Below are 115,343 nucleotides of genomic sequence, written 5' to 3'. Positions count from 1 at the left end.
TTTCCAAATACACCTTAGTTCATTTGTATTTAGATAATGATTCCGCTAGACAAAAGGAAAGGCAACTCAATATTTAATTTGTAAGTACAAACATGTAATTAACAAAAGAATAAGCTATAAGAATTATAAAGATTTAAACGATTTATTGAGACATGAAAACAGAAAAGAAGTTTGATTTTCACCCAAATGATAAAAAGGAGCAGTATGTAAAGATTCCTACCGATATACTAAATCATTCGGATAGTGTTGAATTGGATTTGGAACAGACTTCATCTGAAACGAAAATGGTCTTGAGTAGGAATTCAAGATGAGTGTCTGTGGACACATTCTTGTTTGCTCCCCTTGGTCGCAAAGAAAAAATAGTGTTTAAGGGGAAGAGTGACCTCGTTAAGTTTCGATGCTCAATTTATGAAAAGAAACTTTTGAAAATTAAAGCAAAAAGCAGCAGATTGATTTTGAGTGAATACATCAGACGAACCGTATTTGAACAAACCATCACAGAGCGTTTTTCTGAAGAACATATCGAACTTTATAAAATGCTTATTAAATACCGCAACAATTTTAAATCCATTGGTTATATGTACAAAAAGCGAAATCCTAAACTCACTGAAACAGTCTATGAGTTAGCCAATGAAATCAAAGCGCATCTTAAAAAATTTCAAGAATGATTGGAAAAGGCAAAAGCATATCACATACCAGAGCTTCGATGTCCTACGGATGGAATCAGGAAAAAGATGCTGAAATTGTACACAAGGAATTTTTACACGGCAATTCACCTAATGAAATCACTAAAGAATTTAAAATGCTCCAGGATCAAAATTATCATTGCCCAAAAAACACCTTATCATTTGTAATTAGCCCAACGATAGAAGATGGCAAGCGATTAGATAAAAACGAGCTGCAAGCCATAACTAAACGTTTTATCCATGAGATGAAGCTTGGAGAACGACAAACCATTGCATTTGTAAATCAAGACAAAGACCATAAACACATTCATTTATATGTTAATCGTATTGATTTTAAAGGTGTGGTTTATAATGATAGTTTTATTGGAAAACGCAGTCAGTTAGCAGTAGAAAAAGTAGCAGAACACATGGGATTAACTACTGTAAAGCAAGTGCAATTTGAAAAGGAATTTAACTTAAGGGAAATACGAACAGAAATCAAACGCAGGCATGACTTAACCATGAAACAGTTTAAACCAAAATCTTTTGATGCTTATTTAAAAGTGATGGAAACTAATGGTGTAAAAGTTATTCCAACAATAAACAACCAAAATAAACCACAAGGTTTTCGATTTGAGTTCGATGGACATAACCTAAAAGGCAGTGAGGTGCATCGAAATATGTCTATAGGTAATATTGGGAAACAGATGTCAGGAATAAATGGAACAAGCATATTGAAAGAAAACAATGTAAGTATCAAACTAGCTGGTAAGGTAATTGACCTGACACCAAGCTTAGCTTTAAAAATAACCAAATTCATTATTAAAAAAGCAATTCAAAAAGGAATTGGATATTAAATTAAGAGATTATGACGAAATTAGAAGAGTTAACAGCATTATTAGTTAGTCGATCCTTAAAAACAATTTAACGAAAGGGTTTATAATGATTTACCCCTAAAAAAGTTGAATATAGAAGGGTGAAAATTGCAAGGAAAGCCTTATTTTGCATTTAAAACCTTGCAATAAAAGATAGGAAAATCCTCAAATCAAAACCAAGGCGATTTGTTTCGACCATTGTTAAAAGACTTTATCGACTTAAGCCATGAGCTGGTTCTTTTAGCAGACAAAATAGATTGGACTCACTTTGAACAAGAATTCTCAAAGTCTTATTCTCACACAGGCAAACCCTCAATGCCAATTCGTTTAATGACAGGAGGCTTAATGCTAAAGCGTCTTTATAATTTAGGAGATGAGACGCTTTGTGAGGCTTGGGTTCGAGATCCTTATATGCAATACTTTTGCGGTATGTCCCATTTTGAACATAACTTTCCCTGTGATCCTAGCGATTTTGTTCATTTTAGAAAACGTATAGGCAAAGCAGGAGTAGAAAAAATATTCAGTTATTCGGTTTTGCTTCATGGAAAAGCAGCCAGAGAAAAACAAACCTTATCGGACACCACAGTAGCAGAAAACAATACCAGCTTTCCTACAGATGCAAAATTGGCAAAGAAAATTATTGATAGATGTAACACCATAGCAGAAAAAGAAGGTCTAAATCAACGTCAAACTTATGTTAGAGTATCTAAGCAGTTGCTTAGAGATACATATAATCGTAAACATGTAAAACGCAAGAAGAAAGCATTAAAAGCAGATCGAAAATTAAAAACAATAGCAGGGCGTTTAATTCGTGAATTAGAAAGAAACTTACCAACAAGCAAACACACAATTTATCAAGCAGACCTTAGCCTTTACAAGCGCATACTCAATCAAAAACGTAGTGACAAAAACAAAATCTACAGCATTCATAAACCTTACACTGCCTGTATATCAAAAGGTAAAGCACATAGACCATATGAGTTTGGAAGTAAAACAGGTTTAATGGCTACACCCAAAACATTGATCATTACAGCCATCAAGAGTTTTACAGGTAATCCACACGATAGTAAGACTATAGCACCATTACTAGAACAAAGTCTGTCAAATCAAAATTACATCCCACAAGAAGTCATTTATGACAGAGGCGGAAAAGGCATAAAACAAATAGGACAAACAAAAATAACAACACCAGATTATCGTCCATTAAAACGAGATACAGCTTACAGGAAACGAGTTAAGCGTCATAAATTTAGAAGAAGAGCAGCAATAGAAACCGTTATAGGATACCTTAAAACAGATTTTAGGATGAATCAAAACTACCTTCATGGAGAAGATTCTCCATAAATCAATGTACTGGATGGAATCTAAAGAAATTAATGAAACGATTGAAAGCGGATCATGAAAATGCAATTTTGTGGCTATATAGAATAAATCAATACTTTTTTATCAAAAATTATAAGCTTAGTTTATAAGGAGCGACTAGTTAATGAAATCAATGATTTTAATAAGAGTGTTGAAAAACTGGAAAAAATCAATAATCAATTAAACCAAACAAAAATCAAAATAGATTTAAAAGAGTACAAGTCTATTATTGAAAAACAACAGAAAAAATGGCAGACCTTATCAATGCTTTTGAACGTTTTGAAAGCAGGTTCGATAACAAAATCAAAAATGACAAAATATATCCAAATTGGGCGTTTGTGGTTTTTATAACGGTAATGTTATTTGGTGTTTGCACATTGTTTTTTGCTATTAGATAGAATTATATTCATTAGTAAATAACAATATAAATATGTGTTGTTTGATGGTTATATTTGGGTTTTGAAAAAGCCTAATATTTATATTTCACGAGCTAAATAGGTGAGAAAAACTTCCTAATGAGCATGAAGATAGTTGTGTCTTTCTCAAATTCTTTACGAATTTTTTTAAAAGCACTACGCATGTGTGACTCAACGGTTTTAATCGAAATTCCCATTTTAATAGCAATATCTTTATACTTAACACCGTGAACTTTATTTAGCATAATAACTTCTTTGCTTTTAGGAGGAAGTCTCTCAATTATGCTAGTAAGCTTTATAATTCGTTTTTCAGTTACTTCCTTGTCTTCAATAATACGATTTGACAAAGCGTGCTCCCATAGTTCATTTAATTTCCGACTTCTCCTTTTTTCTTTTTTTATACTATCAATGTATCTATGATATGCGATCTTATATATATATCCTTGAAATGATTTATTAATATTTATCTTTTCTCTGTCTTCCCAAAGTACAACAAATGTTTGTTGCACAATATCTTCTGATAGTATTTTATTGTGAGTGTAGGTAGTTATATAAGCAACTAAACGATTATAATATTGTTCAAAAATATATTTAAACGCCTTGCGATCTCCTATTTTTATAGCTTTTATAACTTCTATTTCAGCCATTTGGAATGTTCACCTGAAAGTGATAATAACAATTACAGATTGTAAAGATTAAAAAAATAAATAATTTAACTAAGGGTTTTTTGTTTTTTTGAAGCAATACTTATATATAATTAAAAATAGACACCATTCTATTTTAATAGAACGCCCTTAATGTAACACCGCTTGTAAGAAAATGAAAAAGCTTATTACCAAATTATTTACTGAAACCATAACTGAAGAGGAAATTGACGAACTTCATATACTCTTGAATAATCCAAAGAATCAAGAAGTTCTCGAATCTTTTGTTAGAGATTATTACGATCTAAATTTGGCTACTTTAAAAAGTGATATAGATGCAGCCTATAAAAAGGTTAATAGTGTTATAGAGACAAAAGAAAAGCCAGTTAGAAAGTTGTTTAATTATTGGAAATACGCAGTAGCAGCATCTATTGTACTATTAATTTCTTTTACATTCATTTTTAATAAGGATAATTCAGAAGGGGTTGAGCCAATAATAGTAAACAATAACATTAAAACAGGCACAGATAAAGCTACACTTACTTTAGAAGATGGCTCTGAGGTGGTTTTAGAAAAAGGGCAAAATTATATTTCAGACCACTTATCTAGTAATGGTGAAGAATTAATTTACAAACTTGCTAATAGTCCGAAACCAGAAATCACCTATAATTATTTAACTATTCCTAGAGGCGGACAGTATCAAGTAGAATTATCTGATGGCACTAAGGTGTGGTTAAATTCTGAAACTAAACTTAAATACCCTGTTAACTTTATTAACGGACAAGCAAGAGAGGTAGAATTAATTTACGGTGAAGCTTATTTTGAAGTATCTCCAAGTACAGTTCATAATGGCGCAAAATTTAAAGTATTAAATTCTTTTCAAAATATAGAAGTACTTGGTACAAAATTTAATATTAAAGCCTATCAAGATGAAGATAATATTTATACCTCTTTAGTTGAGGGTGCTGTTAGTGTAGATAATTCTGTTAGCAAAACACCTTTAAGTCCAAATCAACAATCTGTGTTAAATATAAACAATAAAGATATTATAGTTACCCCAATTAATGCTTTGGCAGAAATAAGTTGGATACATGGCGATTTTGTTTTCGAAAGAAAATCTTTAAGTAAAATTGCTAAAGTTTTATCAAGATGGTATGATGTTGAGGTGATTTTTATGGATAAAACTCTTGAAAAAATTGAGTTTACTGGCGAATTAAGTAAAAACCAAAATATAGAAGAAATATTAATACTTATAAATAACACTAATATTATATCAGCCTATGAGATAAATAATAATACAATACTTATTAAATAAAAAGGAAAGAGGGTAAAGCTAAAACGGTCGAAAGTATAAACTTTATCCCCCTTTTTTTAATTACTAATTAATTAAATGTTTAACTAACTAATAACATGCAAATTTATGGAAATTAAATTAACCCACGTCCTTTTCGGTTTTAGAAAAAGACTTCTAATTAACATTATGAGAGCATTCATTTTCTTATTATGTATAACTGTTTTCAGTTTTACATCCAATAATGTTTTATCACAAAACTCTAAAGTCACTATCGATTCTGACAAAACATTATCTGTAGATGAAGTTTTTAAAATTATTAGTGCCCAAACTGATTATAAATTTATTTATCTATCAGACTTATTTAAAAATTTTCCAAAAGTAAATCTTAAAAAAGGAACTATTAAAACACAAAGACTTTTAGAAAAAACACTAGCTGTTGGCAATTTTAAATTCAACTTAACTAACAAAAACAGTATTGTTATTAGAGAGAAAAACAAAAATATCAATCGAGTCCAACAAACTGTTAGCGGCAAAGTTACCGACGAGAATGGGGTGCCTCTAGCAGGAGTTAACGTATTAATTAACACAGACGAGCGAGGAACATCTACTGATATCGAAGGAAACTATTCAATTAAAATTAATGCTGGCGATAAAGTTAGTTTTAATTACTTAGGTTATGCAACTCAAGAATTAATTTATTCTAATCAAGCTGAAATAAATGTTGTATTAAAAGAAAGCACAAGCACCTTAGACGAGGTTGTATTAGTTGGTTATGGCTCTAAAAAGAAAAGTGAAATAACCAGTGCTATATCTTCAATAAAGGCTGATAAAGTTGTATTGCCTGTGGGTACAAGTATTGATGGCTTTTTAGGAGGTAAGTTAGCGGGTGTAAGTGTAACCCAATCTTCTGGTCAACCAGGATCATTATCAATTGTAAATATTAGAGGTGTAACTTCATTTAGAGGTGCCAATCAACCATTATACGTTATTGATGGAATTCCTTTTCTTGTAGAAGACAATCTTCCAGTAAATTTTAACAACGGATTAGGTGGAGTTGCAAGAACCAATCCTTTAGAAATGATAGTTCCATCTGATGTTGAAAACATAGATGTACTTAAAGATGCTGCAGCTACTGCCATTTATGGGTCAAGAGCAGCAAATGGTGTAATTTTAATTACCACAAAAAAAGGAAAACGCAATCAAAAACCAGTGGTAACGTTTAATTCTTCTTTATCTTTTAGTACCCCTGTAAACAAATTCGATTTGTTAGATGCAAACGAATACAGAGATGTTTTAGTAGAAGCAGCAAGAGCAACATATAGAATAAGTCCAAATAATCCAGCAGCTTTACCAATTGTAGATCCTACAACTGGCGATGTGATAGATAGTTTCTTTGGCGATAGCAATGTGGATTGGCAAGACGAAATAAGCAGAAATGCAGCTCAAACTAAGAATATTAGTGTTAATATTAGTGGAGGAGGAAATAGTAGTAATTATTCCTTCTCAATTAACCGAGTCGATCAAGAAGCAATTTTTGTTGGGGAAGATTATATAAATCATGCTATTAGAGGTAATTATGATGCAAACATTTGGGATAATTTAAAAGTGGGAGGCGGTTTAAGTTACCAATCTTCAAAAGCAAATACAGGTAGTATATCAACCATGGATGGTGTATTTAGTACACGACCAGACCTTCCAGTTAGAGACGATAATGGCGAGCTATTTTTTATTAATGATGATCCATCATACAATTTACTTGCCAATCAAGACTTAGTAAAAGGTAATAATAATGGGCAAAATTTTTCTGCTAATGCCTATGGACAATTATCGCTTTTTAAATATTTTACTCTTAAGTCTACTATTTCGGCTACCGTAAATAACAGTGAAGTCAAAAGTTTTTACGGTATAAATAATGTGAATCAGCGAACCGATAATAATTCTTTCACAACCAATAGTACTTGGGAAAACACATTAGCATTCGATAGATCGTTTAATAATCATCAAATTAATGCGATGTTAGGAAACACCTTCGATTTTAGACGAATAGAGGTTGACGGTTTAACTTATAATGGTTTGCCAAGTGCAGCATTTTCTGATGTTGCTGGTTTAAGTGAAAGTACGTCAAGAGTGTTTGAACATTTCACAGAAAGTAGATTACAATCTTATTTTGCTAGAATTAATTATAATTTTGATAAGAAATACTATGTATCTTTTACAGGAAGAACCGATGGCTATTCTAAGTTTGGACCCGACAACCGATGGGCTTATTTTCCAGCCGCCGCCGCCTCATGGAGAATATCAAACGAATCGTTTATGGAAAATGTGAGTTTTGTAGATGATTTAAAAGTACGTTTCTCAATAGGAACAACCGGAAGAGCTAATCTGCCAGATTTTTCAAACATAAGATATTATAGCCCTTCAATTACAGGTTCGCCAACACAATATGGCGATTTCCCAGCCATTGCTCTTTCTCCAATTGCCGATGAAACTGTGGGTTGGGAAACGACAAACGAGCTAAACATAGGTTTAGATTTTACCTTGTTTAATAACTGGCTTAGTGGAACTGTAAATTATTTTAATAGAACCACAACCGACATGTTACTGTTTAACCCTACGTTTCCTTCTTCTGGGTATAGTGATATTTATGGAAATTCAGATAGTGAAGTGTTAAATAAAGGATTTGAAATATCGTTAAATGGAACGATTATAAAAACTAAAGACATTGAATGGAACTCTGCATTTAACATCAGTTTTGTAGAAAATACCATTGAAAAAATGAATGGATCTATATTTTCTGGATTTGATTTTAGATTAGAAGAAGGTGCTTCTATGGGATCGATTGTTGGCTATATTGCTGATGGGATTTTTAAAACACAAGAGGAAATCGATAACCATGCAACACAAGGTAATCCTTCTATTGGAGATCTTAAATATAGAGACATTACTGACGATGGAGTTATAAACCTTGACGATAGAACAGTAATAGGTGATCATATTCCAGATTATTATGGTGGCTGGAATAACGTAGTGAAAATAAAAGATTTTGAATTAGGATTTGATTTTCAATTTAGTTATGGCTTGGAAAAAGAATGGTCTGCTGGTTCTGCCGTATCTCAAGGAAGTTACGGAGGGCGTAACCTTACCAAACAACAAGTTGAAAATGCTTGGTCGCCAGGAAAAGGAGATACTATGTTCCCAGAACTGAGACTTGCTAGTTCTGGTAATTTAACGGGTTTAACAACAGCTACTTTACAAGATGCTTCTTTTATTAGATTAAGAAACATTTCACTAAAGTATAATGTGCCAACCAATTTTTTAGAGAAATTTAAAATAACTAGAGCCAGCATATTTATTAATGCAACAAATATGTTTACTTGGACAGATTATATGGGAATAGACCCAGAAAGTGCTAATAGTTCTAATATTACTGTTGAAACCTATAACTCTAATAGGGACTTTGGTGGATACCCTCTTGCAAAAACAACCTCTTTAGGTTTAAGTGTTTCATTTTAAAAAAAAATCAGATGAAAAATATATATAAAACAATTATTCTGTTATTTGTATCAGTCTTTACATTTTACTCTTGCGAAACGGTAGGCAGTTTAGATGATGTTGAAACCAACGGAGTTATTCCTATCGATCAGGTTTATCAAGATGTCAATTTAATTAGATTGGCAGTAACGGGTGCATATGCTTCGGTAAGAACTTTATTGCCATTGCCGTCAAATGTTTCAGGAATGAGTGTTTCTGCTCAACCTAATGCGTTTTTCCTTTTTGGACTTGCGACTGAGGCTAACATTAATGCAATTCAACCAAACAATACGTCGTTAACCAACATATATTCTGGTGGATATAAAGCTGTAGGTAATGCTAACGAAATAATCAATAACATTCCAAATAGTGTGCTTAATGATACAGAAAAGCAGAGCGTTATTGGTGAAGCAAAATTTATTAGAGCCATTAGTCATTTTTACTTATTAAGAACTTTTGGTCAATTTTACGATTTGAATTCTGAATTTGGTATTACAATAGACCCTTTCCATCCAGATGGATTAACAAGAAATACGGTGCAGGAAACTTATGATCATATATTGGCCGATTTAGATGCTGCCATTGCTAGCGGAATTCCTCAAATGGCTAGCGACCCATCACGTGCATCCGTAGAAGCAGCAAAAGCATTTAAGGCTAAAGTGTTGTTGTTTATGGTGAGATATGATGAAGCTGCAACTTTAGCAACGGAATTGTTGGGACTTACATTGGCACCGGATTATAAGCAAATATTTATAGATGCGTACCAATCTAGCGATGCTCTATTTGCTTCGGCAACCGATTTTGATAACGCTATTAATTTTGGTGGAGGATATACCGAAGGTTTTATACCAGGGAGCAATTACTTAAACGGGTTGCATTTTGGAGAAAGCGATTTTGTAAGATTGTCCACTGCTTCACCTTCTAGTTTTGCTAACCTTAACGGATTTAAGTTTAGCTTTGACAATACCAATCCACCAGCTTGGATGCATATGAGAATACCAGAAGTATGGCTTATTTATGCAGAGGCTAGCGCTAGGGTTGCTATAGCTAATGGTGGCACTATTGCAGATGTTAGTGTGGCAGTAGATAAGTTAAATGAAATTAGGAATAGAGTAGGTTTAGGTCCAAAATCCCCAGCAGATTTAGATGATTTTTTAGACATGATTCGTATCGAAAAATTATTAGAACTTTATTTTGAAACTGGAGAAGATTGGTATGACTTTGTACGTTATATCACTGAAGGCGATTTAACTTTGGCAGACCTTTCAGCTTTAAAGCCATTAGTTACCAATGTTGATCAATTTATTTTTCCGATACCTTTAAATGAAGTAGAATTAAGCGAAGGAGCTATTCAACAAAATCCTGGATATAATTAAAAAATAACTAAGCACCCTAGAAAAACAACTTCTAGGGTGTTTTATTAAATACATATTAAAATGAAAAACATATTTGCAATCCTCGGTTTAATGTTCCTTTTAGTAGGATGTAACCAGCAAGAAAAAACACCAGATATGTCTGTTACTTATTCTGGAAGCAATTGGGAAAAATATAATGACCACACTTTAGATATTGTGGTTTTAGATACTACGGTATCTAGAGTGCAAACAGTTTTAGATAAAGTTACCATTAAAGAGGGGAAGTTTACTATTAAAGATACCATCTCAGAAATTAGAAATGCTATTTTAGGGCTTTACGCTCCCAATGGCGATTTTGTTTATAAGCAAGATTTGGTTTTAGAACCAGGGAAAATCAATTTTAATTTTGATGAGAGTAAAAACAAGGCAGTAATTTCAGGAGGTAAATACAACAGAATGTTTTATAGTTATCTTCATGATGAAGCTTATATGACAGCCGTAAAGAATATGAGGGCGTTTTCAAGTACTATTACGCAAGAGAGTTTTAAGGTAGATAGTATTAGGAGCAAATACGGAGAATTAAGTAAAGTTGTTTCCGATTATGAGCAAGATGTTTTTATGAATATATATAAAGAAAAAGACACTTTAGCTCAGTTATTAGTATTTAGTAAACTTGGATATAAAGATGAAATGGAAGCGGATTTGGATGTTTTTGAAAAAAAATTCGGTAAAGAATATGCCGAGGTGTACTTGCTTAAAAATGCCTATGTTGCAAAACGTCAAAGCAGTCAAATGACCAAATCTGTTGATGTTGGGAATGCTATTAAAGATTTTGCTTCAAAAAATTTAGAAGGAAAAGAATTTAGTCTTTCTAATGTTTTAAAAGAAAATAAATATGTATTGGTAGAGTTTTGGGCTAGTTGGTGTGGGCCTTGTAGAGCAGAAATACCGCATATGAAAGAGGCTTATAAAAAATACAAAAAGAATGGTTTCGAAATTGTATCTTTTACACTAGATCACGAACGTGATAAATGGTTAAAAGCTAGTAAAAATGAAAACTTACCGTGGATAAATGTTGGCGATTTATTGGCTCATAAAAGTCCCGTTGTTCAAATGTATGGGGTAAGAGGTATTCCAGCAAACTTTTTAGTTGATAACACTGGAACTATTATAGCTAAAGACCTGCGTCAAGAAAAGTTGGATGAAAAACTTGAAGCACTATTACATTAGTTGAAAATTAAATTAAGATGAAAAAACTAGTATATTGTTTGTTATGTATAACATTCCTTTGGTCTTGTAAAAAAGAGGCACCTGTCGATTATGCAATATTATCGGGGACAATTAACAATACTAATGGTGTGTTAGCCATAACATCTAATAGCGGTTTTTCTAAAACCATTAATGTTAAAGACAACGGCGTTTTTACCGACACTCTTTATATCGATAACGGTTTGTTTACTATGTCTATGAACAAACAAAATATTCATGTTTTTTTAACAAAAGGGAGTCAAGTGCAGTTTACGGTAAACGGAAAGGAATTTGGCACTTCGTCCGTTTTTAGTGGTAATCATACAAACTTCAACAATTATCATACGTATAAAGCTCAAAAAGAGGAGGAGTTTAATAAAAACAGAGAAGAGTACTTTAAATTAGATGAAGCCGCTTTTGAAGCAATTATTAAGGAAAATCAAGAAGGGTTATTAAAAAAAATAGAAAGTATTTCTGATGTTTCTGAAGCTGTAAAAACACTTGAGGCTTCACAGAAATGTGGAGACTTTCTTTTTTACAATGAGTATAGAATAGATACAGAATGCAGGTTCTTTTCATAAAGGCATATATATCTGTACTGATTGTGATTAATTGAAATCAAATCCTATTATTTCTACTTTGGCGTATTCAGAAAATAGATTGATTTTGAAAAATCAGTTAAAAAAGTCCGAGATTGAATGGTTTCAACTCTCGGATTTTGTGTTTTCTGGGATTTCTGGGGAGAATTTTTGATTTTCAGTGACCTCAGGGCATAACCAGGCCTTAATCTTTTGATTAGGCTAAAGCTAAGCTACTGTTTTTATGCCCTGCTGAAGTATTCTTCTTCCAATTTCCAGAGCGTTAGCCGTATGGATACCGAAGAATATCCAGAGTGTTTCGTTCTTCTTTGTTTTGGCCTTGATCTTTTTGAGATGGTAATATTGTTTCTCATTACCAAAGCTTCCCTCTAAACGCGTAGCCCTTTCCTTGGTGATCTGCCGTTTGAGCAGTTTTTCGCTTTTGTAGCCAACAGGCAGTTTTCCTTTTCTTTTAAAGTCGGTCTTAATGTTGTTCTATGTGATGAACTTTCGGTTGGCATTGGTAGCGTATATACCATCGCCACCCAGTACCCTGACCTTTGTTTTGGTAAGCTGCTGGGCTTTGTAGACCGTATTTTTCAGGCGGGTCCCTTCATTAAAATTATCAAAGCTTAGGTACTCGATAAAACTAATGCTGTCAATTTGTAGCTTATTGACCTTTGCTCCCCATTCGATGGGCTTGACCTCTTTGCCTCGTTTTATAGGACGTATATAGTCCTTTGCTATGCTGACGATACGGTCCTTGGGCAGGATTCCATCATAGAACCAGTGGTATTGTTGTGTGTAAAGTTTACCAATGGTTTTAATGCGTTTTTGATAGTGATCGGTAAAGGCCAATTGTGGATGATCACGGGACAGCTCTTCCTCAAAAGCTATAAACTTTTTTAGTAGTCGCAGCAGCCCTCTGGTTATACCCTTCCGTTTCTTCTTTCGTTTAGAACGGTCTTTGCTGTAACCGGTATAACGTTTTGCCCATTTGATATACTTGCTGCGCGGCATCTTTATACCCAAGAATTTACAGAGGCCCTTTATTTCCTTATAGAGCCAATGGACAGCTTCCCACAATAATTTAGTATCTGTTGGGTAACGTAGCTCACTCTCATAGCAAGTGGCGTCAACCGTGATCTGGCCCTTTGAGTTCAGGAGGGCTGACCAGTAAGAGGCCAGTAGCATTTGCAGCTTGTCCATTTGAAGTTTCTCTGCCAGCTCTCCCCTGATCTGACTGACGATCTTGGTGTTGGTAATACGATCAAGACCTAGGTACATATCACAGAAAAACAGATAATCAATGTTGCTGTTAAGCTGATCGATCAGACGCTTATCGCTTTGACAACAATAATGTTTTAAGAACATTAAGCCTATTCTGCCCCTAGGACTAAACAGCATTTTGGCTCCCTTGACCGATTCTTTTAGACCAAAACCCTTGACCAGGTCATCCCAAGGAATTGCAAGATGAATTTTCCCTAGATCACTCTCTAGAAACCGGGCATAATAGGCATCAAAATGCTCGCTGAAAGTCACTAATTCTTCGTCTTTTCATAGCTCAAGAAAAAAGAAAACCCCGTTTTTGTACCATATCGGTCTTTTTCGGGGTTTTATGTTTCTTCAATTTACGAATAATTATCAGTATTTACAAGGCTTAAGACCTTTTCTGAATATGCCTACCTGTAAAGATTAAAGTTTGATGCAAATTAATTGTGTTTATAGTTGTTTTAACATTATTCAATTTTTGACTAGAAGCCCTATTATTTTATTACATTAGGAATTATAAATAGCAAAAGAATATGTATCCAAGATGATTTAATTTGCCGCATTTTTTAGAAATTTTATCTTTTACAAAATAGGATAGGCTACAGATAATGTTGGCTGTATTTATTTTTTTAATTCCATATGTAAAATGGGGTATGGTTTACCAGAAGAATCCAATTCAGAACGGCGCATTACTTTAAACCCGGAATGTTTATAAAATCCTATTGCTTGTTCATTCTGTTCGTTTACATCAACTTTGGAGACATTCATGTTTTCAATAGAGTATGCCAACAAAAATTTGCCCATTTTTTCCCCTCTATATTTTGGATGAATAAATAACATTTCCAAATTTTTGTCCGCGACTCCCAAAAAACCTATTATTACATTTTTATTGTTCCTTATACATCTTAATTCTACTGCATCTAAATAGGTATTTAAAATTAAAGGTTTGAAATATAGGATATCTTCTTCCTTTAAAAAGTGATGTGTAGCTCTAACGGAAGCCTCCCAAACATTAACCACTTCCTGATGTTCAGATTTATGTATTGTGTCAATTTCTAACCTCATTTTCTATATATTAATACTTTTAAAGTGCATTCAAAATTTATGCTTACTCTAAATAGCTAAAAATTTGTTTTACTCTATAATTGAAAGTCGAATTTGAAAACCCTCAATGGCAATAAAGCGATAATATTTTATTAACCAGCCATCATCCTTGTCATATATAAATTTGCACTAAAACCAGAGTATATTAATAGCTCAATTATTTCATTGTTTGGGACTATATTGTCTTCTAATAGGACTTCGTAGTCATAACTAAATTTTGTCCATTTAAAGTTTGGCTTGAGAAAAAGAATTTTATTCTCTTTTTGATCAAGTAGTTCGAAACCTAATTTCCATAAGCCTATAGCTTTGAGTAGAAATTGGTTATCAGTTTTATTTTTGTTTTCTAATCTAATAATAATATTTCCTTTCCAATTAAATGAAATATCACCTTTATCACTGCCATTTGTTATAATATCAAACTTACTGGCCCAAATGTTTTTTGGCTTAATTTCAATGTTATTGGAATTAAATACTGTTTTCGCGTTACTAGAAAACCAATTAGAATATATTAACTCTAGCAATCTGTTATTATCATTATTTTTAATTTCAAAATTACCTGTTGAAGAGGTTGATTCGATTTTCATATTTTTTTAAATTTTATGTAATTATATAAATTGTATGATTAGAAACAGATTTTATGCGACATTTAATTTTAAAAATGTATTTTCATTCCTTCATGAGAAGCCTTAAACCCTAAAGCTTCATAGAATTTAATTGCGTCTGGTCTTTTTTTATCAGTTGTTAATTGAAGTAGATGTGCGTTTCGTTTTTTGGCTCTATTAATGGCCCACTCAAACATTTTTTTTCCTATTCCACGCCCTCTTTGATCTTTTCTAATTCTTACGGTTTCAATTTGTGCCCTTATTCCTCCTTGATATGTCAAATATTGTATGAAAGATAATTGTAATGTCCCTATAATTTCATGGGTTTCATTTTCAACTACAATTAGTTCTTGATTTTGGTCCGCATCTATATTTTCAAAGGCATTGAGGTATTCAATGGGCAAAGGTATTTGAAAATTTTCCCTAGTTTTCCCTAGGTTATCATCTGCAATCATGTCCACAATTTTAACAATATCATTTTTTGTTGCTTTTCTAAATTTCATCTTATATATTTCTGATTTTCTGTCACTTAAATGATTAGTGACAATAAAAAGTATTATGCTTGTTAATTCGCACATAATTTTCATATTCCTCTTTGGAAACTTTTTTATCCATGATGAAATATTCTTTTCCGACATCTTTAATCCACCAAATGCCATGTTTTTTTCCATTTAACATTTCAACTTTCCAATTCACTTCACCATTCTTGTCATAAGTAATTGAAAGTCCATTTTGGTGTCCGTTTTGTAGTTCATTTATTCCTCTAAGTATTCCATCAATATAGTATTCTGATTTTCCCTCACCACGCCCATCAATAAACCGCCCTAATGCATAGTGGGTTGATCTTTCGTGGATTATTTTATACTTTCCGTTCAATAGTTTATTGTTTACTGAAAAAACCATAGCAGAATCCTCTGAAATAGTTATGTCTAGATCAGAGTATTTAATCTCTTTAATATTTTGTGAATTGCTTTTGCATAATGAAAGAATAAATAAAACTAATATCAGTTTTTTCATAATTATTATAAGAATTAATTTATGATTAAAGTTTTGGGCAACCATTTGATTATTTTTATGGCTTAAGTTCAGGTTTAAAGATCCTCAAATAAATGTTTTCGATTGATAATCATTTATTTTTTAATTTGCATATATTAAGAAAACCTTTACCTCCTATATATAAATAATTTCCATACATGTTTACAAAGTATACATCTGTTGATTTTGCCATACCTAGATTTTGTTTAGGGGTTAAAGAGACTTCATAGTCCACTTGGAAATTATGTTTGTTATAAACGATTAATTTTTTTCTACTTTGGGGAAGTAAAATAAAATAGTCTTGTGATGCTGTAAAAAATAATTTCCCTTTTTCTAAATGATGATTTATAATGAATTTGAAATCTTTATCAAATTCGCTCAATATACTAAACTCAAAATCAGGACCACTTTTGCTACGAGTAGCAGCCCCACCATTAGTGTAAATCAAGGTTTTGTTTTTATAAGCTCCAATTGATTGAATGTTGAGCCATTCTCCATCATAAAAATTTCTACTGGTTTTTGGGTATCTTTTTACATCTAGTGTTTTTAATTCCTTAATGGCTATTTTTCGTTTTAAAAACTTAAAAATATTTTGGTTGCCTATTTTAATTTGAGTCCAATATTTTGGAGGGAAGAATACTGAAGTAGCTTCCTCAACTCCAATAATAAAAGTGTCGTCGTCTTCATTATATATGACACTGGATAGAAATGGTAATGGATGAGTTGCTTCATCGGGATAAGGATGTTTAAGCTGAACGGACTTCAATTTATATTCCAAAGATTCACATAAAATAATCTTACCAAAAGAATCCGATAATCCAAAACCCTTTTTGTATTTAAAAAAAGAGATATAAAAGTTAAGGTTATTAAATTTTGTTGGATTTGGTAAATTAATTTCTTTCTCAAAATTTCCATAAACACTTACTGTAGGGTTTCCCAATTGATGTTTAAATATTGCTAAATCATTCCCACTCAACGGCAAAACCCCTAAAACCTCAGTTCCTTTTCTGAATTTATATTGATATCTAATTTCTGTTTTCACCAAAATGGACACTTATTTGGCCCTTTATTCTATTTCTAATGAATTGATATAGGTATTAAAGATGGTGCTATCCTAATTGTTATACTTAGATATGAACCGCATAACTTCATATAACTATTTAGTTACCATACAGAGTTTTTAATTGGTAATCCTTCCACTAATATTCAATTCAGCATTATTGTAACCAATATTATTGACATAATCATCTATTGGAGAACTAACAATTTCCCATGAGTTTTCATTAAAGTTAAGGTGAAACACTGCTGTCGCCTCATATTCACCTTCTATAGGAGTATTAGTCACTACAACGTTTATAGTCCCATCTTCTCCAGGGTTTATATTTCCGCCAGTATCTTTTGACAATGTAGCAACGAAGATATTATTTAGTCCAGCTACTGGAGTAGTTACATTAGTATATTCATTTGGGCCCATCGTTGAAATAGGATAATTTCCTTTGTTTGTCCAAGAACCTATACCAATTCCATTATAAGTATTCCCCATCTGTAAATCAGGTATAACAACCTCTTCCTGATTAAAAAAAATCGGATTTTGTGTATCTACAATTATTCTATACACTATTGACTTTGAATTTGTAGAATTGCTAATTTTGAAATCAACAGTATTTGGGTATTCAAAATCTATACTTCTTCCAGTCTCTATTGGATATTCACTGAAATTTTCGCCATTAATTCGATATTCTATTTTTGAACCTATATATTCTATTACAGGTTTTATGTCAGAAAAATCTATAGTTGTTGGAAATAAACAAACTAGAAGAGAATCAGCAATTTGTGTTGACTTCGCTTCTTTTATTAAATTAATGTTGGTAGATGATGAGTTATCATTCGCTAATAACTCAAAACTAGAAATTGAAAGTTTCTCTTCATCAGGATTAGGAGCTATAATTACTCTAACATTATAATGAATGCTCATTTCAGGATTAGTATTTGAAGTAATTTCATACCTCATATAATCAATTTCAGAGAAATTTTCCTGCGAGCCCACTGAAGGAAATATATTAAACTTACTTGTATCTATATTTACTGATTTGAGCGTAAGAGCTAATGATGTTATAGTATGTGGTAGTGTAATAATAATCACACCTTCATATAGCTCTTCATTGTTATCAAGTATGGGTTGTGTAATTTGGATGCCCACATAATCAATTTCCTCAAAAGGGAAGTTTGATAATTTGGCTTCTTGTAGGTTAATTTCTTCATCAGGATTAATTGGTGTATTGTTATCAGAACTACAACCTGAAAATAAAAGTGCTAAAATTAGTGATTGGATGAAAACTTTTCTCATGATTTTTTATTTACAAATGTCTATTTGGATAACTCTTGTTATCATATCAATTTATTATTAATTACTATCATTATGGATTTTAGTAAGACAGTTCTGTATATAGTGTTTACAGTCTTATCCTTAACTTTAAAATACCCTCAAAAATAACAATTGTTATTTCAGTGATAGATATTTTCTTACTAATAATTAACTTAGTACTAAAAAGAATATTTTATTTGGATATTATTTATAGTATTACAACAGTCTAGTGAAAAACTAAAGGGTATACTAAACTTATAAACTAATAATTATCTTGTTGCTCTAACCATTTTAAAATTGTTTGATTGGTTGCTTCTGGAAGCTCTTGCTGGATCCAATGTCCACATTCTAAACTAACTACTTCAACTTTAGGTACAAACTCTGACAGTCGCTCAAACTTAGGGATCATATCTTGATTACCATAAATCATGAGAGCAGGCTGTTGGATAATGGGATCTACCTTTGCTAATAAATGCCAGTTACGATCAAGATTTCTATACCAATTGATACTTCCTGTAAACCCTTTTAACTCGAATGCAGAAACAAAAACGTCTAGTTCGTCCTCACTCATTATTGGTTCACCGAGTGTTTCTTCTTTAGTGGCTAGATTTATCATTAACATACCAGATTCTGGTGCTTTTTTTGGGAGATTTTTGCTGAATAAATTTCTAAGGAATTTGGAAACATTTTTATCCAATATTGCATCTGCAATACCTGGTTGTCGATTGAAGTGGACAAAATAAAAATCTTCCCCAAATATTTCTTCCATAAACTCAATCCAAGGCTTTTTTCCTCTTTCTTGGTAGGGTAGTGCCAAGTTTATAACCTTATTTACCCGTTTTGGGTACAGTAGGGTCAGGCTCCAAACCACATTTGCTCCCCAATCATGACCAACAAAGGTGGCTTTTTCGTATCCATAATAATCCAGAAGCGCTACGAGATCCCCTGTTAAGTGTTCAATATCATAATCAGTTACTTCGGATGGATGAGATGAGTTACCATAACCCCTCTGATTTGGGACTATAACATGGTAGCCTGCTGCTGCAAGTGCAGATATTTGATGACGCCAAGAAAATGCATGCTCTGGAAAGCCGTGACAGAGTACGATAGGTTTGTCTACATTTTCTTGACCTGCTTCAAATACTTCGAGTTCAATACCATTAACTTGGATCATTGTAGGTTTTGGAAATTCAATTGGATTGAACTTTGTGTTAATTGCGTTTGCCATTTTTTATATTGTTTATAAGTTATAATTAATGCAAACGTAAATAGGGTTAGGGACAGCCCTATGTCAAGGGGTACAAAAAATTAGTGGTATTTGTCAAAATACTCTTGTAAAGTCATATTGTGTGGTTTAAAGTTTTCAGATTTAATCGCCATACTTTGAATTCTATCTAACCGAAAAAATCGAAATTCCTTACGCAAACGACACCAAGCAATCAAATACCAATTTTCAGCACTCACCAGTGCAAATGGCTCTATCATTCTATTTGTTATAGTACCTTCTTTGTTTGTATACTGTATATTGACAAGGTTGTAATTGGTAAGGGCATATTGTAAGTCTGATAAATTGTTACTATTTCTTTCTAAATTAAGAACTTGGTTATATTGAGTTCTATTAGCCAGTAAATTTACTTTGTCTTTGATAGCATATCTTAAGATTGATTTAATTTTATCAATTGCTTCTGAATAATCTTTTACAAATGAGGCATCTTTGCTTTTAAGCACCAACTGTTCAGCTAGCATTAAGGCGTTGGCTTGTTTTTCAGTAAACATAACAGGTGGAATTTTATATCCATCCATTAAAGTATAGCCCTTTCCTTCTTCTGTCAAGATAGGAACACCTGCTTTCTCCAATGCTTTTATATCCCTATAGATTGTTCTTTTGCTTACTTGAAATTTTTGGGATAACTCAGAAGCAGTTACAATTTGTTTAGTTTGTAATTGAATTAAGATTGCTGCCAATCGAGATAATCTATTTACTTCTGAATATTCCATTTTTATCTCTTAATTCGCGATTACTTATACACCGCGTTAGCAACTGCTTTTAATACGCATTTTTAATTTTCAGTTCTTCAATTATTAAATCTTGAAGAGTTTTTAATTCCTTATTATAGTTTAAATTTTCCTCATCACTTTTCTTCAATTCTGATAAAACTTCAAATACGAATTTGTCTTCTCCATATTGATTCCAATCTTTTTGCAAATCCTTGTTTCTATGGTTTCCAAATTTGAGTTCCATTTTATGGCGATTCCACTTTGATTCCATGTCTACACCATTATCTATCAAACATTTTTCATTCACAGTGCATTTTATTTGAAAAACTCCCATATGAAATTCCATTTGTTTGTATTCGTCCTTAAGCTCTTTCTTTGTTTTCATTTATATAAATCCTAATTGTTTCATAACTGATTTTCTATCGAAAATTTGAGTATGACCATTTATTAAATGGCCTTTGAAATGATAAATGGTCATTCCTTTTGCATTAATGGGTTTTTTAGTTGGAGGGTGTTCCCCAATTTGTCCCAAATTTGTTCCTGTTAAAATCCAAGTGATTGCCACGTGATTTTCGTCCTCTATGGCAGACGTTATATCAAACTTCATGTCAGGAAATGGCTTGAAGGAACCTAATTCCATACGATTCCTGAATTCTGAATGGGATAATGTTTTCCTTTCCCAAGGGTCATCGGGATCAAGGTGGATTGTGTATTCATTATGGATATATTTCTCAATTTTCTTAAAGTTCTTTTTATTCCAAACTTCATTAATAAATTCTCTTAGGAAAGATTCTTTGCTCATTTTATTCCTTTAAGTTGGTGCTAGTGTTTAGTATATAATTTGTGTTGCCTTATAACACTTGTAAAGTGAGGCAGATATGTTTTTGTATTTCAGCAGATCAATATTCAAAAAATAGCAAAATGAATTATAAATAAGCTTTATGTTTCGTAATTTAGAGATTTTTTAAATACCAAAAATTTTATTAAGTACAAAAATAGCATTTCTATTTTTGTAACAATCTTCTATATTTTGCTAATAATTAAATTAGTTTTTAGTTGGGTCTTAGAATCTAAAAACTAAACCTTTGTATAATCATACAAACATAATAATCGTTATTATAATAAGAAAGGTGCCTGTCACTAATAATTTTATTAGTGTTTAATAAATTTTTCTTAATCCATAAAAAATTATTTTTGAAACATAGATTCATAAAAATCCCCTCTTAATATTTTGTTTTTTTGCTTATAAGAAGTTTCAGTTCATGCTAAGTAACATAATTATTAAAGATTATTCTAATCTAAAAAAAGGTAGTTGCCTTTTGAACACAAATAAAAAACTAGATAAATATTAATATTGTTATCGTTCTCAAAATAATGTATAACTGTAAACTAAAAAAATTAATAAATGAAATATTTAAGATATAAATTAGTCTTTATTTTTTTTGTCTTAATTATATCCAATCATAAAGTAAAAGCACAGAATTTTTCCGAAACTCAAAAGTTATATTCCGTTGTAAATATATTTAAAACATCTTTTTATGATTCAACAAAAGAACAAGAGTTTTATGATCTGTTTTTACATGACTCCATCACTTGGGCATCGGTTTATGAAGGAAAGACAAAAGAGTTTCTTAAAACCAAGGAAGATTATCAACATTTCTTTTCGGGGAATTTCATGGACTTTTATGAATATCTCAAAAGGGAAGGCAACTGCGAAGAAGATTTCTATAATTTAGTAATTAATGTTGATAATAACCATGCTACGATTAGCTTTGAATATACGTTCAAAAAAAAGAATGAAATTCAAAATTGGGGAAAGGAATACTGGACCTTGTTAAAAGTTGATGGTAACTGGAAAATAGCCGCAGTCTTATGGACCATGAACTATCAAAATATAGAAAAATGTCCATTTGTTAACAATTCATATTATAACAAATTTTAAACTATGAAAAAAGTATTATACTTATTAATAATTATAAGTTTTACTTCTTGTAAAAACAAAACTGAACATAATTCCAAATCCCTAACCAAAAACTCAATTTATGAGCAAACAGATGCTTATGTAAATAAGATGATGGATAGTCTCGGTATTATTGGACTCAACTACGCTATTCTCCTTAACAAGGAAGTAGTACATCAAAAAACATTTGGTCTTTCTAATTTAGACTTACAAGTTGCCATGAAACAAGACAACCTCTTTCCTGTAGCTTCAATATCAAAATTATTTAGTTCAACAGCCTTAAATAAACTTTTGAAAACAAAAGATAGAAGCATTAATGAAACTGTCGGACAAATTCTACCAGAAAGGACAGACTTGCCATTATCATGGAGAAACTTAACTATAAAGCAATTACTGTCTCATACTTCGGGTATGCCCGATCAAATTGATTATCAAATTTTTTTAAATCCAGAAAATGATGAATTTGTTATTGAAGCATTAAAGGACAAGCCTTTTGTGTTTGAACCAAATGAATCTACTCGATATTGTGCTACTGGTTTTTTACTTCTTCGTATGGTTTTTGAAAAGGTTTCAGGGCAGAATTTTGAAGCCTATATGAAAGAGAATTATTTTGAAAAGTTTGATCTTACAAGTGCTGAATATGGCGGGTTTTTGAAGACCATTCCTAATAGGGTTACAAGTTACAGGACTGTTAATGGGCAATTAGAGTTATTTCCGTTGGGGTATTCTCCAAGCATGTATGCTGCTGCAGGGCTTAATATCAATATAGAAGATTTAACAAAATGGATTCAATATGTATTGAACGAAAAAATAATGAACAAAGAAAAGCTGTCAACGATATGGAAACCAGTAATATTAAATAATGGAAAACCTGGATATTTTGGCTTAGGATGGGAAACTTATAAGCTAAAAAACAATATTTGGATGACAGGACATGGCGGAGCAGGAATTTCTTCTGTACGGCATTATTGGAAAACTGACTCCGATGAAACTGTAACAATCATTTTATTAACAAATGGAGCTAGAAACTGGTTACAAACCCCAGATGATATAAATATGACTATTGCCAATTACTTCATGTCTGGTGTTATTGATTAAATATAAAATCATATACTATTTATTAAAAATTAAAAAGGGAAGTAAACCTTGCTTTTAATTAGAGTATAAATTCACTCCAAATTATTATTTATTATTACCCAATTATTGTCAAAACGACATGATTCTAGTGAATTCGCAACTCAAATTTTTATAGATGATTTACATGCTGTTATTGAGTACTATAAGAGTAACGATCTACAGCAAGTGGTTTTAATTAGGTCAGTCTTGGAGGCTATGTTAGCTACTGCGTATGTTAATCAATTCCCAGATGATATATTGGGTTTAGTTTTAAAGGAACCCGGAGGTTTCACTTGGGGAGGCACAAAAGAATATATAAGTCGGTCACAATTTTTAGAGGTCTTTTCTGAGTCTATAAGCCGATTTTGAAAAAACTTAGTTTTTTAATTGATTAGCAAAAGTTAATGATTAATCTTGATCTTTTCTTTTTTTATATATTTTTTCCCCCAAACACGTAACTCAAGTAATACAGACATCAAATCTTCTCCTTTTTTTGTGAATTCATAATACGGACCTAGTTCATTGTCTTCTGAAGTATGTTTTTCCAAAATCTCTTCATTTAATAAAGATTTTAAGCATTTGGCTAGCATGTAGTCAGAAACTAAAACAATATCATTTTTCAATTCAGAAAACCTTGTACATCCTTTATTAATTGAAAATAAAATTTGAATGACCCATCTCTTTTTTATGATATTCACAGATTGGTTCATTGTACATCGTTTAAATAAATATAACTCATTTTGAAAATTTGATGAGTTTTCTTTTCTATTGGACATAATGATAAAATTATTAGTAGTGTAAAACTACAAAGTAATTAGAACATACTGAAACCTAATAAAATTATTAGTGATAAAACAACATCTGAAAATTTAATTTTCAAATATTTTTAAATCTTCAAAAATTAAACAGGTAACTTTTTAGATAAAATGATCCTTAATACAAACCAATTTATAAATAAAAAAATCTTTATAATTATTTTTTTTCTAATTAAAAATTTATGTTCTCAGAACAGTGATTTTTCTGTATTACAAATTAATGATGGCACGGTTAAAATAGACGGTGAATTAGATGAGACAGCTTGGAGGAAAGCTTTTTCTATTAATCAATTTTTTAACCATTTTCCTAAGGATACTGGTAGTGTAGAAAAACCAATTTCAATTAGAATTTTTCATGATAGTACAACCATATACTTTGGGATAACTGTTGAAGAAAATACTGATAAATACATAGTAAGTTCATTAAAACGAGATGAGATTTATGATGATTTTATAAAGGGAGACGGTTTTGCAATTATTTGCGATCCTACAGGTGAACAAAATTCTGGTTTTTTCTTTGGAGTAAATGTTAAGGGAGTTCAATCAGATGGTATAATATCAATTGTGAACGATAATTATTCTATCGATTCTAGTTGGAATACAAAGTGGAAAACTCAAACCAAAATTAAAGATTCTCTGAGAATATACGAAATAGCAATTCCAATTAATGCTATACCACATAGCTTATATAAATCAACCTGGAATTTTAATTTTCTTAATGTAGATGCCAAAGTTCCTCAACATGGAACACTTACGTCATTCCCGAGAAATTATAATTCATATGATCTTAGATTCACTAAAAAGATGATTTTAAAAGATTTATCTAAAAACAAATCGAAGCGTTTTACAGCAATACCATATATGGTTTATAATTATGGTAAGACTTTTGAAGTTAATGAACAAAATAAAAAGTTTGATGTTGGAGGGGATTTAAAATATAATCTTTCCCCTTCATTAAAATTAGAAGCTACTATAAACCCTGATTTCTCTACAATTGAACTTGATAACCAAATAACAAATCTTACAAGATTTGATATAAGCTATGAAGAAAGAAGAAATTTTTTTCTTGAAAATGGAGATTTATATAACAATCTTGGAACTAGAGGTGTAAACCCATTTTATTCTAGAATAATTGGCAGTGAGTCATTAATACAGTATGGGGTTAAGTTTTCAGGAAATCTTTCTACTAATTTAAGAGTAGGGGCACTTAGTGCAACAACTGGAACAGAAGATGACAAAAATGGGCAAAATTATAGTGTTTTAGTAGGCAGACAAAAATTGTCTAAGAGTCTTACAACTACTGCTTATTTGGTAAATCGTCAAGAACTTGGCAAAACGAAAATTCAAAATAACTACAATAGAGTTTCTGGTTTAAATATAAACTACATTTCGTCTAATAATAAATGGTTAGGACAAATTGGTTATGGAAAAAGTTTTTCACCAGATATAAAGAAAAAAAATAATCATTTAAATGCGGCCTTATCTTATTCAACCCGTTCATGGTTGGGGTCAACAACCACATCTTATACACAGAAAAATTATATTACTGATGTAGGTTTTGTGCCTCGATTAAACAATTTTGATGCTGCTCTAGACGAAACAATTAGAGAAGATTATATCGAAAACTATACAGAAATCATTTATAATAATTATAAACCAAGTAATTTGATTCGTGATAAAAATGAACATAAAATTCGCTTTACAACTTTTCTTGATTCAAATTTGAAAATGAGTGAAGAAGAAATAGAATTAGTTAATATTTGGAGATATAAAGATCTTGGTTATTTCTTTTTTAATGTTTTTTTCAATCACAATAACCTTAAATATAGTACACAAATTCTTAACAATGATAAAATTTTGCCCCCAGCTATATATAATTCTGTCTTTGCAAGAGGTGGATATATATCTTCACCTAATAAAGTTTTTTCTTTTCAAAACAGATATTTATATGGGAATTTCTACAATGGCACTCGTTTTAATATTGAATTAATTACAGCTCTTAGGCTTCAACCTTGGGCAAAAATAAACGCTGATTATAATTTAAATTTAATAGATCTCAAGGAATATGGAGAAGAAACTTTTCACACCTTGAATTTTTCAAGTAGTGTTTTTTTTAATAAGAAATTATCATGGACTACTTTAATGCAATTAAATACGCAAAAAAACAATATAGGATTTAATGCACGATTGCAATGGGAATTTGGCCCTCTTTCTTTTTTGTACATCGTATTTTCTAATAATTATAATCCAGAAGATTTTAATACTAAAAACTATGGGTTTTCAATTAAAGCTAACCATTGGTTAGACTTCTAAATTAAACAATTGGTCATAATATGATTTATATAAGTAAAATTATTTCTAGAAGAAGTTTGAACTTAAAAATTAACAACACTATCCAAAGCCTCATCTCCATCTCTATGAATAAAATTGGCTTGATAATTAAGTACGGTTTTTAAATCACTATGCCTGTATAGTTTTTGAAGCATTAGTGGGTGAATGGAATCTCCAGCAATATTTCCAAAACTATGACGAGCAATATGATTTGATAGGTTTTTCATTTTTTTCATTATATAGTAAAGTCTATCGTTTTTAAAATCAGACCACTTTAATCTGACAACATCAGAAATTCTAATTCCAGCAAAATAAAAAGCAATAAGCCAAACATTACGAGTATGCCAAATTGATGATAATTCAGGAAGATTTAATTGCTCAATTCTTTCAATTTCTTTTTTTGTTAATCCTATTTTATGATTAGAACTTTTAATGCGTATTCTTTCTTTTTCATTAGCAAAAGGATAAATTGTATTATCGATAAAATTATTTCTTATGGCAATATTAAAAATAGTTCTAATAAAAATTAGCTGATTAGTAATGGGTCTTAAAAAAGGTTTAATTTTTTTAAACAAATCAAAATGTTTTAAAGTTAAAATGAATTTTGAAGCAATTTTAAATTGCCCAAAAGAAGCTATTTTTAGAGAATTATAGGTGGTTTTAGTGGGATAAAAAATATATTTTACGCCTAATCTAACGAGAGTTCAATAATGTTGTGATTGCATCGAACTCACGTTAATTCTAGATAAAAACTAATGAAATATGAAAACATTCAGCAAGCACAATTTTATTTGGGTTTAGCTTTAATGCTTATTTGCTGTTTTTTTTAACATATTTTGAGAGGCCACAGTTCTAAATCCAATATGGTCAGAACTAGAGTCAGGGCCCATGCCCATTTTGGCAGAAATCCTGAAACTGGCGCAATACGAGGCATTGCATAAAAAAGAACCACCTTTCATAACATGTTCTTGTTGGTAAGGATTGTCTGGGCTATACCCTTTTTCTGCACCTTTAGGGTTTGATAAAATTTTTGAGGTGTCTAATTCTTTGTAATAGTTTACATTAAATAAATCGCTTGTTATTTCCCATACATTGCCCATCATGTCGTATAATCCTATACTATTTGGTTCATATGATTTAACAGGAGCAATAAATGCAAAACCATCTTTAGGCTCATTTTTTATAGGAAAGACACCTTGCCATGTATTGGCTTTTTGATTTAAAGCTCCAGAGTCGTTTCCCCATGTGTAAATTTGATTTGTTCCTGTACCTTGAGCTGCTGCTTCCCATTCGGCTTCGGTTGGTAATCTTCTGTTAGCCCATTTGCAATAGGCCAAGGCATCTTCGTAAGCAATGTGAACAACAGGATAATTGTCTTTGCCCTCAATGGTGCTTTCAGGTCCTTCGGGATGCTTCCAGTTGGCACCAATTTTCCATGTCCACCATTGCGAATAATCCCCCATAGTAGCAACTTTATTAATACTTTTGTTGAAGATTAAACTTCCTGGTTGTAAAATGGAATCGTGTGGTTTTGGAGTGCCTTCTGGTAAGTCTTTCTTCATTTCTTCCCATTCAATGGGTCTTTCAGCAACTGTTACATAGTTGGTTTCATCAACAAAAGCTTTAAACTGTTTGTTTGTAACTTCAGTAATATCAATATAAAAACCATCAACATACACTTGGTGCAGTGGTTTTTCTCTGGCCATGGCATATTTATCGCTAGATTTGGCGCCTTGTGTAAAGGTTTTACTTTCTACCCAAATCATGCCCTTAGGAACCTGGATTTTTGAGTTATTATCAATTTTACTTTTACATGCAAAAATTACTGAAAATGATAAAAATATAATTCTAATGTATGGCTTCATATTGATTCGATCATGTTTAAATAATTTTTATTCCCCTAGCTAATAGTCAAGACTCTTTAGATTCAGTTTTTCTTTCCATTTTAAATCATATTTGCCTTTAAAAATACCCCATAAGTTCTCAATACCTAACCTTCATCTACTAATTTCCACGGTGCACAATTCTTGATTGTCTACCGCAATTTTAATGGATTTATACATTTGGCCTACGGTAAACTGTAATAGCTCTGGATTGATTCCAGGAGCGGTTACAGAATATGAAGGATAGTAGTATAATCCCGCAGGTGCACAATGGGTATGCGTAGCCGAGATAATCAAGTTCGATGGATTGAACTCTGGAAACAAGTTTTCTCGAATTTTTTTAGTCACCAAGTGATGTATAGGGTTTGAAATTGCTCCTAAATCAGCATGTACAATAATCACTTTTTCATTGCTGTTTTCCAATCCCCAAATCATGGCGCGACTATAAATCCTAGATGAAAAGACATTAGGTAGTGTCGTTCTATGACTATAATCACCATATCCGAACATACCAACGGATTCACGATCATAAGTTATATCCGTTTTTCCAAATCCCACAGAATAGTAAGCACTTTCTTGAGCTATGCCTGAAACAGACATTACAATTAGTATTACAAATAGTATTGAATTAACTTTCATTGAACATTACTTTTTTTCTTAAATACTCCGCTTCTTTTCCAAAATTTCCAATTGTTGAATAATTTGAGCTTCGGTAACTGGATAGGGCTTGCCATAGCGAATAGTTTGGTAAACATCCTCTAGTACCTGTAGATAAGAAGAGGTCGTGGCTGAGAGTTTTTCTTGGATATTCTCATCGTTTTCATTAATAACAGTAAGAACGCCTTTGTCTTTAGAGGCTTCCACTCCAAAAAGGGGGTCTTCTAGATTTAAACCACTAAGTAACTGATTTTCTTGCACATTTGTACGTATTTTTTGATAAGAGCCTCTAGTACCGTGGATCACAAATGCAGGACCAGGATCTGCTACCAATAAGCTTGTAGTAATGAATACCTGAAGCCCATCGGCATAACTTAAATGAACTTGGGCATAATCATCAACCTTCGTGTCTGGTCTAAATTTACCATATGTTTTTGTCCATTTTTGTGGAATTCCAAAAAGCGAAAGAGCACCATCAATGAGATGTGAACCTAGATCATAGAGAACCCCGCCGCCAGGTCTAGTATCTTCTTTGAAGATTTTGTGACTTGGTTCAACTTTATAACGATCAAACCTAAAGTGTACCTCAATTGGTTTACCTAACTTTCCAGAATTCAACACTTCCTTTACCGATAGGAAATCACTATCGTAACGGCGGTTTTGATAGGGAAGAACATATAGATTTTGATTTTTAGCTTCATTAAATAATGCCTTTGCTTCAAAAGAAGTAACCGTGAAAGGTTTTTCTATAAGTACATGTTTACCAGCATGGAGGGCCTGCATTGCAAACTCAAAATGTGTGTTGTTGGGGGTATTGACGACTATGAGCTCTAGCTCGTCATCATGTATTAATGCTTCAACAGAATCGTAACTCTTAATACCCTCATATTGCAGCTGTGCATTTTTTTTTGTTCGTTCAGTAACAGCATGTAAACCAAATCCCTCATGTTTTTTTAAAAAGGGGAGATGGAATACCTGTCCAGACATACCGAAGGATAAAACTCCTGTGGATATTTTATTTTTTATCATTATGGCTTCTAGTTATATGCTTTGGTATTAAAAATTTATGATTAATGATAGTACGTTCTCATTTTTAAACTTGCTGGGAGGTTCACTTCAATTGTATTGTTGGTGTTCGATAATAGCCCTGTTTTTAAATCTCTTTTAAACACAACAACTGTTCCTGATTCCATATTTCCAGCCAACAGAAACTTTCCCGTAGGGTCTATAACAAAACCTCTAGGTTTTACACCCATGGTTTTTTGGTGTCCAACTAATGCGAGTTTTCCCATTTCTTGATCTACGCAAAAAATAGCAATAGTATTTTCATCTTTTAAGCGGTTAGATGCATATACAAATTTTCCATCTGGGGAAACATGAATATCCGCAGCACCATAGATTCCTTCTGATGTTTTACTATATGAAAGATCAGAATCAATCCATGTAAATCGGCCATTATCATAGCTGTAGGAAGTAACCGTGCCACTCAATTCCTCTAGACAATAGGCAAATTTGTCATTAGGATGAAAGGTAAAATGTCTTGGACCTGCTCCTTTTGTAGTATTCACAGTTAAATCTTCCTCAATATGCAATTGCCCTTTTTCTGCATCAAATGTAAAGACACGAATTTTATCGGACCCCAAATCCATTGAGAATAAATATTTGTTATTTGAACTAAAGTAGCTTGAGTGCATATGGGCTGCTTTTTGATTTGGTATGACAATGCTACTTCCCTCGAATCTAAAAGTTTGTGTCGCTGGTACTAAACTACCGTCTTCTTCGCATTTGTATAAATTAACCACAGGATCTGTATAATTGGATGTTACCACATACTTGCCAAAATTGTCGACGGTAACATGTACGGGATTCTTACCAAAGGTTGTTTGTTTATTCAAGTATTTGAGTTTGCCGCTTAAACTATCAATTTCAAAAGAAGCAACAGAACCAGGTGTTTGCAACCTTGCCTCCGTACAAGCATACAAATATCTGCCATTAGGGGACAATGCCAAAAAGGATACATTAACAAGATTATTTTTGGTCTCTACTAGTTTAAGTGCCCCAGAATCTTTATCAAAGGAATATACATGAATGCCTTGAGAAGGTTCTCCATCTGTATAAGATCCTACAAATAGAAACGTGGAAGCATCTTGGGCAAAAGAAAACTTAATAAGAACTAAAAAAATGGTTACTAAGCAGTAATATGTTTTTTTTAATCTATGAGTTTTCATTTGATTAATTTAAGATTAATTTTTTTGAAATTTTAATCTAATTTTTATTTACTGCATTTATGGAACTTGTGGAGACATACCTAGTTTAAGGATACCTCCGTTTACTAATTGTGCATGACCCAAATTAAAGTTTTCTATGGCTTGGTCATTGAAGGTTGCTGTTTTAATATAGCAGTTTTCCTTGCTATTGTTTTCGGTTTCAATAACGATTTTTTGCCCTTTGTAATAATCTTTGTTCAATTCAATTTCTACTCGGTCAAAAGTTGGACCCGTAATCTGATAAACTGGATTTATTTCTGTACCACCAGTCATTTGGAATAATCCTATTTTCATTAAAACTGCTAGAGAACCCATTAATCCCTGATCTTCATCACCATTGTAACCTCGACTAGTAGTCAATCCTTTATATATGGTGTTAACCACTTCTTTTGACCAGTATTGTGTAAGGTCTGGTCTTCCTAGGTTTTGAAAAATAAATGCTGTTTGTATGGAAGGCTGATTTCCATAGTTAATAGGAATACGTGAATATTCTGGATGTTGTTCTTGAGCGTGGGAGGTACCAGAGGTAAAGCCTAATTTTTTGGCTTCTTCAAACTGACGATTAAGTTTGGCGATGGCCTCATCTTTGCCCCCCATAAGTTCAGCAAGACCTTCTAGGTCATGTGGTACGAACCAGGTGTTTTGTGCTCCGCTTGCTTCGGTAAACCACACGTTATATTTGTATGGATCGTATGGCTCAAGCCATTCGCCTGTAACGTTTTTAGGGCGCATCCAGCCAGAACTTGGGTCAAACACATTTTGATAATTTTTAGACCGAGCCATAAAATAGTCATAATCTTCTATTTTATCTAACGATTTGGCAAATTGTGCAAGACACCAATCCTGATAGGCATACTCCAAAGTTAGGGTCGATCCATTTTGGTGATAACCAAAATGACCTTCTGGTATAGGATAAGGCACATATCCTTCTTTAATATAGTAGTTTAAGCCACCACCCAACGTAGTTTTGTGTTCATATCCAGCTTTGGTCATAATGCCTCCTGGCATATGGTTTTTCTTAAGCGCTTCATAGGTTGTCTCTAAATTAAACCTACTAATACCTTTCTGGTAAGCTCCAATTATAAACGGTGTGCTACTCGCTCCCGTCATCACATACGTGTAATTTCCTCCTGCAGGACCTCTTGGAACAAGTCCGCCATCTTGATAATACTGAAGAAGCGAGTTTGTAAAGGACTCTGCTATCTCTGGATAAACCAATTGCCACAGTGTGTTAATCGTCCATTGTGCACCCCAAAATGAATCGGAATTGTAGTGATCAAAAAGCGGCTCTCCATTTTCAGAAAGAGGAAGTTGTTTAATCTTGAAGCTATCACCAGTGTTGTCAGGATAATAGCCATTGGCATCATTTATAATTCGCCGACCTTGAAGTGCATGCCAAAGATCTGTATAAAACCTCTGTTGTTCCTCGTCCGTACCGCCTTCTACTTTTATTCTCCCTAATAGTCCATTCCATTCGGTTTGTGAATCTTCCACAATTTGGTCAAAATCCCAGTGAGGTAATTCATGATCAAGGTTAAATTTTGCATTTTCTAGCGAAGTATAAGAAAGGGCCACTTTCATCTTTACTTTTTCTTTCCCTTCATCAAGTTTTAGCAAGAACTTACCATTGTCTTCCGAATTTAAAACTTCCTTGACATCCCTGTCCAGCTCTATTCTAAAGAAGACCTTTGTTGGTTTTGGTCTCCTCCTGGTTGGCGCATTGGTAAGTTCACCTTCTATAATCTTCGATTCGATTTGCTTTATCGATCCGTCTGTAATTTTTGATGGTCCCAATTGACCACTTAAATTAATAAGGATTGCAGGGGCTTTTCCATTGAAATGATATTGATGAAATCCGACCCTTTTTGTACTGGTCAATTCCACACCAATGTTATACCTTTCTAGGTGTAGTTTATGATACCCTGGAGCAACCTCTTCTCTACCATGATCAAACTTCGAGAAATAGTCTTCATAAATTACTTTTTCAGAGGTTTTTCCCAAATCGACAGGCATCATTGAAAGCCCAGAAAGTTGCCATGCATGAATATGACTGAATCCTTTTATGGTATCTACTTTGTAACGATAGCCACTTCCCCAAGCCCCATCAATTTCCGTATCTGGACTTAAGTTGACCAACCCAAAAGGACGACATGCTGAAGAGAAGAAAAACCATCTCGAGTTTTCTGTATCGAGTTGTGGGTATACAAGACCTGCATAGTTTATGTCTTTCTTCACTGTTTCCTGCTTTTGCTGTTGGCAACTTATAGTAAGCATTAAAAAAAAGCATAGGGAAAATGTCATGAAATGAGATTTTATAGAGGAAGAAGCTATCATTATAGTATAAGTTTATTTTGTATTTAAATTGGGTATGGATGAGATGGTTGGCTTTAGACCATTATCCAGTGGTTGTCAAAGTACTTATTAGGGTAAATTCTGTTTTCTTATCCTTATAATTTTGGTTCCCAACCTGGCTCGTAAGCCCTAGTCCAGAGCTTCATTGCTTCTCTGTCGAATATTTTACCTGTATTCCCATCCACATTAAAACCTTTATTAATTCTATAGGATATATTAGCATAATGCGTTAACATTTGGGAAATGGCTCCCACTTCGATATGTGAAGTTAACTCACCTTTTCCTCTAATGGCATCAAGGAAATTCACAGTGTGTAAAGTGGACAAATCACCTCCACCGCCTAAAGCTGTACCTCCTTCGCTTCCGCCAGATTTACTTTCTTTAATTAATTTTCCTTTAAGATCGTAAAGCTCGTAGCCTTCTCGGTCTACCATCACAGAACCTTTGGAACCATAAATAATAGTACCACGACCACGACCATATTTAGAATAGCCATTTCTACTACTGCCATCCCATTGAATCACTTTATCATTAGTAAATTTATAAGTGGCCTCCATAGTATCGTACATTTCCCATCCGTCATTTATAAACTGGTGCTTACCAGCAACTACATCAACATATTCTGGATATTTTACCTCTAATGCCCATCGTGCTATATCCAATTCATGTGTTGCGTTATTGCCCATTTCGGCGGTTCCATAATCCCATCCATACCAGTGCCAGTTATAGTCCCATGTATCGTGGGTATAATCTTTTCTTGGAGCTGGACCTTGGAACAATTCCCAATCTAACCCTTTTGGTGGCGCGGCCTTAACAGGAACAGGAACTTCACCTCTTCCATTGGTATAGAAAGCAATTGCTTTATAAGCTTTACCGATGATACCATTATGGATCTCATTGATTATTTCGATACTTTGAGGAGATGACCGTTGCTGATTTCCCATTTGAACCACCTTATTGTATTTCTTTTGAAAAGCCACTACAATGTCATTTTCATGAGGATTATGACTGCATGGCTTTTCAAGATATACGTGTTTACCAGCTTCCATAGCCATACAGGCCCCTGGTGTATGCCAGTGGTCTGGTGTAGACATAAAAACCGCATCGACATCCTTATCTTCAAGAATCTTTCTAATATCCTTTTCTTGCCGAAGTTTATAGTCTATTTTCTCGCTCACTTTTTGTGACGCTTTATCAAGTTGGCTATCTAAAACATCACATAAGTATTTAAGGCGTACATTGTTTTCCTTATTTACTATAGCCGGAATATAAGCACCGTATCGTCTACCTAAACCTTGTATGGCAACATTAACTCTATCGTTTGCTCCTAAAATATTGTTATAGCTTTTAGCAGTCATAGCATTTATACTACTAGGTAAACTCATACCAATGGCAGCAACCGTAGTTTTTTTGATGAAATTTCTTCTTGACCCCATAATGTCTATATTTAATCTATTGGTTTTATTTTTATATTTTTAAAACTTACATGGTCTCCATGGTCTTGTAATAGTATATGACCTCTATCGGCTTCTCCAAAATGGGGCCATTTCACATACTTACTTTCAGAGACGAGTTTGCGATATGCCTCATTTTTTCGCTCGTATTCCAATACTTTTGTGCCATTTAACCAGTGTTCTACGTGGTTGTTTTTTGAAATGATATGGGCCGTATTCCACTCTCCAATAGGATTAATGGGTTTATTAACATCCGCTTTTATAAGGTCGTACAAAGAAGCAACAGTACGGCTACCTTCATGGTTTCCCAGTTTGGCATCAGGATGCCTTTCATCGTCCAAAATTTGGAACTCTAACCCAATAGAGGAACCAGGGCCTTTGTTCAAATCAGTATCTACATAGTATTTAATACCACTATTGGCGCCTTCTGTTAATTTGAAATCAACCTTTAATTCAAAATCACCATAGAGGTTAGTTGTTACAATATCGCCTCCTGCTCTTGATTCTGCTCCACCAGAAGAAAGTACACTTAGTACCCCATCCTTAATTTCCCAACCTTTATCTGGAAAATTATCCAATCGAGCACCTCTCCAACCATTAGTAGTTTTTCCGTCCCATAAAAGTTGCCATCCATCCTCGACTTCACTTTCGGTGAGTCGATTTTTGGGAGCTTCTGTACAAGCCCAGAATAATAATAGAATGGCCAATGCTCCGCATGTCAGTTTGTTCATTTTATGTGTCATATTTAAAGTTTTAGTTTATAAATCAATTACAGTCCAAACAATCTAGGTAGCCAAAGTGTAAGCTCTGGCAGATAGGTTATCAAAAACAGGGCAACGATCATGGCTATGAACATGGGCAGCAGTGGCTTCACCACTTTCTCGATGGTAGTCTGCGCTACACCAACCCCCACAAAGAGCACCGAGCCTACCGGTGGCGTGCAAAGTCCAATGCACAAGTTCAATACCATGATAATCCCGAACTGAATGGGGTCCATGCCCAACTCTGTTACAACGGGCAAAAATATGGGGGTGAAGATTAGGACCGCTGGGGTCATGTCCATAAAAATTCCAATGAACAGCAATATCAAGTTTATAATCAACAGAATAACAATCTTGTTATTGCTGATGGCCAATAAGGTTGAACTGATATTTTGGGGAATGTTCTCGTAAGACATCACCCAGGACATACTCATGGACGCCCCAATTAAAAGCATAACAACCGCTGTGGTAGCTGATGACTCCAATAGAATTTCCGGTAATGACTTAAAGGATATTTCCTTATAAACAAACCCCAAAACCAAAGTATATAGTACGGCAATTGCCGATGCTTCGGTTGCGGTAAAAATTCCTGTTATGATGCCCCCGATAACTATGACCAACAAAAACAGACTTGGTACAGCATCAATAAACGTTTTAAAAACATCTTTAATAGAACTTCGTTTTCCTAACTTATACTTTTTCTTTTTAGCCCAAAAAGAGGCTACAAGCATTAAAAATAATCCCGTTAGGATTCCTGGAATATAGCCTGCTAAAAACAATGCAGCGATGGAAACACCTCCACTGGCCAGGGAATAAACTATTAAGATATTACTAGGAGGAATAACCAACCCAGTGGTTGCCGATGTAATGTTTACCGCTGCCCCAAATTCTTTTGAATAGCCTTCTTTTTCCATCTCTGGCCCTAAAATACTGCCCATTGCTGAAGCGGATGCCATAGCAGAACCCGCAATGGCCCCCATTAACATGGCCCCAATGATATTAATTAATGCCAACCCACCTGGTAAGGAGCCCACTAAGGTTTTGGCGAACGCAATCAAACGATGGGCTATCCCACCTTTGTTCATCAACTGGCCCGAGAGCACAAAGAACGGAATGGCAAGTAATGCAAAACTGTCCAATCCTGTTCCCATACGCTGCGAAACGGTGGTAAACGCAGGTAGAGCAGGAATGCTTACCAACATGGTCAATACTGAAGATATCGCAATACTCCACGCTACTGGCATACCTATGGACAACAAACCTATAAAACTTAAAACTAAAACAATTATTGGGATGTATTCCATAGTTATTTAATGTTTAAAATATCTGAAACTTTATAAAAAATAATCAATGCCCCGCTTAAAGGAATGGCTAAATACACTGCCGCTAAAGGCAGTTGTAAAGCTGGGGAATACTGGTCTAAAATGTACGTGATGTAAACCAACCTTAAGCCACCAATTACCATGGCAATAAATGCAAACAGAATAATTAAGGTATACACCATTAGTTTCAATCTTTTTTGGGTCTTTGTACTTGACCTCAATGGCAGTACATCAATGGCCACGTGCATGTTTCTGCCGGAAACATATGCAGCTCCCAATATGCCCAACCAAATCATTAAATATCGTGCCAATTCATCTGTAAAGGAACTTGGTGTACCTATAATAAATCTAGTGAAAACCTGCCATAATACATTAACAACCATTACTCCCATAATGACTATCAATGCATTCGCCAGTATGTTGTCTATTTTTTTTCGAAGTGCCATATTACTTGGTATTACGTATTCTCTCTATTAAGTTGTTCATGTCTTTATCCTGTTTGACATCGATATAGACACTTTTAACTTTATCGGCAAACAAACTTTTATCTGGGTGTATAATTTCTACACCAGCTTTTTGGACTTCATCCAAAGCTTCTTTTTCGGCATCAGCCCAAAGTTTCCTTTGATATACAACCGATTTATCTACAGCCTCTTTCATCCATTTTTTTTCTTCTTCAGAAAGATCATTCCAAATATGTGTTCCAATTATTAAAACATCTGGCAAAACGGTATGCTCATCCAAAGAATAATATTTACAAACCTCATAGTGTCTGGAAAGGTAAAAACTTGGTGGGTTGTTTTCTGCGCCATCAACCACACCTTGTTGTAATGACGTGTATAGCTCTCCCCATGAAATTGGGGTTGCAGAACCGCCCAAACTGTTTACCATGTCCATAGCAGTAACGCTTTCCATTACCCTAATCTTTAGGCCTTTTAAATCTTCTGGGGAGTTAACGGGCTTGTCCTTTGTATAAAAACTACGGCTTCCTGCGTCGTAATAGGCCAAACCTTTAATCCAATACATGGTACCTTCATCCAATAGTTCTTGGCCAATGGGTCCATCTAAAACACGAAACGAATGTTCTCTACCCTTAAACAGGAAAGGTAGCCCAAAAATTTTCATTCTTGGCGCAAAATTTTCCATAACACCAACTGAAACTTTGGTCATGTCCAAACTGCCTATCTGGAGCAGTTCGATACACTCGCGCTCGGTTCCCAATTGTTGGCTGGGATAAATTTCTATTTTCATTTTGCCCCCTGATATTTCTGCTAAATCTTCGCCCATTTTAACCATGGCCTTATGTACGGAATGGTTAACATCCAATCCATGGGCCAATTTTATAGTTCTAGTATCACTTAATCGGTTACAGCTAGTTAATACTAATAGTGCGGAAATAAGAATTATCAGGTGACGCATTATTACTGTTTTTTTATGTTCTTAATGATGTTTAAGGCATTTGCTACATCTTCTTTTAGCTTATCGAAATCTTTATTGGCTATAATGTCTTTTGATATCAATTGGGAGCCCACGCCCACGCAGGTCACTCCAGCGTCAAACCAACTTTTTAGGTTCTCTTCTGTTGGGGAAACCCCTCCTGTTGGCATAATGCTCGTCCACGGTTGTGGGCCTTTTATGCCTTTTACAAATTGAGGTCCATAGATGTCTCCTGGAAACAGTTTTACAATTTCACAGCCCAGTTCTTCTGCTCTTGCTATTTCGGTTAAACTACCGCATCCTGGTGACCATAATACTTTTCGCCTGTTACAGACTATGGCTATATCTTCCCTTAATACAGGGGTTACTACAAAGTTAGCACCCAATGCCATGTAGTGTGAAGCTGCTGCTGCATCGGTTACCGAACCAACACCCATAATCATGCCTGGGAGTTCTGTAATGGCATATTTGGTTAATTCGCCAAAGACTTCATGAGCAAAATCCCCTCGTGCCGTAAACTCCATCAATCTGGCGCCGCCATCGTAGCAGGCCTTTAATACGTTTTTGCTTAATTCTACATTACTATTGAAAAATAAAGGCACCATACCTGTATCTTTCATTACTTGCGCTACTTCTAATCTTGAATATTGAGCCATTTTTTAAAGTCGGAAGACCGTAGTAGGTAGTCCGAAGGTTTTAAATTATTAATATTGATAGACGTTGGAAGAATTACTTCTAGCTCCCAACCCCTATCTTCAAACTATATTATCGTGCTACACGCCCGGAAGCATCACCTCCCATTAATTTTTCTACTTCATCGACCGTTACCAAATTGGCATCCCCTTTTATGGTGTGTTTTAAACAGGATGCCGCTACGGCAAAGTCCAGTGCGTTCTGGTCGTCTTCTGGGTATTTTAATAACCCGTAGATCAATCCGCCCATAAACGAATCGCCGCCACCAACTCGATCTACGATATCGGTGATCTGGTACTGGCGGGTCTCGTACATTTTCTTGCCATCAAATAGAACGCCCGCCCATGTATTGTGCGACGCAGATATAGAACCTCGCAGCGTCGTGATTACCTTTTTTGCCTTTGGAAATTTTTTCATCATTTGTTTACAAACCGACAAAAAGGCTTCGGCTTTTACATCGTGCCCATGTTTATGGACATCCAGACCTTCTGGGTGGATACCAAAATGTTTTTCGGCATCTTCTTCGTTTCCTAAAATAATATCGCAATAGGATGTCAGTTCGGTCATCACTTTTTCACGGTGTGCATCATTACAGTATTTCCAAAGTTTTGCACGATAGTTTAAATCGGTTGATATGGTTATGCCTTTTGCACTTGCTGTTTTTACAGCTTCCAAGCACACATTGGCCGCTCCTTGTGATATGGCTGGTGTTATGCCAGTCCAGTGGAACCACTCAACACCCTCAAATACAGCATCCCAATCGATCATGCCCGACTCAATTTCTGCCATTGCAGAATGGGCCCTATCGTAAACCACTTTACTACCTCTACTTACAGCTCCAGTTTCCAAAAAATAAATGCCCAATCGGTCTCCTCCCCATACTATTTTATCTACACCAACACCACGTTTGCGCATTTCCATCATGGCACATTCACCTATATCATTTTTTGGCAATCGGGTTACAAAGTCCACAGGCACACCGTAGTTTGCCAGTGACACCGCTACATTAGATTCTCCTCCACCATACACCACATCAAAACTGCTCGCCTGTGAAAACCTCAAAAACCCTTCCGGGGCCAACCGCAACATGATCTCCCCAAATGTGACTACTTTACTCATTCTGTTATTTCTCTTTTTTAAATTATACACTAAAATTAAAATAGGCTTTGGCATTTCGGTAACAAATGTCCTGTACTAAACCGCCTACGTAGGATAGGTCATTCGGTACTAAGCCTTTTTTTATGTCATTTCCTAATATATTACACAATAACCTTCTAAAATATTCATGTCTTGGAAAGGAAAGAAAGCTCCTAGAATCAGTGAGCATCCCTACAAAACAGCTTAGTAAGCCCATATTGGATACAGCATTCAGCTGCCTTTCCATGCCGTCTAATTGATCCATATACCACCATCCTGAACCAAATTGCATTTTCCCTTTTAGGCCCCCTTCATTAAAGTTGCCTACCATAGTGGCAAATACTTCATTGTGAGTTGGGTTTAAATTGTAGAGTATGGTTTTGGTTAGTTGTTCAGTCTGTTCTAGTGTATCTAAAAATTTAGCAAGGTTTACAGCCTGTGGGAAATCGCCCATGGAATCAAAACCTGCATCAGGACCTATTTGGGCCAACATTCTTTTGTTTGTATTGCGAAGAGCCCCTAAATGAAATTGTTGTGTCCATCCCAATTTATGGTATTCACGGCAAAGGTGAACTAAGGTTTCAAACTTAAAGTATTGTATTTCATCACTATTTAGGGTAATACCATCTGTTATTTTTTTAAAAATGACCTCTATATTAAAAGTGTTCATTTCAAAATAATACAAATGATTCAAACCATGATCAGAAAGTCGGCAACCATTTTCATGGAAATAGGCTACCCTGTTTTTAAGAGCCATGATTAAATCCTGATAGGACTTTATTTGGATTCCAGCTGCTTCACCCAATGTTTCCAGATAAGTCCTGTAGGTCGTATTGTTTTCAATGGCATACACCTTATCGGGTCTAAACGTTGGCAACATTTTAGGAGAAGTCCCTTTTTTGGTCGCATTACGATGATGCTCTAAATTATCAACGGGGTCATCCGTGGTGCAGATTACTTCTACGTTGAGCTGTTTCAAAAGTCCAACAGCACTATGGCTTTTCTTTTGTAATTGTTCTTTGGTATCCTGAAAAATCTGCGCAGCATTTTTTCCTGTAAGCAAATTTTCAATCCCAAAATAGCGTTGCAATTCTAAGTGCGTCCAGTGATATAAAGGGTTTCTAAGCGTATAAGGCACTGTTTCTGCCCATTTTTGGAACTTTTCTTCATCTGGTGCATGACCTGTAATATAAGCTTCATCAACACCAAAAGCCCTCATGGCCCTCCATTTATAATGGTCTCCTGCTAACCAAGCTTCAGCTAGGTTTTTGAATTGATGATTGTTTGCAACATGTTCTGGCGACAAATGGTTATGGTAATCAATAATGGGCATGTCCTTCGCGTAGCCATGGTACAGTTCCTCGGCTTGTGGTGTCTCCAGTAAAAAGTTGTCTTTTATAAATGTCATCACATTAAAGATTTTTCAATACCGTACATGAGTCCCCTTAATTCCGCAAGGCCCCGTAAACGACCAATGGCCGAATACCCTGGGTTTGTTTTTTTATTGATATCGTCCAGCATTTGGTGGCCATGGTCTGGACGCATAGGCATACGCAGGTTTTTCGCATTTTGCCCACTACGTTGTTTTTGTTCTTCAAGTAGCGCAGACATTACGGCATACATGTCTACATCTCCATCTAAATGATCTGCTTCGTGGAAATTTCCGTTTTCATCTCTTTTTGTACTTCTAAGATGGATGAAATTGATTCTGTTCGCTAGCCGTTTGGCCATACCTGCCAAATCATTATCGGCACGAACCCCATAGGATCCTGTACAAAAACATAATCCATTGTTAGGACTATTAAAAGCTAATAATAAATGCTGTGCATCACGTTCTGTGCTAACCACTCTTGGTAATCCAAGTATGGGAAAAGGCGGGTCGTCTGGGTGAATAGCCATAAAAACCCCTGATGCTTCTGCAACAGGACCAATAGCCTTAATGAACGCATAAAGATTTTGACTTAAATCATCAGCTGTAATTCCTTTGTAAGCGTTCAATATGTCTTGAAATTCTTCAAGCGAATAGCCTTCTTCCGATCCTGGCAAACCAGCTATGATATTTTTAACAAGTTTACTTCGCTTACTTTCGTCCATCTTATCATAGGTAGACTTTGCTATAGCGAATTCTTCGCTACTGTAAAGTTCTTTAGCACCTGGACGTTTTAGGATAAAAAGTTCAAATGCAGCAAATTCTGCAGCATCAAATCGTAATGCCAAAGACCCATCTTCCATTTTATAGGACAAATCCGTTCGTGTCCAATCCAATACGGGCATAAAGTTATAACATACTGTATCTATACCACATTCACCAAGATTTTGGATACTTGTTTTGTAGTTTTCAATAAATTTTAGGTAGTTGCCAGTTCGTTTTTTTATATCTTCATGTACTGGAATACTTTCAACTACAGACCAAGTGAGCCCAACCTCTTCAATTTGTTGCTTTCTTTTTAAAATTTCACCTTTAGGCCAAATCTCGCCGTTAGGTATATTATGAAGAGCAGTAACCACACCTGTAGCCCCCGCTTGTTTAATGTCGGAAAGGGAAACAGGGTCGTTTGGACCGTACCACCGCCACGTTTGTTCTAAACTCATAAAAAACAGAAGTTTTAAATGCTAATTATTAATATTTATACGCCACTAAATGCACTGAATCCACCATCTATAGGAACGACAATGCCTGTGACAAATTTTGATTGATTGCTACTTAGCCATAAGGTTGCCCCTATAAGGTCTTCTGGTTCGCCAAAGCGTTCCATTGGTGTTTGACCAATAATGGTCATGCCCCGTTGGGTCAGTCCACCGTCTTCATTGGTCAATAAAGACCTGTTTTGGTCAGTTAAGAAAAACCCTGGAGCTAAGGCATTTACCCTTACGCCTACTTTTGAAAAATGTACAGCAAGCCATTGGGTAAAATTAGATACTGCGGCTTTTGCGCCACTATATGCTGGTATTTTAGTAAGTGGAGTAAAAGCATTCATTGAAGAAATATTCAATATACTGCAATCTTTTCTGCCAATCATGTCTTTTGAGAAAATTTGGGTCGGTAAGAGGGTGCCAATAAAATTGAGGTTGAACACAAATTGGATGCCATTCACATCCAAATCAAAAAAAGTCTTAAAACCTTCTGTTGTTTTATGAAGGTCTTCCTCAAGCAAAAACGGGTTAGTTGTGGTTCCTAGGGGATGGTTGCCTCCAGCACCATTAACAAGGATGTCGCATAAGCCAACCTTTTCTGCAATCTCATTTTTGGCTTTCTGTAAGCTTTCTCGATCAAGTACGTTGGCTTGAACAGCAAGAGCCTTTCCCCCAGCTTTAGTAATTTGTTCTGAAACTTCTTGAGCTGTTTCAATATTCAAATCAAGAATGCAAACTGTGGCGCCTTGACTAGCAAAAGCATTGGCTATGGTACTGCATAAAATACCGCCACCACCAGTTACCACTACAATTTTGTTTTTTAATTCTTTATATTTGGGATTTTCCATTTAAAACTTATTTAGTTTGGCTAGTTTAGTTAGGGAAAAAATGGGTATACGTTAAAAATATTTTTCTGTGTACTTTTTACACAGTTGCAAATATATAATTTTTTGCCATATCTATGGAGAAAAAATCAAAATATCTATTAAAAAAATGACAAAACAGGAAAAACTCCATAGTATTCAGGTGAAACCAGATTCTTATGAATGTTCGGTTACAGCTGATATTACGGTATTCGGTTATGTTGACGGTAAACTTAAAATTCTTTTGATAAAGAAGTCATTTGGACATTTTGAAAACCATTGGCAAGTTCCAGGTGGGATTATGGAGGCTGACGAAACCATTGAGGATTGTGCGGAGAAAGTACTATTTTCACTTACTGGGTTTCGAGATATTCATTTTGAACAGGTAAAAACCTATACTGCATTGAATAGGCATCCTATAAAAAGAGTCATAACTGTGTGTTTTTATGCTTTAGTAAAACCAGAAAACCATCCTTTGACATTAAGGAACAGTGTTACAAGTATAGAATGGTTTGATGTTGATAAAAGACCTGAAGAGATTGGATATGACCACGGAAAACTGATCAGTGAAGCCTACTCGTTTGTGCAGAACAACCTAAGACATAAACTTATTGTTGGTGAGCTTTTGCCAAAAGAGTTTACTTTGCAAGAACTACAGAATTTATATGAAGATATTTTAAATGTAGAACTCGACAGGAGAAATTTTAGGAAAAGTATCTTTCAAATGGACGTTTTGGAAAATACAGGAAAAAAGAAGCAAGGAGTAAAAGGTGGTCCGTTTTTGTACAGATTAAAATAAAAGGATGGGCTTTAATTATTGTCACATTTACAATGAAATATCTTTTTTGGTGTATGCCTATTTGCTACTAGATTTGCTTTATTAATTTGGTGTCTAACAGTAGGAACAACATGGCTCTGTAGTTGTTACCCAACTTTTTTCTAAGAATACTGAAAGCTTTTGATATTTGAGCTTCTACTGTTTTAATTGAAATGTTCAGATATTCGGATATTTCAAGATTAGTAAGACCTTCCTTTCTGCTTAAAAGGAAAACCTCTTGGCACTTAGGAGGTAGTTTTTGTATTTCATCCATAATTCTGGATAAAACCTTTTCCCAAGAAGCCTCATCGTTCATGGCCACGGTTTTTTCCAGAGCTTTGAAATACTTCTGTTCCAATATCATGGTGGACCTTTTCTTTTTGTATTGATTGATGAACTCATTATAGACAGACTTAAATAAATAATTCTGAAGTGAAGACTCAATATGAAGCTTCTTGCGTTTTACCCATGTTTTCAAAAAAACATTCTGAAGCACATCTTCAGCCATTTCGTGGTTGTTTGTCAAGGTAAGGGCGTAACCGAACAATCGTTGGCTATAATGGTCTACTAAATACACGAATGAATCTTCGTGTCCTTCTTTAAGGCGAGAGATTAAAGTTATTTCATCCATGTTTATGAATAATTACGACAAATAAAAAAAATAGGCATGAATAATGCAAATATGAAAAAAAAAAATACAAAAAAGTTAGGGTATTTAAAATTTGTATTGTCAATATATTAAAGAGCAATGCGCAAAATCAACTTGAAAATAGAGAACATTATACACAAATATTTACTGAATGAAGCTTCTTCAGAAGATCTTGATCTTTTGTCCAATTGGATTATCAAAGAAGATAATGAGGCTATTTTTGAGAATCAAGTAAAAACCCATCTTGAAATTACAATGGCAATGAACGAACCAAATACGGACAAAATTAAAAAAGAACTTTTTAAACGTATAAAGCGGGACAAAAACAAACGTGTGGTCAATCTGATGATGAAATACGCTGCTGTACTAGTGCTACTTTTATCTTTTGGATATTTTTATGACCAACATGATCAAATTGATTACCACACTACTGAGTCAAACAAACTTGTTCCCAAGGTGGAACAAATTACAATAACCTTGGATGATGGTACTGTTGAGGAATTATCTCCTGCCGAAAATAAAGAAATAAGAAAAGCGGATGGGACCTTAATAGGATCGCAGGACCATTCCAAGCTAACCTATTCTAAAACTGCAAAAGCAGAAGAATTAGTCTATAACACATTAAATGTGCCATATGGAAAAAGGTTTGATGTCGTATTATCGGATGGCACACATATATATTTGAATTCGGGAACCACTCTGCGTTACCCTGTGAACTTTGTTAAGAAAGAAAACCGTACAGTTTTTTTGAAAGGAGAAGCCTATTTTGATGTTGCTAAAGATGCTGGACGTCCTTTTGTAGTGAATACCAATGGAGTAGATGTCAAGGTGTTGGGGACAAAATTCAACGTGTCCAATTATGCTGAGGATACAAGTATTAATACCGTGTTGGTTGAAGGATCGGTGGAATTGTACAAAAATAGTGAGCAATATGGAAAAGATAGAAATCCCTTACTGCTTAAACCTGGATTTAAAGCCCGCTGGGATAGATCCAACAACGAAATAGGTACTGAGAACGTAGATACAAGATTGTACACTGCATGGATAGAAGGAAAGCTGATTTTTAGAAACACATCATTTCTTAAAATTAGACGAACACTGGAACGAAAGTATAATGTAACTATTAAAAACAGTAACAGTGTACTTGATGAGCAGCTGTTTGATGCTACATTTGATATAGAGACCATTGGTGAAGTATTGGAATCTTTCAACAAAAGTTTTGCTATTGATTATTCCATAATAAACAATGAGGTAATTATAGAATGAACTATCTAAAAAAAAAGCATAACTAACTTAAAAACAGAAAAATATGATATAAAAAAATGACTAAACTAAATGAAAACTAATTAAATCAATCATGTACAAAAAAAATCGGAAAATGCGGACACATTCCCCGATTTAGGTACACAATGATTTAAATGAATTTAAATCAAAAAATCCAACTTTAAAGATATGAAAAAAAAACTAAGTAATTTAAGAGGTACTGAACGTTCTCTTATTAAACTAACATTAAAAATGAAACTAACTGTAATTTTAACACTGGTTTCCCTTTTTCAAATCCAAGCCAATACCTACTCACAAACCAAAAAGGTTTCGCTTAACATGTCAAATGCTACCATAGCGGCCGTAATTCATGAAATTGAATCACTTTCTGACTTCAAATTCTTATTGAATAGAAACGATGTTGATATTGACAGGCGGGTGTCCGTAAAATTTAAGAAAAAGCCCATTGCATTCATCTTGAATAAAATTTTTAAAGGTACAGATGTTGAATACGAAGTATTGCAAAAACAAATTATTTTAAGAAGTAAAACGGGCAATCTGGACTCCCTTGAGGATAATCAAAATAATTTGCCTAAGGACATACCCCAATTCCAAGTGACGGGAACCGTGCTTGACGGAGCAGGAATACCACTTGCGGGGGCTAATGTTATCGAAAAAGGAACCGTGAACGGAACACAAACCGATTTTGATGGGAATTTCACATTAAGTGTTAGTGGTTCCAATGCGGTATTATCAATTTCTTATGTAGGTTTTGCTTCTAAAGAGCTTTCTTTGAATGGACAAACCCAGGTTAACGTTTCTTTGCAAGAAGACGTTTCCAGCCTAGATGAAGTTGTCGTTGTTGGATATGGAACACAGAAGAAAATAAACCAAACGGGGTCTGTTTCTTCTGTCAGCTTTGAAGAAATGAGTGAAACTAGACCGATTACTGATGTTGGACAAGGGTTGGCAGGTCAAGCTGCTGGGGTAACCGTTACCCAAGGCGCTGGAAAACCTGGTAGTGAAGAGAACAATATTCTTATTAGAGGTGTCGGGACATTAAATAACTCATCTCCATTGGTAGTTATAGATGGTTTAGTGGGGAGTTTGAGTGATGTTGTTGCAGAAAATATACAAAGTATATCGATACTAAAAGATGCCGCTTCTGCGTCTATATATGGTAGCCGTGCTGCTAATGGGGTTGTTTTGGTAACGACCAAAAAAGGTACCAATGGAAAAACAAAATTTTCTTATAACGGCTACACGGGGATTCAAGATCCTACATTTGAAGTAGACATGGTTTGGGATTATCCAACACACATGGAGATAATCAACCAAGCACAAGCTAATGACGGGAAGCCAGAAATATTCAGTCAGGCAACCATTGACGATTACCGTGCAGGTACAGACCCTCTTTTATACCCTAATACCAATTGGTTTAAACATGTATTTAGACAATCGTTTATACAGCGACATAACCTTTCTGCGAGTGGTGGATCTGACAATGTGCGCTACATGTTTTCGACCAATATTTTGGATAACAGAGGAAGTATTAAGAAATCAGACTATAAAAGATATTCCTTTAGATCAAATGTTGAAGCAGACTTTAATAATTGGTTAACAGCAGGCGCCAATGTTTTTGGTTATTGGTCAGATCAAGAATCACCTGATGATGCAAGTGAACAGGCAATTAGAACTATAGGGCATTCGGTGCCAGGAATATTGCCGCTTAGTCCAGATGGTAGAGTTGGAGGGCCTTGGGTTCCAGGAGAAAATGCCTCTACGAATAATGTAGAAGCAAGGTTTGCTGGTTCCGACTTTTCACGAAACATTACCAAGATATTGGCAAAAGTTTATGCCACTATTAAATTCAAGGATAAGATTCAATGGACGACCAGTTTTTCGCCTACCATACAGTATGATTATACCTTTCAGCATACTTTTGGTGCAGATATCTGGAACTTCCAAGATAACTCAATCATAGCAAATACTGCTGCTACTGGTACCTCATTGTCAGAAGAGTACAGGAAGTATTACCGATTGATATTCGATTCTTTTATAACGTACAATACGTCAATTGCAGATACCCATAACATCGGAGTGTTGGCGGGATACAATCAGGAATATGAGACAGCTAGAAATATGAGAGCTTCTAAAACAGATCTTCTGGCTGATGAAACACCTGTTTTTGATGCCGCTTCTGGCGAAGACCCAGTTGTTAGAGGTAATTTTAACGACAGGGCGTTACGCTCTTTCTTTGGTCGTATCAATTACGACTACAAAGAGAAATACTTGTTAGAAGGTAATTTAAGATATGATGGTTCTTCAAAGTTTTCCATAGATGAGCGTTGGGGAATTTTCCCTTCGGTATCTGCTGGATGGGTAATTTCAAAAGAAGGATTTCTACAAGATGTGGATCCAATAAGCTTTTTTAAACTTAAGGCTTCATGGGGGCAATTGGGAAATAATAGGGTTACAGACTATGGTACCCAGCCATTATACAACTTAACGAGTTATGTGTTTGGAGGTAATATTGTTCCTGGAGCCGCTCCAAGTGCTATTCCCAATGATATATTGAAATGGGAAACTACAACTCAAACTGATATTGGATTTGAAAGTTCGTTTTTAAGTAGAAGATTAGGTGTGGAGTTCGATTGGTTTAATAGAAGAACCGAAGATATCTTAATTAATCTACCAATTCCATTAGTTAATGGAGGCTTAACGGCTCCACCTCAAAATGCTGGAATTGTAGATAATAAAGGTTTTGAATTGACATTAAGTTGGAGAGATAATATTGGTGACTTTAAGTATGGAATTAGTGGAAACGTTACCCATATAAAGAATGAAGTTATTAAATACCTTGGAGGAGCAGGTACCCGTAGTGGGCAGCGTATCATTCAAGAAGGTTTGCCAATTAATTCATGGTATGTAAGAGAAGTAGAAGGCATTGCAACACAAGAAAGAATTGATGAGTTGGTGGCAGATGGTTATACTATGAATCCTATGCCATCCCCTGGTGATTTTATTTACAAAGACCAACAACAAGAAGGAGAAGATGGCTATAAAGTAATTGATGAAGGTGACCGTGTTGCTAAAGGATCCTCTATTCCAGAGTATGTTTATGGTTTTAGTCTTGATTTCGGGTACAAGAATTTTGATTTAAATATTTTGGGTCAAGGTGTGGCAGGAATTGATAACTACTTCGAAAACGAATGGTATACATCAGATTTAGCAAATGGTGATATTGTACCTGCGGAAGCATTAAATGCTTGGAGGCCTGATAACCAAAATGCAACATTTCCTCGTTTAACTACTGGTGGAAATCCTAACAATACGGCAACGAACGATTTTTGGTTAAGGGATGCTTCGTTCTTACGTATTAAAAACATAACACTAGGGTATTCATTACCTAGCGATGTTATACAAAAAGTTGGTATGCAGCGACTTAGATTGTATATGAGTGCAGAAAATTATTTTACGTTTAAGTCTTCAGAATACGTAGGGTTTGACCCTGAGATAACAACAGGTCAAAATAATGGACTGAACTACCCAATAATGAAACGGCTAACATTTGGAATAAACATTAACTTTTAAAATTAATTACTATGAAAACGTGCAGAAAATTATTATTAGTAATTGTTACCCTAACACTATGTGTTGGGTGTGATGAGAACTTTTTGGAAACAGCACCAAAAGATTCCATAGCTGGTAATGAGTTTTGGAAAACGGTGGAACATGCTGAACTTGGTGTAACAGCAATCTACAATGTCTTGAGAGAGCAGGCCTATATCAATGAGTTGGGTATGGATGATGCCATGACCCCTATAGCATACCGCTATGGAGGAAATAGAAACTGGGATACTATGCAATTGTATGCCATTGTCTCAGGTAACGCCACTACTAGAACAAGGATGTACAATCAGCGTTGGACGGCACTATATCTTGGAATTTATAGAGCTAATGAAGCCATTGCTAATATTCCTAATATGGAAACAAATCTTGGTGCTCAAAAAGACCAGTTTTTAGGGGAGGCTTTGTTTTTAAGAGGGTTGTTCTATTTTGATTTGTTAAACTATTATGGCGGGCAAGATGACGCTAGACATGACGGTGTACCACTATATACAGAACCGACTTCGTTTACTCAAACGTACAAGCCAAGAAGTAAGCCTTCTGAAGTTAGAGCTCTTATCATAGACGATTTAGCCCAGGCCATAGATTTTCTTCCAAGTACTGGCGGATCTGTTTCTGATGGTAGAGCATCCAAAGGTGCAGCAATGGCACTATTAGGAAAAGTATATCTGTATAATAAACAGTACACCGAAGCCGCAAATATGTTTAAGCAGGTTATCGATTTAGGTGACTATCAATTGGGTAATGATTATGGAGCCTTATTTTCACTGGCCGGTGAGAAAAACACTGAAGTAATTTTTGCGCTTCAAAATGAAGGCATTCAGGATTTTGGTGGCTGGCGTGATTTACGCTATGGACCAGCATCTAGTCAAGCAAGTGCTAAAAACAGCTCTATTCCTACCAATTACTTTGTAGATTCTTATAGAAAGATTGATGGTTCGAAGTTCGATAGAGCACAGTTTTTAGCCGATTTTGAAACTAATAATGGAAGAGCTTTTGACTGGGAAAATAGAGATGATGTCAATCAATATTTTGCAGATAGAGATCCTCGATTAGAAGCGAGTATCATTCGTCCATTTTCTTTATTCGTAGGAAGGAACAATACAACTTATGAATTTCGTTATCCAAGAGATACAGGTAATGACCCGTATCCATGTATGAGAACAGTAAATAACACGAACAACCATTATGGCTGGCGTAAATTTGTTAATGTTGGTGATGAAAGTGCGGTTCGTAGACACTCGGGGATTGATTATCCAGTAATACGATATGCAGATGTTTTGTTAATGTATGCTGAAGCACGAAATGAAGCCAGTGCTGCTAATGCAGGTAATGCGTCTGATGATTTATATTGGGCAGTTAACCAAGTAAGGGACAGAGTAGATATGCCGGATATTCCTGTAGGTACCCAGGCTGAAGTAAGAGATTTGATTAGGGAAGAACGAATGATAGAACTTGCTGCTGAGGGTATGTTTTACTCAGATTTTAGAAGATGGTATGAGAATGATCCTAGTTTTAATTTAAGTTCTTTGGATGAGGATATATTTGATTTTACGGGTACCGTGAAACTTGATACTAGAAGATCTTTTCCAGGCTATTTCTTATACCCTATTCCTGAAGCAGAAAGAGATTTAAATCCAGATTTAACTCAAAACCCAGGGTGGTAAAGAGAGCTTTGATTTAGTGTAAAGTGCTTTCAGAATGATAACCTTTACCTGCTGCAGTTTTATTATTAAAATAGCAGCAGGTAATATTATGGGCTTGTGTGACTAGAATAAAGTTAGGTTAGAATTAGTTTATGCACTTTATGGTTCTTCCATACGGATGAATTTTGTGAAATATGATTGAAATTTAAACAATCAAAGCTATTTAAATTATTCTTCCTGTTATAATGGCTAATGATAAAATCGAGTCATTATTTAAAAACTTATTTCACTGCGATAGTGGAGTTGCGCAAACAAGTTATCGACATATACTAACTAATTTTTATAACCTAAATTAAATACATTGAAAATAAGCAATCAGGGCATGTGGTCGTTTACGGCCTCATTGGCAGGGTTTTTATTCGGATTTGATACCGTAGTAATATCCGGGGCCAACTTACCAATTAAAGAACTATGGGATACCAGTCCCTGGTTCCATGGCACCTTTATCATGTCCATGGCACTGTGGGGCACAGTAGTAGGATCGTTGTTGGGGGGCATACCAAGCCAACACCTTGGACGAAAAAAAACACTCATCTGGATTGGAGCACTATACTTCATTTCGGCCGTTGGTTCAGGGCTTGCACCAGACCCGTATTCTTTCTCCTTTTTTAGGTTTGTCGGGGGACTGGGGGTAGGAGCGTCCACTGTAGCAGGACCGATGTACATATCAGAGATATCCACGGCAAAAAACAGGGGAAGATTGGTGGCACTGTATCAGTTCAACCTTGTTCTTGGTATTTTAATAGCCTTCTTTTCAAACTACCTGCTCAAAGGCTTTGATGGGGCCAATGATTGGCGCTGGATGATGGGCATAGAAGGGCTTCCGGCGGCTATTTACTTTGTTTCGGTCTTTTTTATACCCAAAAGCCCAAGATGGCTGGTTACCGAGAGGCATGACAAAGATGGCGCACGTGACGTATTGGAAAAGATGGGAGTGGATGATGTGGAAGCAGAACTCCAGCAGATAGAAAATGCAGAGAAAATAGAGGAAAAACATGAAGGGTCTATTTTCACTAGGTACAGGAAGCCGCTTCTGTTGGCCTTTCTTATCGCTTTTTTCAACCAACTGTCGGGAATCAATTTTGTATTGTACTACGCACCAGAGATTCTGGAGATAGCGGGACTTGCAGTAAAGGAATCGCTCTTCAATTCGATAGCAATTGGAGGGATCAACCTGATTTTCACCTTCGTGGGCATGTACCTCATAGACCGGATTGGAAGACGGCAGTTATTAATTATTGGATCTATAGGTTATATTTCTAGTTTGCTAATGATAGCCCTGTCGTTCTATGCCGATCTTGGTGCAGGGGTACTCCTAGCCTCAATTATGGCTTTTATTGCCTCGCATGCAGTTGGTCAGGGTGCCATCATTTGGGTATTTATAGCTGAAATATTTCCAAACCATGCCCGGGCTTTTGGAGCTTCCTGGGGTACAGGAACGCATTGGGTGTTTGCGGCCCTAATTACACTATTGGGACCGGTGGTCATCAATGTTTTCAAGGATAACCCTTGGCCAATTTTTGTGATTTTTGCAGGCATGATGGTATTCCAGTTGCTATTTGCCTTATTTATAATGCCAGAGACTAAGGGTGTTTCACTAGAAGATATTCAAAAAAAACTGGGTGTTTAAGAGTCATACCCGTAAAAAAATTAATTAAAGCAATAATAAAATGAAGGGTGATGAGCAGAAGATATTTTAGATTTAACAAACTAACGGTTAAAAACAAGCGCCCATTAATCCTGTTTTTGGCATTATTGGTTATATCGTGTGGTTATAAAAAATCAGGCTCTGGTAATGCAAGTGCTGATGAAGTTGGTTTTGATAACGTTCCCATTTCATTGTTCAATGGAAAAGATTTGAGTGGTTGGTACAGTTATTTAAGACCTCCAGAGCCTACTTCAAAGGTCGAAGGGCTAAAAATGGAAGATGGTAAATATGTTGAGCCCTTGGGGTTGAACAACGACCCTCTTAACGTATTTTCAGTAGTGCAAAAGGATGGAGCACCGGCCATTCGTGTTTCGGGCGAAGTTCTTGGTGTTTTGATTTCTGAAAAACCGTATGAAAACTTTCATTTAAGCTTGGAGTTTAAATGGGGAGAGAGAAAATACCCTCCAAGAGAGGACCACAAACGAGATAGTGGCATAATGTACTATGCTGTAGGCAAAGAAGGCGCTAGGGCTGGAGCATGGATGCGTTCATTGGAACTTCAGGTTCAAGAAGGGGATACAGGAGATGTATGGTGCGTCGATTCCACTTCTACTCGGGTAAGGGCCATAAAAATGGATGGGAATGAAAACTTCACATACCATTCACAAGCACCATGCAACACCTTTAATATGCGAGGAGAAAGATATTGCCAAAAATCAGGGGATTTCGAAAAGGAATATGGAGCATGGAATCGGCTTGATATTTATGCATACGGCAGAGAAAGCATACATGTGGTGAACGGGCATAAGAATATGCACTTGACCGATATAGGTCAGGTTATTAATGGGGAAATTGTGCCTTTAACAAAAGGTAAGATACAACTCCAATCAGAAGCAGCAGAAATTTTTTTTAGAGACATAACTGTTGAGTATATCGAATCTATACCAGATTTTGATATAAAATAACCACATGGAATAAAAGAAATAATATAATTAATTTGAAATTTAAAAAAACTTAATGAAACGTGTACTATTTGTATCGATATTATCTTTACTCATAAACTATAATGCCAGTAGCCAATCGTTAACAGAAAAGTCTGAAACCCAAAAAGTAAAGGTTATCGGCCATGCGCATATGGATCCCGTGTACCGTTGGAGGTGGAATGAGATCGAGAGGCGCGAGATATATAATACCTTTTCCAATGTGCTCCAGGTCATGGACGAGCGTCCTAATGTGCACTTTGCCCAGAGTTCCCTGGTGTACTATGATGTAGTACAAAAGAATTTTCCGGACCTGTTCGAACAAATCAAACAAAGTATTAAAGACAAAAGATGGAGTTTAGTAGGTGGACAGTGGGTAGAGACCGATGAAACTATGCCCTCAGGTGAGAGCTTGATCCGACAGTTTCTTGTGGGTCGGGATTACTACTCCAAAAACCTGGGGATTGAAAACATCCATATTGCTTGGTCTCCCGATGCCTTTACCGGCCATATTGTTACCCTGCCAAAAATCTATAGCGGATGTGGAATAGACACCTATGTATTCAGCAGGAACGCACCGGAAGGCAAAAAAGTCTTTTGGTGGGAATCCAAAGATGGCTCTAGGTTGTTGGCCTATAAAATACCGGACCACTATAATCCTGATTTTAAAAGGATGCCCGATTATATAAAAGATTGGGTGGACGTAAGTGGATACGATTCACCAATGGTGACCATCGGAGAAGGAGACCATGGAGGCGGGCCGAAGGAAAACGATTTTTTAGCGATGCAAAGGTTGTCGGACAAGGCCAATCTAGAGTTCGAATTTGTATCCCCGGAAAATTACTTCAATGAATTGCGCCAAGTGGATAAGGAATGGCCCGTTCTAAAAACGGAATTCAGTATCCAGCCCAGGGGCGGACAATGGCAAGGTTGCTATACCTCGCAAGCACGAATTAAAAAACTGAACCGCTATCATGAAAATAAGCTGTTAACAACCGAAAAGTTTTCGGTAATCGGTTGCTTAAACCAAGCCAAACCTTTTTATCCACGTGAAGATTTTAAAGATGCATGGCGGATATTATTGTTCAATCAATTCCATGATGTTATTCCTGGAACCCTAGCTGGACTTGGTGTCAACGATGTTTATAAGGATTATGAAAAACTGGACAAGATTACCTCAGAGCAATTAACGGCGGGACTTGAAATTATTGGAAGCCGAATCAATACCGAGAATATAAAAGGCACGTCTTTGGTGGTTTATAATCCACATTCGTGGTCGGTAAGCCAATACATAGAAGCAGATTTTACTTTACCGAAAAAAGTACCATCTTTCAGGTTGAAAGATAGCACGGGAAAGAACGTACCATATTCAATTCTTAAAGAATCGGAAGATGGGTTACAATTTAAAATTGCTGTCCAAGCGGAAAATGTTCCTGCCTTAGGATACAAGGTATATGAAATTGTAGAGGAAAACCCTGGAAAAGCAATCTCCGATATAAAAGTAGGAACTAATCAGATTGAAAATAGCCACTATATCATTAAGTGGGACAACAGTGGGGTTTCCAGCATATTCAGTAAAAAGCTGAAGGGAGAAGTACTCGAAGGTACAGGAAATAAAATGGAACTATTGGAGGACCATGGGAATGCATGGGGTACGAAATTGACAGGGAAGGAATTTAAGATTGAGCCATTGAAAAAACCCGAAATAATATTTCAATCCCCATTGCAAGTTGTTTTGAAGTGGGAGGACAATTTTCAATCTTCCAATTTCACGCGGTATATGACATTGAATGCAGACTCCAACCAAATAGATTTTAAGATGGAGGTGGATTGGCATAGTCACAATAAGATATTGCAGGTTGTGTTTCCTACTGGTGTTGAAAAAGGCGATGCATTTTATTCACAACCTTATGGCTATATCCAAAGAGCAGAAACCGGAAAATATTTCCCGGCACATAAATGGATAGATTGTTCGAACAATAACTGGGGTGTTTCCTTATTGAACGATGGCAAATATGGTTTCACCATTACAGAAGGCAAGCTTGTGATGTCCGTGGTTCGAGGTGCTCGGGGTATGGACCCCAGAACGGATGAGGGCATGCATTCATTTAAATACGCCTTAATAGCGCACGAAGGTGATTGGAAGGATGCAGATATTCCATTAAGAGCTCTGGAGCACAACCAAACGCTCATTGCCAATCGGGAAAATCACCACCCTGGACAAATATCCGGTTGGTTTTATAATGAAAATTCCTATCCTTTGGAAAAATCATTTTTTGGTATCGATAGTGACCATGTAATCATTTCGAGCCTTAAGACCAGGCAGGATGCCTATCACCCAGATGATATTATATTAAGAATTGTTGAAACTGAAGGAAGGGAAGAAGATGTGACGGTGCAACTGCCCTACAATGTTTCATCGGTCATCGAGTGCAATCACTTAGAACAGCCTATTGAACCTCGGAGTACAATTGAAGCTGAAGGGAAGGAGATTCGATTCAAAATAGGGCGAGACCAGATTCGAACCTTTATGATAAACTTTAATTATAAGAAAATCTCCGAATAATATTTTTAATAAAACGCTTAAAATAAATACACATTAATTATGCAATACTTTAAAAGCACCAAACTAATATTTATACTGTTAATAATAGTTGGGTACAATTTACAAGCACAGACCCCAAAAGATAGACCAAACATTCTCATCATTTTTAGTGACGACCAACGAGCCGATGCTGTGGGATATGAAAATGAATATGTCAAAACGCCAAATATTGACCGATTGGCCGCTTCGGGCATGAAGTTTACCAATATGTATTGCATGGGCGCAGATGGAGGTGCAGTATGTGTACCAAGTAGGGCGATGCTAATGACCGGAAAATATGTACATAAGGTAAGAAATGATATGAAAGGTGTAGAAACCATGCCCCAAATGTTGGGCAAAAACGGCTATGTGACTTTTGGCACTGGTAAATGGCATAACAAAAGGCCTTCATTCAACAAATCTTTTCAGCAGGGTAACACTATACTTTTTGCAGGGATGAGCGACCATTTCAATGTGCCTGTAGTGGACAAAATAGGGGATGGTAAGTTTTCAGAAGAGAGGACGGTAGGCCACTCTTCGGAAGTATTTGCAGATGCGGCGATAGACTTTCTGAACGATTATGCGAAAGGGGACCGTTCCAAACCGTTTTTTACGTATGTTGCTTTTACCGCATCCCACGACCCTAGAACCCCTCCCAAAGAATATCTGGACATGTATAACGAAGAAGGCATGCCCTTACCACCAAATTACCTTCCCGTTCATCTCTTCAACAATGGGGAAATGAACCATAGGGACGAAAGGCTCGCAGCTTATCCTAGAAGTACTAAAGACATTAAGTCATCCATTGCAGAATATTATGGACTTATATCTCATATGGATGCCCAGATTGGTAGAATACTTGAGACCCTAAGGACACAAGGTCTTCTGGAGAACACCATTATTGTATATACCTCAGATCATGGTCTGGCACTTGGCAGTCATGGTTTGTTGGGAAAACAAAGTTTGTATGAGCACAGTATGAAATCCCCTTTTGTGATTACGGGACCGGGCATACCTGTTAATAAGCAATCCGACGCCATGGTCTATCTATTGGACATTTACCCAACATTGCTCGATTTGATTGGAATGCCTGCTATGGATAGTGTGGACGGTGCTGATTTTGCTCCCATCATAAGGGGAGAAAAAGCCGAAACACGCAATTCACTGTATACAACATTTACCAAAAACATGCGCGCCGTAAGGGGTAACAGATGGAAGTTGATTAGATACCCGGCGTTGCGCCATACGCAGCTTTTTGACCTAGCCAGTGATCCATATGAGTTAAATAACGTGGCTGCACTACCTGAAAACCAGGAGCGGGTAGAGCAAATGATGGATCTTCTAAAAGAATGGCAACAGGAAACCGGTGATACATTGCCATTGACCGCTTCCGAGAAGCAATCCATGGCATTCGATGTGATGGCTGCTGAAAAACGTAGAAAACCAGATGGACACCAACCGGAATACATCCTGAAGAAGTATTTTAATGGAAAGTGAGTGCGAAACTTACAGGTTCGATTCCTGTTCAAATAAGCAATCGCATGGCATTGTTGACCAATATTTGCTTGTGGAATAGGAAAGCCTTTTTGATATGGGTTTACCAGTTAAGAGAACCCACTACTAGGTAACATAGCACTTTTGGGTGCAAGTACAAATCAGGTTGGGAACCTGAATTTTAAAAGTTTTAAAAACAATTATTAGTAAAATAGATGAATGATAATTCAAAATATATTCTAAGTGTAGAAATAGGAGGAAGTCACGTAACAAGTGCTCTGGTAAGTAAGGATGGGGCCATACTGGACCGCTCTCTTGAACATATGGAAGTGGACTCCAGTGAAGACCAAAATTTTATCTTCGATAAGTGGGCATTAGCAATAAGGCGCTCAATGATGAATCTGGGGCTCAATAATTTGCAAGGAATTTCTTTTGCTATACCGGGACCTTTCGATTATAGTGACGGCACTGCACTATTTAAAGGCAATAATAAATACGAATCGTTGTATGGACTTAATGTTATCGAAGAATTAAGAAAGCGACTAAAATTACCTGAATATATTGATTTTCGGTTTCTTAATGACGCAACCTCCTTTGCCGTGGGAGCTTCTTGGACAGGTAAGACGAGTGCTTATGATAGGTCCATAGTAGTAACACTGGGTACAGGTTTTGGTTCAGCATTTGTTGATAAAGGAGTACCCATTTTTGAAGGGACTGCAGTTCCTGAACATGGATGCTTATGGCATTTACCATATAAAAACGGAATCATTGATGATTATTTTTCAACACGATGGTTTGAAGCTGAGAGCTTTAAAAAATATGGGGTAAAAATTAATGGGGTTAAATCTCTCGTGCAAGCAGGAAAACATAAATATGTTGAAGAAATATTCACTCAGTTTGGTACAAACCTGGGGGAAATCCTTTCACCTTGGATTAAAAAATTTGAAGCTCAAGCTGTTCTGCTTGGAGGTAATATTTCAAAAGCATTCGGTCTTTTTTCACAGGCTATGAACGAATCTCTGGAAGTCAATGGATTAAGTACTAAGATTTTCGCCTCAGAAGAAGCAGAAAATGAAGCATTGGTCGGGGCCGCACGCTTATTTGATGAACAGCTTTGGCCAATTCTTAACAAGAACCACTCAGTGATGTGATAATTTGATTTCCAGCAAAAAGTTAAATATTGAAAAAACAATAAAAATTTAGAGTTCAATAAAAGATAAAATCATGAATGGTATAAAAAAGCTTAAATCGCGATGGCTTCTTATGTTAATTGCCTTGTCATTTCCAGCTTCAGCTGAAATAAAGCTTCCCACAATCTTTGGAAATAATATGGTGCTCCAGCGAAATAGCAAAGAGTCCATCTGGGGAACAGTTCGTCAGTATCCAGTAAATACCATGGAAGTTGGGCGCCATCATTTAGTCTCTATTGTGTGGCGTTATGCTAGCGATATTATAAATATTAAATAAATTATTAATCGAAATGAGAAAGAAAGTAATAGGTCGAATGATCATAGTAATTTTACTGTTGGTTAGCAATTTAGACCTTGGTGCACAAGACAAACGCCCCAATATTGTTTTAATACTGGCTGATGATTTAGGGGTTGAGACGATCACAGCAAATGGAGGAACATCTTACCAGACCCCAAACATAGATAGGCTTGCATCGCAAGGGATGTTGTTTCAGAATTGTCATGCTCAGCCATTATGTACGCCTTCACGGGTTCAAATCATGACAGGGCAATATAATGTTAGGAATTACACAGAATTTGGCAAACTTGACAGAAGTCAGATAAGTTTTGGTAACATCTTCAAAAATGCAGGTTACAAGACAGCTATTGCAGGAAAATGGCAATTGGGTGGAGAGAATGATTCACCACAGCATTTTGGTTTTGATGAGTCTTGTCTCTGGCAACAATCACAACCAAGAAAAGATTCAGAAGGACATGATACCCGGTTTTCAAATCCAACTTTGGAATTCAATGGAAAAGTGAAACACTTTAACAATGGAGAGTATGGTCCGGATATAACCAGTAACTTTATATGTGATTTCATTGAGGAGAATAAAAACGAACCGTTTTTTGCCTACTATCCTATGATACTTACTCACTGTCCTTTTGTTACTACTCCAGATTCAAATGATTGGGATTCCCAAAGTAAGGGATCGCTCACGTATAAAGGGGAACCTGTATATTATGCCGATATGGTGTCTTACATGGACAAACTGGTTGGTAAAATTGTGTCAAAAATAGACGAATTGGGGCTTGGTGAAAACACGCTGATTGTGTTTACAGGAGATAATGGAACAGATCAACCCATAGTTTCTATGTTTAAGGGGGGAGAGTACCCCGGCGGCAAAGGTAAAACAACAGATAATGGAACCCACGTGCCACTTGTAGCTCGATGGACCGGTACCATAGATGGTAACAAAGAATGTCTTGACATGGTTGATTTTAGTGACTTTTTACCAACTATTTGTGATGCAGCCAGTATAAAAGCGCCATCAAACATTCCTATTGATGGAATCAGCTTCATGCCTCAACTTCTTGGAAAAAAAGGAAACCCTAGAGAATGGATTTATAGCTGGTATGACCCCAGAGGAAAAAAGCTAAAGGAATTTGCAAGAAATACGGAGTACAAATTATATAAAACAGGAGAGTTTTATAATGTAACAGATGATTTTTTTGAAAAAGCACCAATACCATTGGATAACCTAAAGGAAAAGGATAAAAAAGCGTATAAATCATTATCAAAGGCTCTGAATAGCTATGATAACGTACAAAAAATAAAATAACATATGAAAAATTATTTAACAAAAAGTGTATTGGGATTATCTATTTTAATCACGGTATTCCTTTTATTGTCCTGCCAACAAAAAAAAACAGAAGGAAATGCGAAAGGAAATAAGACACCTAATATCATTTTAATAATGTGCGACGACCTTGGTTGGGGAGACACAGGTTTTAATGGAAACGAAATAATAAAAACCCCTAACCTGGACGCGCTTGCCGCCAAAGGAATCACTTTTGGCCGTTTTTACTCAGCGTCTGCTGTTTGCTCGCCAACACGGGCTAGTTGCTTAACCGGTAGAAATCCGCAAAGGTTGGGCATTCCTAGTGCCAATACGGGGCATTTAAAAGAACAAGAAATCACTTTGCCAGAATTGCTCAAACAAAAAGGTTATGCCACAGGGCATTTTGGAAAATGGCACCTCGGGACATTAACGACAAAAGTAAAAGATGCTAACCGTGGGAAACCTGGTGATTCTACACATTATAGTATTCCAAGTATGCATGGCTATGATGAATATTTTGTAACCGAATCGAAAGTGCCTACTTACGATCCCATGTTAAAACCCGCAGTTTTTGATGAAGAAAATGGAGAAAGTTTACATTACGGCTGGAAAGCCATGACCGATAAAAGTGAAGCACAGAATTATGGAACTTACTATTGGAAAGGTGAAGAACAGCCTGCTTCTGAAAATTTAGATAGTGATGATGCGAAGGTGATTTTAGACAGGGTTATCCCATTTATTGAAAAGTCCGTTCAGGATGAGAACCCGTTCTTTTCAGCTGTTTGGATTCATACACCACATTTACCAGTTGTAGCTACCGAAGAAATGATGGCAGACTACAGTGAATATTCTTACAAAGAACAGCTTTATTATGCTGCCATTTCAGGAATGGATAAACAAATAGGCAGACTATGGAAAAAACTGGAAGAGCTTGGAGAAGCCGACAATACAATGATTTGGTTTTGCAGCGATAATGGGCCTGAACGCGATACACCTGGAACCGCAGGAATTTACCGCGAAAGAAAACGTTCGTTATACGAAGGAGGGGTTCGGGTACCTGCATTTTGTGTTTATCCAAATGCAGTTAAACCCGGACAGAAAACGGCATTCCCTTCTTTTACAAGTGATTATTTACCAACCATTGTTGATATGTTAAAACTTGATTTCCCGGATGAACGCCCCATTGATGGTGTGAGTTTAACTTCAGTTTTAAATGGAAAGGCTGATGTTAGGGAAAAGCCAATGGGATTTCAATTTGGAGGAAAAATGTCATGGGTAACACAGGAATATAAATTAATAAGTACCGATAAAGCTAAAACGTTTGAGCTGTATAACCTTTTAAGCGATCCAGGTGAATCAAAAAATATTATTGCGGAAAACCCTGAATTAGCAGAAAAAATGAAAGTGGATTTATTGGCTTGGGTGGAGTCTTGCAAGCAATCGGAAAAGGGCAATGATTATTAACCAATTGATAGGAAACTACTACGCTATATGCCACTACTCATAGCCGAACCATTAAACCTTTATTAAAGATGAATTGTTTTAAATCCATTATCGTATTCATACTCATTGGAACAGTGTTGGCATCATGCCAATCCACAGAAGAAGCATTCTTTACATCGGGATTCAGATCCATGGAAGTTAAGGATTCGTCAGTAGTAATTTGGACCCGGCTTTACGCTCAGGAAACACCTAATGCTATTACCCACACCCGCAAATCTAAAGTGTTCAGACATCCTATTGATTTTAATGAAGACATGCCTGTTTCCCAAATGGATGGAGGCGTGCAAGGTAAGCAAGGGAAGGTGAAAATCACACTTATTGGTGAGGACGAAAAGTATAGCTCGCCATGGTTATTGGCCCTGGAGGAAAACGATTTTACGGTAAGTCATTTATTTGACAACCTGAAACCAGGAACAGAATATAAAGTTATTCTGGAGTCGAAAAAGGGCCCTAAAAAGGAAGGTGCTTTTAGCACTGCTTTATCACCTCAGGACATTGCGCCTATCACGTTCACAACCTCTACGTGCCAGTATTTCTGGAGTTATGACGATAGCATAAGGGGGTTCAAAACTTATGATAAGATGAGTGAAATGGATCCGGACTTTTTTGTGCAGACAGGTGATTATGTATACTACGATAAGCCAGGGCCACTTGCAAAAACATTGGAATCGGCCCGTCACAAATGGCATGCCATGGATTCCAAACTTTCACTGGTGGATTTTCACCTTAAAGTACCTATGTACATGATCAAAGATGATCACGATCTACTCAAAGATGATGTCAGCGATCAGGCGGAAACATACGGTACAATTAGTTGGGAGGATGGCTTAAAGTTGTGGAAGGAAAATGTACCGCTAAAAGGAGCACCTTACCGAACATTTCGTTGGGGAAAGGATCTGCAGATCTGGCTATTGGAAGGTCGGGAATTCAGGTCCGTTAATAACATGGAAGACGGACCAGATAAGACGATTCTTGGATCGGTTCAGAAATTGTGGTTGGAGCGAACACTAAAAGAATCAGATGCCACTTTTAAAATTCTGTTTTCCGCTACTCCGATTGTAGGCCCCGATAGAGATGGTAAGACGGACAACCATGCAAACAAAAGTTTTCAAACCGAAGGTGACTGGATGCGGCATATGCTCTCAAAAATCGAAAACCTCTACATCATCAATGGAGATCGTCACTGGCAGTATCATTCGGTTGATTCAGTAGCCCAGGTTAATGAATTTGGCTCTGGGCCAGTCAGTGACTATCACGTACAGGGATGGAAACAAGAAGATCTGAGGTCTGAACATCGTTTTTTAAGAGTGAGCGGTGGCTTCATGGGCGTTAAAATATCAAGGCAGTCAGGTCAACCACAGGTTGAGTTTACACATTATGATGTGAATGGTAATGAGGTCTATTCCTCTAAATTCCAGGCAAAAATTAAATGATAGATAGATCATTTAGGAAGGAAAACAAGGTTTACATTAAAATTAATTGGTAACAGGAATAACAATAGTAGAAGAGATTTTATCAAAAAAATCAACACTAGCTACGGCAGGGCTCTCGCTGGCGAGTAGTTTATCAACGGCTAGTTATAACTGCATTATAGGAGCCAATAATTTTGTAAATGAAGCTTTTATAAAATTAGGTAGATTTGTAGAGCCGAGAATATGAAGCTTATTTGTTCAATTCAAATGTCAACAGATAATTTCAATTATTATAGTTTAAAAAGAGAAACCAAAATGAAAAAGAGTATTCAATTATTAATTCGTGCAATAATTCTATTTGCATTTATTTCTTTGGGAAATACAGTTTTTGCCACAATCAAATTACCTTCCATTTTTGGGAGTAATATGGTATTGCAACGCAATAGTGAAGTGTCCATCTGGGGAACTGCTAACTCTAAAAGCAACGTATCTGTGACTACATCATGGAATAATCAAACTTATGAGGTAAAATCAGATAAAAAAGGAAACTGGAAAATAAAAGTAAGCACTCCAGAGGCTGGAGGGCCCTATACTATCAAAATTTCAGATGGTCAGGAATTGGTGCTGGACAATGTATTAATTGGGGAAGTTTGGGTTTGTTCAGGCCAGTCCAATATGGAATGGAGCCTGAAAAGGACAGGACACCCGATAGAAGATCCCACCAACAATACGATACTCAAATCTGCTAACCCCGACATTCGGTTATTTACAGTAGAAAAAAGCAGGAGCCTTAATCCGGAAAATGATTTGAAAGGAAACTGGAATGTATGTGGACCCGCCACATCGACAAATTTTAGTGCTACAGCTTATTACTTCGGCAAAATGTTGCAAGAAACTATTGGTGTCCCCATAGGATTGATTTCCTCTAATTGGGGGGGTACAAGAGTTGAGGCATGGATAGATGAAGAAGGCTTAAGGGAATATGATGTCGGGGTGTTAGAAGATCAAGCTAAAGGTCCTGAACACAATGTTTCCACTACCCTCTTCAATGCCATGATCAACCCGATGCTGGGCTTCAATATAGCGGGCGTTATTTGGTATCAAGGTGAATCTAATATAACAGAAGCAGATGTCTATGCCGAGCGTCTTGAGCTTATGGTCAGGAGGTGGAGAGAACTATGGGGAGTGGGTGAATTTCCATTTTACTATTGTCAAATTGCCCCTTATGAATATGGTGGGCAGAGATATGGTGGGGCCAATTCCGCTTTTCTTAGAGAAGCACAATTAGAAGCCTATAAAAAAATCCCGAATTCGGGAATGGTATCGCTGATGGATACCGGAGAGGAATTAGATATTCACCCAAATAACAAGAGAACCGCTGGTGAGCGGTTGGCTTATTTTGCCTTGAGTGAAGTTTATGGAGTGGAAGGAATATATCCTTATGCACCAGAGCTAGATAAAATAGATTTTCAAGACTCTAAGGCTATTTTGACTTTTAAGAATATACCTACTGGTTTAACATCTTATACGAAGAACATTGAGCATTTTGAAATCGCAGGTGAGGACAGAATCTTTTACCCCGCACATGCGAGAGTTATTGGAAGAGGAAGAAACAGGAAGCAAATAGAGGTTTCTGTAGAAAAAGTACCAAATCCCGTAGCTGTGAGATACGCATTCAAAAATTTTGTAATGGGAAGCTTCTATAATTGGTATGGAATACCAGCTTCTTCATTCAGAACGGATGATTGGGACGATGCAAAAACAGTGAATACAAAAGAATAATTACTTAACTTAAATACAGATTCTAAATGCGATATTTTACAAAATTCAAACTAGCAAAAAGATGTTTGGTTTCAATGGTTTTATTAATTGTTACCTTACCATTATCCGTTTTTTCCCAAAGCGAAGGCATTAAGAAACCCAACGTCATAGTGATCCTTACAGATGACCAAGGATCCATAGATTTGAACAGTTATGGAGCGACAGACCTGTACACGCCAAATATGGACCGGTTGGCCAGGGAAGGGGTGAGGTTTACGCAGTTCTATGCGGGGGCACCGATCTGCTCCCCCTCACGAGCGGCGCTTATGACGGGCAAGACCAATTTGAGGGCCGGATTGCCCAATAACGTACCCGTTCCCGAAAAAGTAAAAAGAGCAGACCAACATGGGCTGCCCACCGAACAAGTGACCATGGCAGAAATGCTGAAGGACAATGGGTACAATACAGCATTAATTGGGAAATGGCATTTGGGTCATAGAGAACAAAACCTACCCAATGCTCAAGGGTTCGACTACTTCTTTGGACACCAACGAGGTTGTATAGACAATTATTCGCACACCTTTTACTGGAACGGTCCCAACAAGCATGATCTGTACAGGAACTCAGAGGAGGTTTATTACATGGGAAGGCACTTTTCAGATTTGATGGTAGAAGAAATCAAACAGGTGATCAACCATAGAGGAGGCACTCCCTTCTTTATCTATTGGGCCTTCAATGCGCCACATTACCCGTACCAAGGCACCACAAAATGGTTAGATCATTATAAGGATTTGCCCACACCAAGAAAGGAATATGCCGCTTTTGTATCGAATACCGATGAAAAGATAGGAGAGGTCCTTGACTATTTGGATCAAGAAGGCCTAACGGACAACACGATGGTGATCTTTCAATCGGACCATGGGCATTCCAAAGAAGAACGTGCCTTTTGGGGAGGTGGCAATGCCGGCCCATACCGTGGCAGTAAGTTCAGTTTGTTTGAAGGCGGAATAAGAGTCCCCGCCATTATCAGATACCCAGGAGTCGTTCCCGCTAACGAGGTTAGGGACCAGATGAGCATGGAAATGGACTGGTTCAGTACAGTGGCCGAGTTGACCAATTCTAAAATAACCGAGCGAGTGGATGGAAAAAGCCTAATGCCAGTTATTAAGAATGGAAGCAAATCATCGCCCCATGATGTGGTATACTGGCAGTATGGGAACTATAGTGACGAACGTTCCCAATGGGCGGTTCGAAAAGGGCCATGGAAATTGATAGGGAACGCCAATGAGCCCTCGGGCTCCGAAGAAAATATCAAACTGGCTCCGCTTTTTTTGGTAAACCTAGAAAAGGACATTTCGGAACAGGAAAATATGGCCAAGTCAAACCCGGAGAAACTGGATGAGCTTTTAAAGTTGCACAAAAAGTGGTTGAAATCTGTTCAGAAAGAAATGAAGCCTTAGGGAGATTTGGTTGAAAACTGAATTTAATTAATAAAATTGAGAATATGTCCCAGTAATAAAAAAAAAGCAAAAAGCTACTTTTAGAAAACTTAAATTCAAAAAACATGAAACTTCTGAACAATTTTGTGTATCTGGTTTACATTGCCATTATTCTTTCTAGTACTTCGTGCCAAAATAAAGAGAAAAAAACTGAGCGAAATGGAAAAGTACTGGCCGAACAATATTGCATAAGCTGTCATATTTTTCCAGAGCCCGATGAGCTAAACAAGAAAATATGGAAAGAAAAAATTCTACCTAAAATGGGATATATGTTAGGGTTAAGAGGACTGTCCCCAGAAGAAGAGAACTCATTCCAAGACATCCCAAGTGGAAAAATAGAACAGGAAAACTCTCCGTATTTAGCGGCCAAAGAACCTTTGCTTAGTATGGAAGATTATCAGAAAATCATGGATTATTATTTGGATAATGCTCCTGCAGAATTAGTATTTAAGAATCCGTTCGAAAACCTTCCGGTTACCAATTTTTTTGAGCCTAAAGAGATTTTTTTAAATGTACCTTACCCTTCTACTACTATAGCTTCCTTTTTGTCTCCTGGCAAATTGATAGTAGGTGATTTTCATTCTGGTCAACTCATGCAATTAAATGATCGATTTGAGATTACTGTTAGGCTTAATGTTAAAAAAGCTGTGCTACAATTTCAAGAAGTAGATGATTCTTACTGGGCGACTGTTTTTGGAGATTTTATTGAGGGAACCGATGCACCAACAGGAATGATGATTCGATACCCAAAAGATACATCTAAGCCTGCTGAAATCCCTATTGATAACCTAAAAAGACCCTGCCACGCAGATTTTGTTGACCTTGATGGAGATGGTCAGGACGATGTAGTAATTTCTGAATTCGGTAAGTACACTGGAGGGCTTTCGTGGTGGAAAAATGAAAATGGGAAGTATACCAAAAATAACATATTAGACCTGCCAGGTGCCATTATAACCGAAATATTAGATTGGGATAATGATGGTGACCAAGACATTGTTTCTTTGTTTGCCCAAGCGAAAGAGGCCATATACCTTTTTTTAAATGATGGAACAGGTAAGTTTAAAACACTTACGTTGAAACAATTTCCGGCTACCTATGGCTCCACACACATGATGTTGGCAGATTACAATGAGGATGGTCTAATGGATATTATTTATAGCCATGGTGACAATGGAGATTATAACCCGCTTCATAAGCCATATCATGGCATACGAATATTTATCAATAAAGGCAATAATGAATTTGATGAAGAAAAATTTATTCCTGTGCCAGGGATTTATAATACCATTTTTATGGACGTTGACAATGATGGCGATAAGGACTTTTTGACCATTTCGTTTTTTCCTTCTGAGAATCAACCTAGCTTCGTTTATCTGGAAAACAAAGGAAACAATGACTACATGCCCTATCGTTTAGATCCTGGGATTGCCAGCAGATGGATTACAATGGACCATATGGATTTTGATAAAGATGGAGACCAAGATTTGGTTTTAGGGGGCTTTCATTGGGGGGACGAGAATTACCCTAAAAAGATTAGTGCCGTTTATTTAGAAAACACGACCAATTGAATAAATTTTTTATATGCATAGGAAGAGGCTGCAATGACAATAAGAAATTATGAGACTATACTAAATTGGGATTAAAACAACATGAATGCATGGAGAAATAACCATTGTAGAGTTCGTAGTACTTTTCAATTCATTATTAAACTAACACTTGTAAAATGAGTAAAATCAGAAATAAATTATTATTGATCGGAGTTTTTATTTGCTTGGGCATCTTTTCAATTTCGTATTTATCGAATAAGGGAAATAATGCATCGGAAAAAGCGAACACTTTGACGAAAAAAGAGATAAAAGAAGGGTGGATACTTCTATGGGACGGAAAGACTTTTGATGGATGGAGAGGCATATATAAAAAAGATTTTCCATCTAACGGATGGACTATTGAAGATGGACAACTTATCTGTCTGGGTAATGAAATGCCGGACTCGTTGAAGGGGGGTGATATAATAACGGATAAAAAATATGAAAGCTTTGAAATAAAGTGTGAATTTAAAATCCAAGAGAAGGCAAATAGCGGAATTAAATATGTCGTAAACGAATCTCTCAAAGCATCTCCCGGACATGGCCTTGGATTGGAATTTGCAATATTAGACAATAATAACTGGCCTTATGATAAGCCCGATTATAAAAGGACCTGTGGCTCATTGTACGATTTAATCCGGGCACCAGATAATACCAAGACAAAGCCAATTGGAGAGTGGAATGAAGCCCGTATTATAGTTAATGGGAATCACATTGAACACTGGTTAAATGGAACAAAAACGGTTGAAATTGAAAAGGGCAGCAAGGAATATTACGAGCTTTTGGCAAAAAGTAAGTATGCAAATATTAAAAATTGGGGTGAATTTAATGAAGGGAATATTTTATTACAGGACGAAGGTCCAAGAACAGCTTTCCGCAATATCAAGTTAAGAGTAATTAATAAAGATTATGAATTGCTACCGTCCATGCTAAACAGATTTAACCAGTTGTTTTGAAGTTTATTTGGTATTAGAAAAGTTAGAAGAAGAAATAATACCAAATAAACATCAAAACAACCTATAATGTTTGTTTAGTTCACTATCTTTCATTTTAAAAATAGGTGTTCATGAATCTTCGATTTCTTTTTAGCACATATTTCAATATAAAACATGTGCTCAGCTTGACTGGGTATATAACCGTAACGATACACAATGTCATCAAGTTAAGGGAATTTGTTCTTTATTTGTCACATTGAGTACTTCGGCTACAGTTTATCTTGAGCGCAGCCGAAGTGCTCAGTATAAACTAAAAGCCGAAAGGCTCAGACTGACATTACGGCCTTAACTTAATGACATTGAACGAATGCTATGCTTAGATTTTCTATTTTATCAGAACTAAAAATAATTCAAAATAAATACGGTTATTTTGAAATTCATTTGGTATAAACTAGAAATTCAATCCAAACCCAAAAGAAAATCGGAGGCCTTCAACGCTATTAAAAAAGTTAAAGGTACCTTGAACAGAATCTGCTGCTGCAATCCAAAACCCGCCACCGTAATCGTTATGCCATTGTCTGGAGTTGTCATTTTTAATCCAGACCCTACCCACATCACCACCTACAAATACCCCTATTTGTAGAGGTAAGGTTTTTGTTTTAAATGAGTTAAAGGCATACCTCAAATCGGCACTTCCAACTAAAGCATTTTGTCCGGTAAATCGTTCGGTTCTAAACCCTCTTAGCCCATTTTTTCCACCAATGTTAGCCGCTTGGTGAAATACAAGGTCGTCTCCAAACCTGAGCTGTGCTCTAAGATCGGTTTTTAAAACCAATTTTCTATTCGTCGAAATAGCATTGTAAAACCCTAAATCAGCATTTAAATAAGCAAATGTATTTTCGGTCATTTCAGGTTCTGTTTTTAATCCGGTAAAGGCTTTGAAAACCATAGCCCGTGTAGGTATAATTTTGTTATCAAAGCTTTCGTACTTAAAATTAGCCTCCAGTCCTAGAAAATAACGTCTATTATAAAAATTGGGTATCGTGCTTGATGGCATAAATGTCTCGATAAAACGATCTGTTGCTTCTGCTATTTCAATGCCTTCTGCGATTAACTTAAAGCCATAATCGCTTCCAAACCCCCCTCTTTTAAGCAGTCCAATACTAGTGGCATAAATACTGGTACGTACTCTATTGTAATCCAAACCAAAAACAGCATCATTATTAACCGTTTCATTACCGTAACCAAAGAAATTATTCGAAAAATTTTCACTTGTTAACCTTCCAGACACATGAAGGTTCCAATCTCCAAATAAATTTGCAAATTCACCATGATAGTCTAAGCTAAAACCACTGGTCGCAAAATAATAGCCCCCTTTAATCTTGTGCTGGGTTGTAAATGGGTTGCGGTGAAATCCTTTTGTTGTAGAGACTTTGCTAATACCCAGTAAAAACCCATCATCTGGATTATAACCAAGACTCGGTGTTATGGTACCGGATTTAACGATATTCTTATTAAAGTCGAAGAGATTGTTGTTATAAGTATCTGCAAAATCCAGTTTGGCACCTTTATTTTCCTCAACAGTGTTTTTTTTCGATTTATGGTCATAAATCCTAATACGCCTCCCATTTTTTATTCGGTATATGTCATGGTTCTGTCCGCCAATTATCCGAATGAAAATAAGTTCATCTGCCTCTCCATCTACTTCAAAAATGTCATCATCATCCAAACCATAAATCCAGATTTCCTTGGTGGTTTTTTTGTTGAACGTTCGGTCTAAAATAACTTCGCCTTTTTCTCCATCCTTAATCCTGGAAATAGTTATATGGGTTTCGTTTTTTCCAATTCTATTTATTTCGATGAGGTCATCTTTGTCGGTTCCTGTAAGAACAGCTAGCTTATTAAGATGATTATAATAGCGTTCTGCGATGTCCATTAAATTTCCGCGCCTTCCTTTTAAATGTTTTTGAATGCCTTCAAGTGATTCATCCCTGACTTCTTTTGGGATTTTGGAAAATGCTTTTGAGATAACCGCATCGGTGATATGGTCTTGAAGGAACTTTGCTTGTTTTAACCAGGCTTCTTTTTCCGATTTTTGTATCAGCACTTTATCTAGTTTAATTCCGGCACTGTTCATCCACTTTATGTCCTTTAATTCGGAATCGTAAACCTGAAGCTGGTTAGTAGAACCAGAGAGTGTACGCATGAGATCCAATAAGGCGCCATCAAAATTAGAGAATACCTGATCACGGTCCCTCGGTATGGGCTTATATAGTTTATCACCGTTTTCTTGATCGAACTGGGCCCAGCGCCATTGGTCTTGATGCCTGTCCCAATCGCCTAAAAGCATATCGAAAAGTCTGGCCCTGATAAAGGTATTTTCGTCAATTTTATATTTTTCGTCCTTTCGTATTTTGGAAATAATATCATGGGTGCTTTCTATGTCGTCTGCATAACCAAAGTTCTTTTCATCAGAATAATTTTCTTCAGGGCGTTCTTCGATCATGTACAATTCACCTCCATAGGAGGTATTATAATCTCCTAGATATTTATGTTTCGGAATATAGAACAAACGAGGGTTGGTATGGTAAACCTTGGCCGCGTGCGCTAGATCGGGAACCACGGAAAAGGCATAAGGGTGGGATGCGGTATAAAAATCTAGAATAAGATCTTCTATATACGTTTTATCAAAATCATTTTCTATATAGGTGTCTTTAAATAAAACAGTTTGTAAATATTGTGTCGCACTTTTACGAAGCGCTCTCATATTAAGCTCACGACCATCCTTGGTTTTTAATCGTAATGAACGGGTTTGATGGCCACCTCCGGGACGTACAATTTCCAGACCACCATATAAAGTATCCAAAGTAGCCACTGTGGCCTTGATTTTTGTACTGTAAATGTCACGATATCGGTTACCTAACAAGACCTCATGGAATCCAGATTTTTCAGTTTCTTCTTTACTGTAAATGGAGGCTTCTATAGTGTTGGGGAACGAATCGGGAAGTTTTGACGTATCGAAAACCTCACGTGTTTTGGGGAGTACTTCTTTTGCAAATAATAGTGTGGGGTCTCCATTTTTTTCTCCATAAAAACCTACCCAGGCACTGCCGTCTTTATAGATAATTAATTCTGCAAATCCCTGTTTTCCATAAGCGAACAATCCATTGTGGCTTAGGGAAACGACTGCCTCTTTTGCGCCCGAGCCCGATACAATTTGTTTAATGCCATTATTCTCTATGTATTGCAATGTGTGCTCATGGCCAGATGTGAATACGATATTGTCATACTCTAAGGCTAAGGTCTCTAAGCGTTTCATTAATTCATTATAACGTTCGTTATAACGATCTTGAATAGAAACACCTCCCTGGGTTCTAATTTGGGTAACAAGAGACCCTAGAAGAGGTAAAGGAATTTTAGTTTGTGTTGGATATAGGTGTTTTTTTGCCGAATAAAACCCGCCGTGTAGACCATTGGTATACATGGGATGGTGCATGGCAAGAACCACTCTTTTGTGTTGGGCCTTTTTTAGTTCGCCCTCTAATTCTTCAAAAAAGCGTTTGCGGGTCTTTATTTGACAATTATCGTTAATGGTAGGACTTTTATTCCAATTTTCTAAATACCATTGTGTGTCTATAATAATAAGTTGTATTTTTTCGCTAATCTCAATACGTTCCAAGGGACAGCCATTTTCGGGCTTGAATGTATTTTTGCCCAAAGCATCTTCAATATACTTTTCTTGGCGCTTTACACCTTGAACACCGTCTGCATACCAGTCATGGTTACCAGGAATAAAAATAGACGCCCCTTTAAAGTTGTTTACAGATTTTATTTGAGCATTTAAATGGTTTTCGGCATCATTTCGAGTCTCACTATTTTTTTTAGGAAGTCCGGCAGGATAAACATTATCACCAAGGAATAAGGCATAATCTTTTTCGGTACTTCTTTTAGAGATATGTTGTTGGAAAACCCCCAAAGCTGTTGACAAGCCGTTGTTAGGCGATTTACCAGCGTCTCCAATAAGATAGAAAGTTCGGTCAACTTCCTTTGATGGTAATTGAGGTTGTGTGTATTCCTTAGTTTTATATTGCGCTTTATGGGATGCACAATTTGTGAAAAGAGCACATATATAAATGATTAGAGTTATCCTATTCTTGAACATATTATATATCTTAGAGCTAAGTTTAGATTATTTACTAATTAACTAATATTCATTATTATGTCTACAATAATTGAAATTACTGATCAATTTGTATTCGATTTATTTTCAGAAAATTTACCGAATACAAATACTTATCATAATTACGAACATACGAAACGCGTATGGGAAAGTACAAAAGAAATCATAGAAAATATTGAAATTAATGCTTTTGAGTCAGAAATCTTATGTTTAGCATCACTATTACATGATATAGGCTATATTAAAACCAGAAAAGGGCACGAAGCGGAGAGTGTTAAAATGTCTACTGAGTTTCTCAAAGCCCAAAATGTTGATCAGAAAACGATTGATGCTGTTAACGCCTGTATTATGGCTACTAAATTCGACGTTGAGCCAAAAAATAAATTGGAAGAAATCATAAAGGACGCAGATGCTTCTCATTTTGGTAAAAAATATTTTTCAAAAGTTAGTGAATTGTTAAGAACAGAATTGGAATTACAAGGAATAAAAACCTATTCTGCCGAAGAGTGGCGTATCGAAAATATAAAAATACTTAGTGAGAAACACAGATATTATACCGATTATGCGAAGAAAAAATGGGGCAAGCGCAAAAAAAAGAACTTGGCCAAATTAATGGAGGTCAAACAAAAGCAACGTTCTAAAGAGCGTAAAGAAAAGTTAAAGGCCAAGTATAAAATGAAATACAAGAATGAGAGTTCCGAAAGAGGCGTACAAACCCTCTTTCGGGTGGCTTTAAGAAACCATATTAAGTTGAGCGATATTGCAGACACTAAAGCTAATATTTTACTATCTGTAAATGCTATTATTATCTCTTTGGTGTTATCCAATTTAATATCTAAGTTGGATAATCCATCAAACGACTATATGATCGTTCCTACTACTATTTTTGTCGTTTTTAGTGTGATCTCTGTGGTGTTATCGATCATAGCAACACAGCCTAATGTTACAAGGGGGCAATTCACGAGAGATGATGTAAAGAACAAAAAAGTAAACCTTCTCTTTTTTGGGAATTTTCATAAAATGGAACTTGGGGAATTTGAATGGGCCATAGGAGAAATGCTAAAAGACAAGGATTACATTTATAGCAGCCTTAGTAAAGACCTTTATTTTTTGGGCGTTGTATTGAGTAGAAAATACAAAATATTAAGAATTACATATGCTATTTTTATGGCAGGTATTGTGATTTCTGTCTTGGCTTTTGCCATTTCATTTAGAGCACACGGATTGTAACCTGTACTAAATTGACAGGATTTCAAGCCTATATAGTCTAGGGATTCATATTCATGCTGTGTCCAATCAATACCATAAAGTATTGGATTCGTGTGAATTTGTACTATTCGTGTCTTTTTTATAGAGGTATACTCACAGTAGCTTCTGAAGAAGGGAAGCGGTTCAAATTATAATGCCTGTCTATTGTGAAAGCTATTAGCATATCCATTTAAGTGAACTGCGAACAAAATAAAGGTCCTTAAAAAATGTGGGTTATAATTTGATTTGTCAGGAGCCTGTCGGAATATTTTTAATTTACCGATAATTAACATCGGTGTGTCGACAGGCTCCTTTAGATTTGTTTGTAAATATCACGTCACACATTTACTTTTTTGGGGAGGTACTAAAATTTGTTAAATTCATCAACTAAGAAATAGTCACTGTCTTTATTATTAGTGACATAAGTGCCTTCTCCAACAAGATATTCCAAAGTTTTGCCATTCACTATGATTGCAAACCCTTTCTTTGTTTCGACAAGTTTAAAAGTCTCTTCAGGCATTTTTTTATAACGTAACACAAGATATTTATCATAAGAGTTATCGGTATCGTTATCAATACTTATAAGTTTGGCGACATGTTCTAAATTGGGATCTACCGTTTCACTGCCCATAGTAGCAGATTTACGCTTTTCAATAACTTTTACTTTATAAGTAATCTTTTCATCTCCATTGTCAAAGTGAAATGTATTGACTTTGGTTGTTTTCATTTTGTCTTCTATTTCTTGTCCATAAGAATAAGAAATAGAGAAGGTCATTATTAAGAGTGTAAATAAAATTAATTTCAAATGTTTCATTATATAAATTTTAAGTTAACATATTCGAAGTATCATTTTTAGATACTTTATATAGCTTCAAAAAAAGCCTTGTACAAAGGTAATAGTTAAGTAAAATGGACTTTTGCTCATATAAATTTAATCTTGATGCATTCCGTTTTCCTGATTTAACTTTATATGAAGTTTTAAATACCATTATTCATACTAATTAAATGTAGTTTATAAAGAAAATGGACGTTTTTTTAGATAGCATATATACAGGATTCTTGTTTTTAAAAACTGTTATTGGAATGGCGTAAATATAAATTACTGATGATTTACAGTATAGGTGTAATCCATCGGGATAAACCTAAGGCTTAATCATTTGCGACAGTATTTAAATGAATACAGACAATAGAAAAGACATCTTTTTAAGTCCTTTGAATAAAAATAGAAAGCTATGTGTTATAAAATATCAAATACAGCTTCGGTAAATACCATTGAAAAGGCATTTAATGTGTCGTTTAGGTTTCCTAAAATTCATAAGTCAAATCCCATAATTGACGGTATGAAAGAATCAACAGTATCTCTTATCACCATGAATAAGCCAAAGGAAGTGTCCCCAGCTATTTGGGGCATTTTACCAGAGTCTTTTCAGAATGAATGGCAATATTTTCAAAATGTGAAGAACACTCTAAATCTAAAAATTAATGATCTGAATGAAGACCCTAAATATCAAGAAGCTATAAAAAATAGACGTTGTCTAATTATAGCAACAGGATTCTTTACTTATTATTTGTACGATGGGGATTTATATCCTTACTACGTACATTTAAAATCTGAGGAACCATTTGTAATGGCTGGGATCTATAACCAATTGGACGATGGTTTTAAAACTTGCTCCATGATTGTATCCAAAGCTAATTCATATATACAGAAGATTCATAATTCAGATATGCTAATGCCAGTAGTGCTTGACAAGTTACAGCAAGAGAAATGGTTAGGTATTAAAACGAATACTCAATCGATAGCCTTGATTTTAGATACTGTTTCTCAATTAGAGTTTAACGCTTACCCTATAGCAAAAGAGTTTCATAAAAGAGACGTGGTCTATGACTCTATTTTGGAACCCGTTTTTTATAGCGATATACCAAAACCTAACTAATTTTTTAAACTAGCGCGATACTCTTTTGGAAGAATGCCATAGCGCTTAAAAAAAATCTTACTAAAGTAACTCCTACTCTTAAAACCTACACTATACACTATTTCTGAGACTGTTAAGTCTGAATTTTTTAATTGGTCTCTCGATAATTCTAGTTTTAAATCCCTTATGTACGCATTTACAGATTTAGAATACAGGAGTTTAAAACCTATTTGTAGTTTTTTTTGTCCAATACCGGATAATTTTGATAAGTGAGTAACGGGTAATGGTTCTGAGATATTATTTAAGATATAAGTCGATAGTTCCTGAATCTTTTTGATATGTGATCTTGAAAGAGAATCTGTTAATATTTTGTTATTCAGAGCATTTTGATGTTCCAATATTTGCATAGCCATTATTAAATTAAGCCGACCTTCTATTGATAAAGACCTTATAATACCACTGCTATCATATGTATTGTTTAATTGTTTGATTTGATCGGCAATCTTAAGATTATAGTTTCCAATATGTTGATATGATTCCTCTTTATTTTGATAATCAAAAACATGGCGTAAAACATCATCTAAATAATGCAGATTGCTATGTTTCTTTTTAGCATATTTTGAAGGATCTAACCGGATGATATTTACTTTAACTTTAATGGAACTTGGAAAGACAAATGTTTTTTTTGATGGTACCCTATTAGAGAGTATAATGTTTTGGTAACGATCCAAGTTTATGAAATCTGAGGTATTTTCTTCTTTGAATTCCAAGTTCCCATCAGAGATGAATATAAATTCAACGAGTTTGTTTTTTTTGTTTTCGAAGGTGATTTTTGTAATCTCTGTAAGTATGACATCAAAATCTATCAAGGATACGCCCCAATTAAAATCAATGCCTCTAATAGTGCCTTTGCCATACTTGTTACTAAACGTTAAGGTATGTTCACCAGGGATATCTTTTAGTTCACCGTTTAGACTTTGTTGTAATTTAATGAACACATCTTTAGTGTCCGTATTTTCAATATATATATTGTACATTCTTGATATGCCTTTGATTAAGGGCTTTTATAGAATGCAAAGAACTTAGGAATTAAAGTAATGGATTAACACTTATGAAATTTAAAATAACACTTTTCAGTTCTATTTTTGACTCATTTAAACCGTTAGAAGTTTTACATTAATACCTTTTAGGCAGATTTATTGTATCTGGATTTATCCAAATAGGCCTTGGGAGTGATCCCGAAGCGGTTTTTAAATATTTTGGAAAAATAACTTCTGGAACTAATACCTATCTTATAGGTTATTTCAGTAACGTTCAGGTCTGAATTTTCTAGAAGTTCTTTTGCCTTTTCAAGACGATAATTTTTAATAAATTCTTTTACCGAAGATTTGTACAAATGGCGGAACCCTTGTTGTAGTGTGTTTTGATTGAGGCCTACGCGTTTTGAAAGTACTGTAATACTATCAATATTGGCAATCTCATTTTTTATGATTTTTACAGCCTTTTCTATACTTTCTATGGTAGACTGCCGTAGAATTTTTTGCTTTTCAGGAGTGTTTAAATTGTCAAGGTACTCTTGTAAATAAAGAGTAAGTATTTCATAAGTCTTGCCTTCGAGAAAAACAGATTTCATGAAATCTTCTTCTAGGTCACATTGTGTAAACTCTTCTATGAATTTTGCTATTTCCAGACTATAATGGTCTTGGTGATAAAAGGTGTTAATACCATTTAAATCCCTAAAAACATTAACCAGCTCATCATTCATGTTAGAAACAAAAGCTTCTATTTTTTCTTCAAACAGTTTTCTGTTTATTTGAAGACTAAAAATACAAATTTGTGTATTTGCTGGGATTTTAAAAAGATGATTGTTTGTAGGGGCACTAGATAGCATGACACTTTCCAATCTTTTGATCGTATGAACTTTGTCTCCCTCTTTGAATTCATGTAAAAAATCAGATTTCCTATTGAACATTATTTTTAGAGGGTGTACGGCTCCTTTTTTAAGTTCAATATGTAACGCTTTCTTTAAAAGATAATCAGATTCTATAACCCCTATACCATGATCGAAGCAAGTGGCTTTTATAAAACCGGATCCCATTGTTTTGGGAATTTTTAGGCAATATTCATTATGATCAACATCGTAATCAATATTTAATGCATCTGCCATATCTTTTATAACATCACTGGCCTCTAAATCACCTATTTTTATTTTTTTGCTCACTTTTTTAAAGTCTTAAGTAGTAAAGGTAGCTTATTTTATGCTAGATTTTTATATGATAATTAGAAATACGTATATGAGCTAATATTAAAATCATACGGGTTAATATAGTATGTGTTATTTGTGGACATTTGTCTTGATAGCATTCATAAAAAGCTTATTAATGCTTAATTTAAATTAACTAATAAAACAAAAATTATGTTACGTTGGACCATTATATTTATCGTTATAGCAATAATTGCAGGAGTATTGGGATTTGGAGGTATAGCAGGGACATCTGCTGGAATTGCAAAAATATTCTTCTTTATATTTTTAATACTATTTGTTTTTTCTCTTTTAAAAGGACTGATTAAAAAATAACTTCTTTGCATAAAAAATAATTTTAAATATAAATAACAATGAAAAAATTAGCATATACATTCGTATTATTATTTGCCGCATCCATAATCTTTACAGGCTGTAGAGAAAATAAGTCGACGGGAGAAAAGGTTGAAGATGCCGTAGAAGAAACGGCAGATGATGTTGAGGATGCCGTAGAAGACGTGGAAGATGAATTAGAGAAATAAATTTACAACTTTAACCTAAGGCAATAGGGGCAGAACGATAAAATTCGTTACTGCCCTTATTTTATTAATTTAGCATATATGATAAGTATTTTAGTAATAGGCTATATAATTACTTCTGGACTAGCGTTTTTAGGAATTATTTTTTATGGAGCCAGACCAAGCCGTTCTTTAAGCTGGCTTTTTACAATTGTTTTTATGCCATATATAGGCGTTGTTTTTTATGTGCTTTTTGGAATGAACAAAAGGAAAATAAAAATCTTTAAACTCAAAGAAACCCACAGACGTAGATTATATGATGGTCAATATGATACGTTTGATGACCAAAAGCCTTTTGAGAATTTTAAATCAAAGAAAAAAAAGAAATTAGTAAAGCTCCTAATTAATAATAATAAGTACCTGCCATATAAAGGAAACCGAGTGGAGGTCCTACAGGATGGGCAGTCTACTTTTTCATCCATTTTCCATGCTATAAAACATGCTAAGCATTTTATACATGTTCAATATTATATTTTAGAAGAGGGTGAATTGATGGATACCATGTTTGATTTATTTAAAGAAAAAATAAAAGAAGGTGTGGAGGTACGTATTATGTATGATGCTATTGGTAGTTTTGATTGGCGAAGAAAATCGATTAAACGATTTAGAAGTATTGGTGTAAATATCTGTGCTTCAATGCCTTTGCGTTTTGGGAGTCTTTTGTTCTCTTTTAATTACCGCAATCACAGAAAGATTGTGATTATAGATGGCCATATAGGATTTACTGGAGGCTTTAATTTAACAGATAAATATATTAAACCACTTTCCGATATGGGGATCTGGAAAGATACCCATTTAAAAATAGAAGGCCCTTCGGTAGATAGTTTGCATAAAGTATTTATAAAGGATTATTATTTTGCAAGTAAAGAAGATATTTTAACAGATAAGAAATATTTACCCAAGCAAGATATAAAAGGGGACAGTATTGTTCAAATTGTTGCCGGTGGCCCGGATTCGGATTACGCAGCTATTATGCAGCAATATATCATGCTTATAAACTTGGCCGAAGATTACATTTGTATCGTCAACCCCTATTTTATTCCCAGCCCACAAGTATTGACCGCTTTGAAAATAGCGGCATTAAGTGGTGTGAAGGTTAAATTGCTGCTGCCAGAGCAGTCAGATTCAATAACAGCCAAATATAGTATGCGCTCTTATTTTCAAGAAATTATGCGGGCAGGGGTTGAAGTTTATCTTAAAAAAGATGGTTTTTTGCATAGTAAATTGGTCTTAATGGATGATGAAATTCTTTCTGTTGGCTCGGGGAATTTTGATAACAGGAGTTTTGATCATAATTTTGAGACCAATGTGCTGATTTATGATAGTATTATTACAAAAGATATGTATAAGGTATTTAAAAAAGAATGTGATGAAAGTATCCGACTGGATTACGATCAATTTTTGGATCGCCCATTACAAGATAAGTTTTTTGAAGGTTTGGCGCGATTTTTAAGCCCTTTGCTATAGCTTCACAACTAGTTTCTATTTCTAAAGAAAGCCTCGCTTTAATCGAAAAGAATGTCTCGATGCTCTACGTCGGACCTGCCCGGCAAAGGCAGGGTTTCCGTTGAACCTGCCTGCCGGCAATTACGGTGTACCCACAAATAACACAAATAATCACACCAAGTTAATTAGTATCTATTTTGCATCAAAGGCTTGTTCGAAACGGATTCCTCCCTTTTTAGCAAAAAAGGGAGGTGGCTGTATGTGGTAACATACAGACGGAGGGTTTGTTTTTTTAGGTGTTCTTTACATGTTTAATTTGTCAAACGCCCCTTACTTTTCCTCCTGGCGTCGAAAATTCATCCCCGCTTCTGCTGAACTACCGTGAGTACACATCTTTAAAAAAGACACGAATGGCACAAATTCACACGAATCCAATCCTTTATAGAATAGATTGGACACAGCATGAATAAGAATCCCTAGACTATATAGGCTTGAAAACCAGTCAATAGACAGAATAAATAACGAGAGTCAGATGTAAGCATAATATTATTGAGCTGACTATCAGTAATTTAATCTTGGTTGTCAGGTTGAGTACTTCGGTAAACTCAGCACAGGCTCTGTCGAAACCCATTTAAATAACAGGTTTTAAATCGAACTCACGTTAATTAGTGAAAATTTGTGCCATTCGTGTCCCATCTTTTTATTGTGCTTTATTTGTGTACACACAGTAGTTCAGCTGAAGCGGGGAGGTGGTTCAATTATACCAAATGAATTTCAAAATAACCGTAAATATTTTGAATTATTTTTAGTTCAGATAAAATAGAAAATCTAAGCATAGCATCGTTCAATGTCATTAAGTTAAGGAAATTTGTTCTTTATTTGTCACATTGAGCGCAGTCCGAAATGCTAATAAAAACTAGAAATCCAATTGGTCTTCGACTGCGCTCAGACTGACATTACGGCCTTAACTTAATGACATTGAGCATCGTTACGGTTATATACCCAGTCAAGCTGAGCACATGTTTTATATAGAAATATGAGCTAAAAAGAAATCGAAGATTCATGAACACCTATTTTTAAAATGAAAGATAGTGAACTAAACAAACATTATAGGTTGTTTTGATGTTTATTTGGTATTAGCTATATATAGACTCAGCCCCTTATTTTATTGGTAAAATGTGCTCTATAAAAGGAGCCTAAAAAGACTTTGTAATTTTTTAAACGCCCTATTTTTATTTGATCAGGTAATCAAGATGCTGGTTTTTAGAGATGGCCTACGCATTTGAGTTCATCTTTGTTGTATTTGAATTAAACCCTAAGAGTGAGAACCTTTAATTTGGCAACACACTATTTTGAAAAAATTAATGATGTTAAACAAATCAATTCCAAAATATTTAAAGCATGAAGCAGAAATAGCTTTATCTTTTTATCCAGAACTCAAAGAAGTGCCCATAGAATTTAAGCTAACGAGAAAAATGAGTTCATCGGTTATGAAAGCACAGCCTAAGCTTGGTAGTTTATTCAAAAAACGGAACAAACGCAACTATGTGATTTTAATAAGCAGGCATTTTGATATTCAAAATAGAAAGTTCCATACCCGTTCCATTCCACAAAATGTATTAATAGGCTGGTTGGGCCATGAATTGGGGCATGTTATGGATTATCAGAACAGATCAGGGCTAAACTTAATAAGGTTTGGTTTATGTTATCTGTTTTCTGAATCATTTGTAATCAAAGCGGAACAAACAGCAGACCATTATGCGATTAGGCACCATATGAAGGATTACATACTGGAAACTAAAAACTATATCTTAAGCCATACAGGGCTATCAGATAGATACAAAGAAAAAATAAAACGCTTGTATACATCACCAGAACAGGTTTTGGAGTTTGTAAACGAGAAAATGAATTAGTTTTAATAATTGTTATGGCGGTAAAAGGATCAATAATAAAAAGTATAATTAATCTTAAGGATGCATTAACGCCGTCTAAAGATCATTTGGAAGCTCAGGAAGCTGTTTTGAACGGTTTATTGGAGAAAGCAAAAAATACGGCATTTGGTAAAGCATATAATTTTGAAACCATATTGAGCAGCAATGAGAAGTCTAAGGTATTTGCAGACAACATGCCGTATTTTGATTATAACAAAATAAAAGATGAATGGTGGCATCGGGTCATTGCAGGGGAAGAGAACGTGACCTGGCCAGGAAACCCCGATTATTTTGCATTAAGTTCTGGTACTACAGGAAAGGAAAGTAAGCGTATCCCGGTAACAAACGATATGATCGAGGCCATAAAAAAGGCAGGAGTCAAGCAAGTTGAAGCATTATCCAATTTTGATTTACCAGCAACATTTTTTGAAAAAGACATCATGATGCTGGGCAGTTCTACAAACCTTAATGAGCACAACGGCCATTTAGAAGGCGAGATTAGTGGTATTAGTGCCAGTAAAATACCATTTTGGTTTGAAGGCTATTATAAGCCCGGGAAAGCCATTGCAAAAATAGATGACTGGGATGAACGTGTAGCGCTTATCGCCAAAAAAGCCAAGGATTTTGATATTGGAGCGCTAAGTGGCATCCCCTCATGGATCGAGCTCATGCTTGAAAAAGTAATCAGGTATAACAATGTGGACACGATCCATGATATATGGCCAAACCTTCAGGTTTATACCTCTGGAGGTATTGCTTTTGCCCCCTACGAGAAGAGCTTTAATAAATTATTAAGGCATCCCATAACGGTTATAGACACCTATCTGGCTTCAGAGGGTTTTATTGCTTTTCAGGACAGACCAGATACAGGCGCTATGCGTTTAATTACAGATAATGGTATTTATTTTGAATTTGTTCCGTTTAAACCAGAGTATGTCAATGAAGATGGTTCTCTAAAACAGGATGCCCCATCAATAACATTATCTCAGGTAGAACGCGATCAGGATTATGTGCTATTAATTAGTACGGTTGCTGGCGCCTGGCGTTATATTATTGGAGATACCATAGCGTTTACGGATATTGAACGTGCCGAAATTAAAATTACCGGGCGTACTAAATTCTTTTTGAACGTCGTAGGATCCCAGTTGTCAGTAAATAAAATGAATGACGCCTTACTGGAAATGGAAACCCAATTTAATATTGAGATTCCTGAATTTACCCTTTCAGCAGTGAAAATAGACCATGCGTTTTATCACCATTGGTATTTGGGAACTTCGTCAACCGTAGATAATAAAAAAATGGCCGATGTTTTAGATAGGCTATTACAGAAAGCCAATAAAAATTATAAGGTAGCTAGATCCAAGGCCCTTAAAGGTGTTAAAGTCACAACCGTTTCCCCCGAGGTCTTTTCAGATTGGAATGGTCATCAAAAGAAAAAAGGAGGCCAGGTAAAAATGGAACGGGTTATGGGCGAATCACGATTTAAGGAGTGGGAAGCCTTTGTGTCCAGATCAAGATAAAAAATTAGCTTTTATATTTTTTTATACCAAATGAATTTTAAAATGATTGGAAATAGAAATCGAAGATTCACGAACACCAATTATAAAAATAAAAGATAGTGAGCTAAACGGATTTAACCAGTTATTTTGAAGTTTATTTGGTATTATTGTAATATTGAAGTGTTATTAGGCAAATGAAATATACATGGAGCAAAAACCAAAACCTATGCTAATTTGTATTCCGGATATTAGCGGATTTACAGAATTTATGAGTGCTGCGGATATTGAGATAAGTTCGCAAGTAATCCCGTCCCTTTTAAATAAAGTCATATACTCTAACAACTTGGGTTTTAGGGTTTCTGAAATAGAAGGTGATGCTATTCTATTTTATAAAACAGGTGACCTGCCCACATTCAGGGAGTTAGTAGAGCAATGCAGGTTATTTTATACCAAATTTTATAAACAATTAAGGACGCTCGAGATATTATACAAATACGAGGTGCAAGGCATTAACATCCCAGAGGTTTTGGGCTTAAAGATCATTTTACATTATGGAGAAAAGATCAGTGCCGTTCAAATAGGGAAAAATATCAAGCTCATGGGAGAAGATGTTATTGTAGCACATCGCCTTTTAAAGAATAAAGTGCCCTATGATGAGTATATTTTGTTATCAGAAAGTGTTCTGGACCAATATAAAGAGGAAGAAATAGAGCATAATTTTGGATGGGGCCGACTTCAAGAAAAGGATACATCTTATAAGCATATAGGTGACATAAGCTATCGTTATATTAATTTGGAACCATTGGCCGAATAAGGGCAACCTTGAATAAAAATATAACCAGAGTTCAATTTAACAGTGATTTCAATTGCTAAATGGTATTATAATGGATATATTATGCGGCATTATCAGAGGAGCTTTTAACTTTGGTTTATGCTGAGGTTTTAATTGTGATCAAACAGGTTAAGGACAAAGTGCCTGGCAGACCTATTAATAACCTGTCTGCCGACCAGCTACGGTATGTATACCCACAAATAATACAAATAATCACACCAAATTAATTAGTATCTACTTTGTACCAACGGCTTGTCCGAGACGGGTACCGCACCATTTTTAGCAAAAAAGGGAGGAGCGGGTTTGTTTTTTTAGTGCGGTTTGGTCTCTCTGCCCATTGTTGGGAAAAGGCCATTGGGCAGTCCCCGACCTTTCGGAAGGGGACCGAGCGTTTAAAAATAGTCCAGTGGACTATTTTAGTGTAGGTGCCAGACTGCGCGAAGGACTAAAAAGCTTCGGAGCACAGGAGCATTGGCGTTGGTCATGGTGGTGGGGCGACGCGAAGTTTTGGGCTTGGTCCTTCTCAAGCGATAGCGTGAGAAGGAATACCTCTCGAAAGGGCGTCTTTTCTCCTGCCTGCCGGCAGGCAGGTTTGTTACTTTTCTTTGGACGAGCAAAGAAATCGAAGATTCACGAACTCCTATTTATCAAATTAGATCTGTGAGCTAAAAGTAAGTAAAAAAACTTTTAGTTTATATACCGAAAAAGATGTAGGTACACCGTACCTACCGACCAGGCAGGCAAGGTTTAGGGCTTTAAAATCCTTCTCTATACACCACGCCTTCGTGTGGCGCAGGACATCATATCATGTAGCTTAAACTTTTATGAATATCTTTTTCCTATACAATAAATAACCCAAAAGCACATAAAATGAAACCACGGTAAGGCCGTATAACAACGAGGAAAATTTAGGACTTAAAAATTCATGCACAAAAATAATTTCGTAAAGCCAGGCATGCACATTGCTATCTTCCCCTACTTTTATTAAATACATGGATTTAGATATAAAACTAGATAAAAAGTAAATGGTAATGGCATTCATGCCTACATATTTAAATACGGTTCCGAATCTATATTTTTTGACGTCCCTTAAATAATAAATAATGGCGAGGATTAACGTGCCCCAACCACTAGTCACTAAAACAAAACTACTACTCCAAAGTGCCTTGTTTATTGGAAAGTATATATGAAACAAATAACCGGAAAGTAATAAGCCGAGTCCAACAAAAAATAAATACCTCACTTTGGTAAGTCCATCTAACAATTTTCCAATTAAAATGCCCGAGACACATGTTACAACCGCTGGTAATGTACTAATCATCCCTTCTGGATCATAATCCGGTTGCCACATATGTTTGCCCAAAAGGTTTAAGTCCAGATAATTGGCCCAGTTATTTGGGGCCCTGTCAAATGTTGGCGACACACCATGCAGGTTTGGAAACGGCATAAAACCAAGAAACAACCAATAGCCTACTAAAATAAGTGCTGAAATAGTTACCAAACTTTTCCAATTACAATTAAGGTACAATACAGACGAAATAAAAAATACGATCCCTATTCTTTGAAGTACCCCTGGGAACCGTAAGGTCTCAAAATCAGAAACAAAAGGGAAATAGGGTAAAAACAAGTTGAGAAATAACCCTAGCCCAATCAATTTTAGGCTTCTAACCGTTATTTTTTTGTAGACGGATTTACTGTTCGGTTTATTTTTGTAAGCGAAATAGATCGAAATACCAACAATGAATAAAAAAAAGGGAAAAATTAAATCTGTTGGCGTTAGCCCATGCCATTCGGCATGTAATAAAAGAGGATAAACATGGCCCCAATCCCCAGGTGTATTGACCAAAATCATAGCGACAATGGTAATCCCTCTTAAAATATCGACAGATTCTATCCTTTTCTTTTCCAATGTGATCTATATTTTTAAGTTTTATCAAATATAAATAATATCCCCATTCTTTTCTAAGCCCTATTTTATAAACTTTTCCAATTGGCTGCAACCTGCTTTGCCGGCAGCTACGGTGTACCCACAAATAACACAAATAATCACTCCATGTTAATTAGTTTCTACTTTGTGCCAACGGCTTGTTCGAGACGTGTTCCTCCCTTTTTGGCTAAAAAGGGAGGAGAGGGTTTGTTTTTTTAGTGTTCTTTTCTTTTTTTAGTGCGGTCTGGTCTCTCTGCCCATTGTTGGGAAAAGGCCATTAGGCTGTCCCCGACCTTTCGGAAGGATAGAGCACAAAAGCTTCGGAGCGCAGGAGCATTGGCGTTGGCCATGGTGGTGGGGCGACGCGAAGTTTTGGGCTCGGTTCTTCTCAAGCGATAGCGTGAGAAGGAATCCCTCTCGAAAGGGCGTCTTTTCTTTTGTTACTTTTCTTTGGACGGGCAAAGAAATCGAAGATTCACGAACTCCTATTTATCAAATTAGATCTGTGAGCTAAAAGTAAGTAAAAAAACTTTTAGCTTATATACCGAAAAAGATGTGGGTACACCGTAGCTCGCTGGCAGGCAGGAATGTTCCTTTTCATCCTTTTTTCGTCTTTTTGTTATACCAATTATTACTTCGTAACGCTACTATGCAGTGCAAAAAAACCTTCATTTGGAAATGAAACCTGTTTTTTGACAGGTTAATTAACGTAAAACCCGTTTAAAAGTTAATTAGACATTCAAATCACTTTAATATTTAAGATAGTTTGTATCTTTGCTTTAATGAAATGTATCGTACTTATATTGGCTGCATTAATTATTACATCCCCCATGCGGGAGCATGTAGATGTTGTCGTTGTTGGTACACATTGCGATAGTTTTGAGCGTTTTGATAACCTAGGACTAGAGGAACAACATCAAGATGATAATGAGGATGAAAAGAATTCAAGCCATCACCATCATTGTGTAGATATGAGTATTACCAATGTGTTCACGCCTACTAAGTTCGAGTTTCAACTTGATTTTTCACCTGAATTCAAAAAACCAATATTTTCATATAAAAAGGGTCACTCTTATAACTTTTTAGACCGCCTTTTTCAACCCCCTCGGGTATAATTCAATTTTTTTTGAGGATACCTATATCCTGATACGTTTTAATAAAATAACGTGAATAATGTTTAAGTCATGTAGTGCTATTTCAAGACTCGTGTTAAAATTTTAACTAGCGTATGGAAATGATAACGCTACTGTCTCCCTGAGCGCAGTCGAAGGGCTGTTGAATAATACTTCAAAGCTAGTGCTACGCCAAGGTGTATCGAGAGTATATCAAATCACAGGTTTAATACTCTAGCTAAACGTGAATTAGAAATAAATTTCAACAAACAAGACACATTTGTGTTTCTGATGAACAGTGCTTTGTTATGTATAGCGTAGCCCAATGTCATTAAGTTAAGGGAATTTGGTCTTTATTTGTCACATTGAGCGCAGTCGAAATGCTAATAAAAACTAGAACTCCAATTGGTCTTCGACTGCGCTCAGACTGACATTCCGGCCTTAACTTAATGACATTGAGCGTAGCCGAAGTATTCTAAAAGCTCAAAATTCTTACCCATTATTCACATAAAACATATTTATAATTGAATTAATAAAATTTTTATGATAAATAAACTTATCAAGTTTTCGATCCATAACAAATTTGTTATTGGATTGTTTACACTCGCATTAATCATTGGAGGCATTTACAGTGTTAAACAAGTGCCTGTAGATGCTGTTCCGGACATTACCAATAATCAAGTACAGATTATTACCCAGGCACCTAATCTAGGGACAGAAGACATCGAACAATTTATTACCTACCCCGTAGAAATTGCCGTAGCAAACCTTCCGCAAGTGACAGAAATAAGATCCATTTCACGATTTGGGCTTTCGGTAGTAACGGTTGTTTTTAGTGACGATTTAGATACCTATTTGCCACGGCAATTAGTATCTGAAAAGTTAAACGAAATTAAGGCCAATATTCCAGAAGGCTTTGGTGACCCTTTTATGGGCCCCATCTCAACAGGCTTAGGAGAGATTTATCAATATACCCTAGAAGTGGCCCCAGGGTTTAAAGATCAATATGATGCCATAGAACTGCGTACCATACAAGATTGGATCATTCGCAGGCAAATGGCCATGGTTCCTGGCGTTGTAGAAGTGAACGCCTTTGGCGGACGTGTTAAACAGTATGAAGTCACTATAGACCCGAATGAGTTGAATGCCATTGGGTTGACTATTAGTGATGTGTATAGTGCACTGGAAAATAATAACCAAAACACGGGCGGTGCCTATATTGAGAAGAACCATCAAGCGAATTTTATTAGGGGAGAAGGTCTAGCTCGCACTTTGGATGATATTAAAAATATGGTAGTGACCAATAGAGAAGGGATCCCCATTACTGTTAAAGATATAGGAACGGTGCAATTTGGCAAAGCGACCCGATATGGGGCGTTAACCAAAAATGGAGAAGGAGAAGCTGTTGGAGGTATGATTTTAATGCTAAAAGGCGCTAGTACAAATGCTGTTATTAAAAGTGTTACCAGTAGAATGGCCGATATTCAAAAATCTTTACCAGAAGGCGTAACCATTAAACCCTTTTTAGATAGAAGTAATCTTATAGAAAATACAACGTCTACTGTGAAGAATAACCTGATAGAAGGAGCGCTTATCGTCATTTTTATTTTGGTGTTTTTCTTAGGAAACTGGAGGGGCGGATTAATAGTGGCTTCAACCATTCCATTATCATTACTCTTTGCTTTTATCCTCATGAATGTTTTTGATGTTTGGGCAAACTTAATGAGTTTGGGAGCCATTGATTTTGGAATTATTGTTGACGGTGCCGTAATTATTGTGGAAAGCACCGTTTTTCTTATCTACCAACGGATTAAAAAAACGGGGGCTATGACGGCAAAAGATAGGGATGACATGGCATACAGTGCGTCATCAAAAATGATGAATACGGCTTTCTTTGGGCAATTCATTATTCTTATCGTCTTCTTGCCTATTCTAGCTTTAGAAGGCGTAGAAGGAAAAATGTTTATACCTATGGCCTTGACTTTTAGTTTTGCTATGATTGGAGCCATGGTATTGTGTTTAACATATGTGCCAATGATGACGGCGGTATTTTTAAAAGTGCCCAAAACAGAAAAAAGATATTGGGGAGACCGCCTCGTACATGGGTTGGAGGACAAGTATGAAAACTTATTGGTAAAGGCTTTGGGAAAAGGAAAAATGGTCATGGTTTCATCTGTTGTATTACTTGCATTGGCCGTGTTTGCCTTTACTAGAATGGGCGGGGAGTTTATGCCGCAATTGGATGAGGGCGACTTGGCCTTTCACGCTATCTTAAAACCAGGAAGTTCATTAACGGAAACGATAGAAACAACCACAAAAATTGAAAAGATAATAAAACAGCATTTTCCAGAAGTTATCGATGTGATAAGTAGGATAGGTGTTGCAGAAGTGCCAACAGACCCTATGCCTATGGATATTGCAGATGTCTTTGTCATTCTGAAACCTCAAAATGAATGGACTGGCCATATGACCAAAGAAGCACTTATTGATAAAATAAAAGCCATGATAGAGCAGGTTCCTGGCGTAAATTATGAATTTACACAGCCTATCGAAATGCGTTTTAATGAATTGATTACAGGCGTTCGTGAAGATATAGCCGTGAAGCTTTATGGCGACGATTTGGATATGCTGGCAAAAAAAGCCGAAGAGATTGGTAAAATAGTAGCCACTGTCGATGGTGTTGCAGATATGAAAGTAGAAGCGACTTCTGGCCAACCACAAATTACCATTCGTTACAATAGAAGTAAAATAGCCCAATACGGTTTACAAATAAATGAACTGAATAAGCTTATAGAAACGGCATTTGCTGGAGGTGTTGCCGGAACCATTTTTGAAGGCGAAAAACGTTTTGATTTAGTGGTTCGTCTTAAAGAGGAATTACGACAGGACCTGAATAATGTTAAAAACCTGTTTGTGACGCTGCCCAGTGGCGCTCAAATACCATTGAAGGAAGTCGCGAGTATCAGCTACAAACCAGGCCCCATGCAAATAAGTCGCGATAATACCAACCGTAGGACCTATGTAGGTATTAATGTTAGGGGGCGTGATATAAAATCGTTGGTAGAAGAAATTCAGCAAAAAATTGAAGACGAAGTAAGCTTGCCAGCAGGATATTATGTGAGATATGGTGGCGCTTTCGAAAATTTAGAGCGCGCTACCAGTAAACTAAAAATGGTTGTTCCCATGGCATTAGGGCTCATATTTGTCCTCATTTTCATGGCATTAAAATCATTTAAACAGACCATGATGATTTATATGGCTATCCCTTTGGCAGCCATTGGAGGTGTTTTTTCATTAATGCTTCGGGGTATGCCTTTCAGTATCTCGGCAGGCGTTGGTTTTATTGTGCTTTTTGGAGTGGCCGTATTAAATGGTCTGGTATTGATTAGTGGGTTTAACGAACTCAAGGAAACAGGGGTTATGGATCTTGACGAACGTATTAGAGTAGGCACAAGACGGCGTATACGTCCCATATTATTAACGGCCTTAACCGATATGCTGGGGTTTTTGCCCATGGCATTATCAACATCCTCAGGGGCCGAGGTGCAACAGCCTTTAGCAACCGTGGTTATTGGTGGTCTGTTAACATCTACGTTATTGACCTTATTTGTTATCCCCGTTTTATATAAATGGATTGCACGTAAAAATGATGAACAGGGGTTTTCAAAATCAAGGACCTTTGGGAATAAAAAAGCCATTATAGCAAGTTTTATATTAATATTTAGTTTTGGAATGGCCCAAGCGCAGCAATCAACCATTTCTATGGAGGAAGCTGTTACCATGGCATCCAAAAACTATCCGTCTTTAAAAGCAGCCCTGCTTTCTGTGGAAAAGGAGAAAGCATTAAAAACTACTGCCTGGGATTTTGGTGAGACCACTATTTTTACATCGGGAGAAGACATAGGAAATAATAACCCTGCTACGTATACCACTTTAGGCATTGGACAAAGTGATATTGCCGTTTTCGGAATGCCTTCAAAAAATAAATTAGCGAATGCCTATATTAAACTTGCCAAAACGAACGTGGAATTAAGCACTTTAAGCCTAAAGCAAAAAGTTCAAACAGCTTGGGCAAAGGCTTATACCACTAAGAAAATAGTTGAGTCTTATAAGGAGATACTTGCTATGTTTTCTGGATTGAATAAAGCCATAGACTTGCGTTTTGAAACAGAAGCCATTTCAAAACTGGAATACAGTGCCACCAAGAATCAAGGAAAATGGATCGCGCTTAAAAAGGAACAAGCGCTAGTGTCTTATAAAACGGCATTACAGGAATTGAATCAGTGGTTATTTACAGATACATGGTATGAGGTGCCATCAACATCATTTGATGCCATGGATAGTACCCTCTTGATTAATGAAACAAGCTTGAAAGACCATGCCCTTTTTAAATTATGGGAAAATCAATTGGATGTTGCAAAAGCCCAGCAAAAAGTGGCTAATGCCCAATTTTTACCGAAGTTATCTGCCCAATATGGATTTCAAAAAATAGCAGGTCAATCCGGATTTAATAGTTTTCAAATGGGTATAAAAATGCCATTGGTATTTAACAAGGCAAAAGGAACATCTAAAGCTTCAAAAATTAATAAGGCCATTATAGAACAAGAAAATAGGGTCAAACAAGCACAGTTTGAAAGTACTTTTTATGCGATGCTTTCAAAATATGAACAGTTAGAGGCCAGTTGGCAATATTATAAAAATGAAGCCCTGCCATTGGCTATAGAGCAACGGCATGGAGCGAGCTTATCCTATAAGGAAGGCGCTTTGGATTATATAGGTTTTCTTCAGAATATGAAAGCAGCCATTCAATTGGAAATTAATACTTGGAAGATACTCCAGGATTATTTGGAAAGTAAAATCCAGTTGGAATATTTTTTAACCTTTTAACTGTTTAATCGTTTAATCGTTTAATTGTTTAACCGTTTAGCTGTTTAATTGTTTAACTGTTTAGCTGTTTAATTGTTTAACCGTTTAGCTGTTTAACCTTTTAACCACATAACCACAAAAAAATGAAAAAAATAAACATATATATCTCGGCAATTTTGATGGCTCTTGTAACACTCACAAGTTGTAAAAATCACTCAGAAAAAGATGGGCATGGCCACGATGCCTCAGGGAATCATGTGTCCCCAATAACAAACCCAAACACTCTGGACCCTGTCGATGCTCATGAAGAACATCCAGAAGAAGTTGTCTTGAATCAAGCACAAATGGCTGTTTTAAACATTAAAATCGATACACTTGTAAAACGAAACATGAAGGGGTTTATTCAGGTAAATGGTCAATTAGGAGTGCCACCTCAAAATGAGGCGGTCGTGACGGCAACCCTAGGAGCCAATGTGAATAGCATTAAAACAATTGAAGGCGATAAGGTAAGAAAAGGACAAACCTTGGCCTATATTAGCCACCCGGATATCATTACTGTTCAGACCGATTATTTGCAAACGTATCATGAACTTACTTTTTTGGAACAAGATTATAAGCGTCAAAAAAAATTATATGACGCTCAAGTCGGATCCGGTCGCGATTACCAGCAAGCACAATCAAAATATGTGAGCGCTAAAGGTCTGGTAAAAGGTCTTGAGGGTCAGTTGCGCTTGTTGGGCCTCTCGCCAAAAAACATAAGAGCAGGTAATATCTCTCAAGTGGCGCCCATAAAGAGCCCTATAGATGGTTTTATTGAAAAAGTACAAATAAAGTCCGGACAATATGTGCAGCCTCAGACACCTATGTTTGAAATTGTGAATACAGAGCATATTCATGCAGATTTAATGGTGTTTGAAAAAGATGTGAATAAAGTAAAGCATGGCCAATTGGTGAAATTTAATATGGAAGCCATAGGAAATAAAGAAATGACCGCTAAAATTTACTCAGTTGGAAAATCTTTTGAAGAAGGCCCCAAAGCCTTACATATTCATGCAGAAATAGAAAATAAAGATAAAAACTTGATCCCAGGGATGTACGTCAGCGCACGTATTATTACCGATGAGAACTTAGAACAGGCCTTGCCGGAAGATGCTGTTTTTCAAGAAGGCGAAACATTTTATGTGTTTACTGCAGAAAAGAAAGCGGATGACAGTTGGGGGTTTGCTCCCCAAGAAGTGATTATAAAATCTATGAGTAACGGATTTATCGCTTTCGATTTTATTGAGAATATCGATAAGAATACATTAGTTGCCCAAAGTGGTGCCTACTATTTAATGGCAGAGATGAAGAAAAGCGAAGCAGAACATACACATTGAAGCCATAAGAAACATCGAAATATATCTCTGCTAGGAGAACAAGAACCATTAAATTATAAAACGAATAGAAAAGCAAAGGTCGTTAGGAATAAGCATGTAACTGAGGCAGTCAGAAAAGTGTCAATCAGAATATTACCGAGAAACAAAATATATTTTGTTAAGAAGGTAGCAGCGAAGCTGTGAAGCATCTCTTAAAAACAAAATATATAGATTTACAAAACAATAAGATTCTTCGCTATAGCCTGTACTGAGCCTAGTCGAAGTACTCAGAATGACAAAATATATTACTTTTCAGAAAGCCTTCGTCTGATTTATATTTTTGTTTGAAGCTATTAAGCGAAGCTTCCAAGGTGAAATTTCATCATATTGAGAGGCCCCAAGTGCTTCGGCTGCCTGCCCGTCCGGCAGCTACGGTGTACCCACAAATAATGACACCAAGTTAATTAGTATCTACTTTGTACCAACGGCTTTTCCGAGACGTGTTCCTCCCTTTTTAGCTAAAAAGGGAGGTGGCTGTATGTGGTAACATACAGACGGAGGGTTTGTTTTTTTGAGTGTTCTTTACATGTTTAATTTGTCAAACGCCCCTTTCTTTTCCTCCTGGCGTCGAAAAATTCATCCCCTCTTCAGCTGAACTACCGTGAGTACACATCAATAAAAAAGACACGAAAGGCACAAAATCACACGAATCCAATACATTATGGAATAGATTGGACACAGCATGAATAAGAATCCCTAGACAATATAGGTTTGAAATCCTGTCAATAGTCTGAATAAATAACGAGAGTTAGATGTAAGCATAACACAAATCATGATCTTCTGTCGCAGCCACAGATAAAAAGAACTCGCTCTATGTCCTTTGCTTTCTGTATAGGTTTGCCGTACCAGCCTCGCAGACCGTTTTTATAGAGCGCTCAGGTCTCTCTGCTAGCTGTTGGAAAATACCATAGGGCTGTCCCCGACCTTTCGGAAGGATAGGGCACAAAAGCTTCGAGGAACAGGAGCATTGGCGTTGGGCATGGCGGTGGGGCGACGCGAAGTTTTGGGCCCGGTTCTTCTCTGGCGACAGCATGAGAAGAAATACCTCTCGAAAGGGCGTCTTTTCTTTTGTTACTTTTCTTTGGACGAGCAAAGAAAAGTAAGTAAAAAAGGAAATAAGCTTTTGTTCTTTATATTGAAAAAAGATGTGGGTACACCGTAGCCGTCCGGCAGGCGGGCGCTCAGCATAAACTCTAGCCTAAAGGCTCGCTTCACTCTAGCAATCTAGCAGCAAAACAGTCTTACGTCTTAAGTCAAATATCAATAGCCTCAAAAATATTCCAGTTCATCAGTTAGTTACAGCCAAGACTATATTCTTAATTCTAACAGCAAAGCGATCTTACATCTTAAGTCAAACATCAATAGCTTTAAAAGTATTCCAATCCATCAGTTAGTTACAATCATGTCTATATTCTTAATTCTAATAGCAAAACAGTCTTACGTCTTACGTCTTAAGTCAAACATCAATAGCTTTAAAAGTATTCCAATCCATCAGTTAGTTACAACCAAGATTATGTTCTTAATTCTAGCAGCAAAGTAATCTTAATATTTCAAATAAAATTTATTTATTTTTAAAATTGTACGATAAAATTTACAAATAATTATATTTTTTTATGCAAACTAAAAAATAAAATATAATGACATGGAGCCTTTTGAGTTTATTTTCTTACAAACATATATTTGTCTGATATTGAATTGGTTAAATGCATGCTGATTTTTTTATAGGTTCAATGGGCTTATTTTTCGTTAAAAAAAATGACCCTTTTTGGAATAAGTTTGTGGTGTTTTTTTTATGAAATTAATAAATAATTACGTACATTTTTACGGGAATAATAAATAATTATTTAGTTTTACCCAATATTTATTTAGTTTTACTCAATATTTCTAAATCTCTAACTGAAGCCATGAGGGGAGGCGATCACGAATTTACATTAGAAAGTTACAAAAAGCTTTTTGAGAGCTTATATCCGCAACTATGTGTATTCGCGTATAAGTATCTTAACGATTTAGAAATCTCAAAAGATTTTGTTCAGGAGGTGTTTGTTAAGGTTTGGGAAGATAAAATAACCTTTCAAAACGAAAATCATGCCACGGGATTTTTTTATAAAGCCGTCAAGAATAAATGTCTCAATTATTTAAAAAGTAAACAGTATAAGGCTACGGAACGTTATGAGCTTGCAAACATAGAGGCTTATGAAACCGAAGAATTCTATATGTCTGAAGCCGTTGTTATAGAAACGACTGCCGTTATAAATAAAGCCATTAGTCAATTACCGGAAAAAGCGGCTCAGGTGATTCGGTTGAGTATCGAAGACTACACAAATAATCAGATCGCAGAAGAATTATCCATATCCGTCAATACGGTCAAGGACCATAAAAAAGTGGCCTATCGTAAATTAAGGGACTTTCTTAGCTTTTTAACAGTTAAATGAACTAACTTTTTATATAATATACCACCCGATTTTTCTTTTTTTTGTATTAATCATATAACCTAAAATATTATAATGGGTCATTCCAATAAAATAAAACCACTTTCAAAAACGTTAGCAGCCTCAATAATAAAGAATGAAATTCCTGGCGATTTAGAAAAACTTGAGATTTTCGATGAGAAAATTAAAGGTCAGATGCTCACAGATATAAAAGCAAGTGAGCGCTTGAAACTTTTAAAAGAAATTGATGCAGAAAAAGATTGGAAGACTGTAAAGGAAAAAATTCAAGGATCTAGAAATCCATATAGGTTTTGGGCTTATGGTGTCGCTGCCTCTGTGGTGCTATTAGTATCCATATCCATAGCTTTTGTTTTTAATAATATAAATGAGACCCCAAGTTTTGAAGCTCCTATCATTGTCAACAATAACATAGAAGTAGGAACGAATAAGGCCACTTTAACACTTGAAGATGGTTCTGCGGTTACTTTAGAAAAAGGGACCGATTATCAAACGGCTAATATTACCAGTAACGGCGAAGAGATCATATACCGTAATAACCAAAAAGCAGTCACCAATAACTATAACACCCTAACCATTCCAAGAGGGGGGCAATTTTATATCTTATTATCCGACGGAACCAAAGTATGGTTGAATTCTGAATCCCAGTTAAAATACCCAGTGGCATTTAAGGACGGGGAAACGCGCCAGGTAGAGCTCGTTTACGGAGAAGCCTATTTCGATGTGTCGCCAAGCACCGATCATAAGGGAGCGAAGTTTAAGGTGCTCAATCAATCCCAGGAAGTCGAAGTGCTAGGTACCGAGTTCAATATAAAAGCCTATAAAGATGAGGCAAACGTTTATACCACCTTGGTAGAAGGGAAAGTAGCGGTGAGTACAGCAGATAAAAATCAGATATTGGTACCTAACCAACAATCGAATCTTAACCTGGAAACACATACCATAAGCTTAGCTATGGTAGATGTTTATAATGAAACCACATGGAAAGATGGCATTTTTAGTTTTGAAAATAAATCCCTAAAGGATATTTTAAAAGTACTGTCACGTTGGTACGATATGGATGTGGTTATTGAAAATATGGTGCAAACAGAAGAGCGGTTTATTGGGACATTCAATAAAAGCAATAGCATCGAAGATATTCTAATAGCAATTAAGAGTACGAATTTCATCAATAACTATGAAATAAACGATAAAACATTAACAATTAAGTAAAGAACTCATTTTTATCTTTTTCTTCTTCCGTAGCTCAGCTCAATCAATGTCATTAAGTTAAGGCCGTAATGTCAGTCTGAGCGCAATCGAAGACCAATTGGAGTTCTAGTTTTTATTAGCTATGCAACTCGAAAAAGCCTTTAAATGGAAAATACCTGCCGGGAGGCAGAAAATTATTTATTTAGCTATAACGCCCTAAAAGTTTAAATTGTTATAGGCCCGTGAAGACGGAAATGTATTAAATAAAGAATTTCGATCTTAAAACAGGAAAACCAAACCCTGTGTGTTGACTAATTCATTTCGATAAAATCTTCTTTTTTAACAGATATTAAAAAAGGAATGAATAAAACTAAAAAATGAACGTATCTAGTTTTTATATTTAGAAGAAAATTCATACTTTTGTTTACATATGTAATCTTTTTTACACGAAGTAGCATCTATAAAAAATAAAGATAAGTGCTCTTAATGTAAAGATTCTGATAGACTCCCTCTCTAACTCTTAATAGAAAATAAAAGGCTTCGTTAGGCTTTAATAAAATTTAATGAACGAGCCAGCTGGCGTACGGACGTTTAAAAAGAAAACTAAAAAATTTAAATATAATAATGCCATATCAAAAAGGGAAATAGACTGGTTTTAAGATTAATTAGGTTAGAGTAGTTAAGAATTAAAAACCATCTTTTCCCTTTTAATATATTGAACGCTAAAAATGCCCACAGGATCATTTTAATAAACCTGCATATATACAGCTATGGTGTGCCTGCAAATATTGATCTGTTTATAAAATTGTTAAAACATGAATCGGAGGAAAATGCCCTAGGATCTGCAGGCGAGTGTCAAATGTTTGAAGATGTCGTTAAAAAAGAAATGCTGTTCGAGCATGGTCAAAAGAAAACAAGTAGTCAAATAGCTAGTTTAGAAGATAAGTTAGTAAATGGAAAAAGAACATAATGCGAAATCGGAAGATTCGTGAGTACCAATAAAAAACAATAAGAAGGAGACGAACAATTCATTTCTTTTAGACATTAAAAACTAATTTGACCGCCGAAGATCTAAGGCTAGACTTTTTTGTTTCTTTTTTGGGCAATGCAAAAAAGATATAGATAAAAAAGTAGTGATTCAATCAATGTCTAGAAAGTCAAATAAGGCCTGACATGTTAGCATTATAAGAAAAAAACAAAAAAGCCATAAAAATTAAATAAAACCATAGTTGTTTTTTGAATTAGTCTCTCTAGAAGCAACGTTTTAGGTAAAATACGGGCAACCGTTATCATAGTACGGTTGTCCATATTTTTTTAGTCCACGCATATTGCGTGGCAGGAAAACGCTGTTTTGAAAAGTAGCGAAGCCATATTTTCAAAATTGGTTGTTGAACTACGCCTTTGTCGTGGCAGGCTAATCCCGCCTCCTGTGCTGAACTTGTTTCAGTATCAAGTGGGATCTTTGGTTCTAATAACAAAGCGGTCTTATATCTTTTTAAACCAGCTATTAATATTCAGATGTATCGATCAGTTCATCAGTTAGTTACAACCAAGACTATATTCTTAATTTTAGCAGCAAAACAGTCTTAGGTCTTAAGTCAACCATCATAAATCAAAAACATTCCAGCTTATCAGTTAGTTCCAATCAAGTCTTTGCTCTTGGTTCTAACAGCAAAGCAGTCTTAGGTCTTAAGTCAACCATCATAAATCAAAAACATTCCAGCTCATCAGTTAGTTCCAACCAAGTCTTTGTTCTAACCGCAAAGCGGTCTTATATCTTTTTCAAATTAACCATTAAAAAACCAAAAAAATGAAAAACATACCACCCACTATTTTATTAACGATTAACGTGTTATTATTTTCTATAAATAGCCATGCCCAATCCTTAGATCTAAAGGACTCTCTCCAAACGGAGCAAAGCCTGAAAAAAGGAATTTTAAACAATGTAAAAAAAATGGAAGGCGATACCGCTTTCATGCCATACAAGGAGGCTGCTATAGAGAAAACGCTTATGTCTGGTCTTACTATCAAGGAAGGTCATATCATATCCGAAAATATGCTACAATCCATGGGATCTACCACCTTTACCCTAAGTAATGGTATCAAAGTGCATTACAAGTATACAAACAAAAATAAGAACGATGTACAGCTCAAGGCCATAAGTTATGGCGGTTTGTCTTTAGTAAAAGATGAAGACCTCCCCTCAGCACAAGTGCTGGGAGATGTCATGGCGGTATCGGGATTGGGGGATTATTCGGCCGCCGATTTAACAAAAAAGCTAGAAGGCAAAAAAGCCAGTACACAAATACGTCTTTCCAATATAACAGAAGATATTAGTGGCACTTCAACAACAAAAGATGTGGAAACCTTGTTGCAAATGATCCATTTACGTTTTGTAAAACCACGATTTGATGTGGATGCATACCAAGTATTTATGGGAAACTTGAATAATGTTATGGGGCGGAGCCAGATCATAAATGACAGGATAAAAGATAGTATGACGGTGGCGCTATACGGAAATAACCACCCCAGGAAACGTTTGTTTAATAACGACTTTCTCAAGGATGTGTCTTTCGATAAAATAAAGGCGGTATACAAAGAGCGTTTTAAGAATGTAGCCGATTTTGAGTTTTTTATCGTAGGGGATATCCAAAAGGGACGATTAAGACCCTTATTGGAAAAATATATGGCAAGTATACCAACCAGTCATGTTAAGGAAACGTGGCAGGACCATTCGGTGCCCTGGTTGCAAGATACTATAGATAAGGAGATTCTTTTAGCCACAGCCCCTCCCAAAAGCATCGTAAAAATGGGCTATCAGAACGTTATGCCGTATAGTTTAAAAAATGAATTCATAGCAAGGGTACTGGGTGAGATCTTACAATTAAGATTTTCGGAAACCTTGCAGAAAGAGACAGGAGAGTCCCATCATGCGAGTGTAAAAGTTAATGTATCAAAACGCCCTATCGAACAGGTTTCCTTGTTATTAGCTTTCGATTGTGACCCGAATCAAACAGAGCAGCTTACAACCATGGTGCTGCAGGAGATAGAAAAGGTCATCAAGGGTGATATAGTTCAAACAGATCTGGATCAAACAAAGGCAAATTATCTAAAAGAAAGAAAGAAACAAAAGGATAATAATAGCTATGATATGCGTTTGTTGATAAATTACTTTCGTGAAGGCTATCATATGAATGACCCCAAAAAATTTGAAGATCTATTAAAAACAATCACAACTAAAGATGTAGAAGTATTTACAAAAACATTCATAAAAGATGTTCAATTTTATAAGGTTGTTTTTAAGTAGTACCGAGCATCAAAAAACTTGTCATTCCTGCGAACAGTACTGAATTCCTGCTTGCCGCAGGCACGGTGTACTCACAATAACACAAATAATCACTCCAAGTTAATTAGTGTCTATTTTGTACCAATGGCTTGTTCGAGACGTGCTCCTCCCTTTTTAGCAAAAAAAGGAGGTGGCTGTATGTGGTAACATACAGACGGCGGGTTTGTTTTTTAAGAGTATTTTGTCATTTCGAACGCAGAGAGAAATCACATCATAAAATTAAAATTATAAGATTCCTCGTCGCTTTGCTCTGTCGGAATGACACTATACCAAAAATAGAATTTCATTCTTGTTTAAAAACTATGGATTTCCAATCCGTAGAGGTTTATTTAACTGAATGTCCGTAATCATACATAATGATTTTTTTGTCATCCAGAACGAAGTGAACCTGCCGGCAGGCAGGGAATCTGTCGATAATCAATGAGATCCCCCGTTGCCTCGGGATGACAAAAACAATATATTTTTAGGTTTATGACATATTACGGTCAATCAAATTATTTAAACATAAATTATAAATAAACAATCAAAAACATAAAGATTTTTTAACATATAGTTTACTGATAATTAAATAATTGTATATTTTTTTTAAAATCTTACTACCCATTTTTATTCTTTTATTGTATTAAATACAATAGCACTCATCTTACTCTCTAAATTTCCGAAGTATAAATGTAGGGCTCTCCCGAATTTTACCTTGTTATGACATTATGGTACGGTCACGTTATGAAATAAAGCCTAATGATAGTATACAGGTTAACCATATGTTTGAATCATAAAAGGTTATATAACTTAAAATATTTAAATGGGTCATTCTAATAAAATAAAATCGCTTTCAGAAAAAATGGCTCATGCATTAATAAAGAATGGGATCCCCAGTGATTTAGAAAAATTGGAGATTTTCAAAACTGAATCAAAAGGACAAATGCTTTCAGATATTAAAGAAGGTAAATGCTTAAAGTTTTTAAACTAACTAACAATTAAATAATCCAATTATGAAAAAAATTACAATTTTATTTACAGTATTATCATTAGCTTTTAATGCGGTTAGTGGTCAAACTATTTTTGATTGGGATACAGCCGCGGTAGATAATGGGGACAATGTGAGCGAAACGATAGACGGCGTTACATTAACTGTTACCCATTCAGGCGCCACTTTTGCCACTCCCGTTCCTAGTGGATCTTGGGGGACCACAGATAATGTATTTGTTACTGGCGGAGTCTTTGGCTTTAATGGAGTCTTAGATGCCACAAGTGTCACTTTTACCTTTAGTGAACCTGTAGATGTAGTTTCAATGTTGTCTATCGATTGGAATAACCCAGAAACAGATATAGATTATACCTTTACCCCAACAGGGGGTAGTAATACAGAAGTAATACAGACTTTAACCGGTGGAGCAACATTTGCTACAGTAGACTTAAATTGGACAGGCGTGACGTCCTTTACGGTAACCTCATCAGGATCTTGGATGATGTTTGATCATTTGGAGATTAGGCCCAGAACATTTCCGATGACTTTTGATTGGGATACAGCCGCGGTAGATAATGGGGACAATGTGAGCGAAACGATAGACGGCGTTACACTAACTGTTACCCATTCAGGCGCCACTTTTGCCACTCCCGTTCCTAGTGGATCTTGGGGGACCACAGATAATGTATTTGTTACTGGCGGAGTCTTTGGCTTTAATGGAGTCTTAGATGCCACAAGTGTCACCTTTACCTTTAGTGAACCCGTAAATGTAGTTTCAATGTTGTCTATCGATTGGAATAACCCAGAAACAGATATAGATTACACCTTTACCCCAACAGGGGGTAGTAATACAGAAGTAATACAGACTTTAACCGGTGGAGCAACATTTGCTACAGTAGACTTAAATTGGACAGGCGTGACGTCCTTTACGGTAACCTCATCAGGATCTTGGATGATGTTTGATCATTTGCAAATTAGACGCACAACCGTTCCTGTAACTTTTGATTGGGATACAGCCGCGGTAGATAATGGGGACAATGTGAGCGAAACGATAGACGGCGTTACACTAACTGTTACCCATTCAGGCGCCACTTTTGCCACTCCCGTTCCTAGTGGATCTTGGGGGACCACAGATAATGTATTTGTTACCGGCGGAGTCTTTGGCTTTAATGGAGTCTTAGATGCCACAAGTGTCACCTTTACCTTTAGTGAACCCGTAAATGTAGTTTCAATGTTGTCTATCGATTGGAATAACCCAGAAACAGATATAGATTACACCTTTACCCCAACAGGGGGTAGTAATGCAGAAGTAATACAGACTTTAACCGGTGGAGCAACATTTGCTACAGTAGACTTAAATTGGACAGGCGTGACGTCCTTTACGGTAACCTCATCAGGATCTTGGATGATGTTTGATCATTTATCAATAATAGTTGATAAAGCAGTCTTATCTACCGAAGATGTAATAATTATATCTCAAAGAGCCAAAGTACATCCAAATCCGGTAGGAGATATGGTATATATCAAAAATGTTTCAGATTTAAAATCAATTAATATATATAATAGTTTAGGACAATTGATATTACAAACTAAACAAGAACGTATTGATGTGAGTAATCTATCAAGAGGTCTGTATTTTTTACAAATACGTAGCAGTTTAGGTACAGAAACCAAAAGAATTATTAAAAAATAGGATAGGATCGAGCGTTAAAAAAAAAGACCCTCTGGGTCTTTTTTGTCAAGTAGCCAGCTTACGTGTTGTTGTAGTGATGATATAGTCATGCAGTACATGATAACAATTATTAGAACTTGAAAAAAATGTATAAACAAGAGTATAAAGAATAGAAAAATGAGATCCCGCCAAAAGGACGGGATTAGTTCGACTAACTATTTTGAGTGCTCACGCCTATGGCGTAATTCTCAAAACGGAGTCTCACTAAAAAGGAGGAAAACAGTTCGCACCTTGGTAAGTTAACAAACTGCATATCCCCCTAAGATATTAATTAATTAATTAAAAAGATTTAACCAATCAATGATCTATAAATTTAAAGAAATTAAATTAACTAACGGTCTTTTTTTTCATAGAAAAGATCTGATGAAGCTCATGATGCGCGCCTTTATATTCTTGTTTTGTATGACACTGTTCGGTTTAGCGCCAAGGTATGTCGTATCTCAGAATGACAAAATTGTTATAGATTCAGATCAGGTGCTATCCGTTGACGAGATATTCCAGATAGTTAAACTACAAACCGATTATATGTTTGTGTACCATCGTGATTTGTTTAAAGATTTTCCAAAAGTAGCGTTGAAGAAAGGCGTTATTCGACTTCATAAACTGTTAAACCAAAGCCTTTCAGAAGAAGATGTTAGTATAATAGTAGCTAAAAACAACACGATTCTCATCAAAAAGAAAACGAGTAAACCCATAGATCAAGGGCTTATTGTCTCTGGCAGAGTAACGGATCAGGCAGGTCTTGGAGTCCCTGACGCAACAGTTTTAATAAAGGGCACAAGAAGAGGTACGGTCACCGATTTAGATGGTTATTATAAAATTAGTGTACCCGACCCAGCTCATGTACTCGTTTTTTCGTCTTTAGGTTTTAAGTCGCAAGAGATAACAGTGGGTAATCAAACCACGATAAACATAAGTCTTAAAGAAGATATTGACGTATTAGGGGCGGTAACCATCGAGGCTGGGTATTATAAAACCTCCCAAAGAAAATCTACCGGAAGCATCAGCAAGATCGAAGCAAAAACTATAGAAAAACAACCTGTCAACAATCCCTTAGCAGCTATGCAGGGGCATCTCCCTGGGGTAAATATTCAACCGTTGGGCGGACTTTCAGGCGGGGCGTATCGCATCCAGATTCGGGGAACAAATTTTATAGATGGGGGTATAGCTGGTACTGCTAACGATCCCTTATATATAGTCAACGGGGTTCCTTACGATACTGGATCATTAGAAGGTTTAACTTCGGTAGTTGATTTTGGCCTTTCTCAAGCAGGAGTAAGCCCCTTGAACACCATAAATCCGGCAAATATTAAAAGTATCGAAGTGCTCAAGGATGCCGATGCCACGGCCATTTACGGTTCCCGTGGAGCCAATGGCGTGGTGCTTATTACCACAAAAAAAGGTAGGGCAGGAAAAACCCAGGTCAGGCTCAATGTCAGTAGCAGTTTAGGTGAAGTCACTAGTTTTGTAAACCTGTTAAATACCGAACAATATTTAGAAATGCGTCATGAAGCATTAGCAAACGATGGTTATACTTTGGAAACGGCACCTGTCTCTATCGTCAATAATTCACCCGACCTATACCTATGGGATCAGGATCGTTATACCGACTGGCAAGAGGTGCTTATTGGAGGTACGGCCTACAGGCAGAATGCCCAACTCTCTTTTTCAGGAGGTAGTGAACAGACCCAGTTTTTGTTAAGTGGGAGCTACGTTAATGAAACCACGGTATTCCCAGGTGATTCTAAATATAGTAAGGCAACAGTGAGTTTTAATATAAACCACCAATCGGAAGATGGACGTTTTAAGATCAATGCCTCCGCAAATTACGGATCGGATACCAATAATTTACCCGGTGCAAATTTAGTGGATCAAGCTCGAAAATTAGCGCCTAATGCTCCAGCTCTTTATGACGAGCAGGGGAACCTAAATTGGGAAAATTCTACTTGGAAAAATCCCCTAGCTATTTTAGAAACAACATACAATGGGGTAACTCGTAACCTTATTGCAAATACGGTACTGTCGTATCGCCCAGTTCCGTCTTTAGAATTTAAAACAAACTTGGGTTATACTGATTACCGCTTGGCATCTCAATGGGCACAGCCGCATACTGCGTTTGATCCAAATACAGCAGGTCGTCTAGGTAGTAGTATTTCTCAGCTTACCACGAATATAGGAACCCGTCAATCCTGGATCATAGAGCCACAGATTAATTGGCAGCAGGATTGGGACGGTGCTCGTTTAAAACTATTGGCAGGCGCTACCTTTCAACAAAACAAGGATCAACAATTGGGTATATTTGCAAGAGGCTTTGCCAGCAATAGCTTAATATTGGATATAACTGCAGCAGAAAGTACACGAATTCTACAAGATGATGCCTCCGAATATAAATACCAGTCCTTTTTTGGTAGGATCAATCTGGACTGGCAAGATAGGTATATCCTAAACCTCACCGGGCGTCGCGATGGGTCTTCCCGCTTTGGTCCCGGTAAGCGCTTTGGTTATTTTGGAGCCATCGGGACGGCATGGTTATTTTCAGAGGAGAATCTCTTTAAAGATACCACCGTTTTAAGTCTTGGTAAACTGCGTGCTAGTTATGGTATTACAGGTAGCGACAATGTAGGGAATTACAAATTTTATGATGCCTTTGAGGTTTCGGGTATCTACAACAGCTCGGGTTTATCCACTACATCGCTGTTTAACCCAGATTATGCTTGGGAAGAAACCAAGAAACTGGAAGTCGCTTTAGAGCTTGGTTTTATAAAGAATCGTATCTTTTTGTCGGCGGCTTGGTACCGTAATAGGTCTTCCAACCAACTTATCGATGCCCCTATTCCCGGAACTACAGGTTTTATCAGTGTCAATAAAAATCTGGAGGCTATCGTAGAGAATTCCGGTTTAGAGATTGAACTGCGTACAATAAATATTAAAAACGAGCATTTTAAATGGAGTACGACCTTCAATATCTCGACCAATAGAAATAAATTGGTTGCATATCCTGGACTCGAAGGCTCATTCGATGCCACGAGGTATGTCTTGGGAGAGTCTTTACAAGGTGTAAAACAATACCGTTTTACTGGTATTGACCCAGATACAGGGATCTATCAGGTTGAAGATTTTAATAATGATGGCCTTATAGATTTTAAAGACCGGCAGCACTTTACAGATTATACACCTAAGTACTTCGGAGGTATGGGCAATACCATCCGTTATAAAAACTTGCAACTGGATCTATTCTTCGAGTTTAAAAAACAAATTAAGCGTAAAGACCAAGTTTTTTACGGAGCTCCTGGAAGGTACGCTCAAAATATGCCTGTAACGGTACTGGACCGTTGGCAGCAGCCAGGTGATGAGAACCCTATTCAAGCCTATTCTATATCTAACAATGCGGTATTAACGGCTCAAAGTTGGTATGGAACAAGTGATGGAGCAACAACTGATGCTTCTTTTATCCGATTGCGCAATATCTCGTTAAGCTATACAGTTCCTAAAACTGTTACAAAGGGGCTGGATTTAAACATCTATTTGCATGGGCAGAACCTGTTTATTATAACGAAATATGATGGGGTAGACCCCGATAGATTATTCAGTCAATATCTCCCGCCATTACGGCAGTTTACTTTTGGGTTAAATTTAGGATTTTAATTAAGGTTCAGTTTGCGTAAGAGCAGATAAGGCTAGTTGGCGGAAAGAGAATAAATATAAAAAGAATAAAGTATAATATATGAACCACCCATGATTGAAAATTTAATACCTAACGAGAAGAATAATATGGATGCAGCATCTGACTATTAAAAAACAATAAAATATAACAGATGAAACATTTATAACTAAATTTTAGATCAATATTTAAATTTTTAAATGAATGTTACATGTGACCAAAAATGAATAATAAAAATATACTCATGAAAAATACATATAGAAAGCAACACCAGTGGATTTCCATAATAAGTTTCAGAATGTGGAAGTCATTATATGTGATCATGTTAATTAGTTGTTTAACGAGCTGTGATGATTTTGTAGATGTAGACCTGCCAAAAAGCCAATTAACCTCCGAAGCTGTTTTTGAAGATGCTGCAACGGCTACGGCCGTTTTAAAAAGCATCTATTCAAAAATGCGGAATAGCGGTTTAACATTTAATCTGAGCCAGTATATGGGTTTATATGCCGATGAGCTGGATGAATACAACAGTCCTATTTCGAGCCCCCTGTACGACCATACCCTGCTGGCTTCCGATGTTTTTGTAGAGAGTTGGTGGAATGGCACTTATAATTTAATCTATGAGGCCAATGGGGTCATAGAGGGTGCCCAGAATTCCACTGCTTTAAGTCAGGAAGATAAAAATCAGTTAATTGGCGAGGCTTTATTTATAAGAGCCTATATGCATTTCTTGCTAGTAGAGCTTTGGGGGGCTATTCCCTATATCAGTACTACAAATTATATCGAAAACTCGAAGGTATCTCGTATGGCTGTATCAGAAGTATATAATCAAATTATAAACGATTTAATAGTGGCTTCCGATTTGTTAGGCGAGGATATTTCAGCAGAGCGTGTGCGGCCATACGATGCAGTTGCAGATGCCTTATTGGCAAGAGTCTATCTATACAACGGGCAATGGGAACTTGCAGAAGAGATGGCTTCTTTGGCCATTGACAGATTTGTATGGGAGCCAGACCTAAACAAGGTGTTTCTAAAGAATTCATCAGGATCTATATGGCAGTTCAAGCCAGAATTAGCAGGCAATAACACGAAAGAGGGTGCCCTTTTTATTTTTACAGCCAGTCCTGGGCTTTCCCCTGTATTGTCCACTTCCCTTTTAAATGCATTTGAAACTACCAGACCAGGAGACCAGCGTAGATACAATACCAATACCAATTGGGTAAAAAGCGTCACTAGTGGTACCAATATCTGGTATCATGCTTTTAAATATAAAGAGCAAACCAATACAGGAAGTACATCATTAGAATACTCGATTATATTTCGATTGGCAGAACAATATTTAATCCGAGCCGAGGCCAGGGCACAACTTGGAGATATCCCGGGAGCCCAAACAGATTTAAATGTCATTAGAAATCGAGCATCGCTACCAAATACCACAGCTACCACTCAAAACGATCTGCTAGAAGCCATTCTACAAGAGCGGCGGGTAGAGCTGTTTACGGAACAAGGCCATCGCTGGTTCGATTTAAAAAGAACAGGTAAAGCTGCCGAGGTATTAGCACCCATAAAAACAGGTTGGAAGGATACAGACATTTTATTACCCATCCCGGAATCAGAGATTTTGAAAAACCAAAATTTATTGCCACAAAATGATGGGTACAATTAATCCCTGCGACTAGTGCTGAACTTGTTTTAGTAAGGCAGGAATCTTATGAAGAGAATCTAATAACCTAAAAACAAATTACAAAGATACTTTACAAACTACCGTTCTTTCCTTTGAAAAGTGTTAGAGATGGAATAAAAGTATAAATAGAATTATTAATAAAGATTCCCGCCGGAGTTTATCTTGAGCGATAGTCGAAAGGCGGGAATGACAAAAAAGAATTTTCAATGAGAAAAGCAATCACAATAATCACCCTAATACTTTGTACCATAAGCGCACAAATCTACGCCCAGTCAGTTACAAAAAGCAAACCTAACAATACTTTAGGACCCAACGATTTCCCCGAACTCATCCATACCAATATCCCAGGAGCTCCCAAACTGGGGAATCCCCAACTGATTATGGGCGATACGATTCCGGTGAGAGGTGAAGGTTGGGGTTGGGCGGCTCCTGCCGTATATGACTGGAATGATGATGGAAAAAAAGATTTATTGATCGGAGAATTTATGAGTGGTTTTGAAAATGGGGGCATTAGTGTAGGGAACTTTGTTCGGGTTTACCAAAACAAAGTAACCGATGAAGCCCCCGCATTTAATGATGATTTTAGTTACGGCAAAGGAGCAGGAGCTTGGAGGGTAAAAGAAAGCACTGGAACCCCTTTGTCCATCTATACCTATTGTTGTTTTCCTTTCATCCCTCGTTTTGCAGATTTGGATAATGATGGTTTTACCGATTTGTTATCAGGACAGTACACTCCGGGTTATATTAGCTGGTTTAGGGGGAGTGAAGAAGGGTTTTTACCAGCAATAAAACTGGAGGAAGCTTACGACCCTATAATGGCTAACAAAAATAGAGGTAGCGATTATTTTTCGCTTCCAGTTACAGATCCTAAAGGATTTAATTATTGGGTTTATTCATCCGCAGATTTTGGTGATTTTGATAACGATGGAGATCAGGATATGATCGTTGGAGGAATTGCTTTACGCATTTGTGAAAATATAGGAACAAAATCAGCTCCTAAATTTGGAAAAAGAGAGCTGCTATTTGATGCTCAAGGTAAGCCTCTTGAATCAGCATCAGCTGTTAAAGAATATTCTGCGATACCTTATGTGGTAGATTGGGACGGGGATGGTGTACTCGATATTCTAATGACAAATAAGTATATAAAAGAAGGAAGTGTAGCTGTAACATACTTCCGAGGTCTAAAAACATCTGCCAGTTCATCACACAAGCCTGTCCATCAAGTAGACAGACCTGTTGCCAGTCGGATAGGTGGTAAAGAATGGCCACAATTTGAAGCGGGGGTTCCTTTATTTACAGCAAAAAATGGTGAGAAGGCACTTCCTGGCAGTTGGCTTAATATCTGTGTGACCGACTGGAACAATGATGGTGTCAATGACCTGTTAATAGGTAGCAGTGTAGCAATATTAAACGGCACGTTTAATCATGAACTTTCCTGGCGTTGGGAACATGATACGGGGATTTATAAAAAGAATCCGGGAAACTTGAGTGCTAGTGCGAAAAGACAGATAGCGTCAAATATTAAGAGTATAGAAAGAAAACGAAAGAAATCAGGACAAAGCGATGAAGCCTTGAGAAAGAAAATTAATAAAGCAAAAGAAGACTTTTTAAAAGGGTGGTATGGAAATGGAGGAGCTAAAAATAGAACATTGGTACATCAAGGTTATATCTATGTAATGTTAGGGAAAAAATAGGACCGAACGTTAAAAAATGACCCAGTGGATCATTTTAGTGAAGTGCTCAAACGACGCAGAGCGTATTAAGAATAAAACGCAATAATTATGAACCCATGAAATCAATAATTACAAACAGTATGTTTTATAAAGCACAAATAATATTTACCGTTTGCTTGCTATTAAATATAATGAGCTTAAAGGTAGTGGCACAAACAGGATCCAGCGATCCGGTAAGTTATACCATCGAAGCTCCAGAAACGGTAAAGGCAGGAGACAAATTTACTATATCTGTAGTATTTAATATAAAACCGGGGTGGTTTCTATATGCCCCTATTGAAAAGAATACGGTGCTAGGCAAGATACCAACAGAAGTAACTTTTAAAGTGCCAGAAGACATAAAAAAGTTAGGCGAGATGGAATTACTGGATGAAACTCTATTTTTTGATACCTATAGAGGGGACGGCATAAGCATGTTCCAAAAGTTTCAAGTAGATAAAAGTGTGTTTTCTGGTAAGTATATTATCAAGGCCAATGTGGTGTATCAGACCTGTAATGAAGATATCTGTTATCCACCAGTTAGAAAAAAAATAGATCTGGTCATTGTGGTTGTTAACTAATGAATGGAATATGAGAACCAAAACCGCTTCGCTGTTAGATGCTAGAAAAAAGAGATAAGAGAATATAGAAAAGACAAAAGCTCGTTAGTATGTCATTCCGAACGAGGAGAGGTTTCATTATTTAGTACTCCCATCATGAGATTCCTCCACGTTCGGAATGACAATTCGTGAAATTCGTAACAAAACTTGAATATTGAATCTAAAACCAAAGTAAACATATTAACAAAAATGAATAGAATAATAAAATATAAGAAAGTAAGAGCATCGACAATAATAGCAGGTCTCCTATATACGTGCCTAATTACCAATATACAAGCACAAGAACCAATTACCAAGACATCAATTATAGAATCGCAAGCCGATTTAGATTGGAAAAAATTAAATAAAAACATGTCAAGTTTGGGGTCAAGCGAGCAATACCAGAAGGTTAAAGATGGAGGCTCCTTGGTCTATTGGAAGTATATGGATTCCATTTTTAAAAAAAGATCACTGCTAGCCAAAACATTTTGGGACAACTACCCGGAAGATCCCCGTCGTGATGATGCCTTAATGACCTTTTTCAGTGCCTATGCAGAGCCACGTTTCATTCCCAGAATCACAAATGGATTAATAGAACTTTGGGCTAGTAAAACAAATGAAAATTATAAGCAGATCGAACGCTTAAAACCTATAGATGATGTGGCATGGAACCAATGGCGAAAAGTGGGTGATGTGATGGTGGCAAGCGTACTTAATTCCGATGCGTCCTTGGAGCGTAAAGAAGCTGCCGCATTTCAATTGATTGCTCGAGAGATTCGTTATGGTATCACGTTGAATCGCGGTTTAACAAAAGAAATACAAGAAGCCAATTATTGGAATCGTTTTGAGATTCAGTATTGGCAACACATCCGTTTACGTTTAGAAAATCACGTGAATAAATACGCTGCATTAAACATAGTATCCGATCGTGTACAAAATATTTTGAATTTACTTAAAAACTTTTCTACAGCTGCGTCAGATAGCTATTGGCAATATTTTTTAGAGACAACAAGTAACGATAATCCACAGGCAGAACAACTAGGAATTAAAGCCTTACACAAACTAGCTGCGGATAATGTAGCCGCCATAGAAGCATTAAAAGTCGTAGACAATACCAAGCCATTAGAGATGGCGTTTACAGCCATGGATGGCACCAAAGTTAATCTTGCCGATATGCGAGGTAACGTCGTACTGATCGATTTTTGGGCGACCTATTGCAGTCCCTGCATCAAAGAAATGCCACATGTTAGAGAGATGTATGATAAGTACCGTGATCAGGGCTTTGAAGTGATAGGGATCGCAGCAGATGGCGATGCAAATAAAGAAAGAATATTAAGTATTCTTAAAAAAACTAATGCCAATTGGCCACAGCGTTTAGATAAGGGGTCGAATTCCTCTGTAAGCCTTCATACCCTGTATGAAATCACAGCATTACCTACTGTATGGTTATTAAACAAAGAAGGGGTGATCGTAGATAGGAGTGCACGAAGAGAAAGGTTGGAACCACTCATCCGTAGGCATTTGGGCTTAGAAAAATGATCCAATCCGTTTTTTGCACCATGAATAAAATTGATCAATTCTAGACCCGTGTCAAGGTTTTTAACTAATAGTGTAGATATGACGTATAATAAAGCTTGTTGTCATGTCTGTTCGAGCATAGTAGAGAACTATTAATGAATTGTAATATATATAAATGATTATAGGAATGCGCTAATGTTAGTGAATTTTACAAATAAAAAACAGGCAAAATGGGTTGCCTTGACCATTTGGCAAGCTCATCAGAGCTGTCGAAAATCGTTCGAACTGGCGTCTAAATTAAACTGAAAGAATAATTGTTGCCGAGATGTAGAAAGTTGGGATAGGATGAAAAGAGGGGAGAGCGTTAAAAAATGATCCACTGAACCCTTTTAATAAACGAGCCAAGCTCATGCATGGAGTGGACATTTTTTTAGTGAATAGGTCAGCCGGCACAAGGACATTCGTTAGAGGAAAAAAGATCAAAATTGGCACTTTCAGAAAATAGTCTATAAATTTTAATCAATCAAGAAGAACACTAAAAATCCAACCTGGATTTTTAGTGTTCTTTGTTTTTTCAAGTTTTTTGTTGGATTATGTCACGGACGGACGCACTTATCCCATTAAGGGTGATATTTTTTTGTCTTATGCCGCCTGTTTTTGTTCGGCTTTTTGCATGCGCCTACCAATTTCCAGGGCATTGGCAGTGTGGATCCCAAAAAATATCCACAGTGTCTCGTTGGCCTTGGTCCTTGCCTTTACCTTTTTGAGGAGGTAATGCTCCTTTTCCTTGCCAAAACTCCCCTCCAATCTAGTGGCATGTTCTTTTGTTATCAGGGCCTTAAGCGCCCAGCTATTGTTTTTAATTTTCGATCTGCTTTTAATGCTTTCTTCGTAAGCCTTCGGGCTTGAGCATATAAAATTCAAAAGCCGGGATAAAATTTCTCGGCTTTATTATTGTCGGGGATTCCAGTTTTCGGGAAGAAGTTCATCTAGCTGGCTGACCTTGCATT

The 115,343-nt window shown here is 36.1% G+C and carries 88 protein-coding genes and 2 pseudogenes; 54 read left to right on the top strand and 36 right to left on the bottom strand.

The window, feature by feature from the left end:
- Positions 1 to 152 precede the first annotated feature (152 nt).
- From PQO00_RS05750 to PQO00_RS05730, 6 genes and pseudogenes are all read left to right on the top strand, one after another.
- Complete coding sequence (locus tag PQO00_RS05750; RefSeq protein WP_274183877.1) at positions 153 to 311, top strand: hypothetical protein; 159 nt, start codon at positions 153 to 155, stop codon at positions 309 to 311.
- A gap of 6 nt (positions 312 to 317) precedes the next feature.
- Positions 318 to 668 carry a mobilization protein MbpA gene (gene mbpA, locus PQO00_RS05745; RefSeq protein WP_274183876.1) on the top strand — a complete coding sequence of 117 codons (351 nt, stop codon included), beginning with the start codon at positions 318 to 320 and terminating at the stop codon, positions 666 to 668.
- Positions 665 to 1,522: a relaxase/mobilization nuclease domain-containing protein gene (locus tag PQO00_RS05740; RefSeq protein WP_274183875.1), complete on the top strand. Its 858-nt coding sequence runs from the start codon at positions 665 to 667 to the stop codon at positions 1,520 to 1,522. The genes mbpA and PQO00_RS05740 overlap by 4 nt, the downstream gene beginning before the upstream one ends.
- Positions 1,523 to 1,726: 204 nt before the next feature.
- Positions 1,727 to 2,884, top strand: a complete 1,158-nt coding sequence (locus PQO00_RS05735) for an IS5 family transposase (protein ID WP_274183874.1) — start codon at positions 1,727 to 1,729, stop codon at positions 2,882 to 2,884.
- Between the two features lie 87 nt (positions 2,885 to 2,971).
- Positions 2,972 to 3,097 (top strand): annotated as a pseudogene (locus PQO00_RS20380) (DUF6730 family protein); the annotation flags it as partial.
- Between the two features lie 53 nt (positions 3,098 to 3,150).
- On the top strand, positions 3,151 to 3,300 hold the full coding sequence (locus PQO00_RS05730) for a hypothetical protein (protein ID WP_274183873.1): 150 nt from the start codon (positions 3,151 to 3,153) through the stop codon (positions 3,298 to 3,300).
- A 92-nt stretch (positions 3,301 to 3,392) separates the two neighbouring features.
- On the opposite strand, the gene PQO00_RS05725 is transcribed toward PQO00_RS05730, so the two are convergent.
- Positions 3,393 to 3,965: an RNA polymerase sigma factor gene (locus PQO00_RS05725; protein ID WP_274183872.1), complete on the bottom strand. Its 573-nt coding sequence runs from the start codon at positions 3,963 to 3,965 to the stop codon at positions 3,393 to 3,395.
- A gap of 172 nt (positions 3,966 to 4,137) precedes the next feature.
- Here PQO00_RS05725 and PQO00_RS05720 point away from each other — a divergent pair, with 172 nt between their 5' ends.
- The 5 genes from PQO00_RS05720 (at position 4,138) to PQO00_RS05700 (ending at position 11,971) form a co-directional block, all read left to right on the top strand.
- Positions 4,138 to 5,277 (top strand): FecR family protein, encoded by a 1,140-nt coding sequence (locus PQO00_RS05720; protein ID WP_274183871.1) that lies wholly within the window; start codon positions 4,138 to 4,140, stop codon positions 5,275 to 5,277.
- Between the two features lie 165 nt (positions 5,278 to 5,442).
- Positions 5,443 to 8,769 carry a TonB-dependent receptor gene (locus PQO00_RS05715; RefSeq protein WP_274183870.1) on the top strand — a complete coding sequence of 1,109 codons (3,327 nt, stop codon included), beginning with the start codon at positions 5,443 to 5,445 and terminating at the stop codon, positions 8,767 to 8,769.
- An 11-nt stretch (positions 8,770 to 8,780) separates the two neighbouring features.
- Positions 8,781 to 10,163 (top strand): RagB/SusD family nutrient uptake outer membrane protein, encoded by a 1,383-nt coding sequence (locus PQO00_RS05710; protein ID WP_274183869.1) that lies wholly within the window; start codon positions 8,781 to 8,783, stop codon positions 10,161 to 10,163.
- A 60-nt stretch (positions 10,164 to 10,223) separates the two neighbouring features.
- Entirely contained in the window at positions 10,224 to 11,372 is a 1,149-nt protein-coding gene (locus PQO00_RS05705) for a TlpA disulfide reductase family protein (protein WP_274183868.1), read from the top strand.
- 17 nt (positions 11,373 to 11,389) lie between these two features.
- Complete coding sequence (locus tag PQO00_RS05700; RefSeq protein ID WP_274183867.1) at positions 11,390 to 11,971, top strand: hypothetical protein; 582 nt, start codon at positions 11,390 to 11,392, stop codon at positions 11,969 to 11,971.
- A gap of 492 nt (positions 11,972 to 12,463) precedes the next feature.
- Here PQO00_RS05700 and PQO00_RS05695 read toward each other — a convergent pair whose 3' ends face one another.
- The 11 genes from PQO00_RS05695 to PQO00_RS05645 form a co-directional block, all read right to left on the bottom strand.
- A complete protein-coding gene (locus PQO00_RS05695) occupies positions 12,464 to 13,510 on the bottom strand; it encodes a DDE transposase (RefSeq protein ID WP_274183866.1) in 1,047 nt (348 codons plus the stop codon).
- Positions 13,511 to 13,861: 351 nt separating this feature from the next.
- Complete coding sequence (locus PQO00_RS05690; RefSeq protein ID WP_274183865.1) at positions 13,862 to 14,305, bottom strand: GNAT family N-acetyltransferase; 444 nt, start codon at positions 14,303 to 14,305, stop codon at positions 13,862 to 13,864.
- 131 nt (positions 14,306 to 14,436) lie between these two features.
- Positions 14,437 to 14,928, bottom strand: coding sequence for an aminotransferase (locus PQO00_RS05685; RefSeq protein WP_274183864.1), 492 nt, complete (start codon positions 14,926 to 14,928; stop codon positions 14,437 to 14,439).
- 68 nt (positions 14,929 to 14,996) lie between these two features.
- Positions 14,997 to 15,449: a GNAT family N-acetyltransferase gene (locus PQO00_RS05680; RefSeq protein WP_274183863.1), complete on the bottom strand. Its 453-nt coding sequence runs from the start codon at positions 15,447 to 15,449 to the stop codon at positions 14,997 to 14,999.
- A gap of 34 nt (positions 15,450 to 15,483) precedes the next feature.
- A complete protein-coding gene (locus PQO00_RS05675) occupies positions 15,484 to 15,963 on the bottom strand; it encodes a toxin-antitoxin system YwqK family antitoxin (RefSeq protein WP_274183862.1) in 480 nt (159 codons plus the stop codon).
- 109 nt (positions 15,964 to 16,072) lie between these two features.
- Positions 16,073 to 17,023, bottom strand: coding sequence for a hypothetical protein (locus PQO00_RS05670; protein ID WP_274183861.1), 951 nt, complete (start codon positions 17,021 to 17,023; stop codon positions 16,073 to 16,075).
- Between the two features lie 138 nt (positions 17,024 to 17,161).
- Positions 17,162 to 18,328 carry a hypothetical protein gene (locus tag PQO00_RS05665; protein WP_274183860.1) on the bottom strand — a complete coding sequence of 389 codons (1,167 nt, stop codon included), beginning with the start codon at positions 18,326 to 18,328 and terminating at the stop codon, positions 17,162 to 17,164.
- A 280-nt stretch (positions 18,329 to 18,608) separates the two neighbouring features.
- Positions 18,609 to 19,574 carry an alpha/beta fold hydrolase gene (locus PQO00_RS05660; RefSeq protein WP_274183859.1) on the bottom strand — a complete coding sequence of 322 codons (966 nt, stop codon included), beginning with the start codon at positions 19,572 to 19,574 and terminating at the stop codon, positions 18,609 to 18,611.
- Between the two features lie 80 nt (positions 19,575 to 19,654).
- A complete protein-coding gene (locus PQO00_RS05655; RefSeq protein ID WP_274183858.1) occupies positions 19,655 to 20,344 on the bottom strand; it encodes a YafY family protein in 690 nt (229 codons plus the stop codon).
- Between the two features lie 49 nt (positions 20,345 to 20,393).
- Positions 20,394 to 20,729: a GIY-YIG nuclease family protein gene (locus PQO00_RS05650; RefSeq protein ID WP_274183857.1), complete on the bottom strand. Its 336-nt coding sequence runs from the start codon at positions 20,727 to 20,729 to the stop codon at positions 20,394 to 20,396.
- Entirely contained in the window at positions 20,730 to 21,146 is a 417-nt protein-coding gene (locus tag PQO00_RS05645) for an ester cyclase (protein WP_274183856.1), read from the bottom strand. It abuts the gene before it with no gap.
- A gap of 603 nt (positions 21,147 to 21,749) precedes the next feature.
- On the opposite strand from PQO00_RS05645, the gene PQO00_RS05640 reads away from it, so the two are divergent.
- The 3 genes from PQO00_RS05640 to PQO00_RS05630 all read left to right on the top strand — a co-directional run bounded on the left by PQO00_RS05640 (position 21,750) and on the right by PQO00_RS05630 (position 23,789).
- Entirely contained in the window at positions 21,750 to 22,286 is a 537-nt protein-coding gene (locus tag PQO00_RS05640) for a hypothetical protein (protein ID WP_274183855.1), read from the top strand.
- 3 nt (positions 22,287 to 22,289) lie between these two features.
- Positions 22,290 to 23,402: a serine hydrolase gene (locus PQO00_RS05635; protein ID WP_274183854.1), complete on the top strand. Its 1,113-nt coding sequence runs from the start codon at positions 22,290 to 22,292 to the stop codon at positions 23,400 to 23,402.
- Positions 23,403 to 23,507: 105 nt separating this feature from the next.
- Positions 23,508 to 23,789, top strand: coding sequence for a hypothetical protein (locus tag PQO00_RS05630; protein ID WP_274183853.1), 282 nt, complete (start codon positions 23,508 to 23,510; stop codon positions 23,787 to 23,789).
- Positions 23,790 to 23,821: 32 nt separating this feature from the next.
- Here the strand turns inward: PQO00_RS05630 and PQO00_RS05625 are convergent, their stop codons facing one another.
- Positions 23,822 to 24,130 (bottom strand): helix-turn-helix domain-containing protein, encoded by a 309-nt coding sequence (locus PQO00_RS05625; protein ID WP_274183852.1) that lies wholly within the window; start codon positions 24,128 to 24,130, stop codon positions 23,822 to 23,824.
- Positions 24,131 to 24,346: 216 nt separating this feature from the next.
- Here PQO00_RS05625 and PQO00_RS05620 point away from each other — a divergent pair, with 216 nt between their 5' ends.
- Complete coding sequence (locus PQO00_RS05620; protein ID WP_274183851.1) at positions 24,347 to 26,548, top strand: DUF5916 domain-containing protein; 2,202 nt, start codon at positions 24,347 to 24,349, stop codon at positions 26,546 to 26,548.
- 62 nt (positions 26,549 to 26,610) lie between these two features.
- Here PQO00_RS05620 and PQO00_RS05615 read toward each other — a convergent pair whose 3' ends face one another.
- From PQO00_RS05615 to PQO00_RS05540, 16 genes and pseudogenes are all read right to left on the bottom strand, one after another.
- Complete coding sequence (locus tag PQO00_RS05615) at positions 26,611 to 27,141, bottom strand: hypothetical protein (protein WP_274183850.1); 531 nt, start codon at positions 27,139 to 27,141, stop codon at positions 26,611 to 26,613.
- A 228-nt stretch (positions 27,142 to 27,369) separates the two neighbouring features.
- A complete protein-coding gene (locus PQO00_RS05610) occupies positions 27,370 to 28,431 on the bottom strand; it encodes a formylglycine-generating enzyme family protein (RefSeq protein WP_274183849.1) in 1,062 nt (353 codons plus the stop codon).
- Between the two features lie 132 nt (positions 28,432 to 28,563).
- Positions 28,564 to 29,088 (bottom strand): neutral/alkaline non-lysosomal ceramidase N-terminal domain-containing protein, encoded by a 525-nt coding sequence (locus PQO00_RS05605; protein WP_274183848.1) that lies wholly within the window; start codon positions 29,086 to 29,088, stop codon positions 28,564 to 28,566.
- 18 nt (positions 29,089 to 29,106) lie between these two features.
- Positions 29,107 to 30,135, bottom strand: a complete 1,029-nt coding sequence (locus PQO00_RS05600) for a Gfo/Idh/MocA family oxidoreductase (RefSeq protein ID WP_337992826.1) — start codon at positions 30,133 to 30,135, stop codon at positions 29,107 to 29,109.
- A gap of 41 nt (positions 30,136 to 30,176) precedes the next feature.
- Positions 30,177 to 31,334 (bottom strand): lactonase family protein, encoded by a 1,158-nt coding sequence (locus tag PQO00_RS05595; protein ID WP_274183846.1) that lies wholly within the window; start codon positions 31,332 to 31,334, stop codon positions 30,177 to 30,179.
- 57 nt (positions 31,335 to 31,391) lie between these two features.
- Positions 31,392 to 33,674, bottom strand: a complete 2,283-nt coding sequence (locus tag PQO00_RS05590; protein ID WP_274183845.1) for a GH92 family glycosyl hydrolase — start codon at positions 33,672 to 33,674, stop codon at positions 31,392 to 31,394.
- A gap of 146 nt (positions 33,675 to 33,820) precedes the next feature.
- Entirely contained in the window at positions 33,821 to 35,161 is a 1,341-nt protein-coding gene (locus tag PQO00_RS05585; RefSeq protein ID WP_274183844.1) for a Gfo/Idh/MocA family protein, read from the bottom strand.
- 11 nt (positions 35,162 to 35,172) lie between these two features.
- Positions 35,173 to 35,844: pseudogene (locus tag PQO00_RS05580) on the bottom strand (DUF1080 domain-containing protein); the annotation flags it as partial.
- Positions 35,845 to 35,948: 104 nt separating this feature from the next.
- Positions 35,949 to 37,244, bottom strand: a complete 1,296-nt coding sequence (locus tag PQO00_RS05575; RefSeq protein WP_274183843.1) for a TRAP transporter large permease — start codon at positions 37,242 to 37,244, stop codon at positions 35,949 to 35,951.
- A 2-nt stretch (positions 37,245 to 37,246) separates the two neighbouring features.
- A complete protein-coding gene (locus PQO00_RS05570) occupies positions 37,247 to 37,708 on the bottom strand; it encodes a TRAP transporter small permease (RefSeq protein ID WP_274183842.1) in 462 nt (153 codons plus the stop codon).
- Between the two features lies 1 nt (position 37,709).
- The gene (locus tag PQO00_RS05565; protein WP_274183841.1) at positions 37,710 to 38,681 is read right to left on the bottom strand and encodes a TRAP transporter substrate-binding protein; all 972 of its coding nucleotides are present in this window, start codon (positions 38,679 to 38,681) and stop codon (positions 37,710 to 37,712) included.
- A 2-nt stretch (positions 38,682 to 38,683) separates the two neighbouring features.
- Entirely contained in the window at positions 38,684 to 39,355 is a 672-nt protein-coding gene (locus tag PQO00_RS05560) for a bifunctional 4-hydroxy-2-oxoglutarate aldolase/2-dehydro-3-deoxy-phosphogluconate aldolase (protein WP_274183840.1), read from the bottom strand.
- Positions 39,356 to 39,464: 109 nt separating this feature from the next.
- On the bottom strand, positions 39,465 to 40,511 hold the full coding sequence (locus PQO00_RS05555) for a sugar kinase (protein ID WP_274183839.1): 1,047 nt from the start codon (positions 40,509 to 40,511) through the stop codon (positions 39,465 to 39,467).
- Positions 40,512 to 40,533: 22 nt separating this feature from the next.
- Entirely contained in the window at positions 40,534 to 41,937 is a 1,404-nt protein-coding gene (gene uxaC / locus PQO00_RS05550) for a glucuronate isomerase (RefSeq protein ID WP_274183998.1), read from the bottom strand.
- On the bottom strand, positions 41,937 to 43,121 hold the full coding sequence (gene uxuA / locus PQO00_RS05545) for a mannonate dehydratase (protein WP_274183838.1): 1,185 nt from the start codon (positions 43,119 to 43,121) through the stop codon (positions 41,937 to 41,939). The genes uxaC and uxuA overlap by 1 nt, the downstream gene beginning before the upstream one ends.
- Positions 43,122 to 43,156: 35 nt before the next feature.
- Complete coding sequence (locus PQO00_RS05540; protein ID WP_274183837.1) at positions 43,157 to 44,011, bottom strand: SDR family oxidoreductase; 855 nt, start codon at positions 44,009 to 44,011, stop codon at positions 43,157 to 43,159.
- 145 nt (positions 44,012 to 44,156) lie between these two features.
- Here PQO00_RS05540 and PQO00_RS05535 point away from each other — a divergent pair, with 145 nt between their 5' ends.
- Positions 44,157 to 44,825 (top strand): NUDIX domain-containing protein, encoded by a 669-nt coding sequence (locus tag PQO00_RS05535; protein WP_274183836.1) that lies wholly within the window; start codon positions 44,157 to 44,159, stop codon positions 44,823 to 44,825.
- A gap of 67 nt (positions 44,826 to 44,892) precedes the next feature.
- Here the strand turns inward: PQO00_RS05535 and PQO00_RS05530 are convergent, their stop codons facing one another.
- A complete protein-coding gene (locus PQO00_RS05530; RefSeq protein ID WP_274183835.1) occupies positions 44,893 to 45,474 on the bottom strand; it encodes an RNA polymerase sigma factor in 582 nt (193 codons plus the stop codon).
- 117 nt (positions 45,475 to 45,591) lie between these two features.
- Here PQO00_RS05530 and PQO00_RS05525 point away from each other — a divergent pair, with 117 nt between their 5' ends.
- The 16 genes from PQO00_RS05525 to PQO00_RS05450 all read left to right on the top strand — a co-directional run bounded on the left by PQO00_RS05525 (position 45,592) and on the right by PQO00_RS05450 (position 70,305).
- Positions 45,592 to 46,758: a FecR family protein gene (locus tag PQO00_RS05525; RefSeq protein ID WP_274183834.1), complete on the top strand. Its 1,167-nt coding sequence runs from the start codon at positions 45,592 to 45,594 to the stop codon at positions 46,756 to 46,758.
- 186 nt (positions 46,759 to 46,944) lie between these two features.
- On the top strand, positions 46,945 to 50,349 hold the full coding sequence (locus tag PQO00_RS05520) for a TonB-dependent receptor (RefSeq protein ID WP_274183833.1): 3,405 nt from the start codon (positions 46,945 to 46,947) through the stop codon (positions 50,347 to 50,349).
- An 11-nt stretch (positions 50,350 to 50,360) separates the two neighbouring features.
- The gene (locus tag PQO00_RS05515; protein ID WP_274183832.1) at positions 50,361 to 52,052 is read left to right on the top strand and encodes a RagB/SusD family nutrient uptake outer membrane protein; all 1,692 of its coding nucleotides are present in this window, start codon (positions 50,361 to 50,363) and stop codon (positions 52,050 to 52,052) included.
- Positions 52,053 to 52,413: 361 nt separating this feature from the next.
- Positions 52,414 to 53,721, top strand: coding sequence for a sugar porter family MFS transporter (locus tag PQO00_RS05510; protein ID WP_274183997.1), 1,308 nt, complete (start codon positions 52,414 to 52,416; stop codon positions 53,719 to 53,721).
- Positions 53,722 to 53,771: 50 nt separating this feature from the next.
- Positions 53,772 to 54,704, top strand: a complete 933-nt coding sequence (locus PQO00_RS05505) for a DUF1080 domain-containing protein (protein WP_274183831.1) — start codon at positions 53,772 to 53,774, stop codon at positions 54,702 to 54,704.
- Between the two features lie 52 nt (positions 54,705 to 54,756).
- Entirely contained in the window at positions 54,757 to 57,285 is a 2,529-nt protein-coding gene (locus PQO00_RS05500) for a glycoside hydrolase family 38 C-terminal domain-containing protein (RefSeq protein ID WP_274183830.1), read from the top strand.
- A 39-nt stretch (positions 57,286 to 57,324) separates the two neighbouring features.
- Positions 57,325 to 58,800, top strand: coding sequence for a sulfatase-like hydrolase/transferase (locus PQO00_RS05495; protein WP_274183829.1), 1,476 nt, complete (start codon positions 57,325 to 57,327; stop codon positions 58,798 to 58,800).
- Between the two features lie 212 nt (positions 58,801 to 59,012).
- Positions 59,013 to 59,948, top strand: a complete 936-nt coding sequence (locus PQO00_RS05490) for an ROK family protein (protein ID WP_274183828.1) — start codon at positions 59,013 to 59,015, stop codon at positions 59,946 to 59,948.
- Between the two features lie 73 nt (positions 59,949 to 60,021).
- On the top strand, positions 60,022 to 60,264 hold the full coding sequence (locus PQO00_RS05485; RefSeq protein WP_274183827.1) for a hypothetical protein: 243 nt from the start codon (positions 60,022 to 60,024) through the stop codon (positions 60,262 to 60,264).
- Between the two features lie 13 nt (positions 60,265 to 60,277).
- A complete protein-coding gene (locus PQO00_RS05480; RefSeq protein WP_274183826.1) occupies positions 60,278 to 61,588 on the top strand; it encodes a sulfatase-like hydrolase/transferase in 1,311 nt (436 codons plus the stop codon).
- Positions 61,589 to 61,591: 3 nt separating this feature from the next.
- Positions 61,592 to 63,052, top strand: coding sequence for a sulfatase-like hydrolase/transferase (locus PQO00_RS05475; protein WP_274183825.1), 1,461 nt, complete (start codon positions 61,592 to 61,594; stop codon positions 63,050 to 63,052).
- A gap of 68 nt (positions 63,053 to 63,120) precedes the next feature.
- Positions 63,121 to 64,524 carry an alkaline phosphatase gene (locus tag PQO00_RS05470; protein WP_274183824.1) on the top strand — a complete coding sequence of 468 codons (1,404 nt, stop codon included), beginning with the start codon at positions 63,121 to 63,123 and terminating at the stop codon, positions 64,522 to 64,524.
- Positions 64,525 to 64,818: 294 nt separating this feature from the next.
- Positions 64,819 to 66,285 carry a sialate O-acetylesterase gene (locus PQO00_RS05465; RefSeq protein ID WP_274183823.1) on the top strand — a complete coding sequence of 489 codons (1,467 nt, stop codon included), beginning with the start codon at positions 64,819 to 64,821 and terminating at the stop codon, positions 66,283 to 66,285.
- Positions 66,286 to 66,311: 26 nt separating this feature from the next.
- A complete protein-coding gene (locus PQO00_RS05460; protein ID WP_274183822.1) occupies positions 66,312 to 67,724 on the top strand; it encodes a sulfatase-like hydrolase/transferase in 1,413 nt (470 codons plus the stop codon).
- A gap of 104 nt (positions 67,725 to 67,828) precedes the next feature.
- Positions 67,829 to 69,331, top strand: coding sequence for a VCBS repeat-containing protein (locus PQO00_RS05455; protein ID WP_274183821.1), 1,503 nt, complete (start codon positions 67,829 to 67,831; stop codon positions 69,329 to 69,331).
- Between the two features lie 155 nt (positions 69,332 to 69,486).
- Positions 69,487 to 70,305: a DUF1080 domain-containing protein gene (locus PQO00_RS05450; RefSeq protein WP_274183820.1), complete on the top strand. Its 819-nt coding sequence runs from the start codon at positions 69,487 to 69,489 to the stop codon at positions 70,303 to 70,305.
- 430 nt (positions 70,306 to 70,735) lie between these two features.
- Here PQO00_RS05450 and PQO00_RS05445 read toward each other — a convergent pair whose 3' ends face one another.
- Complete coding sequence (locus PQO00_RS05445; protein ID WP_274183819.1) at positions 70,736 to 74,446, bottom strand: ShlB/FhaC/HecB family hemolysin secretion/activation protein; 3,711 nt, start codon at positions 74,444 to 74,446, stop codon at positions 70,736 to 70,738.
- 57 nt (positions 74,447 to 74,503) lie between these two features.
- On the opposite strand from PQO00_RS05445, the gene PQO00_RS05440 reads away from it, so the two are divergent.
- Positions 74,504 to 75,694, top strand: coding sequence for a Pycsar system effector family protein (locus PQO00_RS05440; RefSeq protein ID WP_274183818.1), 1,191 nt, complete (start codon positions 74,504 to 74,506; stop codon positions 75,692 to 75,694).
- Positions 75,695 to 76,076: 382 nt separating this feature from the next.
- Here PQO00_RS05440 and PQO00_RS05435 read toward each other — a convergent pair whose 3' ends face one another.
- Positions 76,077 to 76,526 carry a hypothetical protein gene (locus tag PQO00_RS05435; protein ID WP_274183817.1) on the bottom strand — a complete coding sequence of 150 codons (450 nt, stop codon included), beginning with the start codon at positions 76,524 to 76,526 and terminating at the stop codon, positions 76,077 to 76,079.
- Between the two features lie 418 nt (positions 76,527 to 76,944).
- On the opposite strand from PQO00_RS05435, the gene PQO00_RS05430 reads away from it, so the two are divergent.
- A complete protein-coding gene (locus PQO00_RS05430) occupies positions 76,945 to 77,649 on the top strand; it encodes an SOS response-associated peptidase (RefSeq protein WP_274183816.1) in 705 nt (234 codons plus the stop codon).
- Here the strand turns inward: PQO00_RS05430 and PQO00_RS05425 are convergent.
- Positions 77,646 to 78,665, bottom strand: coding sequence for an AraC family transcriptional regulator (locus tag PQO00_RS05425; RefSeq protein WP_274183815.1), 1,020 nt, complete (start codon positions 78,663 to 78,665; stop codon positions 77,646 to 77,648). The two genes, PQO00_RS05430 and PQO00_RS05425, sit on opposite strands and share 4 nt — an antisense overlap.
- Positions 78,666 to 78,814: 149 nt before the next feature.
- The gene (locus PQO00_RS05420) at positions 78,815 to 79,849 is read right to left on the bottom strand and encodes an AraC family transcriptional regulator (RefSeq protein WP_274183814.1); all 1,035 of its coding nucleotides are present in this window, start codon (positions 79,847 to 79,849) and stop codon (positions 78,815 to 78,817) included.
- A gap of 195 nt (positions 79,850 to 80,044) precedes the next feature.
- On the opposite strand from PQO00_RS05420, the gene PQO00_RS05415 reads away from it, so the two are divergent.
- The 6 genes from PQO00_RS05415 (at position 80,045) to PQO00_RS05390 (ending at position 86,138) form a co-directional block, all read left to right on the top strand.
- Complete coding sequence (locus PQO00_RS05415) at positions 80,045 to 80,206, top strand: DUF1328 domain-containing protein (protein WP_274183813.1); 162 nt, start codon at positions 80,045 to 80,047, stop codon at positions 80,204 to 80,206.
- 38 nt (positions 80,207 to 80,244) lie between these two features.
- Positions 80,245 to 80,412 carry a hypothetical protein gene (locus tag PQO00_RS05410; RefSeq protein WP_274183812.1) on the top strand — a complete coding sequence of 56 codons (168 nt, stop codon included), beginning with the start codon at positions 80,245 to 80,247 and terminating at the stop codon, positions 80,410 to 80,412.
- A 78-nt stretch (positions 80,413 to 80,490) separates the two neighbouring features.
- Complete coding sequence (gene cls / locus PQO00_RS05405; RefSeq protein WP_274183811.1) at positions 80,491 to 81,915, top strand: cardiolipin synthase; 1,425 nt, start codon at positions 80,491 to 80,493, stop codon at positions 81,913 to 81,915.
- 1,343 nt (positions 81,916 to 83,258) lie between these two features.
- A complete protein-coding gene (locus PQO00_RS05400) occupies positions 83,259 to 83,807 on the top strand; it encodes a hypothetical protein (RefSeq protein ID WP_274183810.1) in 549 nt (182 codons plus the stop codon).
- A gap of 14 nt (positions 83,808 to 83,821) precedes the next feature.
- Positions 83,822 to 85,345, top strand: coding sequence for a GH3 auxin-responsive promoter family protein (locus PQO00_RS05395; RefSeq protein ID WP_274183809.1), 1,524 nt, complete (start codon positions 83,822 to 83,824; stop codon positions 85,343 to 85,345).
- A gap of 184 nt (positions 85,346 to 85,529) precedes the next feature.
- Positions 85,530 to 86,138, top strand: a complete 609-nt coding sequence (locus PQO00_RS05390; protein WP_274183808.1) for a DUF2652 domain-containing protein — start codon at positions 85,530 to 85,532, stop codon at positions 86,136 to 86,138.
- Positions 86,139 to 86,970: 832 nt separating this feature from the next.
- Here PQO00_RS05390 and PQO00_RS05385 read toward each other — a convergent pair.
- The gene (locus tag PQO00_RS05385; protein WP_274183807.1) at positions 86,971 to 88,065 is read right to left on the bottom strand and encodes an acyltransferase family protein; all 1,095 of its coding nucleotides are present in this window, start codon (positions 88,063 to 88,065) and stop codon (positions 86,971 to 86,973) included.
- An 800-nt stretch (positions 88,066 to 88,865) separates the two neighbouring features.
- Here PQO00_RS05385 and PQO00_RS05380 point away from each other — a divergent pair.
- The 14 genes from PQO00_RS05380 (at position 88,866) to PQO00_RS05315 (ending at position 114,354) form a co-directional block, all read left to right on the top strand.
- Positions 88,866 to 89,198, top strand: coding sequence for a hypothetical protein (locus tag PQO00_RS05380; RefSeq protein ID WP_274183806.1), 333 nt, complete (start codon positions 88,866 to 88,868; stop codon positions 89,196 to 89,198).
- 540 nt (positions 89,199 to 89,738) lie between these two features.
- Complete coding sequence (locus PQO00_RS05375) at positions 89,739 to 94,082, top strand: CusA/CzcA family heavy metal efflux RND transporter (RefSeq protein ID WP_274183805.1); 4,344 nt, start codon at positions 89,739 to 89,741, stop codon at positions 94,080 to 94,082.
- Positions 94,083 to 94,204: 122 nt separating this feature from the next.
- Positions 94,205 to 95,437, top strand: a complete 1,233-nt coding sequence (locus tag PQO00_RS05370) for an efflux RND transporter periplasmic adaptor subunit (RefSeq protein WP_274183804.1) — start codon at positions 94,205 to 94,207, stop codon at positions 95,435 to 95,437.
- Positions 95,438 to 97,380: 1,943 nt separating this feature from the next.
- Positions 97,381 to 97,908, top strand: a complete 528-nt coding sequence (locus tag PQO00_RS05365) for an RNA polymerase sigma-70 factor (protein ID WP_274183803.1) — start codon at positions 97,381 to 97,383, stop codon at positions 97,906 to 97,908.
- 72 nt (positions 97,909 to 97,980) lie between these two features.
- Positions 97,981 to 99,135: a FecR family protein gene (locus tag PQO00_RS05360; protein ID WP_274183802.1), complete on the top strand. Its 1,155-nt coding sequence runs from the start codon at positions 97,981 to 97,983 to the stop codon at positions 99,133 to 99,135.
- A 694-nt stretch (positions 99,136 to 99,829) separates the two neighbouring features.
- Positions 99,830 to 100,084: a hypothetical protein gene (locus tag PQO00_RS05355; protein ID WP_274183801.1), complete on the top strand. Its 255-nt coding sequence runs from the start codon at positions 99,830 to 99,832 to the stop codon at positions 100,082 to 100,084.
- A gap of 840 nt (positions 100,085 to 100,924) precedes the next feature.
- Positions 100,925 to 102,421, top strand: coding sequence for a pitrilysin family protein (locus PQO00_RS05350; protein ID WP_274183800.1), 1,497 nt, complete (start codon positions 100,925 to 100,927; stop codon positions 102,419 to 102,421).
- An 841-nt stretch (positions 102,422 to 103,262) separates the two neighbouring features.
- Complete coding sequence (locus PQO00_RS05345) at positions 103,263 to 103,430, top strand: hypothetical protein (RefSeq protein ID WP_274183799.1); 168 nt, start codon at positions 103,263 to 103,265, stop codon at positions 103,428 to 103,430.
- A gap of 22 nt (positions 103,431 to 103,452) precedes the next feature.
- Positions 103,453 to 105,120, top strand: a complete 1,668-nt coding sequence (locus PQO00_RS05340) for a T9SS type A sorting domain-containing protein (RefSeq protein ID WP_274183798.1) — start codon at positions 103,453 to 103,455, stop codon at positions 105,118 to 105,120.
- 339 nt (positions 105,121 to 105,459) lie between these two features.
- Positions 105,460 to 108,804, top strand: coding sequence for a SusC/RagA family TonB-linked outer membrane protein (locus PQO00_RS05335; protein WP_274183797.1), 3,345 nt, complete (start codon positions 105,460 to 105,462; stop codon positions 108,802 to 108,804).
- Positions 108,805 to 109,064: 260 nt separating this feature from the next.
- Positions 109,065 to 110,486 carry a RagB/SusD family nutrient uptake outer membrane protein gene (locus PQO00_RS05330; RefSeq protein WP_274183796.1) on the top strand — a complete coding sequence of 474 codons (1,422 nt, stop codon included), beginning with the start codon at positions 109,065 to 109,067 and terminating at the stop codon, positions 110,484 to 110,486.
- Positions 110,487 to 110,710: 224 nt separating this feature from the next.
- A complete protein-coding gene (locus tag PQO00_RS05325; protein ID WP_274183795.1) occupies positions 110,711 to 112,198 on the top strand; it encodes an FG-GAP-like repeat-containing protein in 1,488 nt (495 codons plus the stop codon).
- 95 nt (positions 112,199 to 112,293) lie between these two features.
- The gene (locus PQO00_RS05320; RefSeq protein WP_274183794.1) at positions 112,294 to 112,797 is read left to right on the top strand and encodes a protein-disulfide reductase DsbD domain-containing protein; all 504 of its coding nucleotides are present in this window, start codon (positions 112,294 to 112,296) and stop codon (positions 112,795 to 112,797) included.
- Positions 112,798 to 113,025: 228 nt separating this feature from the next.
- The gene (locus PQO00_RS05315) at positions 113,026 to 114,354 is read left to right on the top strand and encodes a TlpA disulfide reductase family protein (protein ID WP_274183793.1); all 1,329 of its coding nucleotides are present in this window, start codon (positions 113,026 to 113,028) and stop codon (positions 114,352 to 114,354) included.
- Between the two features lie 621 nt (positions 114,355 to 114,975).
- Here the strand turns inward: PQO00_RS05315 and PQO00_RS05310 are convergent.
- The gene (locus PQO00_RS05310) at positions 114,976 to 115,257 is read right to left on the bottom strand and encodes a hypothetical protein (protein ID WP_274183792.1); all 282 of its coding nucleotides are present in this window, start codon (positions 115,255 to 115,257) and stop codon (positions 114,976 to 114,978) included.
- Between the last annotated feature and the right edge of the window lie 86 nt (positions 115,258 to 115,343).

Source organism: Flavivirga sp. 57AJ16 (genome assembly GCF_028736925.1).
GTDB lineage: Bacteria > Bacteroidota > Bacteroidia > Flavobacteriales > Flavobacteriaceae > Flavivirga.
The sequence above is the reverse complement of the archived record's forward strand: the minus strand, read 5'-3'. Positions and strand labels throughout refer to the sequence as shown.

Excerpts from the sequence above, each read along its gene's own strand:
- PQO00_RS05750 (WP_274183877.1), top strand. The coding sequence starts at position 153 with ATGAAAACAGAAAAGAAGTTTGATTTTCACCCAAATGATAAAAAGGAG.
- PQO00_RS05740 (WP_274183875.1), top strand. The coding sequence starts at position 665 with ATGATTGGAAAAGGCAAAAGCATATCACATACCAGAGCTTCGATGTCC.
- PQO00_RS05730 (WP_274183873.1), top strand. The coding sequence starts at position 3,151 with ATGGCAGACCTTATCAATGCTTTTGAACGTTTTGAAAGCAGGTTCGAT.
- PQO00_RS05725 (WP_274183872.1), bottom strand. The coding sequence starts at position 3,965 with ATGGCTGAAATAGAAGTTATAAAAGCTATAAAAATAGGAGATCGCAAG.
- PQO00_RS05720 (WP_274183871.1), top strand. The coding sequence starts at position 4,138 with ATGAAAAAGCTTATTACCAAATTATTTACTGAAACCATAACTGAAGAG.
- PQO00_RS05715 (WP_274183870.1), top strand. The coding sequence starts at position 5,443 with ATGAGAGCATTCATTTTCTTATTATGTATAACTGTTTTCAGTTTTACA.
- PQO00_RS05710 (WP_274183869.1), top strand. The coding sequence starts at position 8,781 with ATGAAAAATATATATAAAACAATTATTCTGTTATTTGTATCAGTCTTT.
- PQO00_RS05705 (WP_274183868.1), top strand. The coding sequence starts at position 10,224 with ATGAAAAACATATTTGCAATCCTCGGTTTAATGTTCCTTTTAGTAGGA.
- PQO00_RS05700 (WP_274183867.1), top strand. The coding sequence starts at position 11,390 with ATGAAAAAACTAGTATATTGTTTGTTATGTATAACATTCCTTTGGTCT.
- PQO00_RS05690 (WP_274183865.1), bottom strand. The coding sequence starts at position 14,305 with ATGAGGTTAGAAATTGACACAATACATAAATCTGAACATCAGGAAGTG.
- PQO00_RS05685 (WP_274183864.1), bottom strand. The coding sequence starts at position 14,928 with ATGAAAATCGAATCAACCTCTTCAACAGGTAATTTTGAAATTAAAAAT.
- PQO00_RS05680 (WP_274183863.1), bottom strand. The coding sequence starts at position 15,449 with ATGAAATTTAGAAAAGCAACAAAAAATGATATTGTTAAAATTGTGGAC.
- PQO00_RS05675 (WP_274183862.1), bottom strand. The coding sequence starts at position 15,963 with ATGAAAAAACTGATATTAGTTTTATTTATTCTTTCATTATGCAAAAGC.
- PQO00_RS05665 (WP_274183860.1), bottom strand. The coding sequence starts at position 18,328 with ATGAGAAAAGTTTTCATCCAATCACTAATTTTAGCACTTTTATTTTCA.
- PQO00_RS05660 (WP_274183859.1), bottom strand. The coding sequence starts at position 19,574 with ATGGCAAACGCAATTAACACAAAGTTCAATCCAATTGAATTTCCAAAA.
- PQO00_RS05655 (WP_274183858.1), bottom strand. The coding sequence starts at position 20,344 with ATGGAATATTCAGAAGTAAATAGATTATCTCGATTGGCAGCAATCTTA.
- PQO00_RS05650 (WP_274183857.1), bottom strand. The coding sequence starts at position 20,729 with ATGAAAACAAAGAAAGAGCTTAAGGACGAATACAAACAAATGGAATTT.
- PQO00_RS05645 (WP_274183856.1), bottom strand. The coding sequence starts at position 21,146 with ATGAGCAAAGAATCTTTCCTAAGAGAATTTATTAATGAAGTTTGGAAT.
- PQO00_RS05640 (WP_274183855.1), top strand. The coding sequence starts at position 21,750 with ATGAAATATTTAAGATATAAATTAGTCTTTATTTTTTTTGTCTTAATT.
- PQO00_RS05635 (WP_274183854.1), top strand. The coding sequence starts at position 22,290 with ATGAAAAAAGTATTATACTTATTAATAATTATAAGTTTTACTTCTTGT.
- PQO00_RS05625 (WP_274183852.1), bottom strand. The coding sequence starts at position 24,130 with ATGAACCAATCTGTGAATATCATAAAAAAGAGATGGGTCATTCAAATT.
- PQO00_RS05620 (WP_274183851.1), top strand. The coding sequence starts at position 24,347 with ATGATCCTTAATACAAACCAATTTATAAATAAAAAAATCTTTATAATT.
- PQO00_RS05610 (WP_274183849.1), bottom strand. The coding sequence starts at position 28,431 with ATGAAGCCATACATTAGAATTATATTTTTATCATTTTCAGTAATTTTT.
- PQO00_RS05605 (WP_274183848.1), bottom strand. The coding sequence starts at position 29,088 with ATGAAAGTTAATTCAATACTATTTGTAATACTAATTGTAATGTCTGTT.
- PQO00_RS05600 (WP_337992826.1), bottom strand. The coding sequence starts at position 30,135 with ATGATAAAAAATAAAATATCCACAGGAGTTTTATCCTTCGGTATGTCT.
- PQO00_RS05595 (WP_274183846.1), bottom strand. The coding sequence starts at position 31,334 with ATGAAAACTCATAGATTAAAAAAAACATATTACTGCTTAGTAACCATT.
- PQO00_RS05590 (WP_274183845.1), bottom strand. The coding sequence starts at position 33,674 with ATGACATTTTCCCTATGCTTTTTTTTAATGCTTACTATAAGTTGCCAA.
- PQO00_RS05585 (WP_274183844.1), bottom strand. The coding sequence starts at position 35,161 with ATGGGGTCAAGAAGAAATTTCATCAAAAAAACTACGGTTGCTGCCATT.
- PQO00_RS05575 (WP_274183843.1), bottom strand. The coding sequence starts at position 37,244 with ATGGAATACATCCCAATAATTGTTTTAGTTTTAAGTTTTATAGGTTTG.
- PQO00_RS05570 (WP_274183842.1), bottom strand. The coding sequence starts at position 37,708 with ATGGCACTTCGAAAAAAAATAGACAACATACTGGCGAATGCATTGATA.
- PQO00_RS05565 (WP_274183841.1), bottom strand. The coding sequence starts at position 38,681 with ATGCGTCACCTGATAATTCTTATTTCCGCACTATTAGTATTAACTAGC.
- PQO00_RS05560 (WP_274183840.1), bottom strand. The coding sequence starts at position 39,355 with ATGGCTCAATATTCAAGATTAGAAGTAGCGCAAGTAATGAAAGATACA.
- PQO00_RS05555 (WP_274183839.1), bottom strand. The coding sequence starts at position 40,511 with ATGAGTAAAGTAGTCACATTTGGGGAGATCATGTTGCGGTTGGCCCCG.
- uxaC (WP_274183998.1), bottom strand. The coding sequence starts at position 41,937 with ATGACATTTATAAAAGACAACTTTTTACTGGAGACACCACAAGCCGAG.
- uxuA (WP_274183838.1), bottom strand. The coding sequence starts at position 43,121 with ATGAGTTTAGAACAAACGTGGCGGTGGTACGGTCCAAACGACCCTGTT.
- PQO00_RS05540 (WP_274183837.1), bottom strand. The coding sequence starts at position 44,011 with ATGGAAAATCCCAAATATAAAGAATTAAAAAACAAAATTGTAGTGGTA.
- PQO00_RS05535 (WP_274183836.1), top strand. The coding sequence starts at position 44,157 with ATGACAAAACAGGAAAAACTCCATAGTATTCAGGTGAAACCAGATTCT.
- PQO00_RS05530 (WP_274183835.1), bottom strand. The coding sequence starts at position 45,474 with ATGGATGAAATAACTTTAATCTCTCGCCTTAAAGAAGGACACGAAGAT.
- PQO00_RS05525 (WP_274183834.1), top strand. The coding sequence starts at position 45,592 with ATGCGCAAAATCAACTTGAAAATAGAGAACATTATACACAAATATTTA.
- PQO00_RS05520 (WP_274183833.1), top strand. The coding sequence starts at position 46,945 with ATGAAAAAAAAACTAAGTAATTTAAGAGGTACTGAACGTTCTCTTATT.
- PQO00_RS05515 (WP_274183832.1), top strand. The coding sequence starts at position 50,361 with ATGAAAACGTGCAGAAAATTATTATTAGTAATTGTTACCCTAACACTA.
- PQO00_RS05510 (WP_274183997.1), top strand. The coding sequence starts at position 52,414 with ATGTGGTCGTTTACGGCCTCATTGGCAGGGTTTTTATTCGGATTTGAT.
- PQO00_RS05505 (WP_274183831.1), top strand. The coding sequence starts at position 53,772 with ATGAGCAGAAGATATTTTAGATTTAACAAACTAACGGTTAAAAACAAG.
- PQO00_RS05500 (WP_274183830.1), top strand. The coding sequence starts at position 54,757 with ATGAAACGTGTACTATTTGTATCGATATTATCTTTACTCATAAACTAT.
- PQO00_RS05495 (WP_274183829.1), top strand. The coding sequence starts at position 57,325 with ATGCAATACTTTAAAAGCACCAAACTAATATTTATACTGTTAATAATA.
- PQO00_RS05490 (WP_274183828.1), top strand. The coding sequence starts at position 59,013 with ATGAATGATAATTCAAAATATATTCTAAGTGTAGAAATAGGAGGAAGT.
- PQO00_RS05485 (WP_274183827.1), top strand. The coding sequence starts at position 60,022 with ATGAATGGTATAAAAAAGCTTAAATCGCGATGGCTTCTTATGTTAATT.
- PQO00_RS05480 (WP_274183826.1), top strand. The coding sequence starts at position 60,278 with ATGAGAAAGAAAGTAATAGGTCGAATGATCATAGTAATTTTACTGTTG.
- PQO00_RS05475 (WP_274183825.1), top strand. The coding sequence starts at position 61,592 with ATGAAAAATTATTTAACAAAAAGTGTATTGGGATTATCTATTTTAATC.
- PQO00_RS05470 (WP_274183824.1), top strand. The coding sequence starts at position 63,121 with ATGAATTGTTTTAAATCCATTATCGTATTCATACTCATTGGAACAGTG.
- PQO00_RS05465 (WP_274183823.1), top strand. The coding sequence starts at position 64,819 with ATGAAAAAGAGTATTCAATTATTAATTCGTGCAATAATTCTATTTGCA.
- PQO00_RS05460 (WP_274183822.1), top strand. The coding sequence starts at position 66,312 with ATGCGATATTTTACAAAATTCAAACTAGCAAAAAGATGTTTGGTTTCA.
- PQO00_RS05455 (WP_274183821.1), top strand. The coding sequence starts at position 67,829 with ATGAAACTTCTGAACAATTTTGTGTATCTGGTTTACATTGCCATTATT.
- PQO00_RS05450 (WP_274183820.1), top strand. The coding sequence starts at position 69,487 with ATGAGTAAAATCAGAAATAAATTATTATTGATCGGAGTTTTTATTTGC.
- PQO00_RS05445 (WP_274183819.1), bottom strand. The coding sequence starts at position 74,446 with ATGTTCAAGAATAGGATAACTCTAATCATTTATATATGTGCTCTTTTC.
- PQO00_RS05440 (WP_274183818.1), top strand. The coding sequence starts at position 74,504 with ATGTCTACAATAATTGAAATTACTGATCAATTTGTATTCGATTTATTT.
- PQO00_RS05435 (WP_274183817.1), bottom strand. The coding sequence starts at position 76,526 with ATGAAACATTTGAAATTAATTTTATTTACACTCTTAATAATGACCTTC.
- PQO00_RS05430 (WP_274183816.1), top strand. The coding sequence starts at position 76,945 with ATGTGTTATAAAATATCAAATACAGCTTCGGTAAATACCATTGAAAAG.
- PQO00_RS05425 (WP_274183815.1), bottom strand. The coding sequence starts at position 78,665 with ATGTACAATATATATATTGAAAATACGGACACTAAAGATGTGTTCATT.
- PQO00_RS05415 (WP_274183813.1), top strand. The coding sequence starts at position 80,045 with ATGTTACGTTGGACCATTATATTTATCGTTATAGCAATAATTGCAGGA.
- PQO00_RS05410 (WP_274183812.1), top strand. The coding sequence starts at position 80,245 with ATGAAAAAATTAGCATATACATTCGTATTATTATTTGCCGCATCCATA.
- cls (WP_274183811.1), top strand. The coding sequence starts at position 80,491 with ATGATAAGTATTTTAGTAATAGGCTATATAATTACTTCTGGACTAGCG.
- PQO00_RS05400 (WP_274183810.1), top strand. The coding sequence starts at position 83,259 with ATGATGTTAAACAAATCAATTCCAAAATATTTAAAGCATGAAGCAGAA.
- PQO00_RS05395 (WP_274183809.1), top strand. The coding sequence starts at position 83,822 with ATGGCGGTAAAAGGATCAATAATAAAAAGTATAATTAATCTTAAGGAT.
- PQO00_RS05390 (WP_274183808.1), top strand. The coding sequence starts at position 85,530 with ATGGAGCAAAAACCAAAACCTATGCTAATTTGTATTCCGGATATTAGC.
- PQO00_RS05380 (WP_274183806.1), top strand. The coding sequence starts at position 88,866 with ATGAAATGTATCGTACTTATATTGGCTGCATTAATTATTACATCCCCC.
- PQO00_RS05375 (WP_274183805.1), top strand. The coding sequence starts at position 89,739 with ATGATAAATAAACTTATCAAGTTTTCGATCCATAACAAATTTGTTATT.
- PQO00_RS05370 (WP_274183804.1), top strand. The coding sequence starts at position 94,205 with ATGAAAAAAATAAACATATATATCTCGGCAATTTTGATGGCTCTTGTA.
- PQO00_RS05365 (WP_274183803.1), top strand. The coding sequence starts at position 97,381 with ATGAGGGGAGGCGATCACGAATTTACATTAGAAAGTTACAAAAAGCTT.
- PQO00_RS05360 (WP_274183802.1), top strand. The coding sequence starts at position 97,981 with ATGGGTCATTCCAATAAAATAAAACCACTTTCAAAAACGTTAGCAGCC.
- PQO00_RS05350 (WP_274183800.1), top strand. The coding sequence starts at position 100,925 with ATGAAAAACATACCACCCACTATTTTATTAACGATTAACGTGTTATTA.
- PQO00_RS05345 (WP_274183799.1), top strand. The coding sequence starts at position 103,263 with ATGGGTCATTCTAATAAAATAAAATCGCTTTCAGAAAAAATGGCTCAT.
- PQO00_RS05340 (WP_274183798.1), top strand. The coding sequence starts at position 103,453 with ATGAAAAAAATTACAATTTTATTTACAGTATTATCATTAGCTTTTAAT.
- PQO00_RS05335 (WP_274183797.1), top strand. The coding sequence starts at position 105,460 with ATGATCTATAAATTTAAAGAAATTAAATTAACTAACGGTCTTTTTTTT.
- PQO00_RS05330 (WP_274183796.1), top strand. The coding sequence starts at position 109,065 with ATGAAAAATACATATAGAAAGCAACACCAGTGGATTTCCATAATAAGT.
- PQO00_RS05325 (WP_274183795.1), top strand. The coding sequence starts at position 110,711 with ATGAGAAAAGCAATCACAATAATCACCCTAATACTTTGTACCATAAGC.
- PQO00_RS05320 (WP_274183794.1), top strand. The coding sequence starts at position 112,294 with ATGAAATCAATAATTACAAACAGTATGTTTTATAAAGCACAAATAATA.
- PQO00_RS05315 (WP_274183793.1), top strand. The coding sequence starts at position 113,026 with ATGAATAGAATAATAAAATATAAGAAAGTAAGAGCATCGACAATAATA.